This is a genomic window from Streptococcus sanguinis, from assembly GCF_050225395.1.
Classification (GTDB): Bacteria; Bacillota; Bacilli; order Lactobacillales; family Streptococcaceae; genus Streptococcus.
Window position 1 is genome coordinate 1,323,628 of record NZ_CP071431.1, and the last position, 115,343, is coordinate 1,438,970.

Annotated in this window: 98 protein-coding genes and 1 other annotated feature (2 of these 99 only partly in view); of the genes, 16 read left to right on the top strand and 82 right to left on the bottom strand. The window is 43.5% G+C overall.

Translation table 11 applies throughout. The features are described 5' to 3' along the window. The 9 genes from J1C81_RS06610 to J1C81_RS06650 all read right to left on the bottom strand — a co-directional run. Window positions 1–553: the 5' end (the start) of a vWA domain-containing protein gene (locus J1C81_RS06610; RefSeq protein WP_002915333.1), read on the bottom strand. Its footprint begins 800 nt before the window's first position; the window shows 553 of its 1,353 coding nt (coding positions 1–553); it begins with the start codon at window positions 551–553; the stop codon falls past the left edge of the window. Window positions 554–803: 250 nt separating this feature from the next. Next, the gene (gene rpmA / locus J1C81_RS06615; RefSeq protein ID WP_002895619.1) at window positions 804–1,097 is read right to left on the bottom strand and encodes a 50S ribosomal protein L27; all 294 of its coding nucleotides are present in this window, start codon (window positions 1,095–1,097) and stop codon (window positions 804–806) included. A gap of 17 nt (window positions 1,098–1,114) precedes the next feature. Continuing rightward, window positions 1,115–1,459, bottom strand: coding sequence for a ribosomal-processing cysteine protease Prp (locus tag J1C81_RS06620; protein WP_002900460.1), 345 nt, complete (start codon window positions 1,457–1,459; stop codon window positions 1,115–1,117). 15 nt (window positions 1,460–1,474) lie between these two features. Next, window positions 1,475–1,789 (bottom strand): 50S ribosomal protein L21, encoded by a 315-nt coding sequence (gene rplU / locus J1C81_RS06625; protein ID WP_002895621.1) that lies wholly within the window; start codon window positions 1,787–1,789, stop codon window positions 1,475–1,477. Window positions 1,790–1,822: 33 nt separating this feature from the next. Continuing rightward, window positions 1,823–1,910 (bottom strand) — a sequence feature (ribosomal protein L21 leader region). Between the two features lie 134 nt (window positions 1,911–2,044). Continuing rightward, window positions 2,045–3,259 carry a tRNA uracil 4-sulfurtransferase ThiI gene (gene thiI, locus J1C81_RS06630; RefSeq protein ID WP_002915335.1) on the bottom strand — a complete coding sequence of 405 codons (1,215 nt, stop codon included), beginning with the start codon at window positions 3,257–3,259 and terminating at the stop codon, window positions 2,045–2,047. Between the two features lie 3 nt (window positions 3,260–3,262). Continuing rightward, on the bottom strand, window positions 3,263–4,405 hold the full coding sequence (locus J1C81_RS06635; protein WP_002915336.1) for a cysteine desulfurase family protein: 1,143 nt from the start codon (window positions 4,403–4,405) through the stop codon (window positions 3,263–3,265). A gap of 100 nt (window positions 4,406–4,505) precedes the next feature. Continuing rightward, a complete protein-coding gene (locus tag J1C81_RS06640; protein WP_002915337.1) occupies window positions 4,506–6,416 on the bottom strand; it encodes a fructose-bisphosphatase class III in 1,911 nt (636 codons plus the stop codon). Window positions 6,417–6,458: 42 nt separating this feature from the next. After that, window positions 6,459–7,277, bottom strand: coding sequence for a pyruvate, water dikinase regulatory protein (locus J1C81_RS06645; RefSeq protein WP_002915338.1), 819 nt, complete (start codon window positions 7,275–7,277; stop codon window positions 6,459–6,461). Window positions 7,278–7,282: 5 nt separating this feature from the next. Then, window positions 7,283–7,912 (bottom strand): CBS domain-containing protein, encoded by a 630-nt coding sequence (locus J1C81_RS06650; RefSeq protein WP_002915339.1) that lies wholly within the window; start codon window positions 7,910–7,912, stop codon window positions 7,283–7,285. A gap of 245 nt (window positions 7,913–8,157) precedes the next feature. On the opposite strand from J1C81_RS06650, the gene ppdK reads away from it, so the two are divergent. Both ppdK and J1C81_RS06660 read left to right on the top strand, forming a co-directional pair. Beyond that, window positions 8,158–10,779: a pyruvate, phosphate dikinase gene (gene ppdK, locus J1C81_RS06655; RefSeq protein WP_002915340.1), complete on the top strand. Its 2,622-nt coding sequence runs from the start codon at window positions 8,158–8,160 to the stop codon at window positions 10,777–10,779. Between the two features lie 184 nt (window positions 10,780–10,963). Further along, entirely contained in the window at window positions 10,964–11,380 is a 417-nt protein-coding gene (locus tag J1C81_RS06660) for a DUF6556 family protein (RefSeq protein WP_002915341.1), read from the top strand. Between the two features lie 69 nt (window positions 11,381–11,449). On the opposite strand, the gene J1C81_RS06665 is transcribed toward J1C81_RS06660, so the two are convergent. The 6 genes from J1C81_RS06665 to J1C81_RS06690 all read right to left on the bottom strand — a co-directional run bounded on the left by J1C81_RS06665 (window position 11,450) and on the right by J1C81_RS06690 (window position 17,337). Next, entirely contained in the window at window positions 11,450–12,520 is a 1,071-nt protein-coding gene (locus tag J1C81_RS06665; RefSeq protein WP_002906674.1) for an ABC transporter substrate-binding protein, read from the bottom strand. Then, window positions 12,517–13,290 (bottom strand): ABC transporter permease, encoded by a 774-nt coding sequence (locus tag J1C81_RS06670; RefSeq protein ID WP_002900472.1) that lies wholly within the window; start codon window positions 13,288–13,290, stop codon window positions 12,517–12,519. The genes J1C81_RS06665 and J1C81_RS06670 overlap by 4 nt, the downstream gene beginning before the upstream one ends. Next, window positions 13,287–14,093: an ABC transporter permease gene (locus tag J1C81_RS06675; protein WP_002915342.1), complete on the bottom strand. Its 807-nt coding sequence runs from the start codon at window positions 14,091–14,093 to the stop codon at window positions 13,287–13,289. Before J1C81_RS06675 ends, J1C81_RS06670 begins: the two co-directional genes overlap by 4 nt. Beyond that, a complete protein-coding gene (locus J1C81_RS06680; RefSeq protein WP_002912323.1) occupies window positions 14,074–15,231 on the bottom strand; it encodes an ABC transporter ATP-binding protein in 1,158 nt (385 codons plus the stop codon). The genes J1C81_RS06675 and J1C81_RS06680 overlap by 20 nt, the downstream gene beginning before the upstream one ends. A 181-nt stretch (window positions 15,232–15,412) precedes the next feature. Continuing rightward, on the bottom strand, window positions 15,413–16,318 hold the full coding sequence (gene murB, locus J1C81_RS06685) for a UDP-N-acetylmuramate dehydrogenase (protein WP_002915344.1): 906 nt from the start codon (window positions 16,316–16,318) through the stop codon (window positions 15,413–15,415). Between the two features lie 107 nt (window positions 16,319–16,425). Continuing rightward, window positions 16,426–17,337 (bottom strand): hypothetical protein, encoded by a 912-nt coding sequence (locus J1C81_RS06690; RefSeq protein ID WP_002915349.1) that lies wholly within the window; start codon window positions 17,335–17,337, stop codon window positions 16,426–16,428. Between the two features lie 164 nt (window positions 17,338–17,501). On the opposite strand from J1C81_RS06690, the gene J1C81_RS06695 reads away from it, so the two are divergent. After that, a protein-coding gene (locus J1C81_RS06695; protein WP_155114772.1) for an IS3 family transposase occupies window positions 17,502–18,853 on the top strand; the annotation gives its coding sequence in 2 pieces (ribosomal slippage) (window positions 17,502–17,943 and window positions 17,943–18,853; 1,353 coding nt in all). Between the two features lie 46 nt (window positions 18,854–18,899). Here J1C81_RS06695 and thrB read toward each other — a convergent pair. Both thrB and J1C81_RS06705 read right to left on the bottom strand, forming a co-directional pair. Continuing rightward, window positions 18,900–19,766 carry a homoserine kinase gene (gene thrB, locus J1C81_RS06700; RefSeq protein ID WP_002915352.1) on the bottom strand — a complete coding sequence of 289 codons (867 nt, stop codon included), beginning with the start codon at window positions 19,764–19,766 and terminating at the stop codon, window positions 18,900–18,902. A gap of 1 nt (window position 19,767) precedes the next feature. Next, window positions 19,768–21,054 (bottom strand): homoserine dehydrogenase, encoded by a 1,287-nt coding sequence (locus J1C81_RS06705; protein ID WP_002915353.1) that lies wholly within the window; start codon window positions 21,052–21,054, stop codon window positions 19,768–19,770. Window positions 21,055–21,194: 140 nt separating this feature from the next. Here J1C81_RS06705 and J1C81_RS06710 point away from each other — a divergent pair, with 140 nt between their 5' ends. After that, window positions 21,195–22,160, top strand: a complete 966-nt coding sequence (locus tag J1C81_RS06710) for a polysaccharide deacetylase family protein (protein ID WP_002915354.1) — start codon at window positions 21,195–21,197, stop codon at window positions 22,158–22,160. A gap of 104 nt (window positions 22,161–22,264) precedes the next feature. Here J1C81_RS06710 and J1C81_RS06715 read toward each other — a convergent pair whose 3' ends face one another. From J1C81_RS06715 to J1C81_RS06750, 8 genes are all read right to left on the bottom strand, one after another. Further along, a complete protein-coding gene (locus tag J1C81_RS06715; protein WP_002897685.1) occupies window positions 22,265–23,221 on the bottom strand; it encodes an ABC transporter permease in 957 nt (318 codons plus the stop codon). 1 nt (window position 23,222) lies between these two features. Beyond that, entirely contained in the window at window positions 23,223–24,317 is a 1,095-nt protein-coding gene (locus J1C81_RS06720) for an ABC transporter permease (protein WP_002915355.1), read from the bottom strand. Continuing rightward, a complete protein-coding gene (locus J1C81_RS06725; RefSeq protein ID WP_002915356.1) occupies window positions 24,310–25,845 on the bottom strand; it encodes an ABC transporter ATP-binding protein in 1,536 nt (511 codons plus the stop codon). The genes J1C81_RS06720 and J1C81_RS06725 overlap by 8 nt, the downstream gene beginning before the upstream one ends. Before the next feature lie 139 nt (window positions 25,846–25,984). After that, window positions 25,985–27,040 carry a BMP family lipoprotein gene (locus tag J1C81_RS06730; protein ID WP_002915357.1) on the bottom strand — a complete coding sequence of 352 codons (1,056 nt, stop codon included), beginning with the start codon at window positions 27,038–27,040 and terminating at the stop codon, window positions 25,985–25,987. 71 nt (window positions 27,041–27,111) lie between these two features. Continuing rightward, window positions 27,112–27,501 carry a cytidine deaminase gene (locus tag J1C81_RS06735; RefSeq protein WP_002915358.1) on the bottom strand — a complete coding sequence of 130 codons (390 nt, stop codon included), beginning with the start codon at window positions 27,499–27,501 and terminating at the stop codon, window positions 27,112–27,114. Next, window positions 27,488–28,150, bottom strand: a complete 663-nt coding sequence (gene deoC, locus J1C81_RS06740; protein WP_002915359.1) for a deoxyribose-phosphate aldolase — start codon at window positions 28,148–28,150, stop codon at window positions 27,488–27,490. The genes J1C81_RS06735 and deoC overlap by 14 nt, the downstream gene beginning before the upstream one ends. A 17-nt stretch (window positions 28,151–28,167) precedes the next feature. Further along, on the bottom strand, window positions 28,168–29,445 hold the full coding sequence (locus J1C81_RS06745; protein WP_002904375.1) for a pyrimidine-nucleoside phosphorylase: 1,278 nt from the start codon (window positions 29,443–29,445) through the stop codon (window positions 28,168–28,170). A gap of 1 nt (window position 29,446) precedes the next feature. Beyond that, window positions 29,447–30,034, bottom strand: coding sequence for a class I SAM-dependent methyltransferase (locus J1C81_RS06750; RefSeq protein WP_002904373.1), 588 nt, complete (start codon window positions 30,032–30,034; stop codon window positions 29,447–29,449). Window positions 30,035–30,128: 94 nt separating this feature from the next. Between J1C81_RS06750 and coaA the strand changes: the two genes are divergently transcribed. The 3 genes from coaA (at window position 30,129) to J1C81_RS06765 (ending at window position 31,935) form a co-directional block, all read left to right on the top strand. Beyond that, window positions 30,129–31,049, top strand: a complete 921-nt coding sequence (gene coaA / locus J1C81_RS06755; RefSeq protein ID WP_002904372.1) for a type I pantothenate kinase — start codon at window positions 30,129–30,131, stop codon at window positions 31,047–31,049. A 70-nt stretch (window positions 31,050–31,119) separates the two neighbouring features. Next, a complete protein-coding gene (gene rpsT, locus J1C81_RS06760; RefSeq protein WP_002895661.1) occupies window positions 31,120–31,356 on the top strand; it encodes a 30S ribosomal protein S20 in 237 nt (78 codons plus the stop codon). 57 nt (window positions 31,357–31,413) lie between these two features. Further along, a complete protein-coding gene (locus tag J1C81_RS06765; protein ID WP_002915361.1) occupies window positions 31,414–31,935 on the top strand; it encodes a DNA topology modulation protein in 522 nt (173 codons plus the stop codon). A gap of 14 nt (window positions 31,936–31,949) precedes the next feature. Here J1C81_RS06765 and J1C81_RS06770 read toward each other — a convergent pair whose 3' ends face one another. Beyond that, complete coding sequence (locus tag J1C81_RS06770; RefSeq protein WP_002895666.1) at window positions 31,950–32,525, bottom strand: TetR/AcrR family transcriptional regulator; 576 nt, start codon at window positions 32,523–32,525, stop codon at window positions 31,950–31,952. Window positions 32,526–32,659: 134 nt separating this feature from the next. Between J1C81_RS06770 and J1C81_RS06775 the strand changes: the two genes are divergently transcribed. Together J1C81_RS06775 and J1C81_RS06780 are read left to right on the top strand one after the other, a co-directional pair. Further along, window positions 32,660–33,502 carry a DegV family protein gene (locus J1C81_RS06775; protein ID WP_002915362.1) on the top strand — a complete coding sequence of 281 codons (843 nt, stop codon included), beginning with the start codon at window positions 32,660–32,662 and terminating at the stop codon, window positions 33,500–33,502. Between the two features lie 103 nt (window positions 33,503–33,605). Then, entirely contained in the window at window positions 33,606–34,379 is a 774-nt protein-coding gene (locus J1C81_RS06780) for an XRE family transcriptional regulator (RefSeq protein WP_002915363.1), read from the top strand. Window positions 34,380–34,462: 83 nt separating this feature from the next. Here the strand turns inward: J1C81_RS06780 and J1C81_RS06785 are convergent, their stop codons facing one another. From J1C81_RS06785 to J1C81_RS06795, 3 genes are all read right to left on the bottom strand, one after another. Further along, the gene (locus J1C81_RS06785; protein ID WP_002915364.1) at window positions 34,463–36,100 is read right to left on the bottom strand and encodes a hypothetical protein; all 1,638 of its coding nucleotides are present in this window, start codon (window positions 36,098–36,100) and stop codon (window positions 34,463–34,465) included. Further along, window positions 36,090–36,833: an ABC transporter ATP-binding protein gene (locus tag J1C81_RS06790; RefSeq protein ID WP_002915365.1), complete on the bottom strand. Its 744-nt coding sequence runs from the start codon at window positions 36,831–36,833 to the stop codon at window positions 36,090–36,092. The genes J1C81_RS06785 and J1C81_RS06790 overlap by 11 nt, the downstream gene beginning before the upstream one ends. Before the next feature lie 153 nt (window positions 36,834–36,986). Then, the gene (locus J1C81_RS06795) at window positions 36,987–39,944 is read right to left on the bottom strand and encodes a CocE/NonD family hydrolase (protein ID WP_002915366.1); all 2,958 of its coding nucleotides are present in this window, start codon (window positions 39,942–39,944) and stop codon (window positions 36,987–36,989) included. Window positions 39,945–40,124: 180 nt separating this feature from the next. Between J1C81_RS06795 and J1C81_RS06800 the strand changes: the two genes are divergently transcribed. Next, window positions 40,125–41,591 (top strand): alpha-amylase, encoded by a 1,467-nt coding sequence (locus J1C81_RS06800; protein ID WP_002915367.1) that lies wholly within the window; start codon window positions 40,125–40,127, stop codon window positions 41,589–41,591. A 160-nt stretch (window positions 41,592–41,751) separates the two neighbouring features. On the opposite strand, the gene J1C81_RS06805 is transcribed toward J1C81_RS06800, so the two are convergent. The 20 genes from J1C81_RS06805 to J1C81_RS06900 form a co-directional block, all read right to left on the bottom strand. Then, entirely contained in the window at window positions 41,752–42,789 is a 1,038-nt protein-coding gene (locus tag J1C81_RS06805) for a M42 family metallopeptidase (protein WP_002915368.1), read from the bottom strand. 119 nt (window positions 42,790–42,908) lie between these two features. Beyond that, on the bottom strand, window positions 42,909–43,376 hold the full coding sequence (locus tag J1C81_RS06810; RefSeq protein ID WP_002915369.1) for a hypothetical protein: 468 nt from the start codon (window positions 43,374–43,376) through the stop codon (window positions 42,909–42,911). A 259-nt stretch (window positions 43,377–43,635) separates the two neighbouring features. Then, complete coding sequence (locus J1C81_RS06815; protein ID WP_002915371.1) at window positions 43,636–46,311, bottom strand: SHIRT domain-containing protein; 2,676 nt, start codon at window positions 46,309–46,311, stop codon at window positions 43,636–43,638. 388 nt (window positions 46,312–46,699) lie between these two features. After that, entirely contained in the window at window positions 46,700–54,982 is an 8,283-nt protein-coding gene (locus J1C81_RS06820) for a ZmpA/ZmpB/ZmpC family metallo-endopeptidase (protein ID WP_002915372.1), read from the bottom strand. Window positions 54,983–55,188: 206 nt separating this feature from the next. Further along, window positions 55,189–56,256: a hypothetical protein gene (locus tag J1C81_RS06825; protein ID WP_002915374.1), complete on the bottom strand. Its 1,068-nt coding sequence runs from the start codon at window positions 56,254–56,256 to the stop codon at window positions 55,189–55,191. Further along, complete coding sequence (locus J1C81_RS06830; RefSeq protein WP_002915375.1) at window positions 56,243–58,726, bottom strand: phosphoenolpyruvate synthase; 2,484 nt, start codon at window positions 58,724–58,726, stop codon at window positions 56,243–56,245. The genes J1C81_RS06825 and J1C81_RS06830 overlap by 14 nt, the downstream gene beginning before the upstream one ends. Then, window positions 58,726–59,625: a UbiA family prenyltransferase gene (locus J1C81_RS06835; RefSeq protein ID WP_002915376.1), complete on the bottom strand. Its 900-nt coding sequence runs from the start codon at window positions 59,623–59,625 to the stop codon at window positions 58,726–58,728. Before J1C81_RS06835 ends, J1C81_RS06830 begins: the two co-directional genes overlap by 1 nt. Next, on the bottom strand, window positions 59,610–60,482 hold the full coding sequence (locus J1C81_RS06840; protein ID WP_002915377.1) for a phosphatidylserine decarboxylase: 873 nt from the start codon (window positions 60,480–60,482) through the stop codon (window positions 59,610–59,612). The genes J1C81_RS06835 and J1C81_RS06840 overlap by 16 nt, the downstream gene beginning before the upstream one ends. Next, window positions 60,475–61,107: a CDP-alcohol phosphatidyltransferase family protein gene (locus J1C81_RS06845; protein ID WP_002915379.1), complete on the bottom strand. Its 633-nt coding sequence runs from the start codon at window positions 61,105–61,107 to the stop codon at window positions 60,475–60,477. The genes J1C81_RS06840 and J1C81_RS06845 overlap by 8 nt, the downstream gene beginning before the upstream one ends. Beyond that, entirely contained in the window at window positions 61,094–63,589 is a 2,496-nt protein-coding gene (locus J1C81_RS06850) for a PEP/pyruvate-binding domain-containing protein (protein ID WP_032909728.1), read from the bottom strand. Before J1C81_RS06850 ends, J1C81_RS06845 begins: the two co-directional genes overlap by 14 nt. Before the next feature lie 14 nt (window positions 63,590–63,603). After that, window positions 63,604–64,194: a CDP-archaeol synthase gene (locus J1C81_RS06855; protein WP_002915381.1), complete on the bottom strand. Its 591-nt coding sequence runs from the start codon at window positions 64,192–64,194 to the stop codon at window positions 63,604–63,606. Window positions 64,195–64,542: 348 nt separating this feature from the next. Further along, complete coding sequence (galE, locus tag J1C81_RS06860; RefSeq protein ID WP_032909729.1) at window positions 64,543–65,544, bottom strand: UDP-glucose 4-epimerase GalE; 1,002 nt, start codon at window positions 65,542–65,544, stop codon at window positions 64,543–64,545. A gap of 45 nt (window positions 65,545–65,589) precedes the next feature. Next, on the bottom strand, window positions 65,590–67,071 hold the full coding sequence (galT, locus tag J1C81_RS06865) for a UDP-glucose--hexose-1-phosphate uridylyltransferase (RefSeq protein ID WP_002915383.1): 1,482 nt from the start codon (window positions 67,069–67,071) through the stop codon (window positions 65,590–65,592). Between the two features lie 66 nt (window positions 67,072–67,137). Further along, window positions 67,138–68,316: a galactokinase gene (locus tag J1C81_RS06870; RefSeq protein WP_002915384.1), complete on the bottom strand. Its 1,179-nt coding sequence runs from the start codon at window positions 68,314–68,316 to the stop codon at window positions 67,138–67,140. A 176-nt stretch (window positions 68,317–68,492) separates the two neighbouring features. Next, window positions 68,493–69,629: an ABC transporter ATP-binding protein gene (locus J1C81_RS06875; protein WP_002915385.1), complete on the bottom strand. Its 1,137-nt coding sequence runs from the start codon at window positions 69,627–69,629 to the stop codon at window positions 68,493–68,495. Between the two features lie 21 nt (window positions 69,630–69,650). Beyond that, window positions 69,651–71,096: a sucrose phosphorylase gene (gene gtfA / locus J1C81_RS06880; protein WP_002915386.1), complete on the bottom strand. Its 1,446-nt coding sequence runs from the start codon at window positions 71,094–71,096 to the stop codon at window positions 69,651–69,653. 159 nt (window positions 71,097–71,255) lie between these two features. Beyond that, window positions 71,256–72,089: a carbohydrate ABC transporter permease gene (locus tag J1C81_RS06885; protein WP_002915387.1), complete on the bottom strand. Its 834-nt coding sequence runs from the start codon at window positions 72,087–72,089 to the stop codon at window positions 71,256–71,258. Between the two features lie 13 nt (window positions 72,090–72,102). Continuing rightward, window positions 72,103–72,969, bottom strand: coding sequence for a carbohydrate ABC transporter permease (locus J1C81_RS06890; RefSeq protein WP_002915388.1), 867 nt, complete (start codon window positions 72,967–72,969; stop codon window positions 72,103–72,105). Between the two features lie 13 nt (window positions 72,970–72,982). After that, window positions 72,983–74,242 (bottom strand): extracellular solute-binding protein, encoded by a 1,260-nt coding sequence (locus J1C81_RS06895; protein WP_002904350.1) that lies wholly within the window; start codon window positions 74,240–74,242, stop codon window positions 72,983–72,985. A gap of 12 nt (window positions 74,243–74,254) precedes the next feature. After that, window positions 74,255–76,417, bottom strand: a complete 2,163-nt coding sequence (locus J1C81_RS06900; protein WP_002915389.1) for an alpha-galactosidase — start codon at window positions 76,415–76,417, stop codon at window positions 74,255–74,257. Window positions 76,418–76,519: 102 nt separating this feature from the next. On the opposite strand from J1C81_RS06900, the gene J1C81_RS06905 reads away from it, so the two are divergent. The 3 genes from J1C81_RS06905 to birA all read left to right on the top strand — a co-directional run bounded on the left by J1C81_RS06905 (window position 76,520) and on the right by birA (window position 79,386). After that, window positions 76,520–77,350, top strand: coding sequence for an AraC family transcriptional regulator (locus J1C81_RS06905; RefSeq protein WP_032909730.1), 831 nt, complete (start codon window positions 76,520–76,522; stop codon window positions 77,348–77,350). A gap of 82 nt (window positions 77,351–77,432) precedes the next feature. Then, complete coding sequence (locus tag J1C81_RS06910; RefSeq protein ID WP_002915391.1) at window positions 77,433–78,434, top strand: LacI family DNA-binding transcriptional regulator; 1,002 nt, start codon at window positions 77,433–77,435, stop codon at window positions 78,432–78,434. Between the two features lie 16 nt (window positions 78,435–78,450). Beyond that, window positions 78,451–79,386, top strand: a complete 936-nt coding sequence (birA, locus tag J1C81_RS06915; protein ID WP_002915392.1) for a bifunctional biotin--[acetyl-CoA-carboxylase] ligase/biotin operon repressor BirA — start codon at window positions 78,451–78,453, stop codon at window positions 79,384–79,386. 52 nt (window positions 79,387–79,438) lie between these two features. Here birA and J1C81_RS06920 read toward each other — a convergent pair whose 3' ends face one another. From J1C81_RS06920 to J1C81_RS06950, 7 genes are read right to left on the bottom strand one after another with little or no spacing between them, the layout of a single operon-like run. Continuing rightward, the gene (locus J1C81_RS06920) at window positions 79,439–79,630 is read right to left on the bottom strand and encodes a DUF3272 domain-containing protein (RefSeq protein WP_002895701.1); all 192 of its coding nucleotides are present in this window, start codon (window positions 79,628–79,630) and stop codon (window positions 79,439–79,441) included. A 37-nt stretch (window positions 79,631–79,667) separates the two neighbouring features. Next, window positions 79,668–81,338, bottom strand: a complete 1,671-nt coding sequence (gene dnaX, locus J1C81_RS06925) for a DNA polymerase III subunit gamma/tau (RefSeq protein WP_002915393.1) — start codon at window positions 81,336–81,338, stop codon at window positions 79,668–79,670. Further along, window positions 81,338–81,835: a GAF domain-containing protein gene (locus tag J1C81_RS06930; RefSeq protein WP_032909805.1), complete on the bottom strand. Its 498-nt coding sequence runs from the start codon at window positions 81,833–81,835 to the stop codon at window positions 81,338–81,340. Before J1C81_RS06930 ends, dnaX begins: the two co-directional genes overlap by 1 nt. A gap of 29 nt (window positions 81,836–81,864) precedes the next feature. Further along, a complete protein-coding gene (locus tag J1C81_RS06935; RefSeq protein ID WP_032909731.1) occupies window positions 81,865–82,698 on the bottom strand; it encodes an alpha/beta fold hydrolase in 834 nt (277 codons plus the stop codon). An 18-nt stretch (window positions 82,699–82,716) separates the two neighbouring features. Next, window positions 82,717–83,340: a Type 1 glutamine amidotransferase-like domain-containing protein gene (locus tag J1C81_RS06940; RefSeq protein WP_002915399.1), complete on the bottom strand. Its 624-nt coding sequence runs from the start codon at window positions 83,338–83,340 to the stop codon at window positions 82,717–82,719. Between the two features lie 11 nt (window positions 83,341–83,351). Next, entirely contained in the window at window positions 83,352–83,966 is a 615-nt protein-coding gene (locus J1C81_RS06945; protein WP_002915401.1) for a class I SAM-dependent methyltransferase, read from the bottom strand. Continuing rightward, window positions 83,963–84,544, bottom strand: coding sequence for a GrpB family protein (locus J1C81_RS06950; protein ID WP_002915403.1), 582 nt, complete (start codon window positions 84,542–84,544; stop codon window positions 83,963–83,965). Before J1C81_RS06950 ends, J1C81_RS06945 begins: the two co-directional genes overlap by 4 nt. Before the next feature lie 193 nt (window positions 84,545–84,737). Between J1C81_RS06950 and J1C81_RS06955 the strand changes: the two genes are divergently transcribed. Further along, window positions 84,738–85,499 (top strand): DNA/RNA non-specific endonuclease, encoded by a 762-nt coding sequence (locus tag J1C81_RS06955; RefSeq protein ID WP_002915405.1) that lies wholly within the window; start codon window positions 84,738–84,740, stop codon window positions 85,497–85,499. 65 nt (window positions 85,500–85,564) lie between these two features. Here J1C81_RS06955 and J1C81_RS06960 read toward each other — a convergent pair whose 3' ends face one another. The 15 genes from J1C81_RS06960 to udk all read right to left on the bottom strand — a co-directional run bounded on the left by J1C81_RS06960 (window position 85,565) and on the right by udk (window position 98,922). Further along, the gene (locus tag J1C81_RS06960; protein WP_002915406.1) at window positions 85,565–86,302 is read right to left on the bottom strand and encodes a DUF3307 domain-containing protein; all 738 of its coding nucleotides are present in this window, start codon (window positions 86,300–86,302) and stop codon (window positions 85,565–85,567) included. After that, window positions 86,299–86,964 (bottom strand): SatD family protein, encoded by a 666-nt coding sequence (locus J1C81_RS06965; protein WP_002915407.1) that lies wholly within the window; start codon window positions 86,962–86,964, stop codon window positions 86,299–86,301. The genes J1C81_RS06960 and J1C81_RS06965 overlap by 4 nt, the downstream gene beginning before the upstream one ends. Before the next feature lie 91 nt (window positions 86,965–87,055). After that, window positions 87,056–87,373, bottom strand: coding sequence for a TfoX/Sxy family protein (locus tag J1C81_RS06970; RefSeq protein WP_032909732.1), 318 nt, complete (start codon window positions 87,371–87,373; stop codon window positions 87,056–87,058). 150 nt (window positions 87,374–87,523) lie between these two features. Then, complete coding sequence (locus J1C81_RS06975; protein WP_002915409.1) at window positions 87,524–89,044, bottom strand: ABC transporter permease/substrate-binding protein; 1,521 nt, start codon at window positions 89,042–89,044, stop codon at window positions 87,524–87,526. Further along, complete coding sequence (locus J1C81_RS06980; protein ID WP_002915411.1) at window positions 89,037–89,765, bottom strand: ABC transporter ATP-binding protein; 729 nt, start codon at window positions 89,763–89,765, stop codon at window positions 89,037–89,039. The genes J1C81_RS06975 and J1C81_RS06980 overlap by 8 nt, the downstream gene beginning before the upstream one ends. A 14-nt stretch (window positions 89,766–89,779) precedes the next feature. Further along, the gene (locus J1C81_RS06985) at window positions 89,780–90,544 is read right to left on the bottom strand and encodes a nuclear transport factor 2 family protein (protein ID WP_002915412.1); all 765 of its coding nucleotides are present in this window, start codon (window positions 90,542–90,544) and stop codon (window positions 89,780–89,782) included. Window positions 90,545–90,547: 3 nt separating this feature from the next. Continuing rightward, window positions 90,548–90,985 (bottom strand): MarR family winged helix-turn-helix transcriptional regulator, encoded by a 438-nt coding sequence (locus tag J1C81_RS06990; protein WP_002915413.1) that lies wholly within the window; start codon window positions 90,983–90,985, stop codon window positions 90,548–90,550. A gap of 187 nt (window positions 90,986–91,172) precedes the next feature. Further along, window positions 91,173–91,952, bottom strand: coding sequence for an L-threonylcarbamoyladenylate synthase (locus J1C81_RS06995; RefSeq protein ID WP_002897734.1), 780 nt, complete (start codon window positions 91,950–91,952; stop codon window positions 91,173–91,175). A 99-nt stretch (window positions 91,953–92,051) separates the two neighbouring features. Continuing rightward, complete coding sequence (leuD, locus tag J1C81_RS07000) at window positions 92,052–92,642, bottom strand: 3-isopropylmalate dehydratase small subunit (RefSeq protein WP_002915415.1); 591 nt, start codon at window positions 92,640–92,642, stop codon at window positions 92,052–92,054. Between the two features lie 9 nt (window positions 92,643–92,651). Then, window positions 92,652–94,034: a 3-isopropylmalate dehydratase large subunit gene (gene leuC, locus J1C81_RS07005; protein WP_002915416.1), complete on the bottom strand. Its 1,383-nt coding sequence runs from the start codon at window positions 94,032–94,034 to the stop codon at window positions 92,652–92,654. 1 nt (window position 94,035) lies between these two features. Then, complete coding sequence (locus J1C81_RS07010) at window positions 94,036–94,302, bottom strand: DUF1294 domain-containing protein (protein ID WP_002915417.1); 267 nt, start codon at window positions 94,300–94,302, stop codon at window positions 94,036–94,038. Next, entirely contained in the window at window positions 94,299–95,336 is a 1,038-nt protein-coding gene (gene leuB / locus J1C81_RS07015) for a 3-isopropylmalate dehydrogenase (protein ID WP_002915418.1), read from the bottom strand. Before leuB ends, J1C81_RS07010 begins: the two co-directional genes overlap by 4 nt. Window positions 95,337–95,348: 12 nt before the next feature. Further along, window positions 95,349–96,917, bottom strand: coding sequence for a 2-isopropylmalate synthase (locus tag J1C81_RS07020; RefSeq protein WP_032909806.1), 1,569 nt, complete (start codon window positions 96,915–96,917; stop codon window positions 95,349–95,351). Between the two features lie 536 nt (window positions 96,918–97,453). After that, a complete protein-coding gene (locus J1C81_RS07025; protein ID WP_002904324.1) occupies window positions 97,454–98,122 on the bottom strand; it encodes a YoaK family protein in 669 nt (222 codons plus the stop codon). Window positions 98,123–98,286: 164 nt separating this feature from the next. Next, entirely contained in the window at window positions 98,287–98,922 is a 636-nt protein-coding gene (udk, locus tag J1C81_RS07030; protein ID WP_032907433.1) for a uridine kinase, read from the bottom strand. A gap of 79 nt (window positions 98,923–99,001) precedes the next feature. Here udk and J1C81_RS07035 point away from each other — a divergent pair, with 79 nt between their 5' ends. Beyond that, complete coding sequence (locus J1C81_RS07035; protein WP_002915420.1) at window positions 99,002–100,012, top strand: Gfo/Idh/MocA family protein; 1,011 nt, start codon at window positions 99,002–99,004, stop codon at window positions 100,010–100,012. Beyond that, window positions 100,002–101,093: a DEAD/DEAH box helicase gene (locus J1C81_RS07040; RefSeq protein WP_002915421.1), complete on the top strand. Its 1,092-nt coding sequence runs from the start codon at window positions 100,002–100,004 to the stop codon at window positions 101,091–101,093. Before J1C81_RS07035 ends, J1C81_RS07040 begins: the two co-directional genes overlap by 11 nt. A gap of 88 nt (window positions 101,094–101,181) precedes the next feature. On the opposite strand, the gene J1C81_RS07045 is transcribed toward J1C81_RS07040, so the two are convergent. The 11 genes from J1C81_RS07045 to J1C81_RS07095 all read right to left on the bottom strand — a co-directional run. Then, the gene (locus J1C81_RS07045; RefSeq protein WP_002915422.1) at window positions 101,182–102,579 is read right to left on the bottom strand and encodes a polysaccharide deacetylase family protein; all 1,398 of its coding nucleotides are present in this window, start codon (window positions 102,577–102,579) and stop codon (window positions 101,182–101,184) included. A gap of 61 nt (window positions 102,580–102,640) precedes the next feature. Further along, complete coding sequence (gene gloA, locus J1C81_RS07050) at window positions 102,641–103,027, bottom strand: lactoylglutathione lyase (RefSeq protein WP_002895748.1); 387 nt, start codon at window positions 103,025–103,027, stop codon at window positions 102,641–102,643. A gap of 112 nt (window positions 103,028–103,139) precedes the next feature. Then, complete coding sequence (locus J1C81_RS07055) at window positions 103,140–104,078, bottom strand: ketopantoate reductase family protein (RefSeq protein ID WP_002915423.1); 939 nt, start codon at window positions 104,076–104,078, stop codon at window positions 103,140–103,142. A 15-nt stretch (window positions 104,079–104,093) separates the two neighbouring features. After that, window positions 104,094–105,485, bottom strand: coding sequence for a sensor histidine kinase (locus tag J1C81_RS07060; protein WP_002915424.1), 1,392 nt, complete (start codon window positions 105,483–105,485; stop codon window positions 104,094–104,096). After that, on the bottom strand, window positions 105,475–106,149 hold the full coding sequence (locus J1C81_RS07065; protein ID WP_002897753.1) for a response regulator transcription factor: 675 nt from the start codon (window positions 106,147–106,149) through the stop codon (window positions 105,475–105,477). Before J1C81_RS07065 ends, J1C81_RS07060 begins: the two co-directional genes overlap by 11 nt. Window positions 106,150–106,255: 106 nt before the next feature. Further along, window positions 106,256–106,738: a hypothetical protein gene (locus J1C81_RS07070; protein WP_002915425.1), complete on the bottom strand. Its 483-nt coding sequence runs from the start codon at window positions 106,736–106,738 to the stop codon at window positions 106,256–106,258. Window positions 106,739–107,070: 332 nt separating this feature from the next. Further along, window positions 107,071–111,273 (bottom strand): GbpC/Spa domain-containing protein, encoded by a 4,203-nt coding sequence (locus J1C81_RS07075; protein WP_002915426.1) that lies wholly within the window; start codon window positions 111,271–111,273, stop codon window positions 107,071–107,073. A 151-nt stretch (window positions 111,274–111,424) separates the two neighbouring features. Further along, on the bottom strand, window positions 111,425–113,965 hold the full coding sequence (locus tag J1C81_RS07080) for a M1 family metallopeptidase (protein ID WP_002915427.1): 2,541 nt from the start codon (window positions 113,963–113,965) through the stop codon (window positions 111,425–111,427). Window positions 113,966–114,133: 168 nt separating this feature from the next. Next, window positions 114,134–114,460 (bottom strand): hypothetical protein, encoded by a 327-nt coding sequence (locus tag J1C81_RS07085; protein ID WP_002915429.1) that lies wholly within the window; start codon window positions 114,458–114,460, stop codon window positions 114,134–114,136. Window positions 114,461–114,468: 8 nt separating this feature from the next. Beyond that, window positions 114,469–114,765: a hypothetical protein gene (locus J1C81_RS07090; protein WP_002915430.1), complete on the bottom strand. Its 297-nt coding sequence runs from the start codon at window positions 114,763–114,765 to the stop codon at window positions 114,469–114,471. Between the two features lie 10 nt (window positions 114,766–114,775). Beyond that, window positions 114,776–115,343: the end of a hypothetical protein gene (locus J1C81_RS07095; protein ID WP_002915431.1), read on the bottom strand. The gene runs 776 nt beyond the window's last position; the window shows 568 of its 1,344 coding nt (coding positions 777–1,344); its start codon lies beyond the right edge, outside the window; the stop codon is at window positions 114,776–114,778.

Below are 115,343 nucleotides of genomic sequence, written 5' to 3' on the forward strand. Positions count from 1 at the left end.
GGTCAACAACAAATACAATATCAGCTGAACCAGCTTTTGTCACAGTTGGTGGCGTTGAGGTGTAGGTAATAGTTGTAGTCTTATCTACTCGCTCATACTGCGTATAGGGATTTCCATTTTCATCTGTGCCAGATAAAGTATTTTCAGTACGTCTAGTTATTGGCTCTGGCGCCTTATCAACCTTTGCCGGAGCCACTTCTGTCTTTGTAACATCAACAGTCGACGTTTCTACACGGACTGTTTGATTGCCTTCTTGACTTTCTTTGACATCAACAGGCGATACATTTTTTGAGACATCAATCAAATCTCCTGGTTTCGCTGTAGATTCTTCAACAACAGGTTTCGTCGTATCAGCAGCAATTTCAGCACCAGCAGCTTCAATCGGAGAGCTTACTGCTTCAGTTTTTGCTATACTGCTTGAAGGTGGTGTGCCAACCTGGTCTGCAAAAACATGCGAAGCTTGTGAAATGGCAAATAGAAGAGTTGCTGATGCTAATCCAACTTTCAATTTGTACAATGAAAAGCCTGGAAGTTTAAATGATTCTTTTTCCATAATTTCTCCTTATCTTTTTAGATTTAGAAACATGATTGCATCTATTTTATATAGAATAACATAAAAAAATAGGAACTGCAAGCGATTTCAGATATTTATTAGTCTAAAAATTAAAATTTTAGAATATTATCAGAGTTTGTATGCTAAAATTGATGAGCATCATCATGAATCATTAAACAAATGCTTTATCGTGCCGTCTCTAATAAGAAATCCCCATGCTCGGATATTGAGCATGGGGATTTCTTATTAATTATTTAGCGATTGGGTAAACAGAAACTTGTTTCTTATCGCGTCCTTTGCGTTCAAAGCGTACTACGCCTTCAACCTTTGCAAACAAAGTATCGTCTCCACCGCGTCCAACGTTGACACCTGCATGGATGTGAGTGCCGCGTTGACGGTACAGGATAGAGCCACCTGTTACAGTTTGACCGTCAGCTGCTTTAGCTCCCAGACGTTTCGCTTGTGAATCACGTCCGTTAGATGTGGAACCTCCACCTTTTTTGTGGGCGAATAGTTGCAAGTTAGCAAGATTCATTTTTAACATAATGTTTTTCCTCCGTGTTAGTTTTCTGTGATAACTCTGGTTTGGACGAACTCAGAAGAGTCCTCCGATAAGTTTGCCATTCCTAGGAAAAATGATTCAAAGAAAAGCTGAGTCATTTCTCTTTGGTGCGACGGTATATCCTGAGGAATTTCAACCTTCAGATAACCGCCTTCTATTTCGTTTAATTCTAAGTTTGGTTCGTAGCCTGCGAATTTCTCAACTGAATTGACAAAATTAATGGCGAGCGTCGAAACGGACGCACATACGACATCAAAGCCGTATTCACCACTCGCGGCGTGACCTGTGATTTCTGCACGCCTCAGTTCGCCATCTTCGGCTCTTTCAAAGACTGCTTGTATCATTTAATCTCCTTAAAATTAAGCGTTGATAGCGTTGATGACAACTTTTGTATATGGTTGACGGTGACCTTGTTTACGATGGCTGCCTTTTTTAGGTTTGTACTTGTAAGTAACAACTTTCTTTTGCTTGCCTTGTTTTTCAACAGTTCCGACAACAGTAGCTCCAGCAACAAGCGGAGTTCCTACAACAGTGTTTTCACCACCAACAAGAACAACTTCGTCAAAAGTAACGTCTTGACCAGCTTCAGCGTTCAACTTTTCAACGTAGATTGCTTGACCAACTTCAACTTTAACTTGTTTTCCGCCAGTTTTAATGATTGCGTATGTGCTCATTATGCACCTCCTATGATTTTTAGGGTTTCCCCGGATTTTGTGAAGACTCGCCTAGCATCGTGGGACGAACCACTTCTATCTCACAGAGTGAGCAACGATGATCGTGCGGTTGCACAGGAATGTGCATAGTCAACTCTATAAGTATAGCACTTCTACCGCTCTTTAGCAAGCTTTTTCATCTCATGAAAACGGATTTTCAAGGATTATCTTTAAATTTTATCTACTAATGAACAAAGACTATTTCACCCTTGCTATTTACAACAAGTCCTCAATCAGCTCGTCAACTTCATCAGTCTCTGCTTGTGGTGTAATTTCTGTAATCATGATGCCTGCAACGGCACGCTCTACCAAGCCTTCAACATCTAGGTAAGTTTCGTACTTCTCAGCATTCTTGATTTTCGGATTAGTTTTAGGTCGGTCTGGAGCAAAAATAGTACAGCAGTCTTCAAATGGCTGGATAGAGATTTGGAAAGTATCAATTTTCTCTGCAATCTCAATGATTTCCAGCTTGTCCATCGTCACGACAGGACGGATAACCGGTGTATTGGTCACTGCGTTGATAGCCTGCATACTTTCGATGGTTTGACTTGCCACCTGACCAAGACTTTCTCCATTGATAATGACTTGAGCGCCCCGCTCCTCCCGAATCCGGTCTGTAATGCGCATCATAAAGCGACGAGTCAGTGTCATCAGGTAGGCTTCTGGAGCTTTAGCCTTGATTTCCTCCTGAATCTCTGTAAAAGGGACTTCGATAAACTGAATATTGCCACCAAACTTGGTCAGTTTGCGAGTCAAATCTTGAGCCTTTTTCAACGAACCTGGACTGGTATAAGGCGGACTGGCAAAGTGAACCGCCTCGATATCTACACCGCGCTTGAGAGCTAGATAACCAGCCACCGGTGAGTCAATCCCACCAGACAGCATGAGCATTCCCTTGCCTGAAGTCCCGACTGGCAGACCTCCAGCACCACGAATTGTCTCGTAAGAGATATAGGCCGCTTCTTCACGGATCTCGACACGTAGCTCAATATCCGGCGCTTTCATCTTGACCTGAACATTTGGAATGGCTTCAAAAACAGCATCACCAAGTGTCTGGTTAAGCTCGCGGCTATCCAATTCAAAGCTGTGGTCACTGCGCTTGCTGGTAATCTTAAAGGTCATACCCTCTTGATAGACTTCTTTCATGATGGATTGGACAGCTTCGATTAGGGCTGGCACAGATTTTTCAATTTTGTAAGACGGCGAGAAATTCTGAATCCCAAAAATCTGCTTGAGCGACTCAGCGACAGGCTGATAGTCTGTTCCATGCAGATAGACATGAGTTCGGTCACGGTCAGCCTTGACATGGACTTTGGGATAGACTGACAAGACAGTCTGGATATTGCGTTTGAGTTTGTTGATAAAGCGCATGCGGTTCTTGCCCTTGGTGGACAGTTCACCGTAGCGCACCATAATTTCTGAATATTGCATTGTTTACCTTACTTTTCTGGTTTTTTCGTAAATAATTTTAAAAGTTGTCAAAAACTGCTCCATCTGGCTCATATCGTTGTCAAGATCTAAACTGATACGAACAGCAGTCTGAGCGAGAGATTTCTCAACGCCCATAGCGATTAGGGTTCCTGCTGGCTTTCCAGCCTTAGAAGAGCAAGCGCTGGTAGTCGAGATATAAATCTCGTAGTCTTCAAATGCATGGACGACGACTTCACCCCGCACTCCCTTGATACCAAAGGTTAGTATATGAGGCGCAAAATTTTCCAGGCCTGAGAAAATCATCACATCTGGATACTTCTGCAGCTCTTCAAAGAGAATTTGCTTCATCTGAGCCGTCCGCTGGGCAAATGCTTCTTGCTTTTCCATGGACAAACGCAGAGCCTTGGCTGTCGCTGCAATGCCAGCTAGATTTTCCGTTGTGGAGCGTTTGTCCGACTCCTGGCCGCCACCAGTCAAGAGAGGACTGATTTTCTTGCCAGACTTGATATAGACAAATCCTACGCCCCGGACACCGTGAAATTTATGACTGGAAAACGTCGCAAAATCCACACGCTCCGTCAGATAAGCAGCTGTCGGAATCTTCGTAACAGCCTGTACAGCGTCCACATGAAAGGAAATAGTCGGCTTGTCTGCTAGCAGGTCTGATATTTTCTGAATGGGCTGAATACTGCCGATTTCATTATTAACAGCCATGACTGAAACCAGAGTAGTGTCTGGTCGAATCATCTCCGCTAGCTTGTCTACATCAACAAAACCCGCTTTATCAACTGGGGCAAAATCTATTTCAAAACCTTGACTCTGCAACCAGAGGGCTGATTCTTTAACCGCGGGATGCTCAATGTTGGATACGATGATGTGTTTGCCAAAGGGAACTTTTTCAAAAGCAACTCCCTTAAGTACCCAATTGTCACCTTCTGTCCCTCCAGACGTAAAAAAAATCTCCGACGAAGACTTGCCTAAAAGCTCTGCTATTTGCCTGCGTGAAGCTTCTAAGAGACGGGTTGCCTGACTGCCTAAACTGTGCAGACTGGATGGATTTCCCCAGATTTTAGAAGCTACCTCCGTGTAAGCGGCCAAAGCCTCAGGATAAGGTTTGGTTGTCGCTGAATTATCTAAATAAATCATGTTCTTTCCTCTAAATTTCAATACTCCTATTGTAACACGAAAGAGAAACTGGAACAAGAAAGAAAAAGCCCTAAATTCTGTTAGAACTTAAGGCTAAACTTCACCGGTCATAAAACTCATGCAGCAAGCAAAAGAGTTCCTGTTGTTGAGCTAACAAGCTCTGACCGATGGTAGTAGATTTGATGAGGGTTCGTTCCTCTACATTTTCAATTACCTTTTTCAGGGAGGTTTGAGCAAACGGCGATTCCACAACCTTTTGAGCGTTTTGGAAAGGCTGATGGGTCACTAGCTGGAAACCATAGGAATTATTGAGCAGTGAATATCCGGCCGTTCCAGTCTTCTTCTGATAGGCCTTGCAGAGGCCACCATCAATGACAAAGAGCAAACCGCCACCACGGATAGGCGACTCTCCCTTACCCGTCTTAACCGGAGTATGACCGTTGACCATCCTAGACTCTTGAGAAAAGAGGCCAAATTCTTCCAAAATCAGCTGACAGACTTTCTCAGAATTACGATAAGAAAAATAAGAATTTTCCACTTCCTTGTGGGTGTCCTTATCTTCAATGAAATAGCGCTCCAAGGTAGTCATCTTTTCTTTGCCAAACAAGGGCGACAGCTTGCCCCGCCAGCAATACCAAATCAAGTCAGTCGACAAATCATCACCCACTTCCTTGTTCTTGGCCGACTGCCGAATATGATACTCAAAGAAATCCAGCAATTCCTTGCCTGAGTAATGGGCTTGATTGAGAATGAAAGGCTGTAATTCTCCTGACGGCTCCAGAGGAATGCAGCCGTGAAAAAGCAAGTGCTGGTTGTAAATCTTATACATAGAGCCCTTGTTCATCAGAAGGCTCATATGCTCCGCCATCTTAAGCGAACTTTGGAATGAGGCCAGCATACTCTCTACTGCTTGATTTTCTTCAGGTGTCAAGGCTGAAGGATTTTCCGGATTGATAGTTTGGAAGCAGGTATTAACCAGGGGATGCTTGGTATCGTCAATCGTAACACTTTCTTCCCAATAGTCAATCTTATCCAGCATCACATGCTCCTGCATCTGGAACTCAGGCCGTCGTTTGATGAGTTGATTTTCCAGCTTGAACTGGATAATCGCTAAGGCTTGGTGAACCTTTTCCAGCTGCAGAATTTCCTCTTCAGAAAACTCCTGCTCTCTGCCGCCTAGAATAGGCCTAAACTTAGGATTAGACTGGTAAGTCTTGTCCGCAAAAAGAGTCAAGGAGCGCAGGTTTAAACCATAATCTTTCTCGATATCCCAGAGATAACCATAGCGAGCTGCGATGCGCAGCACATTGAGCAAGCAAGCCTTGGAACCAAAAAAGGCTCCCATCCAGATAATGTCGTGATTACCCCACTGAATATCAAGCGAGTGAAAATGCTGCAGTTCATCCATGACCTGAGCACTGCCAGCTCCTCGGTCAAAAATATCTCCAACCACATGCAGATGGTCGATCAACAACTGCCGAATACTTCGGGACAAGCCTAGGATAAAAGGCACAGCTTCCCGCAATTCAATCACATAAGTCAGGATATTCTCAAAATAGGATTTTTTATCAGCTAGAGCCCTGTCACTATAGAGCAACTCCTCGATAATATAGGCATATTGTGGCGGCAAGGCCTTTCTGACCTTGGACCGACTGTATTTTGCACCTGCAAAAGCCAGCAAATTCAAGAGCTGGGGAATGGTTTCCTGATACCAGTCTTGGCCTTTAGTTTCTTCCCCCAACACAAGCTCAGGATAGGAAACGAGAGCTGATAACCGGTCCTTATGATCTTCTGACAAGCTGTCCCCAAAACAGTCCTTGATCTTCTCATTGAGGATACCTGCACAGCTTCTCAAAATATAGTCAAAAGCAGCAAACTCACCGTGAATGTCACTTATATACAGCTCCGTTCCTTTGGGCAGATTCAAAATTGCCTCTAGGTTAGTCAGCTCTGTAATGACCTTCTGCCGACTGTCAAATTCTTTCAGTAAAATACGCTTATATTGCTCCATCTTCAGCCCTCACTCTATAACCGCTTTTTGCAATCTTCTCTCTTATCTCAATTTCTTTAAATGGTCTTCAATCAAGAAAGCCGTCTCCTCAATTGATTTATCCGTGATATTGATGACATGAGCTCGATACTTTTTAAAGACTTCTTTTGAGTAGTCTAGTTCTTCGTATATCTTTTCCAGATCTGTGTAGCTGGTCGACTGGGTCAATCCCAGAGAATTCAAGCGATTACTGCGTATCTTAGACAGTTTTTCTGGTTCGCATAAGAGGCCGATAATCCGCTCCGAATCAACCTTATCCAAGACCTGAGGAAGAGGAACTTCTGGAATCAAAGGCAGGTTGGAAACCTTGTAGCCTTTATTAGCCAGATAAATACTGAGTGGCGTTTTGGATGTACGGGAGACGCCCAAGAGCACCAAGTCAGAATCCAAAAATCCTTGCGGCGCCTTGCCATCATCGTATTTGACTGCAAACTCAATAGCGGAGATTTTATTAAAATACTCAGTGTCCAGCCGGTGCAAGGTACCCGGCACCTCTATAGGACTGGTGCCTGTCTTTTCTCTGATAATCTCAAAAAATGGATGCATCAAATCCAGATAAGCAAGGCCATTGGCCTGACTGAACTCCCTAGCTGCAGCAGCTAGCCTGCCATCAACCAGTGTACTGATGACAAGGGCATCATCCTTGATGGCATCACGCAGAATATCCAGCAATTCTTCTTCTTTGTTGATAAATGGAAAACGATAGCTGTTATTAAAAATAATATCTGGGTACTGGGCTGTCACTGCAGACAATAGCTTCTGCGAAGTCCCCCCCAAAGAATCTGAAATGCTGTAAACAATAATTTCTTTCTTCATGTTCATTCCTCTTATCTATTAACCTCAGCACTTCTGGCCTCTTGAATAATATAATCCAGTAGGGCTGACTTGGTCACAGTTCCTAAAATTTTACGCTCATTATCCTCATCGACTACCGGCAGTGAATCAATCGCAAAATCCTGCAAAACTGCCGCCGCTTCCAAAATATTCATATCCTTGTAGCAAGTTTTAATATGGGGCATTCGTGTCATGCAAACCGCTACAGGCGTGCTGTCAATGTTAGTATTGAGCGAAGCCCGCAGCAAGTCCTTACGCGACAAAATCCCCAAGAGCAGCTTATGCTCATCAATGACATAGAGAACATCCGCATCATACATAAATAAGGTGATAATGGCATCTTGAATAAAAGAATCATGAGATACCAAAACAGGAGATGTCATAATTTCCGCCACTTCCTTTCGAAAGGTATCGAAAAAGAAAAGCGTCTCTAAATCTGAGCCCGAGTATGTGTAACCAACTTTAGGCGTAGCCTTCAAAATCCCAACCAAGGTCAGAAAAGACAGATCCGATCGCAGTGTCGCCCGAGAAATATCGAGTAATTCAGAGATTTTCTCACCGCTGAGTGGCTGGTGTTCTTTTACAATTTCTACAATTTTCTTTTGCCGTTCACTTAATTTCAAATAGGTCTGACTCCTTCGTTCTTTATAATAGATGATTAGCCTGATTTCGCTTAAAATTTAGGAATTATTACTCATATTTTATTTTTAAACGTTTAAATAATCATCATTTTGTAACACATTATAACAAAAAAAGAAAAATTGTCAATAAAATAGGATGCTTTTTTCTGTTGACAAATATATGTGATGTATATTACAATGTATTTGTCCTACAATATGACACATATTTCATAATTTTGGAGGTAAATATGGCGAAATGGATTTACTCCTTCGAGGAAGGATGTGCAGATGACAAAGCTCTGCTTGGCGGAAAAGGAGCCAACCTAGCTGAAATGACCAATTTGGGACTGCCTGTCCCTCCAGGTTTTACTATTACTACAGAAAGCTGTATCGAATATTTAAAAAGCCCTTATTTCTTTGAATCTTCTTTAAAAGAAGATGTTTTGAAAGCGGTTACTGTCCTGGAAGAAAAAACAGGTAAATATTTCAGTGGCAACGACTCAGCCTTGCTCTTAGTGTCTGTTCGAAGCGGAGCCAAGTTTTCCATGCCGGGCATGATGGACACTATTCTCAATCTAGGTCTAAACGATTTAAGAACCCAGACTCTGGCTGAGCAGACCAACGCTGACTTTGCCTACAACTGCTATCGACGTCTGCTGCAAATGTTTGCTGATGTAGTTTATGGCATTTCCAAAGATGAGTTCGATGACCTTTTGGGCTATTTTGAAAGGAATGCTGGCAAACAGGCCAAGGATTTCACATTGGATGAACATCAAGCATTAATCGACCAGTACAAGCAGCTTTATCGTGAGCATCATCAAACCTTCCCCCAAAGCTCGAAAGAGCAGCTTTATGCTGCTATCAAGGCGGTCTTCAAGTCTTGGAATAATCCCCGTGCTCAGGTCTACCGCAACTTGAATAATATTCCTCATGATTTGGGAACAGCGGTAAATGTCCAAGCCATGGTCTTTGGCAATAGCGACCAAGCCAGTGGTACAGGAGTCGTCTTTACGAGAAACCCCGCCAGCGGTGAGCATCAGCTATTTGGTGAATTTTTGCTCAATGCTCAAGGAGAGGATGTCGTAGCCGGCATTCGAACCCCTGAGCCTATTGCTGCACTTGAGAAAGCTCTCCCTCAGGCCTATGCAGCCTTCCAAGACTATGCTAAGATTCTCGAAAACCACTACAAGGACATGCAAGATATCGAATTTACCATCGAAAAGGGTAAACTCTATATTCTCCAAACTAGAAACGGTAAACGTACCGCCAAAGCATCTTTGAAAATCGCCTTAGATCTGGTAGACGAGGGCATTATCAGCAAAAAAGAAGCTCTCCAGCGCGTATCTCCCGCTACGATTAGCCAACTCATCCATCCTGTATTTGAAGAAAAAGCTCTGCAAGATGCTCCTTTCTTGGCTCAAGGACTGCCAGCCAGCCCTGGTGCAGCAACTGGCGAGATTGTCTTTACAGCTGAGCGCGCCAAAGACTACCACTCCTTGGGTAAAAAGGTCATTTTAGTACGGCAGGAAACTTCACCTGAAGACATTGAGGGCATGGTTGTCAGCCAGGCCATCGTAACCAGTCAGGGCGGTATGACCTCTCACGCAGCTGTCGTAGCTCGGGGAATGGGAACCTGCTGTGTGGCTGGCTGTGGAGAGCTGACCATCAGCGAGGATAGCAAGACCGTTTCCTGCGGAAGTCTTGTCTTGACCGAAGGTGACGTCATTTCAGTCGATGGCAGCTCTGGGCGCATTTATAGCGGTGAGATTCCGACCGTCCTAGTCGAAAATGACCAAGAACTCCAACGACTGCTTTCATGGGCAGACGAAGTCGCACAGCTCAAAGTCCGTGCCAACGCAGAGACCGTTCAAGATCTAAAAACAGCTATTAAGTTTGGGGCAAAGGGTATAGGTCTGGCTCGTACCGAACACATGTTCTTTGGTCAAGAACGGATTCTAGAAATGCGGCGCCTGATTCTAGCCGACAACGAATTGGAAACCAGATCCGCCCTCAAAAAACTGCTGGAGTTCCAAGAAGAAGACTTCTATCAAATGTTCCAAGCAGTTCAGGACAAACCTATGATTATCCGTCTTTTAGATCCACCGATGCATGAATTTCTACCTAAAGATTCACAGGAAATCAAGGCTTTGGCTGACAAGCTGCACAAGTCACCAGAGAAACTGACTCGCCGCATTGAACAGCTGCAAGAAAGCAATCCAATGCTAGGCCACCGCGGCTGCCGTCTGGGGATTACGCAACCAGAGATTTATAAGATGCAGGTCGAAGCCGTTTTCAAGAGTGCTATCAAGCTGAGTCAGGAAGGATTGACCGTCAAGCCAGAAATCATGATTCCGCTGATTGCGGACAAGGCCGAGCTGGACTCTGTCAAAGCCTTTCTCACCCAACATATCACCAAGCTCTTTAGGCATCAAGGTCAGGAGCCTTTCCCTTATGAAATTGGCACCATGATTGAACTTCCGCGTGCCTGTCTGGTTGCAGACCAGCTGGCTCAGGAAGCAGACTTCTTCAGCTTTGGTACTAACGACCTGACCCAGATGACTTATGGCTTCTCACGGGACGATATTGGAAAATTCATTGGCCATTATAAAGAGAAAGAAATTCTTCCTTTTGATCCTTTCCAAAGTGTTGACCAGGACGGCGTTGGTGAATTGATGCGGATAGCCATCAGTAAGGGCCGTCAAGTCAAGCCTGACCTTCCTATCGGCATCTGCGGTGAGGTCGGTGGCGATCCGGCTTCCATCCCCTTCTTCCAAGAAATTGGTGTCACCTACGTCTCCTGCTCTCCTTATCGGGTTCCAGCAGCTAGGCTGGCTGTTGCTCAAGCTGCACTCCAAGATGAGAAGGCGTAATTACTTTGCTATTCTAGCTCAAGAAGCTGCTCAACCAAAACTTGAGCAGCCTCTTTTCTTGACAGCAATCTTCTGTGTGCGTTCTCATAGATAAAAATTTGATTTTTTAAAGACATTTTCAGATAAAAAACGTATAATGAGAGATAAGAAATCATTGAAATTTTAAAAGGAGATTCTTGCAAGCATGGAAAACTATTCTCGCAGTAATAAAAACAAGACAAAATCATCTAAAAAACCTACTAAACAGCATATTAAAACAGGTCTTTCAGCTTTCCAAAAGACTATTGCAACGGTTGCCAGTATCTTATCTATCATCATTGCCAGCATCACGATTATGAATCTGACTGGCCATAAGGATGAAAAATCAAAAACTGATACCAGTAGCTCTACTGCAACGACTACTATTATCAAGGAAATCGAAAAAGAAACAAGCAGCCCTGCTTCAACAACTGCAACTGATACAGCAGCTTCCAGCAGTGATGCAACAGCAGTTGAGACTAGTGCGTCTAGCTCTACGACTGATACAGCAGCAGGCGACACTACTGCCTCTAGCTCTGCTGCAGATACAGCAACCAACACTCAGACTGAAGCTTCAAACTAAGCAAGCAGCAAACGCCCAGCTCATTGAGCCAGGCGTTTTTCTTGTATTCATCAAGTAATTATTTGACTATCATTTCCGATACATCTTGACTTGAAGATAGAGGTCATTGTAGGTTCCCAACCATTTAGGGCCCAACTGCTCATAAACTTCCAGATGTTTCATCGTTTCCTCAGTCGGATAAAAAGCCTCATCTTCCTGAGTTTCCTTAGGCAACATGGCCTTGGCAGGAAGATTTGGTGTCGCATAACCAACATAAAGGGCATTTTTATAAGCATTTTCCGGTCTCAGCATAAAGTTAATAAACTGATAGGCTGCTTTTTTATTTTTGACCGTTTTAGGAATGACAATATTGTCAAACCAAAGGTTGCTGGCTTCTGTAGGCACGACATAGCGCAGGTCTTCATTAGCCTCCAGCATCTGACGAGCCTCGCCAGAAAAGGTCACACCGATAGCTGCATTGTTCTGAATCATGTATCCCTTCATCTCATCAGCTACAATAGCCTTGATATTTGGCGTCAGAGTATAGAGCTTGTCGACAGCTTCCTGCAGCTGATTAGCATCTTTGGAGTTGAGACTATGACCGTCTGAGTTCAGACCAATTCCCATGACTTCACGAGCTCCATCAATTATCATGATGGAGTTTTTGTATTCAGGACGCCAGAGGTCATTCCAATGCTCTGGAGCTTTATCAACCATTTTTTCATTATAGACAATACCCAGCGTTCCCCAAAAATAAGGAATCGAGTACTGATTTCCTGGATCGAAAGGCTGGTCTAAAAAGTCAGATCCGATATTTTCCAAACCTTTAATCTGGCTATGATCTAGCTTCTCCACCAAACCTTCCTTCATCATCTTGGCAATCATATATTCACTAGGAATGGCAATGTCGTAGGTTGTGCCGCCCTGCTTTACTTTCGTATACATGGCTTCATTGGAGTCAAAGGTATCGTACTGGATTTGGACACCAGTTTCCTTAGTAAACTCAGTCAGCAGCTCAGGATCTATATAGTCACCCCAGTTGTAAATGACCAGCTTATCGCTCTCCTTGCTCTGCGTCCGACTTTCGATCTGGTAGCTGACACCCCACAAAACTAAGATAATCAGCAGAATTCCCGCTAAAAATGAATAGAGCTTTCTCATACAGTCTCCTCCTTCTCACGGGTAATAAAGTAATACCCAATTACCAAAGCAATGCTGAAGAGAAAGACCAAGGCTGACAGAGCATTGATTTCCAAAGAAATCCCCTGCCGAGCGCGGGAGTATATCTCAACAGACAGAGTAGAGAAGCCATTGCCTGTAACGAAGAAGGTCACAGCAAAATCATCTAGTGAGTAGGTAAAGGCCATGAAGTAACCAGCGATAATGGCTGGAGTCAGATAAGGCAGCATGATTTCTTTCAGCATTTGCAATTGGCTGGCACCTAAGTCATAGGCAGCTTTAATCATATCATCATTCATTTCCTTCAGACGCGGAAGAATCATCAGCACCACAATCGGAATAGAAAAGGCCACATGGCTAGCCAGCACTGACAGGAAGCCCAGCTGGAACTTTGCAGTAGTAAAGAGAATCAGAAAACTGGCCCCAATCATGACATCCGGTGCTACCATGAGGATATTGTTGATAGACAGAAAGGCATCCTGATATTTCTTGCGGGCTTGATAGATATAGATGGCTCCAAAAGTCCCAATCAGCGTCGCAATCAATGAAGACAGGAAAGCTAGAAAGAAGGTCTGGACCAAAATCAGAATCAGCCGTGAATCCTCAAATAGATTCTGAAAATGGCTGAGACTGAATCCTGTAAAGCGATTCATGTCTTCCCCAGCATTAAAAGCATAAGCAATCAGGTAAAAGATAGGGATGTAGAGCACCAAAAAGACAAAGGCCAAATAGAGATTTGCAATTTTTTTCATCGCCCTCTCCTTTCCTTGGTTGCCCACATGGTAAAGAGCATGGCAACAATCAGTACCACACCGATAGTAGAGCCCATGCCCCAGTTCTGAGTAGTCAGGAAGTGCTGCTCAATGGCAGTTCCCAAAGTAATCACTCGATTACCACCGATTAAGCGAGTCAGCATGAAAAGACTGAGACTAGGGATAAAGACTGACTGCACTCCACTTCTGACACCATTCAAGGACAAAGGGAAAACAACCCGACGGAAAGTCTCCCAGCGATTGGCTCCCAAGTCGTAGCTGGCATTGATAAGATTTGGATCCAAATCATCCAGAACGTTGAAAATGGGCAGAATCATAAAAGGCAGCTCGATGTAGCTAGCTACAAAGATAAATGAAAAGTCCGTAAAGAGAATCTGTTGAGGTCCTATTCCGATAAAAGTCAGAAATTGATTAATTGAGCCATTCTGACCAAAAATACCAATGAAAGCATAAGCTTTGAGCAGGAGATTGATCCAGGTCGGCAGGACAATCAGCATGAGCCAGAGCTGTTTGTGCTTGAGCTGAGTCAGAAAGAATGCAGTCGGATAGGAAATCAGCAGGGTTACAACAGTAATAATCCCTGCATAAAGAACCGAGTTCAGACTCATCTTGAGATAGGTCCAGTTCTGAGATGTGAAGTAGGTCTGGTAATTTTCCAGCGTAAACTGCCCCTCAATGTTAAAGAAGGACTTCCAGATAATCATGACAACAGGTGCCAAGACAAAGAGGAAAATCCAGAGTAGGTAAGGCAAGAGAAAAAGATTAGAGGTTGTTTTCTTCATCACGTTCCTCCTCAATAGCATTGATCAGACCCGCTTCCTGCTCTTCTACTTCTACATATTCTTCGATACGGGCATCGAACTCTTCTTCAGTTTCATTGAGACGCATGATATGGATATCTTCAGGCTCGAAATGCAGACCAATTTCTTCTCCGACAATGGCCTTGCGAGTTGAGTGAATCATCCATTCATTGCCCAGTTCATCATAAGCGATAATCTCATAGTGAACGCCACGGAAAAGCTGGGTATCAACTTTAACCTGCAGCTTACCTTCTTCTGGCAGAGTAATCCGTAAGTCCTCCGGCCGAATCACCACTTCAACAGATTCATTTGGGCGCATCCCACCATCCACTGCTTCAAAGCGCTTGCCGTTAAACTCAACCAGATAGTCCTCAATCATCTTACCTGGCAGAATATTGGACTCGCCAATGAAGGTTGCAACAAAGTGGTTGATGGGCTCGTCATAAATATCAACAGGCGTCCCCGACTGAACAATCTCGCCGTCATTCATAACGAAAATCCAGTCACTCATAGCCAGGGCCTCCTCTTGGTCGTGCGTGACAAAGACAAAGGTAATACCCAGACGCTGCTGCAATTCCCGCAGCTCATACTGCATATCTGTACGAAGCTTCAAATCCAGAGCAGACAGCGGCTCATCCAGCAAAACGAGCCGTGGCTGATTAATGATTGCCCGCGCGATAGCTACACGCTGGCGCTGACCGCCCGACAGTTTGCGAATAGAACGGCGCTCAAAACCTTCTAGCTGAACCATTTTCAGCACTTCAGCAACCCGCTCTTGAATTTCTTTTTTATCAACCTTGCGCAGACGCAGCGGGAAGGCAACATTTTCAAAAACATTCATATGCGGAAATAGTGCATAGGACTGAAAAACCGTGTGGACGTCTCGTTTATTAGTTGGAATATCATTGATGCGGACGCCATCAAGAAAAATATCCCCGTCCGTCGCGTCCAAAAGTCCGGCAATGATGTTCAGAATCGTTGATTTGCCAGAACCAGAAGACCCCAGCAAAGTATAGAACTTTCCTTCTTCCAGCTCGAAATTAATATCTTTCAGGACGACAGTATTATTATCTTCAAAAACTTTTGAAACGTTTTTAAACTCGATGATTGGTTTTTTCAATTGTCATAAATTCCTTCTTTCTCGTATTAACAGATTAAGGGTTCTGTCAGACCGCTGCTACCTCGTGAGGGCTGTAAAGGCCCTTTATAAATTCCGTGTCGATAGGCTTTCACCCCCTTACTAAGTTGCAGCCAGCTGCAGTTCCTTATACAGCATACTTCTACTGGAAATCATATCTGTCTTACAGAGATTCACCAATGATGCGGACTTCGCGCTCCAGAGTAATACCTGAATTTTCCCGCACCCTTCCAATCACATGAGCAATAAGATTTTCGTAATCTTGAGCCGTTCCTTTATCAACGTTAATCATAAAGCCAGCATGTTTCTCAGATACCTCTACACCGCCGATCCGATGCCCCTTGAGGCCTGCTTCACTAATCAGCTGACCAGCAAAGTAACCCAAAGGACGCTTGAAAACAGAACCGCAGGATGGATATTCCAAAGGCTGCTTGAGCTCCCGCAGATGGGTTAAGCGCTCCATTTCCTGACGAATCGTTCTGTGAACACCAGGCGAAAGAGCAAACTTAGCAGAAATAACAATGTCGCCTGTTTCCTGAACCAGTGAGTTACGATAGCCGAACTTCATATCCCGAACATCCAGCGTTTTGACTTGACCCTGAGGAGTCAGTACCTTGCAAGACACCAAGACATGAGCAATCTCGCCGCCATAAGCCCCAGCGTTCATAAAGACAGCTCCGCCAACGCTACCTGGAATACCACAAGCGAACTCAAAGCCAGTCAGACTGTTCTGCAAGGCGATATGGGTTGTCTGAATCAGATTAGCTCCAGCCTCTGCCTCAATCATATAGCCATCTACTGCTACATTATTGAGCTTGTCAAACATAATCACGAAACCTCGGATACCGCCATCTCTCACAATGATATTACTGGCATTTCCCAGCACCATCCAAGGAATGTCTTCTTGATTGGCAAAATTGACAATACGAGCCAGCTCATAGCGATTGCGGGGGAAAACTAAGAAATCGGCTGCGCCCCCGACCTTTGTATAGGTGTATTGACTCAAAGGCTCATTGAAGCGAATGTCGATTCCTTCTAATTCGGTTTTTAATTTCTCTAGTTTTTGCATGATTTTCTCTCTTTTATGTAAACAAAATACACTCTATTATATCAAAAATCTATGGCATTTACGATAGATTACAAAGAAAAAGCTGAGAAAGGTCAGCTTTTTAATGATTATAATTGCCTAGTAGCAAAACGTTGTGTTTGAGTAGAAAGAGCATTCCTGATGGCACCGAAAGCTCCCGCTCCAGTGAAAACATAGAGCAAGATCAAGTTGAACCAATAGTTATCTGGGATGATTCCATTAAAAATTGATTCGTTGACAGCTGAAAATGCATCAAATACATTCGCGTCTGGATATTCTCGAACAAGTAACAAAGCATAGTCAAACTGATTGACTAAGAAAGTCACCAAGACCATAAACACGATACTAATAGCAATACCTGCTTTAGATAGCTTTTTACCCAGCAACTCATACCCTTTGATAGTACAGTAACCCATGGCCAACCCTCCAGCAACAGCCACATAGTTCATCTGTGCAATCAACAAGATCACCGCTCCTCCGATGAGACTGCCAACAAAAGCACCAACAATACCACCAACGATACTTTCTTTTTGATTGTCATAGATCTGATTTTCCAGCGAAAGACCTGAACTCAGAGTCTCAAAGCTTTGTCGCGACAAAATCAGGATATTTCCTCCCAATTGATAGACATCAATCTGCCCAGGCTCACCACTCTGCTCACAAACATTTACAAATCCTCTTTCCTTGAAAAAGACAAGTGCTTCTTGAACAGCTTGTGCAAGAGCTTCATTGGTTTTGGCTTTAGCATAAAGTACTAGCTTATAGTGATTCAGTTGGCTACTGGTTAGAACCTCTGAGTTTTTAATCAAATCATCAAAGGCATTTGGCGCAGTAAAAGCATCGCCAGCCTTAACAGAAAAACAAATCCTATATTGCTTTCTTTGCTCTGTGGGCTCAATATAGAGCGTGTAACCTTCTATCTGTCCGAAGACAAGAGACGAAAATTCATCAAACTGTAAGCCTAGCTCAGTCGCTAGAGCCTGTAATTCTAAATGATCCATAAAGTGAATTATCCTCCTTTAAGCTAGACCCATTATAGCACAGTTAGGTATAAAAAGATAGGGATATCAAATCCTTATCTTACGAAAAGAAAAAAGAGGTTCATAGAAATGAACCGCACCCCAAAAGTTAGACAGAAAAAATCTAACTTTTGGGGTGTTTTTAAATGAAATTAACTTATGAGGATAAAGTTCGAATCTATGAACTAAGAAAACAAGGAATCAGCTTCAAGCGACTTTCAGAAAAATATGGAATGAACCTTTCAAATCTTGACTACTTAATTCGATTGATTGATCGCTACGGAATAGATAGTGTCAAAAAAGGGAAAAACCGTTATTACTCTCCTGAATTAAAACAAGAAATCATCAATAAGGTTTTGATTGAAGGTCGTTCGCAACTAAGCGTATCTCTGGATTATGCTCTTCCAAGTAGTGGATTACTTCCAAATTGGCTGGCACAATACAAGAAAAACGGGTATACTATTGTTGAGAAAACAAGAGGAAGGCCAGCTAGGATGGGACGTAAACGGAAGAAAACTTGGGAAGAAATGACAGAATTAGAGCGACTTCAAGAGGAGAATGAGCGTCTACGTACCGAGGTGGCCTACCTAAAAAAGTTAAAAGAGCTAGAAGACAGGGACGAAGCCTTAGAGAGAGAAAGGCAGAGACAGTTAGAGAAATGCTTTCAGGAGGATTTCGACTAGATTTACTTCTTGAAACGGCACATTTAGCTCGCTCAACTTACTACTATCACTTAAAACAGCTAGATCAACCAGATAATAATCAAGAACTTAAAGCTGAAATTCAGTCAATTTATAGTGAGCATAAAGGAAATTATGGCTATCGGAGAGTCACTCTTGAACTAAGAAATCGTGGCTTCGTAGTCAATCATAAAAAGGTCCAACGGCTGATGAAAGTCCTTGGTTTAACGGCTCTAATTCGTCGGAAACGGAAGTATTCTTCCTACCAAGGAGAGATTGGCAAGAAAGCAGAGAATCTCATTCAACGCCAGTTTGAAGCATCCAAACCAATGGAAAAGTGCTATACGGATGTGACAGAGTTTGCCATTCCAAATAGCACACAGAAATTGTATTTATCGCCAGTTTTAGATGGTTTTAACAGCGAAATTATTGCTTATCATCTTTCTACTTCGCCTAATTTAGAACAAGTAAAAACGATGTTGGAACAGGCATTCACAGAGAAACACTATGGAAATACGATTCTCCATAGTGACCAAGGTTGGCAATACCAACATGATTCTTATCATCGGTTTCTAGAGAATAAGGGAATTCAGCCATCCATGTCACGCAAGGGTAACAGCCCAGACAACGGCATGATGGAGTCCTTCTTTGGCATTCTTAAGTCTGAGATGTTTTACGGTTATGAGAAGAACTTTAGGTCTTTAGAAGACCTTGAGCAAGCCATTGTAGACTATATTGATTACTATAACAATAAACGAATTAAGGTCAAACTAAAAGGACTTAGTCCTGTGCAATACAGAACTAAATCCTTTCAATAATTAATTGTCTAACTTTTTGGGGTCAGTACAAAAACCTCTTGATGTTTTATTTTTCTACTCGGACACCCTCTGTGTCTACCTGAAGTCGGAAGATTTGTCCCTTGAAATTCTGTTTTTGCAGAAGCTGATAAATCATCTCCGTCTTGTGCTTAGGCGATAAGACCATAACAGTCGGTCCTGCTCCTGAGATATAGGTTGCATAAGAGCCATTTTTTCTGGATAAGAACTTAATATCTGAAAATTCCTTGATCAAAGGCTGACGGTATTTTTCGTGGAACAAATCTGACTCAATAGCCCGACCAGCGATTTTCATATCACCTTTTAAAAGAGCTGCAATCGCAACATTGGCAATGGAGCTAGCCGCAACAGCTTCCTTGTAAGAAAGCCGATTTGGTAAGACTTGGCGACTCTCAACCGTCCGAAGCTCATAGTCTGGGATATAGGCGATGAAGTCTGCGTCCGGAAAGTCCGCTACCACAGCAGATACCTGATTTCTAGATGAGCTAGATACGACCAAATTACCATAAATAGCCGGCGCAACATTGTCAGGATGGCCTTCAATCTTTGTAGCGATTTTTAGCTTCTGATAATCCGAAAAATTAAGGTGAGCTAGCTGGTTGGCCAATTCAATCCCAGCCACAATGACCGAGCTAGAAGACCCAAGTCCACGAGCCAATGGAATATCACTGGTCATTTTTAAACGGCGCGGCTGAATATCTGGTGCCAACTGCAGGGCAATCTTAACCAGTAAATTACGCCGATCTTTAGGAATTCTCGGATTGAGGTCGTGCTCAATCACCCACTCCTGACTTTCTTCCAAGACTTCAATTTCCAGATATTTTGACAGGGCCACTCCAACAGAGTCAAAGCCAGGACCGATATTGGCACTGGTCGCCGGTACAATAATTTTCATCTTAATCTCCTAATACTTTGAAGGTATTAAGCAAGTCGAACTCAGCAACTTCTTTGAGCTTAGCAGTGACATTTTCCAGCTGTGTCTTGCTGACAGCATGGGTAATAATCACCACGCGAGCCTTCTCACCATCTGTACCTTCCTGCAGAATCTGCTTAAAGGAAATATCCTCAGCATTGAAAATCTCAGCCAAATGCAGAACTTGACCTTTAGAATCAGGTGCCAAGATAGAGAAGTAATAGCTGCTCTTCACATCTTCTGGCTTAGCTAGCACAAGCTCACGGCTGAATTCATTAAAGGCCTTGCCAACTGTTCCTTCATTCAAACGGCGGCTGATACGGACAATATCTGCCACAACACTAGTTGCGGTTGGTTTTTGACCTGCTCCTGGTCCGTAGTACATGGATTCTCCGATGCCGATGGACTCAACAAAGACAGCGTTCATTACCCCATTGACACTAGCCAAAGGATGCGCTTTAGGCAGAAATGTTGGAGCTACTTCTGCTGCAATACCCGATGCCGTTTCTTCGATAGAACCAACCAGCTTGACTACATAGCCCAGATCTTGAGCAACAGCCACATCCTCTGGTGTGATATTTCGAATTCCCTGATGGCTCACATCTTCAAATTTAACATTCATACCAAAGGCGAACTGGCTAAGAATCACCATCTTGTAAGCCGCATCAATGCCATCTACGTCATTGGTTGGGTCGCTTTCAGCAAAGCCAAGGCGTTGTGCTTCAGCAAGAGCGTCTTCATAAGACCAACCCTCTTCCACCATCTTGGTCATCATAAAGTTAGAGGTCCCATTAACCACACCCAAGATACGAGTGATTTTGTCAGAAGCCAATGAATTAACCAAGGTACGGAGGATTGGAATTCCGCCGGCAACAGCTGCTTCATAGTAGAGAGCCACATTTTGCTTTTGAGCAATTTCCAGCAACTCTGATCCGTGAACAGCCAACAAGTCCTTATTGGCCGTTACTACATGTTTGCCAGCTTCAAGAGCACGAGTGATGAACGTTTTCGCTGGCTCGATTCGTCCCATCAATTCTACAACGATAGTAATCTCAGGATCCTTCAGAATTTCTTCAACATTTGTGACAAAGTTAAAGTCATTTCCAGCTGCTAAAAGACGATCTTTTTCGTCATCATCTTTGACCAAGACTTTAGCAACCTCAATCTCTGAATGAGCTGCTTGAACGATTTTTTCTCCGTTTTCTTTCAGCAAAAAAGGCACACCGCTGGCCACTGTTCCAAAACCAAGTAAAGCTATTTTAATAGACATGAAGCACTCCTTGAAAATTTCTTGTATAAAAAATATTATAACAAAATTATATAAAAATGCCTACAAAACTACTTCTTTATTTGTTATAATAGATGTAAATTTCCGCAAGGAATTGTAATTTTTTTAAAAAAGGAGATATTATGACAGGAAAACATAGAGGAAATCGCATGCAGCAACGCAAAGCTAGGAAAAGAGCTATTTTGCTTTCTTTAACAAGTTTATTACTTTTTCTTGTCCTGATTGTAGGTGGCTTTTCTTTACTAGCCAAGCTACAGAACTCGCACAACCAAAAAGAAGCTAATAATGTGTCAACGAACCAAGTCAATACTTCATCTAAAACTTCGTCAGCACCGACTCGGGAAAAAAAGACGACTTCGGATGACAGCAACAAAGACAAGGTAAAATGGGTCAAACAAGACCAACCAGTTCAAGTACCTATCTTGATGTATCATGCTATTCACGTCATGGATCCATCAGAAGCAGCTAATGCTGGTTTGATTGTAGATCCAGCCACATTTGAAAGTCATCTAAAAGCCTTGAAAGACGCAGGCTACTATCCACTAACACCAGCAGAAGCATACAAGGTACTGACGGAGAACGTCCTGCCAGAAAACAAAAAAGTCGTCTGGCTGACCTTCGATGATAGTTTAAAGGATTTCTATACTAATGCCTTTCCACTTCTCCAGAAATATGACATGAAAGCAACCAATAATGTCATTACTGGATTTGTTCAAGCGGGTCGTGAAGATATGCTGACGCTAGATGAGATAAAGGAAATGAAGGACAAAGGTATGTCTTTTGAAGACCATACCGTCAACCATCCTGACCTCTCAGCGACTGCAGAAGACCAACAAAAAATTGAGTTAAAAGACTCCAAGTCTTACTTGGACAAAGAACTGTCTCAAACCACAACAACCGTTGCCTATCCATCTGGACGATACAGTGATGCAACCTTGCAGATTGCTGAAAGCCTTGGCTACAAGATGGGACTGACAACCAATAACGGACTAGCTTCTCTATCCAATGGCTTACTCTCACTCAACCGCGTTCGCGTAAACCCAACCACCACTGCAGAAGACCTGCTAAACGAAATTGCAACCAACTAATCTTAAAAAGCCCGCTTCACTTGAAGTAGGCTTTTTCTATTCCTATGATTATAGCTTCTTTCAAATACCAAAAAACATCAGCTCCAAAGAACTGATGTAAAGGTTTATTTAGACTTGATATAGTTGATACCATCCGCTTTCGGAGCAACAGCTTTACCAAAGAATGCCGCAAGGACTACAATCGTCAAGACGTATGGCGCAATCTGCAGATAAACCGTTGGAACACTTGAAAGCAAAGGCAACTGGTTCCCGATAACCGCCAAACTTTGGGAAGCTCCAAAGAAGAGACTCGCCAACATGGCACCAATAGGGCTCCATTTACCAAAAATCATAGCTGCCAAGGCGATAAATCCTGGACCTACGATAGTTGTCACAGCAAAGTTAACAGAGATAGACTGAGCATAAATAGCTCCACCAATACCTCCGAGCAGACCAGAGATCATGACACCGCAATAACGCATGAGGTAAACATTGATCCCCAAGGTATCTGCCGCCTGCGGATGCTCTCCGACTGAGCGAAGACGCAGTCCGAATTTAGTCTTAAACATGACAAACCAAGCAAGGAAAGAGAAAGCAATTGCAAGATAACCAACCAAGCTTGTATGCTTGAAGAAAATGTCTCCCAAGACTGGAATATCAGACAGAACAGGGAAATTAAACTTGCCGAATGAACGCTGAATATTATCCGTTTGTCCCTTGTTATAAATAGCTTTAACAAGGAAAATTGCCAAGGCTGGAGCCAGCAAGTTCAGCACTGTACCACTCACAACGTGGTCCGCACGGAAGGTAATGGTCGCAACAGCATGGATAAGAGAAAAGACAACTCCGACCAAACCAGCAGCAATCAATGAGAGCCACGGAGTCGCACTACCAAAACTCTTCTCGAAAGTCAGGTTAAAGAGAACGCCTGTAAAAGCCCCCATAACCATGATTCCTTCCAAGCCGACATTAACCACACCAGCGTGTTCAGAGTAAGCCCCGCCAATACTTGTGAAAATCAAGGGAGCCGCATAAATCAGCATAGATGATACTAATAAACTTAATACCGTTACAATATTCATCCTAGTTTCCCTCCTTCACTTTTTTAGCTTCCTGGCGACGATTTTTAAGGAAATCAAAGATTGTCATACCTGTCATACGCTCAATCAGATAGTGGGCGCTGACAAAGAAGATAATAGAAGCTGTTACGATATTTACAAGTTCTGTTGGAATCTGAGCCACGTTCATACCTGGAGCACCAACACTCAGAACCGCAAAGAGGAAGGCTGCAAAGAGAATTCCAATTGGAGAATTGGCTGCCAAAAGACTTACCGCCATGCCATTGAAACCAACACTCAGGGAACTTCCTTGAACAAAGACATTCTGATAAGTCCCAAGTCCTTCTACTACCCCTCCAAGTCCTGCAAGAGCACCTGAAATAATCATAGATACGATAATAGTACGCTTAGATGACATCCCTGCATATTCAGATGCATTTGGATTAAGCCCTACAGCACGAATTTCAAAACCAAGTGTTGTTTTCTTAAGCAAATACCAAATAACCACTACTGCAATCAAGGCAAAGAAGATACCGATATTCATCCGAGAGTTAGACGTAAGACTTCTCAACCACTCTGTTTGATAAATCGCATTGGCACTAACACGCTTACTAGAGTCAACACTCTGCATCACAGATTCTGGGAAACTATGAATAAGAGCATTTCCAACAAAAAGAACAATATAGTTCATCATAATGGTTACGATAACTTCACTCGTTCCCAGATAAGCACGCAGAATCCCTGGAATAGCACCAACAATACCACCAGCCACTGCTGCAATGACTACAGTCGCCAATAACATCAGAGGACGAGGTAAATCAGGGAAGGAAAGTGCAAACCAACCAGCCAAAATCCAGCCAGCTAAGGCTTGACCAGGAAGCCCAACATTAAAGAATCCAGCACGACTGGCTACAGCAAAGCCTAAACCAATGAGAATCAGAGGTCCCATCGCGCGAGAAATCTCACCCAAACTTCTCAAAGAACCAAAAGCTGTTTTAAAGAGGGACTCATACCCCCAGATAGCATCATAACCAAAGATGGCCATTACAACCGCTCCCAATAAAATCCCTAGAAGAACTGAGATTAAAGGAACCGCAATCTGTTGTGTTTTTTTAGACATTTGAAGCTCCCTTCTGAATCTTACCACCAGCCATGAGAATACCAAGCTCTTGCTTATTAGTTTCCTCTGGAGTTACAATTCCCTGAATCTTACCATCGTGGATAACGGCGATTCTATCAGAAACATTGAGGATTTCGTCTAGCTCAAAGCTAACAACTAGGACAGCCTTGCCTTGAGTCCGTGCTTCAATCAAGCGTTTATGAATGTATTCAATCGCCCCCACATCAAGTCCGCGAGTTGGCTGACTGACAATCAGAAGGTCTGGATCGCGATCCATTTCCCGAGCAATGATAGCTTTCTGCTGGTTTCCTCCTGAAAGAGCTGAAGCAGGTACATATTCACTAGCCGCCCGAACATCAAATTCATCCATCAACTTGCGTGCGTAAGAATAAATGTTACCGTAATTCAGGATTCCATTTTTACTGAGCGGTTCTTTATAGTAAGTCTGTAGAGCAATATTTTCAGATATGGACATTGCTAGGACTAAACCATCACGGTGGCGGTCTTCAGGAACGTGGCTGACTTTCATTTCAGTTATCTGCCGCGGCTGCTTACCAATAATAGACTGGTTCTTAATTGTAATCTCGCCAGAGCTAGCTTTTCTAAGACCTGTAATAGCCTGAATCAGCTCAGTCTGACCATTGCCGTCAATACCAGCAATCCCGACAATCTCACCAGCACGGACATCAAGAGAAAGTCCCTTAACAGCTGGAACACCACGGTTTTCTTCAACAACAAGATCTTTGATTGACAAGACAGTTTCTTGAGGATTAGCAAGCTCTTTCGCAGTCTTGAAGGAAACAGCCCGTCCCACCATCATTTCAGCCAAATCTTGGTTAGTTGCACCAGCGATTTCAACTGTTTCAATGGATTTTCCGCGACGAATAACCGTTACTCGGTCAGAAACTGCCCGAATCTCATCCAATTTGTGAGTGATGAGAATGATAGACTTTCCTTCTTTGACGAGATTCTTCATGATTTTCATCAATTCATCGATCTCAGCTGGCGTCAGAACGGCTGTCGGCTCGTCAAAGATGAGAATGTCCGCTCCACGATAAAGAGTTTTCAGAATTTCAACCCGCTGCTGGGCACCGACAGAAATATCTTCAACCTTAGCAGATGGATCAACTGCCAATCCGTATTTCTCAGAAAGTTCCTTAATTTCTTTAGTGGCACCTTTCAAGTCCAACACACAATTTTTTGTGATTTCACTTCCAAGGATGATATTTTCAGCAACAGTAAATGCTTCAACAAGCATAAAGTGCTGGTGCACCATCCCGATACCAAGTGAGGCCGCCTTTGATGGAGAGTCCAGTTTAACTGACTTTCCATTCACTACAATCTCACCGCTGGTCGGCTCAAGCAGGCCAGCCAGCATATTCATCAAGGTTGACTTGCCGGCACCATTTTCTCCCAAAAGAGCGTGAATTTCACCTTTTCTGAGTTCCAAATTGATTTTATCATTGGCCACAAATTCACCAAAAATCTTGGTAATTTCTCGCATTTCAATGACATTTTCATGTGTCATGGCTCTTTCCTTTCCAGAATTTCATTTTATTTCAATAAAATTTACTAGCACAGCCAGTGCTAATAAATTCTATTGACACAAAGGCGTCTCAATTTCAAAAAGAAGCGACCCTACACGGTCGGATCGCTCTTAAATTGTTTTATTTGTCAGGAACAGTGATGCTGCCGTCAAGGATTTTTGCTTTCGCTTCTTCAACGGCTTTTTTCGCATCTTCTGACAGGTTTGTAGTTGTCAAGTCAACTCCACCGTCTTTCAGACCGAAGGTTGTAGTTTTACCGCCTGGGAATTTACCTTTAACAGTTTGGTTAGCAATGTCTTGGACAGTCTTACCAACTTGTTTCAAGCTTGATGCTAAAACAAAGTTAGACTCTTTACCATCCTTAGACTTGTATTTACCTTCTTCAGTTTGGTCACGGTCAACACCGAGTACCCAAACTTTTTCATCTTCATTTCTTGTTTCGTTGATTGACTTAGCTTCGTTAAATACTCCAGCACCAGTTCCACCAGCAACTTGGTAAACCACATCTGCACCTGCAGCATATTGAGCAGCAGCAATTGTTTTACCTTTAGCAGCATCACCGAATGAGCCAGCATAGTCTACTTGAATCTTGATAGACGGGTCAACTGATTTCACGCCAGCTTCGAAACCTTTTTCAAAACGTGTGATAACAGCGCCTTCTATACCACCTATGAAACCAACTTGTTTTGTCTTAGTAGTTTTTGCAGCAGCAACACCAGCAAGGTAAGCAGCTTCATTGTCAGCAAAAATAGCTGAAGCAACATTCTCTTTTCCTTTGATAACATCATCGACAATAACATAATTGATGTCTGTGTTATCTTGGGCAGCAGATTCAACCGCATCACGAAGGGCAAATCCGATACCATATACTAAATTATAACCATCCGTAGCAGCTTGGTTCAGGTTATTCGCATATTGAGACTCATCATTAGACTGATAGTAAGTAAAGCCGTTATCTTTAGAAAGACCGTTTTCTTTACCCCAAGCTTGCAAGCCTTCCCATGCAGACTGGTTAAATGACTTATCATCAACACCACCAGTATCAGTTACGATAGCAGCCTTCAAATCAGTTTTCGCGTTTGAAGAATCTGAGCGAGAAGCACGGTTTCCACATGCAGCAAGTCCGAATGCTGCGACAGTTACTAGACCAAGACCTAGCCATTGTTTTTTGTTCATTTCTGAACCTCCTAATTAAGATGTGCAACACAGTTGCAAGTTTGAGTTTGGTCAGATGACCGATAACAGACTTATGTTAAATCTGTAAAAGAATATGGAAGTAATTCCTTGACCGTCATCACGACCGTCGATTTATCTTTAGCGACCAAGGTCACTTTTAGATCCTCAGAAAAAAATTCTGCCATTACCTGGCGGCAGGCACCACAAGGTGATATGGGTTTTTCCGTCTCACCGTAGACAATCAGCTCCTCGAAGTCTAAAACTCCTTCTGAAACCGCCTTAAATATAGCTGTCCGCTCTCCGCAGTTGGTCAAGCCAAAACTGGCATTCTCAACGTTAACGCCGGTAAAAACCCGCCCATCTTTAGCGACCAAAACCGCTCCGATAGGGAAATGAGAATAGGGAACATAAGCATTTTTGCTAGCTTGGACAGCCAAGTCAATCAACTCAGTAGTCGCCACTAGCTTCTTCTCCCTTCATAATCGCCACTCCAGCCGAAGTTCCGATACGAGTCGCACCTGCTTCAATAAAGGCCAGCGCATCTTTATAAGAACGAGCACCGCCAGAAGCCTTGACGCCCATGTCAGGACCAACTGTTTTTCTCATAAGGGCAACATCTTCGACTGTCGCACCGCCAGTTGAAAATCCTGTAGAAGTCTTAACAAAATCAGCTCCAGCTTTCTGAGCCAGTTGGCAGCCCTTAACCTTTTCCTCATCTGTCAGCAGGCAAGTTTCCAGAATTACCTTGATCAAGGTACCGTTAGCAGCTTCTACAACCGCACGAATGTCTCGCTCTACCAAATCATAATCTTTAGATTTCAGAGCACCGACATTGATGACCATATCCACTTCGCCCGCACCCTTTTGGATTGCGTCCTTCGTTTCAAAGGCCTTTACATCGGAAGTGTTAGCTCCTAAAGGAAAACCAATTGGCACACAAACCTTGACATCTGAGCCTTTCAGCTGCTCCGCAGCAAACTCTGTCCAGGTTGGATTGACACAGATACTGGCAAAATCATAAACTTTTGCTTCTTCAATTAACTTCAGAATCTGCTCTTCTGACGCTTCTGGTTTTAAAAGCGTATGGTCTATGTATTTGTTTAATTTCATGTTGGATTCTCCTAGAATTAAGCAATAACCTCGATAATCTCGCTTACTGCAACGCTTTCATCACCTATTTTAACATTTTTTTGAAAATCTGTAACTAGTTCTTGAGAAATTTTTTCATTTGAATAAATTTTTGCGAAAACTTCTCCAATTTCGACCTTGTCTCCGACTTTCTTTTCGAAAACAATTCCAGTTTCATAATCCAAGTCGTCAGATTTGACCGCGCGTCCTGCTCCAAGTCTCATGGCAAAGAGTCCGAACTCCATAGCAGGCAGTTCAGTGATATAGCCTGCCTGTTCTGCTTTCACTTCTATAATATGAGCTGCACTTGATGGACGATAGAGGTCTTCCAAGTCACCGCCTTGAGCAGCAATCATAGCTTCAAATTTCTTCAAAGCAGCGCCATTAGTCAACTGTTCTCTCACTTCTTCCACCGTTTTCTCAACATCTGCCAGTCCGAGCATAATTTGCGCCAGCTCACAAATGAAAGTTGTGATGTCTTCACGGCCCTTGCCCTGTAAGATATCCAAGGCTTCTAAGATTTCCAGACGATTGCCAATGCTGGTTCCCAAAGGCTGACTCATATCTGTCAGAACAGCTACTGTTTTTCTTCCGACAGCCTTGCCCAAATCCACCATAGTGCGTGCTAGTACACGAGCGTCATCAATATTTTTCATAAAGGCGCCTTCACCGACCGTCACATCCAGAAGGATACTGTCTGCACCAGCAGCAATTTTCTTACTCATAACAGAGCTAGCTATCAGCGGAATGGTATCAACAGTTGCTGTTACATCTCGCAAGGCATAGAGCAACTTATCTGCCAGCACCAATTGATCTGACTGACCAATTACAGACAGACCAATTTCCTGCACCTGCTTGATAAAGTCATCCTGACTGCGCTCTACCTGAAATCCTTTAATGGATTCCAATTTATCAATGGTTCCTCCAGTATGGCCCAGCCCGCGGCCGCTCATTTTAGCAACGGGAACACCGAAACTAGACACCAAAGGTACCAAGACCAGAGTTACTTTATCACCAACACCGCCGGTGGAATGTTTATCTACTTTTATTCCAGCGATTTCTGACAAGTCAAACTGTTCACCAGTTCCAACCATAATCATGGTTAAATCCGAAATTTCCCGAGTTGTCATGCCCTTAAAATAGACAGCCATCGCAAAGGCTGCCATCTGATAGTCTGGCACAGTCCCATCCACATAGCCCTCAATCAGCCACTGGATTTCCTGACTGGTAAGCTCAAGACCATCTCTTTTCTTTTGGATAATATCTACAGCACGCATCCTATTTTTCGCTCCTTAGTATATAGTAGCCTTTGTCCTTCTTGACAATCTCACAATTACCGAAGATAGCTTCCATCTTCGACTTGGCACTGGGCGCTCCCTGCTTTTTCTGAATCACAAGGGTCAAATCTCCGCCTTCTGTCAAATGCTCATAGCTTCCGCTGATGACTTCGTGTACGACTTGCTTACCAGCACGGATAGGTGGATTACTGATAATATGGTCGAAAATGCCGTTGACCTTTTCATAAACATTCGACTGGAAGATATGAGCAGATACCTGATTCCTCTCAGCATTCTTCTGAGCTAAGTCCAAGGCCCGCTGGTTGATATCCAACATGGTCGCAGCCACTCCCTGCGCTTTGGCTAAGGTCAAACCTAGAGGCCCATAGCCGCAGCCAACATCCAGCACCCGTTCTCCAGCTTCAAAGTCCAAGACAGACAAAAGGACCCGACTGCCATAATCAATCATCTTTTTACTGAAGACACCAGCATCTGTCAAAAAAGTCAGCTGCTGTCCTAACAGTTCTACGTTTAATTCATGAATATCATGTTTGGCATCAGGATTTTCTGCAAAATACATTTTAGTCATACAACCATTTTATCATAATTTTCCTAGATTTGTAAATCGTTTTCATTTCTCCAAAAAGTATGTTATACTAAAGTCCATCATACAGGAGTAACTTATGACTAACGAATTTCTTCATTTTGAAAAAATAAGCCGCCATACATGGCAAAACCTGCACCGCAAAACAACTCCGCCCCTGACTCAGGCTGAACTTAACTCTATCAAGAGTTTCAATGACAAGATTAGCCTGCAGGACGTGACAGACATTTACCTCCCCTTGACCAATCTCATTCAGATTTATAAACGTTCTAAGGAAGACTTGGCTTTTTCCAAGGGGATTTTTCTACAAAAAGAGAGCCGGAAACAGCCCTTTATCATCGGAGTTTCTGGCAGTGTGGCCGTTGGGAAATCTACCACCAGCCGGTTGCTGCAGATTCTGCTTTCTCGGACTTTTTCAAATGCGACAGTCGAGCTAGTTACCACAGATGGTTTTTTGTTTCCTAATCAAATTTTAGAAGCTAACGGCATTTTAAACCGCAAGGGTTTCCCAGAAAGCTATAATATGGAACTGCTTCTTTCCTTTCTGGATAGCATAAAAAACGGTCAGGATTTCCAAATCCCTGTCTACTCGCATGAAACTTATGATATCGTTCCTCAAGAAATGCAAGAGGTAAAGGCAGCCGACTTTGTTATTGTCGAAGGGATTAATGTTTTCCAGAATCCACAGAACGAGCGCCTATATATGACAGACTTTTTTGACTTTTCAATTTATGTCGATGCTGAAGTCGAAAATATTGAAAACTGGTATCTAGATCGCTTTAAAAAAATGCTGACTCTGGCCGAAAACGACTCAAAGAACTACTACCACCGCTTCACCACTCAATCAGAAGAGGAAGTAGTAACCTTCGCCCATAATGTTTGGAAAAGCATTAACCTTGTCAACCTGCTAGACTACATTGAGCCAACCCGCAATCGGGCAGAAATTATCCTGCATAAAGCCGGAAATCATGAAATTGATGAAATTTACTTAAAAAAATAAAAAAGCTTGTCAAATCCTAACTTTTCATATATAATTAGATAGTTAGTATTTTCAATGGAGGTGAAACAACTTGGCAAACATTAAATCAGCTATCAAACGCGCTGAATTGAACGTGAAACATAACGAAAAAAACTCAGCTCAAAAGTCAGCTATGCGTACTGCAATCAAAGCATTTGAAGCAAACCCGTCTGAAGAACTTTTCCGTGCTGCTAGCTCAGCTATCGATAAAGCAGAAACAAAAGGTTTGATCCACAAAAACAAAGCAAGCCGCGATAAAGCACGTCTTTCAGCTAAACTTGCTAAATAATGCATACAAAGGGAGCTCTCAGGAGCTTTTTTTGTTTCTAACATAAAGGAGGTAGGGATGAAAATAGCAATTATCGGTTATTCCGGTTCTGGCAAATCCACTCTAGCAGCACAACTGTCCAACCACTACTCCATTCCCAAACTTCACATGGATAGATTGCAATTCCAACCTGGCTGGAAGGATAGTGACCGTGATTGGATGAGTGAACAGATGGATGATTTTTTGTCAAAAAATACCGACTGGATTATTGATGGCAACTACTCTTGGTGTTTTTATGAACGTCGGATGGCAGAAGCAGACCAAATCATCTTTCTGAACTTCTCTCGCTGGAACTGCCTCTATCGAGCTTTCAAACGCTATTTAAAATACCGCAATCGGACCAGAGAAAGCATGGCTCCAGGCTGCCCCGAAAAGTTTGACGGGGAGTTTATCTGCTGGGTTCTTTGGAAAGGACGACGTCAGACAGCACTGGCAAGATATAAGAAAATCCGACAAACTTTTCCTCAGAAATTCTACGAATTAAGGAACCAAAAAGAACTGACCAACTTCTTACAGAACCTAAAAACAAGCGAGCCCTAATGACTCACTTGTTTTTATTTGATTTTCTTTTTCTGGGGAAAGAGGGGCAGACCTAAAGAAGCTATTTTTTCAGCTGGAACCTTCATGCCGTCCTTAATCCACTTGGAAAGAACGGAAACAACTGCCGAACTCCAGAAGGAATTCATGTAAGAGTTAGTCGTTTTCTTAGCATTGCGATTGCGCTTTTCCAAAAAGTCAAACACGGCCTGAGTCAGCAGCTTTTCAAAATTATAGTCAATGGCTAGACTGATAACCCGAGCTTCTTTCTTGGCTTCCTTAAAAAGAAAAAGCCAAATTTGGTACATCTCAGTTTTAAAGTTAAACTCTTCCAATTTATCCGTAATACCTTGAACAGTGTTTTTAAAAATCTCTTCCAGAATCTGCTCTTTAGAGCTATAATTGCGGTAAAATGCCGCACGGGAAACCCCTGCCCGCTCAACCAGCTCTGAAATCGTAATTTTTTTGAGTTCTTTCTTCTCCAGCAGCTGCATGAGAGAAATTTCCAGAGACTCTCTCGTGATTTGATTGGATTCCTGATTGTATTTCTTTAAATTCGCGAGTGATTTTTCCGATATTTTCTTTTCCGACATAACAATTTCTTCCCTCTTGTCTCAGCTGACAGTTTCCGCTTTCTAGTAAGCATCCTTCATGTTATAATTTTAAAAAAAGACAGGTTTTTTGTCAATTTTTTTATTGTACATACTTGACAAAAAAGGAGAAAAATATGACTTGGAAAATTATAGCTGACTCTGGCTGTGACTTTCGTGAAATGGCAAACTTGGCTAAAGACACCCAGTTTGAAAGTGTTCCCTTGACCATTCAAGTGGAAAATGAGATTTTTATAGATGATAAGCAGCTTGATATTGACCTGATGATGGAAAAGATGTATGCTTCTGCTGCTGCTTCAAAGTCTGCCTGCCCTAGTCCAGATGACTATCTCAAAAGCTTTGAGGGAGCCGACAAGATCTTTGTGGTGACTATCACTGGAACTCTATCTGGCAGCAATAATAGTGCACAGGTTGCTAAGAAAATTTTTTTAGAAGAACATCCTGATGCCCAGATTCATGTCATTGATAGTCTTTCTGCTGGCGGCGAGGTGGACTTACTTGTGACAAAACTCAATGAACTCATCCAGCAAGATCTCAGCTTTGATGAAGTTGTTGAAGTCATTAATCGCTATCAGGAGAAAACAAAACTTCTCTTCGTTCTAGCAAAAGTAGATAACTTGGTCAAAAACGGCCGACTTAGCAAACTTCTGGGAACCGTTGTCGGCTTGCTTAATATACGTATGGTCGGTGAAGCTAGCCAGACTGGCACGCTAGAGCTTCTGCAAAAGGCACGTGGTCCGAAAAAAGCACTTGCTTCTGCAATCGAAGAGCTACTCAAAGCCGGTTACAAGGGTGGCCGACTCATTATCGCTCACCGCAATAACGAAAAATTCTGCCAGCAATTTAGTCAACTGGTACAAGAAAAGTATCCCCAAGCTCAAATCGAAACGGTACCGACTTCAGGTCTCTGCAGCTTCTATGCTGAGGAAGGCGGAATCTTAATGGGCTACGAAATTTAATACAGTATCTAAAAAGTAAAGGATTAGGCTCAAATAATTAACCTAATCCTTTACTTTTTCGATTTAATTCGCTATAATAAAACCAAGTAAAGGAGTTGATATTATGGCCAGAGGAAGAGGCGCCGCAAGCCCCCAAGATAAGGAAGCAAGTCTTCTCATTTCTAAAAAACTCAAAGAACTTCTCAAGGAAACAGGTAAAAAACAGGTTGAGCTATCTCGTGAAACAGGTATTCCTGCTAGTACACTGACTGGCTATATCAAAGGGACATCTCTGCCTATTGCAGCCAATCTAGAAAAAATTGCAATATTTTTTGAGGTAGAGGTCGAAGAAATCGACCCTCGTTACCGCCTAATTGCTGACATCCCTCAACAATTTCCCGATTTAAATCGTATTTATCAGCAACTTGATCAAGACAGACAGGAGAAAGGATTAAAGCTACTGGAAGCTAGCCTGACTGAGCAAGAAACACAAGCCAGCTTAAAGGATGACTACTTCCCCTACTTGGTCTATGAGAATTACTATCTCTCTCAGCATAAGCCTGAACAAGCTGATTTAGTCTGGCTGAACAGAGAAATTGACTACGATATTGCACTTTGGGTACGAACTGACTCGTTAGAGCCCAAGTATCCGAGAGATTCCGTAGCGCTAATCAAGCAGACCCATTTCGAGCTTGCTGGCGCTATCTATGCTATTGACTATGACGGCCAAACCATTATCAAAAGGGTTTTCAATGATCCAACAGGAATTCGCTTAATTTCCCTTAATAAAAAATACAGTGATAAGTTTATCCCACATGAGGAAGAACCTAAACTTATCGGTCGAGTCATGGCGACTTTCATGCCACTGGATGTAGAAAAAATAAAGAAAAACAAATAACAGTTCTGCAAATGTACAGAGCTGTTATTTTTACAGTCAAAAAATCAGAAAGTCAGAAAGTCTTTCAACTTCCTGATGCTTGTTTAATAAAATACTGCTAACTCTTCATTCAGCTTCTTCATGTAGTGTCTGTGGATTAGATAAGATAGTATAGCTAAACCAGCTAAAACTAGAGCCACTATCATATAAATTACCAGAGGCGCAAGAACATTGGATATAAAGAAGAGAAGAGTAATGACAATCAACATTCCTAAAATCAGAGCGATGGCTAAGAGAGTTTTCACCATATTATTATCTCGGCTCATCAATTCTGTGACATTGGACCAATTAGTCACCAGATGCTTATAGTCTCGGTAGTAACCCCAAGAACTCCACATCAGACTGATCAAGGCCCAAACAATCACCATGCCCAAGAAAGTCACTGGATGCATACCGGAAACAAGGCTGGTTATCAAAAGCAAGGTCAGAGGCAGGATAGACTGGACGGCAAAGATCTGCCAAAACTTCAGACGAATATATTGCTTCAAATCAAAGGGGAGAACCTTGAGATAATCAAAATTTTCCCTTTCCAGAGAAATCCCAATAGCCGTAAGGTTGCTGCCGCCTGAGTTTAGCGTTGCAATCAAAACAGCCAGAGCCATCATTGGCAAGAGAAAGCGCGGTCCCAGATAAGAAGTCAAAGACAGGCCGCCTTGTATCATCCCCATTCCCATACTGAAAATGACAATGTAAGGGAGAAAGGCCGACATAAAGATGGCCTGCATAATGACAGAACCCTCGCTCAAGAGCCTGATATTGTAGCGCCAGACAAACTTTTTGAGATTTTTTGCTTCCGCAATATTGATGTCATGCACGCGCTCCCGCTTTCCTACTGAAGAACCCGTCATGAGAGCCGCCTCATAAAACTCTGGAATCACCTTGGTCTTTACGATAAAAAATAGAAGAGCCGCAACTGCCACCCATCCCAAAAATCCCAGCAAGGAAGCTGCATGAAAAGGATGAAGGATAAAATCATAAAAGGCTTGAACTGGCGGGAAGAAAGCTTTGACCTCTGTACGATTTACAACGCTTCTGCTGTTCATTTGATTAATCATAAAATAGAGGAAAAAGGATCCGACAGAAACAAGAGCCAGAATGACATTGGACAGGATGGTCTTGTACTTCCTGAAAAAGGCTGTCTTGGTAATGAAATGGACAGCAATCAAAATCAGAAAGGTGATGACCGAACTTAAAATCAGAATAGCAAGCAGAGCCAAAGGCAGGCCCAAGAAAGGATTGCCACCTTGAAAAGCCAGAACCAAGAAATAACTGAACATAGGCAGAATGGCAATCAGCAAGGTCAGAATAACCGAAATGCTTTTGCCGACGATGATTTCTGCTTCGCTAAAAGCGTAGGGACGATAAGACTGCAAGTCCTTGCTTTCATAAAAGACATTGTAAAAAACCAGAAAGCCCTGAGACATAGAAAAGAGAGCAAAAGCGGAAACCAAATTGGCAAAGAGGCCCGGATTGCCAACCAGTTGGTTCAGGGAGCCCATCAAGCCGAAAAGAAAGAGATAGACCAGTCCTAAGATCAGATACATGCGGATGGCCTTCAGCGATACATTGACCTTGCGCTCAGGATTCTTAGCTTGCATCTTGCGGTACTGCTGCAGCTGAGACGGCTGAATGGCGTAGAGGATGTTGATATCAACGAGTTTTTTTATAGCTTTAATGCGCATCAGGACTCACCTCTTCTCTGCGGCCTGCTAGACCAAGATAAATGGTTTCAAGAGACTGTTCTGGATGTTGGCCTTTTAGTTCTTCAATTGTTCCGTAGAAAATCAATTTTCCTTTTTTGAGAATGGCCACCTTATCACAGAGCTGCTCTGCAACTTCTAAGACGTGGGTTGAAAAGAGAACTGTATTTCCTTTATCTGCATGCTCCCGCATCATCTGCTTGAGGTCAAAAGCTGCCTGCGGATCAAGACCTGTCAGCGGCTCATCCAGAACCCAAATATCCGGATCAGACAAAAGTGCCGCTATGACGAAGACTTTTTGCCTCATCCCATGAGAAAATGAATCAATGACCTCATACCGATGAGAGCCAAAGTCGAAAATATGGAGCAGATTTCCCAACCGCTCTTCTACTTCAGCATTTGTCATATCGTAAGAAGTCGCTACCAGCTCCCAGAACTCATTGGCAGTTAGGCGCAAAAATAAATCAGGTGAATCAGCTACATAGCCAATTTTTTTCTTGATTTCCAAACGATTAGCGGACAATTCTTTCCCATCCACAAAAATCTGTCCACTGCTTGGATTGATGACGCTGACCAATGACTTAATGGTAGTAGATTTCCCGGCGCCATTGTGACCAATCAGACCGACGATTTCTCCGCTCTGCAAGGTCAGATTCAGCTGATTGAGAGCTACCGTTCCTTCATAAACTTTAGTGACATCTTTAAATTCAATCATAAGAGAGCTCCTTTACCGATTTCTATACAGATTAGTATACTCTTTTTGCGGCTTTTTGTCTCGTCTCTGCCTAAGGTCGGATACAAGATAAAGCTAAAAGCAGCTAGAACTTCATCTAACTATGAAGTTCTAGCTGCTTTTTGAACAGAACCACTAACGTTGTGAGTATTTCTTTGCTAAACTAGATAAGCCTAGTGTGCTGACCAGCAGAGTCAGGCCAAGATGTAGGATTCCCTTATCTGAATTGCTGCCAGTTTCAGGTAAGGCAGCTGGAGCTTGCTGCTTGCTTATCTTCTGAACTTTTCCTACTGCCTGATCATAATGTTCTGCATAGTGAACCGCCAACTGAACTGACGGAACTTCTCCGCCTTCTTCGCTATCTAAGATATACTCAGGAACTTCTAAAATTGCTGGTGCAACTAATTTGGCACCAATAATCTCTGGTAGAGCTGCATAAGCTGTATCAAGAGCATTCGGTATATAGTTCGCCTTTTGCAAACGACTAGCTTCCAAAGTAGGTATTAGCGCACTGATGGAGTCCGTCTTGAAAGTTACTTCATATTGACGATCAATCGTGAGGTCGCTTGGGTCGTACGTGTTGAAAACCAGAGCCAGCTTATGACCTTTTTTCACCGTATAGAGATTAGGCTGCAAATAGACTGTATAGTCATGGAATTGACCAATTTGAGGATCAATACTATTTTGCGAGCTAGACGGTGTATAGCCCGATTCTGGATTAGCCAGATTGACCCATCCTTTTGCAATGACTTTGTATTTGGTTTTGATAGTCGCAAAATTTTTGATATCCATATTGTTGAGATTGCTGCCCATCCAAAAGCCGTCTTTCTGACTTTCATCACTGGCTGCGCCGTTTCCAACCACATCAAACTCTTGGTCTGATACATCTACTAGGAGGGCATTGACCTGCAGATTACTGCCGCCCCACTTTGCCAGAGCTGCCTTGAAATGGACTGGGATATGTCCTTTAATGGTCATATCCTCTTTGACATCTGTCATAAAGGTCAAATTAGCTTTAGAAGAAGCTTTGCTAACCGCTTCATCACGCTTGCTGGTATCAATTCCCGCTCCCGCGTAGTCACTGGAAATCGTTTCTTCTAAGCGCTTGGACTGAGCTATCAGAATCAAGCGATTACTGCTTTTCCAATCATCATAACTGGTCCATTTATTTGGATCATAGTTATTTTGCGCTAAAACAGCTGGAAGTTTGCTGACATCATTTTCTACATCATAGAGGTAATGAGAGAACCAAGTATTGAGTAAGTCATAAAAATCTTGCTTGTTAGCTGTAATACCAAAGCCTCTAGATACGGCAGCAGGATTGATATGATTCCCTTGGTGAAGATAAAGTTTCACATCTTGACCGGCTTTTTTTAGCGCATCATACATGAGCTCAAAGTGCTTGGTTTTGACATTGTCATCATTCAAACCATGAACTAGCAGGGCACTGGTCTTTATCTTTTCTGGATGTAGCGTGTAATCCCGCTCCTGCCAGACCAGACTGTAATTGCGGCCGTGGGCATTCTGGTCCTTATTTAACTGATTAATGTAGTCTGCATACTTGTTACTGATAGCAGCCCAGTCTTTTTGATCTAGCAACCGTGTAGCAACATAGAGCGACAGCCAAGATAAATCACTGTAGGGCGGATTGGTGTAAGCCGACCCTTGACTATTGAAATAATCATACCAGCTGGCAATTCCAGCTGCTGGAACAATGGTTTTCAAGCCTTCAACGCCAGTCGTTGCCACACCGAAAGTTGTCGTACCAGCCCAAGACAGACCAGTCATACCGACTTTTCCATTAGCCCAGTCGGCCTTGATTTCGATATTATTAGTCCTGTCTGTGTAGGCCGTTCGTTTACCATTGACCCATTCGACAATATTTTTAAATGCTTCAATTTCTAAATCAGAGCCAGTTGTATTAAAACCTTCAGAACCTTTTGTTCCTAGACCAGCGCTAGAAACAAAGGCATAGCCCCGGACGAGGAAATAATCATACCAGTTCAAGTTTTCATAGTCATAAATCCCCTCATATGGACTGTAGTAATACCAATCCGATGACATTGCTCTTTTTGCTGCATCAATACTGCTCATGCTAGAAACTGGCTGACGCTTAGCTGGCTGATTGCGGAGGCTCTTCATGTCATAAGAACCGTTTGTCGGCAGATTGAGACTTTCCAGCGTCACATGGTCTTCGTCCAAGGTTCCAGCGACATAGGGACGAGCTTCCAAGATTGTCGCAGCCTTATAATCACCCTTAGCAGCTGCTTTAGGAAGCTGCACAATAGCCTTGACTAAATCTCGCTTACCGTCACCATCCGTATCGTAGTCAGTCTCTACATAGACTGGGAAACGAACAATCTCACTGCCTTCATAAGTATACTCCTCATATCTGTCTTCACCACTACTATATGGAAAAATTGGCTGTGAACGTCCATTCAAAAAGAGGAGCTCTTTCTTTTCAGAGCGATAAGCATCATGCAGTCGCTTGGCAACCGAATACATAGATTGCAGATTAGCACCCTGGACACTGGCTGTCAAATCAGCCTCTTTTTCAATCATCCGCAGACTCTTTGCTAGATTTGCTCTATCCTCGGCACTGCTCCCCAACTGCGAATCACTGACTGCTGCCCACTTGAGCAATTCATCTACAGCCTCCTGCAGGGTTATTTCCTTATCTGAGAGTGAAGGATTTGAAAGACCGCCGGTATAGGCAGATAAATCTTGACCTTTCACAGCAGTTGAGGCAGCGGAAGGTGCTGAGCTGACATCTTTAGCCAAAGCAAGAAGCTCCTGCTCCTGCTCCTGCGCTGGGCTAAGGCTAGGTACCGTTCCCTCAGCCGCAAGCGGTGCCTTGTCTTGCTTTTCCTGCACCGAATCTTCTGAAGAAGTCTGATTTGAAGTTTCTACTGCCGTTGACTCTTGGTCCTTGGAGCCAGTTTCAGAAGCCTTTGCAACTGTTTCTGTCTTGAGATTGTCCGTGCGCTCGCTGCTAGCTTGAGTCGCCTCATCCGCCTGAACAGCTTGCGCCAATACCAAAGGTGCAAGTAACAAACTTGGTAGGAGTAATGTAACTAGTCTTTTCTTTCTCATAAAGACACCTTTCTTTAGATAAAATCTTTTATAATAAGTCCATTATAATATGTAAGCGCTTTTATTTCAATCTATTCTATCTTTTATCTATGAAAGATGTCAAAATATCTATAGAAGCAGAAAGACGCAAACGATTGCGCCTTTCTGCTTCTTTTGGTACAATAAAGCCAATCAGTGAGAATGAAGAGGAAAATTTATATGGAAAACCAAACTTTAATGCAGTATTTTGAATGGTATCTGCCAGATGACGGTCAGCATTGGAATCGCTTGACGGAAGATGCACCAAACTTAGCAGCGAAAGGAATTCGCAAAGTCTGGATGCCGCCAGCTTTCAAAGGAACGGGCTCTAATGATGTCGGCTATGGTGTATACGACCTTTTTGATTTGGGAGAATTCGACCAAAAAGGGACCGTCCGCACAAAGTATGGATTGAAAGAAGAATATCTCCGAGCGATTGAAGCACTTAGCCAGAACGGTATCGAAGCTATTGCTGATGTTGTTCTCAATCACAAGGCCGCAGCTGACTACAAAGAGCGTTTTACTGTCGTTGAAGTTGATCCTAACGACCGCACAAAGGTTTTGTCAGAACCTTTCGAAATCAAAGGCTGGACTAAGTTTGTCTTCCCAGGCCGCAATAAAACCTACAATGACTTCGAATGGCACTGGTACCACTTCACCGGCACTGACTATGATGCAAAAAACAACAAGTCAGGCATTTTCCTCATTCAAGGGGACAATAAAGGTTGGGCAGATGATGAGCTAGTAGACAACGAGAATGGTAACTACGATTACCTGATGTATGCGGATATTGATTTCAAACACCCCGAAGTCATCCAAAATCTCTACGACTGGGCTCATTGGTTTATTGAAAGCACTGGTGTACATGGCTTTCGATTAGATGCTGTCAAGCACATTGATTCTTTCTTTATGAAGAATTTCATCCGCGATATTACTGAAAAATACGGTGAAGATTTCTATGTCTTTGGGGAATTTTGGAATAGCGATGAGAAGGCCAATAATGATTATCTAGAAAATATTGACTACCGCTTTGACCTAGTCGATGTTAAACTTCATCATAATTTATTTGATGCCAGCAAATCTGGAGCAGACTATGACCTGCGAACTATTTTTGACCAGACACTTGCAAAAAATCACCCCGAATCAGCTGTAACCTTTGTGGACAACCACGATACTCAGAGAGGGCAGGCCCTGGAGTCTACCGTCGAAGAATGGTTCAAGCCTGCGGCCTATGCTCTCATACTTCTAAGAGAAGCTGGATTGCCCTGCGTCTTTTACGGAGACTACTATGGCATTAGAGGAGAATTTGCACAAGAGAGCTTTCAAGAGGTACTGGATAAACTCCTAGACATCCGCCTCAATCTAGCCTATGGCGAGCAGACCGACTACTTCGACGAAGCCAACTGTATCGGATGGACCCGCCAAGGCAAGGACAACGGTCAGCCAATCGCTGTCCTTATCAGTAATGACCAAGCAACCAGCAAATCTATGTTTGTCGGTCCAGAATGGGCTGGCAGAGAATTCAGCGACTATCTGGGCAACAGCTCCCAAATCGTAACTATTGACGACCAAGGCTGGGGAGAATTCCCTGTGGAGGAAAAATCAGTAAGTGTCTGGAGTGTTAGGTAATCAATTTTCTTACATATAACAAACTAAAAACCGATTCGCAGTGCACTGACGAATCGGTTTTTAAGTTTCTAGCCTTTGAGATAGCTGAGGAAGAGCTCCTGTTTTCTATAGAATTGACATTACATAAAAATCCCCGCCAATAAGATAGAATGAAGTTCACCTACTCAACTAAGCCACTCCTTAGATATGCATCCACCATACGCTCTGTCGCGACAACTGAATCAATATGGGTACGTTCATAAGAGTGGCTGGATTCGATGCCGGCACCTAGCAGAGCATGCTTGACTTCTGCTCCTGCGCTCATAGCTGCAGAGGCGTCTGATCCGTAAAATGGATAGATGTCCAGTTTGTAAGGAATGTCCTGCTCCTTAGCCAAATTTACCAAATGCTGGCGGAAGCCGTAGTGATAAGGCCCCGAAGCATCTTTAACACAGATGGAAACCGTATACTCATCTGTCTGCTGATCGTCACCCATAGCCCCCATATCAACCGCCAAATACTCTACCGCTTGCGCCGGCAGGCTGGAATTAGCCCCATGACCAACCTCTTCAAAGACACTGAAAGCAAAATGAGTCGTCACCGGAAGCTGAATATTTTCCTCTTTATAAACTCGTAAAAGATTGAGCAAAACAGCTGCGCTGACCTTGTCGTCCAGAAAGCGAGACTTGATAAAGCCTGATTCGGTAACAGTGGTACGGGGGTCAAAGGAAATAAAATCACCAACTTCGATTCCTAAATCGCGAGTTTCTTTCTCACTTGTCACCTTTTCATCCAAACGAACTTCCATATTGTCCTGAGTACGTTCAACCGTCCCAGCATCCTTATAGACATGGCAGGAAGTCTGGTGAACTAAGATAGTCCCACTGATAGTCTTACCATTGCTAGCCACATGGACCAGACAGTTTTCTCCTTCAATCATGTTCCAAGGGAAACCACCAATCCGATCCAGCTTGAGACGACCGTCAGACTTAATAGCCCGAACAATAGCCCCCAGTGTATCCACATGGGCAGTCACTACCCGATGCTGGGCATCATTTTCACCCTTAACAACAACATGAACGCCGCCTTTATTGGTCCGGACAGGATCATAACCCATTTTCCCCAGCGTTTTCACCAGATAATCTGCCACCTCAGCCGTAAAGCCTGTTGGGGAAGGAATATCCGTTAATTCTTGTAAATATTGAACAGTTTGATTCATGAATGACTCCTCATCGTTTTTCTTTATTATAGCACAAAGAAAGCCTGAGCAAATAGATTTTCAGCAGGCTTTTACTGATTAACAACAATAAAAATTCCTCAATTACTATCGCCGTACTTCTACTCTTTCTCCTCCTGAACTTCAATCTTTTTCAACTCCCAAAAGAAGAGATTGCCTAACAATCCTAAGAGAAAAAGCAAGAGAGGAATGGCATAAGGTGCTAGGGGATTATAAGCTTCTCCAGCACTAATTTTCATCTGAGGACCATATGGAGCTATCAACTGATAATAATTAAGACCGCAAAACAAAATCGAAAAGAAAAAGATAGAAAAGTAAAGCCGATAGAGATGCCCTAGCAGCTGTCCTTTGAATAAATAAGTAACTTCCCCCATCAGTGTTGCAAAATTCATAACAGAAACTACAAAATAAGCAATGACAACAGGAACTAAAAAAAGAAAAAGGTAAAGATAACCATAAGCAACCCCTGGCTCTGGCTCAATTCCTGAATAACCGTACAGATACACCAGTAGATACAAAACTAGGGGCAAAAAAGGAATCACCTTAAACTTCTTATTTTTCATCAACATCTCCCTTTAAACAAAGAAACTTTTTCTTATTTTATTATAACAAATCTTCTTTATAAAACAAGAATTCACTTTTATTTTCAAGTATTCATTGACTGTAAAATCAAGCTTAGCAAATATCAGCCATCGAAAAAACATCGATTTGAATGACTGCTTATTTTAGAGTTTATAAGTTTAATCTTCAGCATATTATCAAAAATAGATGGTGACAAAGACAAGAAAAAATCATCTCAGCTAGCTGAGATGATTCGTTTGGCTAATATTAATTAGCTTTTTTGAAACGATAGACAAGAGCTGATAAAAGAATCAGAGCAAATCCTGCTGCTACCGCAAAGATAGATGTTTCGCTGCCAGTTTTCGGCAAAACTTTTTTGCCAGTTGCTGATCCAGTAACATCTTTTCCATCTTTATCTGACGAATTACCTGGGGTTCCATCAGTCGAACCGCCTGGTTTATCACCAGATGATGACGGTGGTGGTGTCGAACCTGAAGAAGGTGGCGGTGTACCTGGTCCTTGTGGACGTCTAGCTTCAAATGTCCATGTGCCTGTAAATTTGACATCTGCGCCTGCAATAGTTTTACTATCTGCGTCATATTTGAGGAATTTCCAAGTACCATCACTTGCTTCAACAGTTTTCTTAGCTGGCTGAACCGCTTGAACAGCAGCACCGTCTGCATATTCAGTGGCATCATTTGGTAACAATGCTGTGACTTCTGCTGGCAAGCTACGGTTCGGATCTGCGCTTACAAATTCATAAGTTGCCTTATATTTCGGTGCTGGAGTAAAATTCCATTTACCGGTAAATTTAAGGTCCTTATCCGCAACAGTCTGTGCATTTGACTCTGCATAGCCTTCGAAAGTCCATGTGCCTTCAGTAACTGTAACACTTGTTTTAGCAGGTTGTTTAGCATCTACCTTAGTACCACTAGTGTAGCTATTATCATCAGTTGGCAACAAATCTGTCACCTCTGCTGGCAAGCTACGGTTCGGATCTGCACTTACAAATTCATAAGTTGCCTTATATTTCGGTGCTGGAGTGAAATTCCATTTACCAGTAAATTTAAGGTCCTTATCCGCAACAGTCTGTGCATTCGTTTCTGCATAGCCTTCGAAAGTCCATGTGCCTTCAGTAACTGTAACACTTGTTTGAGCAGGCTGCTTAGCGTCTACATTAGTACCACTAGTGTAGCGATTAGTATCTGCTGGAAGCAAATCAGTTACTTCTTTTGGTAGGTTTGGATAGGCTGGGTTAGAGCTGAGAAACTCATAGCTGACACCATAGTCTTTATAACTGTTGGTGAATGTTGGATTGTTGTCTGTAACAGCAGCTTCCAACTTGGCATTGTTTTCAGTCACTGTGACAGTCACAGTATGTTCTGCACTGTCATATGTTACTCCAGCTTCACTTCCAGCTACTTCTGTCAGCTTGTAGGTATAAGTCCCTTCTTTATCATAGTTGATTTCAGGAAACTTGATATTACCATTGGCGTCATTTGTTGCTTGAAGTTCCACGTTATTTCCGCCAACTTCAGTCAGCTTGAAAGTGTACTTACCAGCTTCAAGTGCTTTACCATCCAGAAGTTTCTTAGCGGTAATTGCTGCACTTGTTGGCTCTAACTTGTATGTATTGGTGAAAGCCTCACGGTCGTAGGTAACCGCTGCTGTCTTAACGCCATTGTTATCTGTTACAGTAACATTGACATTGATGTCTGAATTGGCATCGTTTGTCACACCTGGCAGATTGCTTGCTCGTTCACGAATGATATAGTTAAAGGTTCCCTCATTTTTGAAACGAAGTTTCTTAAAGGTTACGGCACCATCTTTGTTTGTTACCGTTTGAACAACTTTGTCGTTGTCATCCTTATTGATCAAATCAAAAGTAAATTCACCATCTGCCAAATTGCGGCCAGTCAATTCCTTTTTGACTTTGAAGATAACTTCATCCGAACGGGTACCTTCCCCGACACCATCAAGAGTTGTCAAAGGTGCAAATGGACGTGATACTAAATCTGGCATCTTTTGTCCATTAGCCGTAACGGTTACATCGTTAAAGGCTTTTTTGGTCACCTTATCAACTGGCTCTGTCAAACGTGTCCGATAGATAACATAAATACCTCTTCCACTCAAATCCCCAGCATTAACTGTGAAATGATTGGAGTCAGTGATTGTCACAATCTGGCTCGGATTAAAGGATTGACGTGTGCCAGAAGCACCTTCCCACTCAGTAAAGTAGTAACCTGTAATCCCTGAATCTTCATCCAGCTCTTGACCTTCTGGAATAGCGTCCTCAATGACAACTTGACCAAGATTTTGGACATCACGATTGACACGGATACGCCAGTTGACGTAATTTGGATCCTTAGAATCCTGAACACCCCACTTGGAATACCCCTGAGGTTCTTCATCAACCTTGATACGCTTCAGCCTATAGGTTCTAGCACCTGGGAAATTAACTTCTTGCTCTTGATCATAAGGCATATTATCAGCCCAAACCACTGTGAAAGAAGATTGAATACGCTTGGTATCTGGCATTTTCGCAAAATACTCAGCATTTGTGACTGTAATGGTCGCTGTATTGGTAACAGGATCTGTCACCAACTTGGCAACAACAGTACCATCCGGTGCACTTATGTTTTCCTCCAAAGTTCGCTCAATTTTGAACTGTGATGGAACACGATAAACCATGGTATCACCATTATTTAATACTTTGCTATCTGCAAATGTATAGGTCGGAGCAATGTAAAATTTACCTTCACCGTAGCCTGTATCCTTTAAAGGATTAGTATTAATAGTGACATCTGTAGTTAGCTGATAATCACTTTCACCTAACTCTGCAGCAGAAACCCTAGGACTTGAGCTTAACAAGGGAAGAAAGGTTGATACCAAAAGCAGCAAAGTCATCAGAGCATGAGACACTTTATGATAAGTTTGTTTCACCTTGAATGCGGTCCTCCTTCTTTTTATATTTTATTTTCGACAAATGCTGGCAGGCACACCATCATCTGTCTACCCCCTCATTTTCAGTCGATTCTAAATCAAGATTTATTACCAAACTAAAAATGAATGTGTTTGTATATGATAAGCAAATATGACATATACATATCAATTATAACATAAAATATTATAATTGACTCTTCGTGAACTACTTTTTTTAGTGGCAATTATCTATTCTTTGTCTACTTTCATTACAAAAAAGTTACAAATTGTTTTTTTATCTAACTCGGATGGATTATTATTGTTTTATTAGAAATAAATAGCAGAAAAAATACCTAGACTTTTTTACAGTCAAGGCATTTTTAAACATATACGGAAAACAACTTATTGCTCACTTATTAAAGATTGACTGTCTGAAGTCGTCTGTTTCACGAAGATAAGCATTGTAAATCTTCTTCTTAAGCAGGTTGACCCAGCTGGCATCGACACGGCTTGTAGCATTGGCAATGTTGCTCACATCCTCTGCTACTGCTGCGTCCATCAGCCTTTGCATGTCCGCATAAGAGCGAATGGTTACTTTCTTAGTACTGTTTGGATTTCTGAGTTCGTACTCAATGGTGATTGGCTTGAGCTTGGTCAGCTGATCAATCCGCTCCTTATACATAGCCTTCTTGAAGGCTACCCAGGAGTCATATTCACCCTTGAATACATTTTCCAAGACTTTCTGGTCAGTCACGAGACCAACATCTCTTCCGGACCATCCATCCCACGTTTTCTTACCTTCATCAAAGGCTTCCTTAGAGTACTTACCAGAAACATAAGGGATAAATCCTTCATGGTAACCCTTGGCTGCTAGTAACTCATAGGCTGTGCGGCGGAACATAACATCGCCCGGAGCTCCATTTGGATTGCTCAAGGCTGAGTAAATTGGTGAGAAGAGGCTGAGACTGAGATAACCATTTCGGCCGTATTTCCCACTATCCTTGTTCTCCCGACGAGTGATAACATCATTTTCAATCAGGGAGTTAAAGGTCTTCAGCTGCTTGATTTCTTCAGCAGTAAAGCTTCGCGTCTGGTTTCCAGCATGGGTCTCCTTACCATACTTATCTGTAACATAGTAATTCTCCATCTTCCTGAACCACTGGAGCTTAGCGTCATCGCTCTGCTTCAGCATGGAAGTACCTTCTAGGTAATCTAGGGTGTAGATCATGTCAAACATACCATGGACATAGTGCTGCAGGTCTTCTGCATTTTGAACGCGTTCCTTGAAGTTATATGTGTGTAGACGCGTCTTAGAATCCTTGTCCACCTTGAAGAGGGTATTGAGTGTAATGGTTGCCTCATCTGCACTTGGAGTGGACTGCAAGAGACCGCGAGCATAAAGCTCAGCTCCCAGACCTTCGCGGCGGCCATTGCCCTCAAAGTAAATGCCACCGTCAGAGTTATGGGTCATTTCATGCGTGTAGACAGAGTTACCATAGTCTTCTAACAATTTAGCTGCATCAAAGTGAGTTACACTTCCTGTAGCATAGGCATTGTAGCCCTTGCTTGGATACCACTTGCCGGCTGGTCCAAAGAACTCCTGCATAGCCAGTGATTTTTTGTCATTAGCTGGAGCCCAATATTTTTGACCAGTCTTGTCAACCAATGAGAATCCATCGTAAACCAGAACAGAACGGAAGAGCTTGTCCTTGCTTTCATCGCTAAGAATCTTATACCAGAAGTCATAGTGATCGCGCTGGTATTCAGCTGTTTTTCTCACTCGGTCTTCGACAAATTCCGCTAGCTCTGCATCTGTCCGCACCCTGCCATTGGCATCAAGTCGATAACGGTCATAAGCCCCCATGGAGATGGTAGACATATTGGAGATAGCATAGACACCCTTCTCAGTCATGGTCAAGAGCGGCAGAAGCATGCCCTTGTGTTCCCAGTTATCAGCAGTAATCTTGTCGTAAACGCCGACAGAATACTTACTCTTGTCTTCGGCTGCATCCTGAAGCTGTCTCGCTTCTGCTATATCCGACTTAGCCTCAACGATGTAGGCTTTTGTATTGGTCTTGAGCCATTCATTATTGGTCTTGTCCGGCAGGAAGAGCTGACGATAGCCTTCCAGATAGTTGAAGAGTCCTCGTTTACCAGTCGCTTCAGAAAGTGAGGCATCATAAGCCATATAGTTGTTCTTAGCTTTAAGATTGTTCATGCCTGACTTACCAAGTGAAATGATGGTATCTAAGGTTGAAGCATTATGATTTCCAAAGAAGTCAAACTTATAGGCCGACAAATCCTTGACATTGATATTGTCATAGTTGATATTATACCAACGGTTGAGATAGGTCAGACCAAGTAAGAAGGCTTCTTTATTGTCTTTAATTTGCTGAGCTATATAGTCTGCTACAACATTGCCTTCCGTATTGATAGACTTGTCCATAGCCAGTACCTTGCGTAACTCTTCTGACAGATTAGTCTTGACTTGGTCAAAGGCAGTATCCAGATAGAGATCATCCAGAGAAGTGTCAGCATTCACACCTAAAACAGTTCGCATAGCCGGTGAGTCAAGGACAACCTTGTTCAACTCCGGCAGCACTTGATTGAGAACTCTGCTATAGTCTGATAGGAAGGCTTCTGGTGTATAAAGGAGGTCTAAGCCATTTACACTGTACTCTGCAATTGCCTTATATTTGAAATCTCCCTTATAGGTCAGATCCAAGTAGTCAACCGTATTATCCTCAAAGTGCAGCATCAGACGGTTAATTCCGGTCTTGTTGCTATTGATATCAGTGATAATCTGGTCACCCTTCATTGGAACAACATCCAGCAAGTACTCTGTATTGAGCTTGTGATTATCTGGAAGTTTATTTCCATAAGCAACGATGGTCTCCTTATTGTAGAATGGCAGGAGTTTTTCCATGTTTGCATAAGCTATCAGACGGTCTTCTCGGGCATTCTTTTCTTGGGCATAGTTGACAGAATAAAGATTGAGATTCGTGTCTTCTAGCGTGGTTGTAATATCTAAGCTAGCCAGTTTCTCTTCTGCCTGGTCCAGAGTCAGTGTTGAAGTGACAAACTTATCATTTTCCAGTGTTTTATTTCCTTCAACGGCATATGCTTCTGTGATACGGTTGTTTTCATATCCCTGATCACCAGAAATACTGTAAACATTTGTACCGCTGATGTTGCTGATGACATTATCAATTAAACCATTGAAGTAATTGGAGCCAACCACACCACCAATCTGACCATTCTTAGTAGAGTTTTGAATCTTTCCAGTTACATAAGAACGGCTGATGCGAGCATTGTTTTCCAAACGGCCAACCAGGCCGCCGAAGCGTTGGTTGTTGGCTCTAGCGCCTGCTAGAATGGTCACATCTGCCCTGCTTTGGCTAATCAAGGAGTTTCCTCCCTTAAGATTGGCAACCAAACCACCGACATTGTATTCCTTGCCCTGTTTATCATTGGACACGATAGTTCCAGTAAAGGAGCTGTTAGTGATTTGAGTATCATTAGCAACAACGACTAAACCTGCCACTTGTGAAGCATTTTCTTTTACTTCTACTCTACCTTGGACTGAAACGTCTGTGATTCGAGCCCCTTCTGCATTGCGGGCCAGGGCAGCTGAGTCATAAGTACCTACAATATTGACCTCTTTCAGGTCCAGATTGGAAATAGAGGAACCACTCTTGAGGTTTTCAAATAAAGGCTTGGCTAGATTATAAATAGCGTACTGCTTGCCATTATGACTACCAGTCAGGCTGCCTGTGAAGTTCCCTTTGAGGTAGACATAATCCGCAGGAGCCAGACTGACCTCGCTAGCATCCAAATCTGCTCCCAGAACATAGTTGCCAGCCATATTTTGCTTCATAGCGTCTACCAAACTAGCAAAGCTGGTGTAGACATTTTGCTGACTAGGAGCAACTGCCTTGCTGATATAGAAGTCATAGCCAGACTTATAGCCTGTCTCACCTTCTTGAACCAGCTCAGGCAGAGAGACTGTTACCTTATAGACATCCCTGCCATCCTTATGGCTTTCCGCTATGCTGTGAACCGGCAGGAGCATTTCCTTAGATTCACTTGATTTGACTTTGACAAAGTAGGTAGACAGATCCGTAGGCATAGAGCTCATCGACACGACGCGCTTAAACTGGTCGTTTTCTTTTCTGTAAAACTCGACCGAATCAATATCTCGGAAGGCAATCTTCTTGTATTCCAATTCAAAATTGCGGCTGCTGGTTTCAAGGTCTGTGAAGCTGCCATTATCCAGTTCATAAGTCAGCTTGGTTTTCAGGGTATAGCCTGTGTAGTAGTCTAAGTCGCCAATTTTCAGACTTCCTGCGAAATTGGTAATCGGAAGAGTTCGGACGAGCTGATCTCCCTGGTACAATTCAGCAGTCGCTGAGCGGAAGGACTGGGTCTGGTCTTCCAGTCTATATTGGACTGTAACCGACTTGTCATCTGCATTTTCTGTCAAACTTAGAATAGAAACTGTCGGCTTGACTTTAGGCACTCCATTTAGAGCTTCTTTGGCTGCTGTCAGACTAGAAAAAGCTTGGTTAACTTGCACTTGTGTAGCAGTTTGATTGCTCAGAACTCCTTCTGCCTTGGTCAATTCGTCAGTATAAGCTGTCTGCTTATCTGAATCTGCATTCTTATATTTAGCACTTGTTTTAACAGTTTGATTTAAATCGTACTCACTTTGAAGAGCAGTTTTGACAACCTCAAGACCGCTTAACTGAGCTTTAGCTTGCTTGATTTGTTCTACCAATTGGTTGACTTCTGCTTGGCTAGCTTGTGATTGACTCAGGATCGCTTGACCTGCTGTCAAAGCAGTATCATAGCTAGTTTGATGGCTCTGACTGTCGTTGAAATAACGTGCCTGAGCTTTAATCTGATCTGCTTCCACTAATAGATTATGCAGTGGAATTAAATCGAATTCTTCTAAAGCTTCTGCTTTTGGCGCATCGTTCGGTACTATGTGCGGTTTAGCTGTACCAACTTTAACAACTTGCGTTACTGGAGCTAGAGTCTCTTCATTAGATAGTTCTTGACGATCAATTTCCTGACCATTGGAACTGTAGACACGGGTCTTGATGGTTCGTTCACCTTGCACTCCTGGAGTCGCGATTTGACGGGCATCTCGGACAAGCTCGTCCGTCTCTTCTTCACGAATCGTGAAGTTGATTTTCTCTACACGCGTTTCATCTGTATAAGTCAGTGGATACTCTGGCAAGGCGTCTGCTTTCGGAGCTTCGTTCGGTACCATGGTTGGCTTAGCTTTACCAACTTTAACAATTTGTGTTACTGGAGCTAGAGTTTCCTCGTTCGAAAGCACTTGACGATCAATTTCTTGACCATTGGAGCTGTAAATACGAGTCTTAATCGTCCGCTCGCCTTGGACACCCGGAGTCGCAATTTGGCGAGCATCTCGAACAAGTTCGTCCGTTTCTTCTTCACGAATGGTGAAGTTGATTTTTTCTACTCGGGTTTCGTCCGTGTAAGTCAATGGATACTCTGGCAATGCGTCTGCTTTTGGCGCATCGTTCGGTACCATATGCGGCTTAGCTGTTCCGACTTTGACAACTTGCGTTACTGGAGCTAGAGTCTCCTCATTGGAAAACTCTTGTCGGTCAACTTCTTGACCGTTGGAACTGTAGACACGGGTCTTGATAGTTCGCTCACCTTGAACTCCCGGAGTCGCTATTTGACGGGCATCACGAACCAATTCGTCCGTTTCTTCTTCACGAATGGTGAAGTTAATCTTCTCAACTCGAGTTTCGTCCGTGTAAGTCAACGGGTACTCTGGAAGAGTGTCTGCTTTCGGTGCATCGTTTGGAACCATGGCTGGCTTAGCCGTGCCAATTCTGATAACTTGAGTAACTGGAGCTAGAGTTTCTTCGTTAGACAGCTCCTGACGGTCAACTTCTTGACCGTTGGAACTGTAGATGCGAGTCTTGATTGTTCGCTCACCTTGCACACCTGGGGTTGCGATTTGACGGGCGTCTCGTACAAGTTCATCCGTCTCTTCTTCACGAATGGTAAAGTTGATTTTCTCTACGCGAGTTTCATCCGTATAAGTCAGCGGGTACTCTGGAAGAGCGTCTGCTTTTGGTGCATCGTTTGGAACCATGGTTGGCTTAGCAGTTCCGACTTTGATAACTTGCGTTACTGGAGCTAGAGTTTCCTCATTGGACAACTCTTGGCGGTCAATTTCTTGACCGTTGGAACTATAGACGCGAGTCTTGATTGTTCTCTCACCTTGAACTCCCGGAGTCGCGATTTGACGAGCATCTCGAACTAACTCGTCGGTCTCTTCTTCACGAATCGTGAAGTTGATTTTCTCTACGCGGGTTTCGTCCATGTAGGTCAGTGGATACTCTGGCAAAGCTGCTTCTTTCGGAGCCTCACTTGGAACCATATGTGGCTTAGCTGTACCAACTTTGACAACTTGCGTTACCGGAGCTAGAGTTTCCTCATTGGACAACTCTTGGCGGTCAATTTCTTGACCGTTGGAACTATAGACGCGAGTCTTGATTGTTCTCTCACCTTGAACTCCCGGAGTCGCGATTTGACGGGCGTCCTGTGGCAATTCATCAGTGTATTGTTCTTCAATATTGAAGGCAATTTTCTCAACACGCATTTCATCTGTGTAAGTTAGCAGATATTCTGGCAAAGCTGCTTCTTTCGGAGCCTCACTTGGAACCATGGTTGGCTTAGCCGTTCCGACTTTGACAACTTGTGTTACTGGCGCTAAAGTTTCCTCGTTGGACAGCTCTTGACGGTCGACCACTTGGCCATTAGAACTGTAAACACGGGTCTTGATAGTTCGTTCACCTTGGACTCCCGGAGTTGTGATTTGGCGGGCATCCTGTGGTAACTCATCTGTGTATTGTTCTTCAATATTGAAGGCGATTTTCTCTACGCGAGTTTCATCGGTGTAAGTTAGCGGGTATTCTGGTAGTTTTTCTACCTTTGGTGCCTCACCTGGAATCAGACTTGACTTACTTGTTCCGACCTTAATAATCTGAGTGACTGCTGCAAGAATTTCTTCATCTGATAAAACTTGGCGGTCAACCTCTTGGCCATTCGAGGTATAGATACGAGTGGTAATAGCACGCTCGCCCTGTACTCCTGGTGTGACAATTTGGCGGCTGCCTTCTGGAATCTCATCAGTATACTGTTCTTCGACGGAAAAATCTATCTTTTCTCTTCTTGTTTCATCCGTCGCAGTCAGCTCTAATTCTGGAGCTTGATGCACGGGTGCGTCATCTGGTGCGGTACCATAAGTTGTTAGTTCAGGCACTTCTTGAATCGGTGCTGTATCGGGCGCCGTTCCATAAGTTGTCAATTCTGGAACTTCATTTACAGGTGCAGTATCTGGTGCAGTTCCATAGCTGGTGAGCTCTGAAACTTCTTGAACTGGTGCGGTATCCGGTGTCGTTCCATAAGTCGTCAATTCTGGAACTTCATTTACAGGTGCAGTATCTGGTGCAATGCCATAGGTTGTCAACTCTGGGACTTCTTGCACTGGCGCTGTATCGGGCGTCGTTCCATAAGTTGTCAATTCTGGGACTTCTTGAACTGGTGCCTCTTTTGGCACAGATTTTACTGCAGCAGTTCCAACCAATACAATCTCCGAAACTGGCTCTGCAGTTACCTGGTCTGAAACCACTTCGCTTTTTACAATCTCTTTACCTGCAATATAATTGCGAGTGACAACAGTACGTGTACCAGTGACACCTGTGCGAATGACCTGAGATTGCCCCTCTGCGAGTTCATTTGAATATTGGTATTCTGTTTGATAAGGCAGGACTTGGGTTTGGCTGCTTTCTTGGCTCTTGAATTCGAGTTCTGGTACTTCAGTGACTGGAGAAAGCCGAGCAAATTCACGCTCTTTGGCAGCAATAATCTCTTTTTCTTGCTCTGTCAGTTTCTCTGTTTCGGTAGATAAAGGCTTGTTGGCAGTACCCTGATTCCCAGAAAGACTAGCAGATTTACCTGCCTGCTGATCGACTTCGACAGCTGACAAGTCCTTCTGTGCCGTAGGAAGCTGATGACTTCCTGCTGCGTTCTCCTTGCCCTGTTCACTGCTTTTCAGATAGCCGACATACTCGAAACCAGCAATCTCTAAAGGCTCCGGCAGCTTATCTCCCACTGCCAAATTCAGCCTTTGATTATAGGCAGCTAATTCAATATTAGTCACTGCAAATACAGAAGGAGCTAGGAGAATAGATCCTAGACCTGTCACTAGCAAAATAGAAGACAGGTATCGCTTGCCATTTCGACCTCGTGCAATAACTAAGACTGCTAAAGTCAGCCCAGCAGCTGCAAAAGTTGCTTCCCACAGACTTGAGTAGCCTGTCTTTGGCAAACTTTTTGCCGAAAGCCCCTGGGTCTTTGGACGATAAACCAGGTAATAAGCATCAGAGTTTTCTTCCACAAACTTTGGAAGCTCCTTAACGACAGCATTCTTCTCAGCTTCAGTCAGTTCAGACTCTACTACGTAGTGATACTGAACTGGAACGGTTTTGCCAGCTGAGACTTCTGCAGCCTCAACCGTGCTTATATTTCCCCCTATTGCGGTACTCAAAAAGAAGCTTCCGATAGTGGCAGAAACTAATCCTACTGATAACTTTCTAAAAGAATAGCGCTGGAGCGTATCACCAGTGATTCTTTTTTCCATAATAATTCCCTTTTCTTCATATAATAATCTCTTAAAATTTTACAGAATTTCCTACAAAAATTCAATGCTTTTGCTTAAAAATATATCTTTGAAGGCTGAAATCATCATGTTTTTGAACAGCCTGAAAATAGTGTTCATTTTTACTAAAAAAATAAAAAACAAATCTTCAGTTAGAAAATCTGTTTTTTTAAATGTGATTTATTTTGTTACAAATCTAACTCAAAGAGGCCATACTCATGCTTGTCTCCCTGCAATTCCGCTGCATAGTGACGCGTGACGGTTTTTTGATGAATCAAGGCTCCAATAGCTGAAGCTTGACGCTTCTGCGCTTCTTTAAAAATCGGATAGGCCAAGGCAGAGCCTAATCCCAAGAATTCCTCATCTACTCCCAGATACATAATCATATAGCGTTTTGGAAAACGCTTGATCCAAAAAAGCTTGGCCAGGTTGAGAGGAGTCAGCTTTTGATAAACCAAAGAGCCATAGTCCGGCATGGCAATCAGAAAACCAGCTAGCTTGCCCTCCTTATAGGCCAGCTTAACCATAGAAAAATCAAGAATATACTGGTATTTCTGAAAAATCTGACTGAACTGTTGACTGGAAATAGACCGATAAATCGGAAAATCTTGATAGAGGCGATTGAGAAGCTCAAAAACCTGCAGCGAGGCTTGATCCCACTCCTGCTTCATTGGAGAACAAATGGTAAAACCTGCTTCTTCAAAAGACTCAAAACGATGAGCTAGCTTGTCCTGATGAATTTGATTGCTGACCTTGGGATAAAAATTAGATAGATAGCGCTCCTTGAGCTCAAAACCAGCAGCCTTCCATAACTCAGGATAATAGTCTGGATTATGAGGTTCCCCAGTAAAAGGGAGCTCCTCTGTTCCAGTCAGCTGCATTCGATAACCCAGCCAAAAACTTGCCTGTACGGGACCGATTATCTTAATCGCTCCGAGACTGCGAGCAAAACCTGCTAAATGGTCGATAAAAGCAGATGCAATCTGTTGATCATTGATCGACTCGAAAAATCCCAAGTAAGCAGCCTCATCATCTGGATAGAAGGTCAGAAGCCCTCGAATACAAGGCCGACTGTCCACATAGCCAATAAAAGCATAGGTTTCTAAGTCAGAACTCAGCGGGTGACTGCCTTCAATCAAAGCTAGTTCTTCCTCTTTCGACTGCATGAGGTGAGCTGGCTGGTAAATCTTCTTGGGAAGGGCTAGAAAATCGGCCAGCTCTGCAGTATTGGGTTTGACTGGTTTAATTTCCAGCATGGTCTTCCTCCTTGATTAGTCGAATCTTGCCAGTAAGGCCATCCATCTCAATCCAATCACCGTTTTGCAGCTGGCTGCAAGCACCTCTGACATTGACAATGGAAGGAATACCTAACTCGCGGGAAATAATGGCCGTGTGCGAGAGCAAAGACCCCTGTTCGGCAATGACACCCTTGGCTTGGGTAAGAAGATAAACCCAGCCCGGATCTGTCATCTTGGTCACGATAATCCGGTCCTTAGCAGACTCAATCTCCTGCACATCTGCCACGACCAAAACCTGAGCCTTAACGCAGCCAGGTGAACAGCCAATCCCTTGTAAGGCTTGATTGCCCGTATTATGACTGCTGGTACGGTTTTGCGATTTCAGGTATTTCTCAAAGACCTGCCCAGCAAAAACATAGCGACTAAAGGTTGGTAGTTCTTTATCCGCATCCAACTTCTCACGACGCTCGGATATCAAGCCGCTAACATCTCTGGGCTTTCTGCTCAGCTCAAACAACTCTTCCTTTGTCAGGTAAAAAACATCGTCAGGCGTAGCCAGCAGCCCTTGCTCGGCTAATTGCTGCCCCAACGTTCGGAAAATCTGCCGCATCATGCCATAGATCCGTGTGCGGTTTAAGCGGGAACTTTCCCGATATTTAACACCAGTCATGGCTCGCTTGCGAAGAAAATTAGTCCACCAGCCTGATTTTTGCACTTCTTCTTCAAGTTTCTGAGGGGCCAACTTCTTCTCCTCTTGCTGGCACATTAGCAGCAGGAGCTTGAGCAGACGCTCTGGGTGCGTTCGGAAGGTTGGGGCTTCTAACTTCAACTCTTCCGGAGCCCGATCGCCAAATTCATGGATAAAATGGACTATTTCTTTGACCAAAGGGTGCTGGCGATTTAGAAAGACTGCTGGACTTTCACTTGCCATGGCCTGTCTAATCTCTGCATTTTCTTCTGCTTTCAGCTGAGCTGTTAAAGCCTGCAGAGCCAAAGCCGGCCGCATACTTTCAATCTGCTCAATTCCTGCAATCTCAGCCTGAACAGCCCCGCCACGACGCGACTTCTTCAGGAGTCCAGTATAAACAAAAGCATAGAGGTCATTGACCAGCGTAATGTCCCAGTGAGCCAGAATATCCTCTTTTAGCTTGCTGACCAAGGCAATCAAGGTCTCTGCATCTGCGTCGGGAGAAAAGCTCGCTTCATATTCTAGCTGAATCTGGGCAAACTGTTCTTCCAATTGCCGCATTTGCTTGGGTGCTGTCCAGAACTCTCGGATGATACGAAGCATGATTTGCAGCCGTTTGAAAGCAGACAGGTGCACCGGCATCTGAGGCACCTCTGTCTCTCGCACTCCCAGCATATCCTGCCAGATAGGGATGATTTTCTTAGAAAAAGGCAGAAGCTGCAAGAGCTGATACCAGCTCTGAATCTGGTAATAGACTCGGCTATTGACCGGCTGCAGCATATTTTGAAAGGTAGCTTCATAGGCAGCCAACTCAGGGGCATCCTTACCAACCAAGCGTTGAGCCAGACTTCGGAAAATGCTGGCATAAGCCTCCTGAATAAAGCTAATGGTCAGAGGACTGGAAACGCCCGGATAACTCTCGACAATGTTGCTGTTATCCAGAATAATCTGCTCTCCCTCTGGCAAGGTGGTAATAGGTCGTGCCTGCAAGAGATAGAGCTGGCCATTTGCGAAGGTAAACTCCATATCCATGTAAGGTCCGAAAAGCTGACTCACCTGACTAGCTAAAGATTGTAGCTCCTCAAGTTGTTCCTGTGATACGTCTGGTGAGTCCTCCGTCTGCTCTGTATAAAAGAGCTGGTCCTTGGGATGGAGGGTCACCATTGTTGTAGGAATCTTATCCTCGACAACCTTATTACCCAAGCCCCGACCGATGACAATAATGTGCTCGTTCAGAATGCCCTTGGGATTAGCTGTGAAGTAAATCCCAGACAAGTCTCCCTCCTGCATAACCTGAACAAGGCAAATCATCTGCGCTTGCTTCAAAGATAGCCCTTGCTCAAACAGATAACTAAGAGCCGACTCCTGATAAAGAGAGAGTAAGGTCGCTTGAATAGCTTCTTTAAGCCCCTCTGGCTTCACATTGAGCTGGCTCTCAAACTGACCGGCAAATGAGGAAGCCTTGCCATCCTCAATGGTTGCAGATGAGCGGACTGCAAAGCGACAGTCTGTCTGAGCAAATTCCTGCTGAATCCAGTTTTCTGCCGCTGTCAAATCTTCTTGACTTAACTGCTCTCCGGCCCAGTCCTGCAGTTGCTGACTGAGTTGGGACAAGTCCAACTCCCCAGACCGATAGGATGCTTCCATCCGCTCCAAGTCAGCAGAGCTGGCAGATTCTTGAAAAAATTCAAAAGCAAACACTGCAAAATCAGGAACTGGCAAACCAGCAGCCTGCATTTTCAGCAAATGATAGGCCTTGCCTCCGACCTGGTCAAGCCCTGTCTGCTTGATTCTTTTCATCAAAATACCCCCATCAAGAGATAAACAGCAACGGACAGAACCATGGTCGTCTCCGTGATATAAGTATAGCGCTCCACCCGTTCCCGGATATTAAAGCGAGTCGGATCCTTGATAAACTGCTCAAACTGGACGGTCATCCAGATAACATTCAGCACTAAGACCACCACTCCAACACGGGAAATATTCCAGAGGAGAGCGAAATTGGTCAAGATATCCAGCAGCGTCACGACCTCAATAAAGCGAGTGGCTTTTTTGTAGCCAAAAAGCATAGAATAAGTCACATACTCTGTCTCGTCTTTTGGTGCCCGAATCTTGCGGCAGACTTCCCAGATCAGACTTGGGAAATACATGGTAAAGGCCAGCAAGACGGTTGGTAGGGACAAGAGGGGCAGATTGTACTTGTAGCAGACGAAGGAGATAGTATAGAGATTCAAAATCATCATGACCGGATTATGGGTTACTAGAGCCAGTGGCAGAGAATTTTGAATCTTGTCACGCTTGAAGAACCAAAAGGACATAAGAGTTCCGTAAATATAGAGAAAAAGGAACCAGCCGATATTGTTCATAAAGAGGATATTGAGAAGTACAGATACAGCTACGATAAAGCTGAGGGCAATAGCCAGGTCTTTCTTTTTCACTCGTCCAGATGGCAGAGCCCGATGAGGAAAGAGCCGCCTATCGGTCTCATAGTCCTTGAAATCATCCGCAATCCGCAGAATCATCAGAAAGACAAAAATGGTAAAAATCCCAATCAACTCCTGATGGTCAAAATGAAAGGTAGTCACTCCGTCATTGAGCAAGAGGACAAAATAAATCTCAAAAAACATGATGGCAGCCACAAAAAAGCGCGGCAGCAAAGGGAACATTTCCTTATAATAAACAGCTAATCGTTTAAACATAGCTTTTCTCCAATCTTTTCACCCATTTGAATCTGGGTTTCTATTCCGAGGTCTGAGTAAGTCAGGATATCCTGATCTAAGCAAATCGTGCAAGCCGGATAGAGGACAAGAATGGTTGAGCCGCCCAGACCAAAGCAACCCTTCTCCTGTCCCCTGACCAAATGGTCCCGACTGTGATTGTATATTCTTCCGACCAAGAGAGCCCCTACCTCCATCTGCAGGACAGGTCCTAGGTCGGTATCTAAAAGGCAGTATTCTCTTTTATTTTCCTTGTAAATCAAGCGCCGCTTCTGGGCTACCTGCCTGACCGTATGCAGGCGTCCCTTAATTTTTCGACTTTGGGTAATGTTGCCGGATTCAGCCGCCAAATAGCGGTGCAGGTCTTCTACTCCCAAACGATAAACCAACGCTGTTCCGCCACTGAACATCTGAGCCAACTCTTCATCCAGCAGTAAGTCAGCTAGCCTGTATGTCTGCCCTTTAATTGTCAGCTGCAAGTCCTGACTGATGGTAAAAGCCTCTAGCTTGGAATCCGCCACTGCCAGTACTTGACTATCAGGGCAGACTGGACGCAAATCAGGTTTGATTTTTCGCTTGAAGAAAGCCGCGAAGCTAGAATAGGGGCCATCTTCATAGTCAGCTAGATCCAGCTGATAATTTTTCACAAAATCTGCTATTTTCTTGCGAGAACAAGGAGTGTAGTCTTTCAAAGTCAGAAGATAAGACAGGCTAGGTCGGGTCAAAATAGGCAATAGGAAGCGCCCCCAAGCAGTACCATAAAGCTTTTCTAGCAGACCCGCCTTGTATTCTGTCGGTTCAACTACTTGGCCAGTCCTTCTCTGATATACCTTAACCATGCGGGAGAACCCCCAGACCAATCAGACTTGCAACAGCTAGAATCGCAAAGACCAGATAGGCCAGCTTATTTGGCTTGGGAATACGGCAGTTGTAGACAAATAGAAAGGTCAGCAAAAGAGACAAGCCCAGCCACACCCAAGCAAAGAAACCAGGCGCCAGCCATTGACAGACCAGATAGGTCAGAGGGAAAAAGAGGGCACTGTAAGTAACGGGCAAGCCGATAAAATATGAGTCCGATCCTTCATCATGCTTGGCCAAGCGGTTAAAATGCGCCAAGCGCGTGACAGCAGCTAATACATAGAGGACAACCCAGATGATATTGGCCGCTCCTAAGGGCAGCTGAGTCATAAGGAGCACAGCCGGGAGAGCCGCAAAACTAATCATGTCGCAGAGCGAATCAATCTCAATGCCGAAGCGCTTCTGACTTTCAGTCCGCTTCATCCGTCGCGCCACCACACCATCAAAAAGGTCGCAGATACCGCTAACGATAAAGGCCATCATGGCCAGCCGCAGCTGGGACTGAATGATGGCATAGACTGCCAACAGTGCAAAAGTGGCGCCCATATAGGTCAGGATAACAGATTTGTCGTATTCACCAATAAACAAAGGTTCATTCTTCTTCATGAATTCTTATTTCTCCTCTTCTTCCATCTAAAGTAACCAGCATGCCAGTTTCTAGTAGCTGAGTTGCATTTTTGGCGCAGACCAGAGCTGGAATCCCGCATTCCCGAGCGACAATGGAGGCATGGCAGAGAACCCCGCCATACTCTGTCACCAGACCGCCTAGAATACCGAAAACATAGCTCCAGCCCGTATCTGTATAGCGAGTGACAAGGATTTCTCCTGGCTCAATCGTCTCAATATCCGCTAAATCCAAGAGAACTCGAACCCGACCGGTTACCTGACCGCTGCTGGCTGGCATTCCCGTCAGCAGGGCCTGACTCTCATGGGCCACTTCTTCCAAGCTCATCTCTTTGTCGGTCAAATCCCCCACTGGCTCAAAATTTCGATAGGCCTGGCAATAATGCCGATTATCAGCTGCTTCTTCTTGAAGCTGGTCTGCAGTTTTTTGCCCTTCCATAAAGGCAGACAGGCTTTCTTTCTTAATGTAAAAAATATCTTGTTCATTTTTAAGAAAGCCTCGCTTTTCATAGTCTCGGCCGAGTTTTAGGCTAATCTGACGAATGAGGTGGTAATAGCGCGTGGAAATATCCTTGAACTCCTCTCGCCACCAGAGCAAGTTCCTCAGGTCTTGACTGATTTTTTCAATTTTTTTCTGCTTGGATCGAGATAGATGAGCCAGATCCAGCTCAGACTCTGAGACAGGACTGAGCGAAGCTTTGGCCGCTTGGTAATACGCTGAATCAGCAACCAACTGCTGGACAGCTGTCAGGACCTGATAAGCATCTTCTTCATAACTAGCTACTCGTAAGTCCAGCTCTCGTGCCGAGTGATAGCCAAAATCTTTTTGGAAATCCTGAACCTTGATGAAATCCGTTCGCTCAGGATATTGTGCAGTCAGTTCCTGCAATTCTTCCACCGATAGCTTCAACCAATCGTCTGTCAGTTTCTCGTCTGCCAAAACAAGATCCGCAACTTCCAGCATCCTACCCAAAGGCTTGGTATGCGAAACATTTCCCAACTTAGCAATCAGTTGGAAAAATTCATCGACCGTCAGCCATTTGAGCAGACTGGTCTTTTTCATAGACAGCTGGACCGTATTAATGTAGGCCTGCCAAAAATACGTTCCCTCACTGTCTAAATAAGCCTGATTTAGCACTAACTGCCAAAGACTCTCGACTTGCTGGATCGGGCTTTGGTCGTTCAGTTCTTGGATTTCTTGATTCAGGCGGGTAAATTGCTGACGCAGCTCTTGCAGCTTGTCTGGCGCCTGATGCAGAAAAGTCTTAGTTACTTTTTGCGTTTTCAAGGCTACCCGCAGGAAATTCAAGAGCAAGGCTGGACTTAATTTGCTGGTAAAACCTTGACCTTGGTAGTCTTTATTGACTCCCAGCTCATCATCAAAGTCTCGCTCAATATAGCCCGGAATCTGCTCCATACCTTGCTTGACTACGCCTAAGTTCCAGAAAGGCCGAGCATAATGGAGACGCATCAGTGGAGGCATCACACCTTCAGACTCTAGGCCAATTGCCAGCAAAAAGCTAGAAAGGGCCTCTTGCCAAGAATGGCGGTAAAGGCTCCACATCAGGTTGGGACAGGGCTGAGCCGCCACGCCTCCATCCCGAAAATTCGCCGTCGTCCAGCGACCACTGTCGATTTTAGTTGGTACTGTTGTGATAGGCCTAGCCTGCAGCACATAGACTTGCTCTTGGACAGCACACCACTCAATATCCATCGGTCGACCAAAATACGCCACAATCTCCAAAACCTGCGCATGCAGCTTCTGCAAGACTTCCAGAGGCATTTCAACTTTTTCAAACAGGCTCCAGTCCGGCTTGTACCAAGGAATATTCAGCTGCTTAGGATTGACTTGACCACTAACCAAACTCTCAGCTGAGCCTTTTACATACTCCAACAGCATGGTCTGGTCCTGATTGGTCGCCACGTCTAGGGAAAAGCAGACACCGCTGAAGTCAGGCTCTATCTGCTCCTGAATCAGCACCGCCATAGCAAAATCCTGCTCTGCCAAGCCTTGTCGTTGCCAATAGACTAGCGCCTCTGGGTTGAAAAGAGAAAGCAGACAAGAACGAATGCCCTGCTCAATTTCTGACAGTGTCCGGCAGTTGCCAATCGAGTCATATTGACCGGCAAATGACATGGCCTGTCCGTCTTCTAAAAGGGCACTGCTGCGAACGATATAAGCCTGATTTTCCTGACAAAAAGCTGCTAACTCCTGTAGCCAAGCTGACTCCAAAGGATATTGCTGCAAACGCTCCGCAATTTCCTCCTTGCCCAAATGAATTAACTCTTTAAGTCCCTGCTCTGAGTATTCTAGCAGAGCTGCTCTTAGCCAAGCCATTACTTGGTCCGCAGGCAAAATCAAACCCTTAGGAACCGAAAGCCCCAGCTGACAGAGGTTGATTAACTGATTGATTTTACCGCCATAGACGGCCGAAGGCTCTTTTTCCAGCCATAGTTCTTTCATCAAAAACTCCCATTTCACATACGATTTTTTCTAAGCTTAGCCCAGTAGAGCAGACGATTGACTCCTAGATGCGTGCCCGCCCCTAGGATTAGAATGCCCAACATCTGCTGCCAAGACAGAGGGATAAAGAAAAGCAAGAAAATGATACAGCCAATCAAGGAATCAATCTGGTCTATCCAGATAAAGGTCCATTTCCAGCCATTCTCCGCCGTCTTGCCCTCTCTGATTTCCAAACGACGCTTGATGAAGCTATTGGGCAGCTCAAACAAAACATAAGCTAGCCCCAAAAGAGCCCCAAACACCAGATTAAAGAGCACGGTATTTTCGTAGAAGGCATAGACCAAGTGCAGCGTCTCTAGGGTAGAAATACTCTTCAAGAGCAATCCCCAAAGGATCTGAGCCAAAGCTCCCCAGACAATCATGCCGAGGAAGCCTTTCCAGGTCTTGTTAGCCCCAAACAGCCTCTTACCATCCTTTAAAATCAACCCAGCATCCATTGGTCGATAAGCCGCCTCTAGCAGTGAAGACTTGCAAAAGATCATATTCAGAATCCCAGCCAGAATGACCGGCATCAGGGTGATATATAAGGCAAGAATCGAACGCATACTTATTTCCTATTCTTTTTATGAAAATCAGTTTGAAAAGATTAAGAGACTTCTCAAACTTTTATGGCTTCATTATATCATAAGTCTCTAAAGCCCTTACACAACAAACTGTCAACAACTGTCACATCTGATTGTGATACAAAAATTCGTTATTCTAAAATGTTGCTTCCCGTCGCATCTGTAACTACCTGATTTTTTAAGACATACTAAGAGTTAGTAGCAACTAAACAAGATTTCAGATAATATGTCAATCAATCTTCTTTTTATTATAAAATGCTTTTAAAAATTTGTAAAGAAGGGTTTTATAATTCAAAGTAAAAAACCAGCCTTTCTAGCTGGTTTGTCAGTTTATCCTCTATCATCATAACCATTTGGATGACTTGAGTGCCATTTCCAAGCAGTTTCGATAATGGTTTCGATATTGTCAAATTTCGGCTGCCAGCCCAGAACATTTCTTGCTTTTTCAGAGGAAGCAATCAGTGTATCCGGATCCCCTGGGCGCCGCTCTGCTATTTCCAAAGGAATAGGATGTCCGGTCACCTTGCGGGCGGCTTCTACAATCTGCAGATTGGAAAAACCAGTCGAAGAGCCAAGGTTAAAGGCATCTGAAGGATGTCCAGAACGCAGATGCTCGACAGCCAGAATATGGGCGTCAGCCAAGTCGAAAGGATGGACATAATCGCGGACATTGGTGCCGTCTGGAGTATCGTAATCATCACCAAAGACAGCAATCTTCTCACGTTTGCCCTGAGCCACCTGAAGCACAATGGGCAGGAGATGGGTTTCAGGTCCGTGGTCCTCACCGATTGAGCCGTCGGGCTTGGCACCCGCCACATTGAAATAACGCAGGGCTACAAACTTAATACCATAGGCCTGGTCTGCCCAACGCATAATGGTCTCCATCATAAGTTTGCTCTCACCATAAGGATTGATAGGCTTTTGAGGCGTCGTTTCCAGAATCGGCACTTCCTCAGGAATGCCATAAGTCGCCGCTGTCGAAGAAAAGACAATATTTTTAACACCGTATTCCTGCATGACCTCCAAGAGAGAAACCATGCCGGCCGTGTTATTGTCAAAATACTTGAGCGGGTCCGCCATGGACTCTGCGACCAGTGAAAAGGCAGCGAAGTGAATGACTGCATCAATGGATGGATGTTTGGCAAAAACACCACGCATAAAGTCCTTATCCGCCAAATCCCCCTCGTAAAAGACTGCTTGTGGATGGACGGCCGCCCGATGACCAGTCACCAAATTATCAACGACGACTACTTCTTCCTTACCTGCTGCTACCAAGCGATCAACCATGTGCGAGCCGATATAGCCAGCTCCACCTAATACTAAAATTGCCATAAAACTTCCTTTCCCTGTTACGCTAGATTCATTATAACACATTTCCTAAGGCTGGATGCCGACGGATTGGACAAAGCGCATGAAAGCTTCTTGCCCTTCCTCTGTTCGCTTGTAAACTCCCGCATCTTCTAGTACTCGGCTGAAAATTTGTCCAACCGAAGCCTGAACTACTCCTTCCGCCGTCTCAGCGGAAACATTTGGATTTTGGTCCTTGAGTTGATTGGCCCACTCCTGATGATAGGCAGCAACCTGACAGTCTTCTCCCAGCAAGAAAAGTTCCACCTGCTTGAGTTCTTCCTTGAGCCGAGGCGGCAGAATAGCCAGTCCCATCACCTCAATCAGACCGATATTTTCTTTCTTAATATGCTGCACATCCTTATGAGGGTGATAAATGCCGTCTGGATGTTCTGGGGAAGTTTGATTGTCCCGCAAGACCAAGTCTAGCTCAAAAGATCCATCTTTTCTGCGCGCAATCGGTGTGATAGTATGGTGAGGCTCACCCTCGGACTCTGCCAAGACCTGCACACTCGGGTCAGAATAAGTCCGCCAAGCTTGCAAGATCTTGTCAGCCAACTCAATCAACTGTTCCTTCTTCTCAAACCTTAGACGAATAACGGACATAGGCCACTTGACAATGCCTGCCTCCACCTCTTCAAAGCCGCTAAAGGTAAAGCTGCAATCCAGCTCTGCTATTTCCATAGGGAAGGTGTGACGTCCTCCCTGATAGTGGTCGTGGGTCAGGATAGAGCCACCGACAATCGGCAGATCGGCGTTGGAGCCAGCGAAATAACCCGGAAAGGTCTCCACGATGTCCAGTAAGCGCTCAAAGGTCAGCCGACTGATAGCCATGGGAAGGTGCTGGCTGTGGAGAAAGATGCAATGCTCATTAAAGTAGGCATAGGGCGAATACTGGAAGCCCCATTCCTGTCCAGCCAAGTCAAAGCGAATAATCCGATGGTTGGCGCGGGCTGGGTGGTCCAAGCGACCTTGGTAACCTTCATTTTCCATGCAAAGCTGGCAGGCCGGATAATGGCTGTTCTTAGCCTTTTTAGCTGCCGCAATTTCCTTTGGATCCTTTTCTGGCTTAGAGAGATTGATGGTGATTTCCAAATCTCCATAAGCGGTCGGTGCTTTGAAAGCAATGTTTTTAGCAATAGCCTTGACCTTGATATAATCATTTTTTTGACTAAGTTGGTAAAAATCAGCTACAGCTTGCTCAGGATTGGAAGCATAGGTCGTCCAGAAGTCCTGATTGAGCTTGCTAGGGGCTGGTGTAATCAAGTCCATGAGCTCAGCTCCCAGTATATCCTGCTCAGCTAAGGTGTCACCAATCGTCCCATTCTTGACAGCCATAGCTACCAAGTCATCCTTCAGGTCAATTAGCTGCTCAGCCTCCGTATCCTGCTCTGCCACTGCCTCTCCGACCAAAGCCATAACACGATTGCTCAGATAAATGGTGTCTATTTCCTCAAAAGCGCTATTGTCAATCACTGCTGATACGAAAGCATCCAGTAACTTCTTGGACATAGTTCTTCCTTTCTCTTGCTAGTAAAGGGCCGGCATTCCTGTCAGCCCAAGTTCCTTTTCTGTGATTTAGTCCAGTACTCGGCTTCCGCTAGCTACTTCTGCAATGTAAAAGCTAGGGGCATAGCCGACGACTTCTTGATACTTGCGGCCAACATTTTCTTTGAAAGATTCCACCGCATCCTTAGCAACTAAAGCAATGGCGCAACCACCGAAGCCAGCTCCAGTCATACGAGCACCCAAAACACCTTCTTGCTCCCAGGCCGTGTGAACCAAGGTGTCCAGCTCTAGACCAGTCACCTCATAGTCATGTTCCAAAGAAACATGGGACGCATTCATGAGACGGCCAAACTTGTCAAGAGCACCTGCCTGCAAAGCTGCCCGCGCTTGCAAAGTGCGTTGATTTTCCAAAACAGCATGGCGAGCCCGTTTGAGGCGATTTTCGTCCTCTATCAGATAGCTATACTCGTCAAAGGACCACTCATCCAACTCGCCCAAGGTTGCGATAGACAGTTTACGGTTCAGTTCTTCAACAGCTTTTTCACACTCCGCCCGACGCTCATTGTACTTAGAATCAGCCAACTCACGACGCTTGTTGGTATTCATAATCACTACAACATTATCCTTGAGATCAAGCGGCACCAAATCATATTCAAGAGTATTGGTGTCTAGGTAAATAGCCCGCTGGTCAGCTCCCATTCCGATAGCAAACTGGTCCATAATGCCAGAATTAACCCCGATAAATTCATTCTCAGTTAATTTACCGATTTTCACTAGGTCCAAACGTTCCAACTGCAAATCAAAGAGTTTCTCAGCAATGACACCCGTCAAAAGCTCTAGCGATGCAGAAGATGATAAGCCAGAACCATTCGGAATATTTCCATAAACATAGACATCCATGCCTCGGTCAATCTTATGGCCTGCCTCCTGCAGAAAATGCAGAACTCCTTTCGGATAGTTGGTCCAGTTATGCTCAGGCTCAAAGTGCAGGTTTTCCAGCGACACTTCAATAATCCCTTTTTCTTCAAAATTCCCTGAGAAGAATCGCAAGAGCTGGTCATCCCGCTTACGAGCCGCTCCATAGGTTCCTAGAGAAATCGCAGCAGGAAAGACATGGCCGCCGTTATAGTCCGTATGCTCACCAATCAGATTGATCCGACCGGGTGAAAAGAAAGTGTGATCCGCTTCTACTCCAAAAACTTTGGCAAAATCTGCGCGGACTTGCTCGGCTGAAATTAGGTTTGACATAAGCTAAACTCCTTTAAAATGAATAATCGACATTGTAATCGTTTTCTTATATTTATTATAACTGTTTCCGAGTAAAACTTCAATAAATTTAGTAAAATTTTACTAATTTTATAGATAGATTTTTTGTAAAAATCCAAACAGTAATCTGTCTGGATTATTTTATAAGGAGCAATAGATTAGAAAATATTGTCTTCCGTCTCAGCATCAAAGTAATGCGCCTTGTTTAGGTCGAAGCCAAGTTTAATACTGCTTCCGGTATTCATATGATCACGTGCATCAACTTTGGCAACAAACTCACTGCCACCAACCGTACAGTAGAGGTGAGACTCCGCTCCAAGCAACTCAGAAACAGAAATCTTCGCAGTTAGAACCGACTCAGGGAAGGTTTCCAGAAAAGCTGGTTCCATGTTGATATCTTCAGGACGAATACCAAAAATCAACTTATTGCCTTCATAGCCCTTCTCCCGCAAGCCCTTAAGATTGCCCTCTGGGACTTGGAGACTGAAGTCTCTGTTGGGGCCGACAAGACGGCCATCTTCCAGTGTCACTTCAAAGAAGTTCATAGCTGGGCTGCCAATGAAGCCGGCAACAAACTTATTTGCCGGATGTTTATAGACTTCCTGAGGAGTACCAATCTGCTCCACTCGACCAATCGTTCCAGTTCCAGCAGGATTCTTGGTCGCTGACATGATAACGATACGATCCGCCAAGGTCATAGCTTCAGTCTGGTCGTGGGTAACATAAATAGTTGTTGCCCCGATACGGCGGTGAATCTTGGCAATCTCCGCCCGCATAGAAACACGCAGCTTAGCATCCAAGTTAGACAGAGGCTCATCCATAAGGAAAACCTTTGCATCCCGAACGATAGCGCGTCCCATTGCTACCCGCTGACGCTGACCGCCAGACAAATCAGCTGGTTTGCGTTGCAAAAATTCCTTCAAGCCCAGAATTTCTGCTGCTTCATTGACCCGTTTTTCAATATCTTCCTTGCTGTACTTGCGCAGCTTGAGGCCAAAAGCCATATTGTCGTAGACAGTCATGTGCGGATAAAGGGCATAGTTCTGGAAGACCATGGCGATGTCCCGGTCTTTTGGAGCTACATCATTGACCACCGTACCGTCAATAGAGGCAGTTCCTTCAGTGATGTCTTCAAGACCCGCAATCATACGCAGCGTAGTTGATTTTCCGCAACCAGACGGACCGACAAAGACGATAAATTCTTTGTCCTTGATATCTAGATTGAAGTCTTCCACTGAGTAGTGGTCGCTGTTGGGATATTTTTTATAGATATTTTTCAGATTTAATTCTACCATTCTTCTTCTCTTTTCTTATCTCTATTCAAAAGTGATAGCTTGGCCATTTTCACTAGCGCTATATGTCAATTCTTTGAGGTTGATAACTACTTGAGCAATGACTGACTTATCTGCATTGCTACGGACAATCCGGAGGCTATTTTCATCCAATAGATTCACTTCAATAGTGCCATCTAGGTCAAAGGCAGCAGACTGGTTGCGGTAACTGAAAAGCTTGAGCAGGGCTTGCACAACTGGACGCTTAACTTCTTCAGCAATCTCCTCATTACTGTAATAATGACGGTTGATATTGCGGCCTTCCTTAGTGTTTTCTAGCAGTTCAAGGTCATTTTCCCCAGCTAAGAAACCAACATAATAGACCTGTGGAATCCCTGGAGCAAAAGCCTGAATCAGACGACTAATGAAGTACTTATTGTCGTCATCGCCCAAGGCTGAGTAGTAAGTCGAGTTAATCTGGTAAATGTCCAGATTATTGTACTCAGCTGAGGAATACTTACGCTTGACATTGGCCCCGACCTTATATAGTTCATTGGTCGCAAAGTCAATTTCTTCATCAGTCAGAATATCCTTAACATCAACAACCCCAATACCATCGTGAGTATCCAGTGTTGTGAATTGCTTCATAGGACTCATTTCAAGCCACTTGACTAGACGCTCAGCTTTACCACTGTATAGAGAATAAAGAGTTACCATCGGTAGCGCAAAATCATAGACAAAGTAGCCATGCTCTGCAATCTTGAACTGGATAGAATAATGCTCATGAATTTCTGGTAAAATATCCGTCCCAAACTCAGCCGCTTGCTGCTGGACTTTTTCTAAGAGATCCCAGATTTCTGGCTCAACAAAGAAATCATTGGTATCTAACTTTTTGACTGCATAGGCAAATGCATCTAAACGAATCAGATCACAGCCATGCTCTGACAGTTGACGCAATGTTTTCTTGATGAAATCATTAGTTACCTGACTGCGAACATCTAGATCAATCTGCTCTTCACCAAAGGTGTTCCACAGATACTCGGTGCTTCCATCTGCAAAGACGATTTCCTGCTTAGGTGCCCGATCCTTACGCTTATAAATCAAATCAACATCAGCTTGCGTTGGACGATTTTCTGGCCAAAACTTATCCCAGCTGAGAAAGAGGTCACGATACTCACTCTGATCCTTCTTTTCCTGAAAATCCTTATAATACTTGGACTGGCGTGAGATGTGGTTGATCATAAAGTCAAACATGAGATAATATTTCTCGCCCAGCTTTTCTACATCCTCCCAGTCACCAAAGGCTGAATCAACCTCTTCATAGTCTACTGGGGCGAATCCCCGATCACCAGTTGATGGGAAGAAAGGAAGCAAATGCACTCCTCCAACCGCATCCCCAAAATGCTTTTCTAAATTGTCATATAAATCTTTTAAATTCTCCCCCAGGCTGTCTGAATAAGTAATCAGCATGGTCTTATTTTGAATAGCCATAGTCTTCTCCTCTAAAATCTTGTCTTATATACTCTTTCCCGTGCGCTGAATGGAAAACGCCCTAAGCTCTGTATGAAAAAGCTGAAGCTTCTTTTTCCAATCCCCTATTTTTCTACAGCCGTTACTAATTCAGTAGTTTACGGGCTCTGTATCTTGAGCTTACTTCACTGCCCCGTTGCTCATTCCAGCAATAATGTTGCGCTGGAAGATGAGATAGACGATAGTAATGGTAATAATCCCAACAACATAAGAAGCAAAGCTTGGTCCATAATCATTAAAGTATTGACCTGTGTAGTTATATTGGAAGAGTGGCAGAGTCCACATCTTGGAGTCTTTATTGAGTACCAAGAGAGGAAGCATGAAATCATTCCAGAACCAGAGGGCATTGATAATCATGGTTGTCGCATGCATGGGTTTCATCATAGGAAAGATAATCTTAAAATAGGTTGTAAACTTTCCAGCACCGTCAATTTCTGCTGCCTCATCCAGACTGTCTGGAATGGAAATCTTAATGTAGCCTACATAGAGAAAGAGAGTCTGTGGAACAGCGTAAGCCAGATAGAGAATAATTAATCCCCAAGTGTTGGCTAGTCCTAGCTTACTCATCATAACTGTAATAGGAATCATGATAACTTGAAAAGGAACGAAAATCCCTAAAATCAAGAGCGTATACATAATACCAAAAGCTTTTTTCTTAGACATATTACGAGCGATAGAGTAAGCAGCCATGGGAATAAAAATCATGACAACAGCCAAAGATAGAACCGTGATTACAATTGAATTCCAATAGTAGCCTCCGATACCATCAGCCAAAAGGCGTTGGAAATTTTCTAAAGTCGGTTGAGTCGGAAATCCGAAAAAATTATTAACGATGTCTTTGGTAGACTTAAAGGAACTGAATATCGTTGCTAAGAGTGGAATTAAAATGATAATAGATCCCAGTGTTAGCAAGATATATTTACTAAAATTAGCTTTTCTTTCTGCATTTTTCATCGGGCTTCTCCTCTTAGATTTCAAATTTCTTAGATACTCTCAACTGGATAATAGAAATAACCGCAATCAAGAGAAACAAGATAACAGCAATGGCATTGGCATAACCAAATTGATTGCTCTTAAAAGCATAGTTGTATACCAGAAGTCCTAGAGAGGTGGTCGCATTATTCGGACCGCCGCCTGTCATGGCAAAGACCTGGTCAAACGCTGTCAAACCACCTTTTAGAGCCAAGATAAAGACCATGGAAACACTTGGTAGGAGATAAGGAAGTTCCACCTTCCAAAAAATTTGTTTGCTGCTAGCTCCATCAATTCGAGCTGATTCTGTAATCTCAGTCGGGATAGACTGAAGACCAGCTAAGAAGATGATAATAGGCATGGCTACCCCTTGCCAAAGCAAGACGAAGATTGCTGCAAAGATTGCGCCGCCATTCGTTCCTAGAAGGCTGGTTTTAAAAAATTCAATTCCTAAGGTATTCCCTATAGCTGGCAATCCGTAGTTGAAAAGTTGCTTAAAGATAAGAGCCACAGTCAATCCAGATAGGACAGCAGGGAAGAAAAACCAAGCTCGGAAGAAAGTTTTCCCCTTTATCTTCGAGTTGAGAGCTCGTGCTATCCAGATTCCCAGCATAATCTCACCAACCACCATACAAATAGTAATAATCAATGTAAAGCCTATCGCGTTCATAAACTTAGGATCGCTCATGAGGAGCATAAAGTTATTGAGTCCGACAAACTTATAATTATAGGTCAAACCAGTCCAGTTTGTCAGGCTGTAGAAGGCACCCTGAAACATGGGCACATAAAAGAATACAGCCTGTAGTACAAGGGGAACTAGGACAAAGAGCCAACCCCAATATTTCTCAATCAATTTTTTCATAGTAGATCTACTCCTACTCTACGTCTGCTTTCATCGGATTGAAGAAGGCATTTAGTGCTTTCGCCATATCCTCTTTGTTTCCAGTTGTAATATAGTTCCCGGTCAAGGTATAAAAATCACTTTCACTGGTCCAGTCTTGAGCTAGCCAAACGAGGTGTCGGTCTGTAAATGCTAGTTCAGCAAGACCGGCTAGCGGTGCATCTGACCCAGCTTCCTTGACACCTTCAATAGCTGTTGGTGAGCCGTCCACATCATAATATTTCTGCATAACTTCTGGACGTGACATATATTCAACAAAAGCATTGGCTTCTTTCTTGTGCTTACTACTTGACGAGATAGACCAAGCTAGGTCTCCTGCTCCAATGGTCAAGCTTTGTCCTTTTTGCTTTCCAGGGAAAGGGAACGTTCCAACATTAAACTTAGGATCTTGCGCATTGATTGCTGTGATAGCCCAAGAACCATTTGGAGTCATCAGGGCATCGCCTCTAGCGAAGGCACCGACAACATCAGTATAGCCTGCTCCCTGCCAGTTGGTTTGCATGGCACCTTTTTTGCGGAATAAATCTAACAGCCTGAAATCATCTTTAAGTACTGAATCTGAAGACTTGATGGCATTTGGTTTGGAAAAACGTAGGTAATCATTCGCTTCCTTACCGCCACCTGTAGAAGTGGCAAGAGCCAACTGATGATAACCATTCAAGGTCCAAGTATCTGCTCCTGCAATGGCAAAAGGTGTTTCCCCTTTTGCTATAATCGTATCAACTAATTCCTCAAATTCCTCCCAAGTCTCTGGAACTTTCAATCCCAGTTCTTTAAATTTATCCTTGTTGTAATAGATACCATAAGCATTAGCAGTATAAGGGATATTGTAAATCTTTCCATCTATCGCATATTTATCTGCGTAATGATTCTTAACTCGCTTGAGATAATCTTTATTAGATAAATCTTCAAAGTAGCCAGCTTTAGCCCATTCTTGCAATTCAATAGACTGGGGATAGATATTGACAACATCAGGAACATCTCCAGCCAGAACGCGAGTTTTGAGTACTTCCCCAGCGTTAGGGACATTCACCACTTTCACATGCACATTCGGATTTTCTTTTTCAAAGTCTTTTGCAATCTCACGAAGGGTATCAACCATTTCACCCTTCTGATTGAAATACTCAATCGTTACCTTACCATCTGTTGACTCACCTTGGCTGCTGCAAGCTGACAGCCCCAAAAGTGACAGTCCTGTAATAGCAGCTAAGCTCATCTTTTTATACCATTTCATGGTCTAGCCTCCTTATTTTTTAATAAAATGCAGCTGTCTGCTAAGATAATCTCCTTGCGGAAGATTCATAGTAATACCAGCATACATGAGTTCTGCACCTGAGTAAACTGCGCCATTTTCCTGCAGCTCATAAAGTCCTTCTTCCTCTAAGTCTTTTAGTTTCAAGGTTGTTTCCATCGTTTCCACAACTGATAAGACTCGGACATAGGTTACAATCGTTTGATTTCCATAGTTAAATTGAACCGCTGCTTCATTGGAGCCAACATCTGGATTGATTAGCCTATACTGACGCCCTAACTGGACCACTGGACGTAATTCTTTATACAACTTCACCTGGTCAGCAATCGCAGCTTTCTCTTCATCTGATAGACTAGTCAAATCAAGCTCATACCCCAGATTTCCCATCATAGCCACATGACCACGAGTTGCCAACGGAGTAATCCGTCCCATCTGATGATTAGGCACTGCCGACACATGGGCACCCATTGAAATAGTCGGATAAAGATAAGAAGACCCATATTGGATTGGCAAACGAGCTATGGAATCGGTATTGTCACTAGCCCAGACTTGAGGGAAATACCGCATCATACCAAGATCATTTCGGCCACCACCACCTGAGCAGGACTCAAATAAAATATTCTCATATTTCTCTGTCAAATATTTTACAATTTCATAAAGCCCCAAGATATACTTATGTGACTGCATTTTGGTCGCCAGATAGTTAGTGCCATTCCCAAGATTGGTAATATTACGATTCATATCCCATTTTATGTAGTCAATATCGTGCTGACTTAACAGCTGATCCAGTGTTTCTTTGATATAGGCTACCACATCTGGATTAGCATAATCCAATACGAGTTGATTGCGAGAGTAGGTATGGTCCCGATCAGGCGCTTGAATAGCCCAGTCTGGATGTGCCCGATAAAGCTGACTGTCTACGGAAATCATTTCTGGCTCAACCCATAAACCAAATTGCAATCCTCTGCTATGAACTTCTGCTATGAGCTCTGTCAAACTGCCACCTAGCTTATCTTCATTGACAAACCAGTCACCCAGAGCCCGATTGTCATCAAAACGGTTGCCAAACCAGCCATCATCGAGAACAAAGAGCTCAATACCAACTTTCTGTGCCTCATCTGCTAACTCTAGCAACTTTTCTTTTTTGAAATCAAAGTAAGTTGCTTCCCAGTTATTGATTAAAATTGGCCGCTCTCGCTTCGCAAATGCTTTAGGAATGATATGCTCTTGAACAAAAGCTTGGCTCTCATGACTAAGACCAGTCAAACCCTGAGCCGAATAATTCAACAGAGCAACAGGACTATAGAAAGTCTGCCCCGCTTCCAGTTTCCAAGCAAAGTTATCTTCATTGATACCGATACCTAGCCGAACTTCATTCAACTGATTTTGCTGAATCCAAGCTTCAAAGTTTCCGCTATAAAGGAGCTGAATTGCCCAAACTTGACCAGCCTCTTCCGTCGTTTCACTATCACAAAGGATAAGGCTCGGAGTCTGCGCGTGACCAGAAGCTCCTCGGTTGGAAGCTATTTTGAAAATTCCCTGTTCTAACTTGTGACGACGAACTGTTTTCTCCCTAGCATAAGCTCCCTGTAAACTAATCACATCATAAGTCCCTGCTGGCAAATCTGCCATTAAGCTCAAGTTCTTATGTATGATTGCTGTCTCTCTACCGATATTTTCCAGCTTAGTAAAGGTTGCAATAGTATTGCTATCTTCAAAAGCTGTGTAATAGAGAGTGAGGCGTAAGTGAGCTACTGCATCCTCTAAAATAAAGGCCAGTGTTTCAGCGTCTTCTGTACTGTGAGGGCTAGGCAGTCCTGGAACTTCCAAACCTCCCTTAATCAGCTGACTCTCAACAAACCGAAAATCTGTTACTTCATTATTAGCATGTTGGACTTGCAGAGAAGGTTGCCGAAAGTCTCCTAAACCATGCTGACCCAAAACCTGCCGCTGGGTATCTAAGCTAAAACTTCGCTCATTCGATCTCGGATTACCAGAAAAAGCATGATCTCGCTCAAATACTGTATTGGAAAAATGATAGGATTCGATTTTTCTGCCTAAGTGTTTAAGCAAAAGGTAGCCATCCCTTTCCTCAATGATAAGACTGAAATTTTTTGTATTGATGTAGAATAGATGTTTGTCTATTTTGATAGCCATTTCTGAACCTCCATATTTACTAATATTTTACCTTATGAAATCGCTTCCTAAAATAGAATTATGTTAGGGAAATATGGTAAAATGTTAGGTAGGAGGCAAAATATGCTTGTTTTTTCAGAATACCAAACAGGAACAATTGATCTCTCACTTAGCTTCTACGGTTACGAAGAGTGCACACCTAGCTACTCTTTTGGACCAGCTATTAGAGATACCTACGTTCTTCACTACATTACCAAAGGGAAAGGTCAATTTCATTACAAAGGAAAAATTGTCGATTTAAAAGCTGGAGATCTCTTTCTGCTCAAGCCGAATGAACTTACCTTTTATCAGGCTGACAAAGAAGAACCTTGGTCTTACTACTGGCTGGGAATGACTGGCGGTAGGGTTTATGACTACTTCAATCACTCTCAGATTGCCGAAGACTGCTACCTACTTGCTAACCAGGAACGAAAAACAGATAGGATTGAGAAAATTGTTGAGAACTTAGTTTACTTCGCTGAGCAGACCAAATCTAACCAACTAGCTCAACTCCACATTATGGGCCAACTTTATGAACTCATCTTTCACTTGGGCAGCGTTGCCTATAAGCCCCAAGCAAATACCCTATCTGCAAGCCAGCAACTCTATCTAGCCTGCAAGCAGATAATTGACACTCAATATCCCAATCCTAACCTCAGCATTCAAGATATGGCAATTAAGTTGTCCGTTCATCGCAGCTATCTAACAACCATTTTCAAGGAGGAGCACCAAAGCTCACCTAAAGAATATCTGGAATATGTCCGAATGCATCGAGCTAAACAACTCCTCAAAAGCACCCGCGAGCCTGTCCAATTTATCGCCTATTCTGTCGGTTTCTCAGACCCCCTTTACTTTTCAAAGGCTTTTAAAAAATATTTTGGCTTTTCACCAAGCTCATTTCGGGAACAAAGTTAAGTTTTACTAAATATTTCTTTGTTATTTACTAATTTTTGAGTTATAATTTATGTAGACAGTAAATTGAAAAGGATCCAATCAAATGGCTACTATCAAAGATATCGCCCAGACTGCTGGTGTTTCTCCCGCAACTGTTTCGAGGGTTTTGAACTATGACAAGTCCATGTCTGTCAGCGATGAGACGCGTAAGAAGATTTTCGATATCGCTGAACAGCTCAATTACCAAAAAAGCAAAAGGCAGAAAAAGACTTCACTTCAGACCCACCGCATTGCCATCGTTGAATGGTACACTGAGCTGGAAGAGCTGGATGATCTTTACTACTACTCCATCCGCTTAGGCATTGAAAAGAAAGCCCAGGAACTGGGCTATGATATCGTGCGGATTTTCAACAACGACTCTCTGAGCCAGCTAGAGCAGATTGACGGCATCATTGCCATCGGAAAATTTAGCAGCAAGCAAGTCAAGGAGCTAGAGCAATACAGTCCTGCCCTGGTTTTCGTGGACAGCGATACGCTCGACCAAGACCATAGCTGTGTGACAACGGACTTTGAGCATGCCGTTACTCATGTTCTCGACCATTTTCTTCAGCAGGACATTCGAAGAATCGGAATGATTGCTGGACGTGAAGAAACAGCAGACGGAACGACAAGTCTTGATGATCCGCGCTTGGCCTGCTTCTGCCGTTACCTTAGTGACAAAGGCCTTTATCAGCCGGCCTATGTCAAGATCGGCAAGTTCTCCTCAGAGTCTGGCTACCAGCTGATGAAAGACATGATTGACCAACAAAAAGAGCAGATGCCCAAAGCATTCTTCATAGCCAGCGATGCTCTGGCTGTCGGTGCCCTCCGTGCTCTTCAGGAAGCGGGAATAGCTGTGCCCCAAGATGTCCAGATTATTTCCTTTAATGATACATCCATTGCCAAATACGTCTATCCGCCTCTCAGTACTGTGACAGTCTTTACAGAGGAAATGGGCAAGCAAGCTCTGCAGATGCTGGACCAGATGATTAAAACTGACGAAAGCCCCATCCCTTATATGATCAAGCTCTCAACCAAGCTGACACTAAGAGAAAGCAGCCTTTAAGCTAGAAAGACCGCCTATGAAAACCTACGAAAAAATCTTTGACATCCTCAGCCAGGCTGACGACTATGTCAACGGAGAAAAAATAGCCCAAGAATTGGGCATTTCACGAACTTCCATTTGGAAGGCCATCCAAAAACTGGAGAAAGAAGGAATCCAAATCGAATCCGTCAAAAACCGAGGCTATCGATTGACAGCGGGTGACTTGCTGATTCCTGATTGGATTGAAGCAAATTCCCCTGTTCAGGTCTCATTTAATCCTGACTGCCAGTCCACTCAGATGGACGCCAAGGCTGGCATGGAGGCCGGACGCCCGGCCAACACTCTTTATCTGGCCGCTGCCCAATCTGCTGGCCGTGGCCGTTTCGGTCGTGCCTTCTTCTGCCCCAGCCAGGGCGGCTTTTACATGTCTCTCCACCTCAAGCCCAATCTCCCCTTCGACCAGCTCCCCTCCTATACAATCTTGACCGCAGGAGCTATCTACAAGGCAGTAAAAAATCTAACCCTTATGGAGGTTGATATCAAGTGGGTCAATGACATTTACTATCGAAACAAGAAAATTTCCGGCATCCTGACCGAGGCTACAACTTCTATTGAGACAGGGCTCGTCACTGATGTTATCATTGGTGTTGGCTTTAATTTTTTCATTAAAGACTTTCCAGCTGAGATTAAAGAAAAAGCTGGCTCCCTCTTTGAAGAGAAACCAGCCATTAGTCGCAATGAGCTCATTGCCGAGATTTGGAAATGCTTCTACGTAAGTGACCCAGAAGAACTCATCTATCTCTACAAGCAGCGCTCCTTGGTGCTAGGACGACAAGTGACCTTTAGCCAAAAAGGCGTGGACTACCAAGGTTTGGCCAAAGACATCTCAGACAGCGGGCAACTTTTAGTCCAGCTGACAGATGGTCAGGAAATCTGGCTCAATAGCGGCGAAGTCTCGTTGACCAGTTGGTAATCAAAAATTTCATTTCAAAAGGACTGAGTCATAAGACTCAGTCCTTTTTTCATTATTTCGGTCCTAAATGTTTATCGATTTCATCCACAATTCGCCCCATGACATAGGAAATCTGCAGATTGCGCAGCACCAAAACTGCCCAGAAAGCAGCCATGAAATAGCGTCCCGCCATGATGGATTCATTGAAAAAATAGGTTTCTAAGGCTGTGAAAACAGCCATCACAATAAATTGTCGTCTGTTCATAGTTTTATTATAACACGAAAGCCTAGAAAAATCTTTTTTAATCCTCTTGAATGGTAATTTTTTCTGCTAAAAAGTCAAATCCCTCTGGAATCAAGCTTTCCTCTTCCTTCTCTTCAACCTCTGCCTTGCCATTGCGGCTGCGAGCTGAAAAGTCCGCCCGAATCTTGGTCCACTCTTCTAAGGAAATAGCCAAAATCTCTGGTGAAAATCCAGCTGCATTGCTGAGGATATTACCAAACATAGTATTGAGATTGTCCCGCTTCATGGTCTGCTCAGCGTTAAAATTAGACTCAAAAGCTAAGATAGCATGGCTTTCATTGGCTGCCACTGGCTGCGAGCCTGCCAGCAAGGCCTTATCAGCTCCAGCCAGACTTTCGATAATCTCACCCCAAGCATTCTGCAGCTTGGTCAGATTGCTGCGAGCCAGGCTAGGATTGTCAACAGCCTCTTCTAAGATGGCATTAACCTTATTACGATCTGCTCGGTAACCCTTGGACTTCTGCGGACGAATATCCGAAGTTTTGACAGCTGCTGCAGGTTTCCCATTACCATTAGCCAGATGCTGCTTAAGACTATCAATCTCTTGTCTCAGACCCTTGAGCTCATCAGCTAGATTATCCGGAATAGCTGCCACTGCAGGATGACTGCTAGTCTCTGCCAGTCGAATGGTCATCATTTCTGTATAAATCTTAGGTTGTAGACTATTCTTGATATCTGCTAGACTCTTTGTCGCCATATCAATCATAGCAAAGAGAGTCTCCTGCGGTGTCTTGAGATTTTCCAGGAAGAGCTCGCTGGAATGATGATTCTCCCCGCCAGTTTTGACAATAATCAAGTCACGCAGATATTGCAGGAGGTCCGTAACAAAACGGGCCATGTTTTTACCGCTATCAAAAATGAGATTGAGATTATCCAAGGCTGCAACAACATCATGAGCAATCAAGGCTGCTACATAGGCATCCAAGGCTCCCAAGCTAATAGAGCCAGTGATTTCTTCAGCTATGTCTGTAGTCAAACGATTTTCCTGGGTTAAGCTAAGAGCCTGATCGAGGATAGACAAGGCATCCCGCATACCGCCCTCAGCTCGACGGGCAATAATCTGCACACCTTCTTGCTCAAAATCAATGCCTTCCTGCTCTAAAATCCACTCAATATGAGTAATAATGTCCTGCGTCTTGATAGATTTAAACTCAAAACGCTGGACACGGGAAAGAATAGTTGCTGGAATCTTATGAAGTTCTGTCGTCGCTAGGATAAAGACTACGTTTTCTGTCGGCTCTTCCAAGGTCTTGAGTAAGGCGTTAAAAGCTCCAGTCGAGAGCATGTGCACCTCGTCGATGATATAGACCTTGTGCTTGGCTAGGCTGGGCGCATAGGTAGACTTGTCCCGAATATCACGAATCTCATCTACCCCATTATTTGAAGCAGCGTCGATTTCGATAACGTCTTCAAGACTCCCCTCAGTGATAGCCTGACAGATATAGCAGTCATTGCAGGGCTCACCGTCTTTTTGATTAGGACAGTTCATAGCCTTAGCAAAAATCTTGGCAACACTGGTTTTCCCTGTTCCACGCGGGCCAGAAAAGAGATAGGCATGGCTAATTTTCCCTTGCTCCACAGCCTGCCGCAGAGTGGTGGCCACTACCTGCTGCCCCACCAGCTGACCAAAGGTCTGACTGCGGTATTTCCGATATAAAGCTTGATACATTAGGCTTTTTCTCCAAACATTTCAAAATTCCAAGTCGATTTTTCAAGCAAAATCTGGACGAACTTTTCCAGATATTCCTGATCTACCTTATCATAATCACCTGTCAAGGATGAGTCTAAATCCAGCACTCCAAGAAGGCGGCCGTCTTTTACCATAGGCACCACAATTTCGCTCTTAGCCCGGCTATCACAGGAGATATAATTGGCATGCTGGGTCACATCATCTACGATAATCGTCTGCTCTTTTTCCGCAGATTCCCCACAGACACCCTTGCCTAGCGTAATATGGACACAGGAAACACCGCCCTGAAAAGGCCCCAAAATTAGCTCCTTCCCATCAAAAAGATAGAAACCCGCAAAAACAGAATTAAGAAGAGCTTGATTGAGCAGAGCGCTAGCATTGGAAAGATTGGCCAAAACATTGGTCTCGCCCTCCAACAAGGCTTCCAACTGAGCCAATAAAAGTTGATAATTTGAAATTTTTTCTTTTGTGTTCATAGAGTCTATTATATCAAAAAGCCGGTCTTTCAACCAAGCTTTTCTTTAATTTTGTTATTCAAAAATTCATCAATCAGTCTATTTACAATATCGGGTTGGTCGGTATTAGAATTATGTCCCGCCTTATCAATCCATTGAACAGACTTCCCAGTATTTTTTTCATAGGCTTTCAAATATCGTATACAAGACCCTGCACGATCTTCTTTTCCACATATAACCAATTGTGGACATTTTACTTCATAAGAAAGCTTCTTCTCTACTGCTTCTGAAAATATCTTATATCCGTATCCCGCAAGACGAGCATACCTTTTTTGATCGCCATCATAAACCATCATCATATCATACATCAGTTTTCTTCCATAGTCTGTTGTTGATACGCTTTTAGGGCCTGATTTCAAAAGAGATTTCCATGGATAGATTCTATAAATTGCCTCCATATTTTTTAAGAGCCACAACTCCATAGCTGTATAATAGTTCCTTTGCAGGGAAGGTGAATCAATCGTAACAAGGCCTTTTAATTTCTCAGGAAAAAGTTGAGCATAAACCTGTCCTACATATCCTCCCATTGACTGACCAATTAATATTGGATTTTTTATTCTCTCTTTGACAAATATTCTATCTAGCCATTTCGCCATATCAAACAAGCTAAAATTGAGCTTAAAAGGATAAGATGACGCGTGGCCTGGAGCATCCCACACTAGTACTCTATATTTGTCTTTAAAGTACTCTATTTGTTTGTCAAATAATCTATGGTCAGCTGTAAGTCCAGGTAAAAAGATAAGAGCACTTTTCGCTGATGCATACATATCATTTGTCCAATAATGAATGACTCCACTTGATGTTTCGTATGTCTTTTCAATCAAAATACTACACCCGCATTCTTATTTATTTTCCACCAAAACCTTCACTTCCTCATCCTCCACCAGCACTGCTTGGCGATTATTGAGGGGAAGCAGATTCAGCTGGTCGCTGTATGTATCCAGAGTGGCCTGGGCACTTTCGACAAAAGGTTCTTCGCCAACATGAGGCAGGACATAAAAATCCACCTCGCTTAGTGCCTCTGTATCATTCAGTTCCTTAGCAATCGCCTTATCGTCCATAATCTTATTATAGTCAATATCCTCAGCAGTGATAACAGCGCCAGCAGATTCACCCACATAGATCATACCGTCTGCAATCTGCTCTTTTATCAAGGATAGAAGTTGCTTTTTCTTTAGTTCTTGCAGAAGATAAAAAGTATTGCCGCCAGAGACATAGAGGATTTTGCTTTGGAAAATTTTGGCCTGAGCCATTTCTCTATCACAAGCTGAAATATCCAAGACCTCTACTTGAAATCCCAAGTCCGCAAAGGTCTGCTGGGCTTCGTCAATATAACCCCTGTACTCTTCTACATTTCCAGCCGTCGGGATAAAAAGCACATGTTTGCCTAATTGCTTTTCAGACGCATATTGTCTGAACAAGTCCTTGACTCCCGCAAAATATGAACATAAAAATAATTGTTTCATAGGATACCTCCTTATTTTTTCTTAATTTTATAAAGAATCCATTGACCATTTCTTTGGCTATCGATGAGATGCAAGTCCAAGTTAGACAAATAATGCTCCAGTTTTTCTTGCTTTGTAAAGTCTGGTAGGTAGTAAGCCAATTTGCTCCATTCACATGCCAGTAAGATGATTCCATCTGACTTAAGAATTCTCTTTAATTCCAAAAAGGCTTGAGTTAAATCTGACCAATGAAAATGGGTCTGAAATGCTGTAATCAAATCAAATTCGCTAACGGAAAGATCCGTTTTCTCAACATTTTTCACCTCAAATGCTAGGCCAGGCTCAGACAATTTTTCAGCTACTCGGATGGCCGTAGAAGAAATATCAATCCCCAGAACTCGACTATTAGGAAAGTAGTTTTTCAAATATTTTGAGGACGCTCCATTTCCAACTCCAACATCCAAAATGGCATGAAATCGCTTCTTATGATCCAGCTGACTGACCGCCCAAACAACCATGGGCATATAAACACGATTCCATAACCTCATCATCCATAATCCAATAAGGCCGGACGGTTTCTTAGATTGGTAAATTAAGTAAGGAAAAACCAGAATAATCAGAAGTCCAATCATTACAAAATAAATCATATGTCTTCCCTCTCATATCGCCCACTATAAAGCTTTTTAGCTTCCTTGGTGTATTTCTTGATAAAATCCGTTTTCGCCTCTGTATAGGCATCACGATTGTGCTCATATTGCTTCCACAAGGACAGCTTGAGCTTTTCATAGTTTTTGGCTACAGCAGGGTGCTCCTGCAAATAGTCTCTAAAGTAAAGTTCATCATGATCGCCTTCATAGCGCAAATGCAGATGGAAAACCCGCTCCGCAAAACCACTCGGTGTGTAGCCTTTATTAAATGACATCCGCCCCTTGCTTTCTGACATGAGGAGATAACCATTTTGCAGCAGCAAGTCTCTCATTACCACCATATCTGTTTCTTTGGGAATTTCCAATAAGATATCCACTGTTGGCTTGGCCCAAATGGTCTCTAACGATGTTGAGCCAATATGGCTAAGACGAACAATCTGATGTTCTGGCAAAAAACTCAAAAGCCGAAGCCGTTCCGCCTCATACCAGTCTGTCCACTCTGCCTGATGCTCTCTCAGGAAAATCGGAAAAAGCTGCCACAGCTCCTCCAGCGACATTTCCTCTAAAGATGGACTCATAAGCACCTCCTTAGGTAATTTATACAAGCGTTTTCTCTAGTTATGATTATATGAAAAATACGCATCCTAGTCAAACCTTTCACTTATTGAACAAATATTTATTTTTGTAATATTTTTGAAAAGTTTCAGTTGTCAAACAATCTATTTTTTAGTAGAATGATGTCGGAGATATATTATTTAAAAGGAGTTCTTTATGAAAAAGTTTAGGTTTGGCACTTGGCTTGTCCTGTCAGCTGGCTCTTTGTTGTTACTTTCACAGGCTCTTCCAGCAGAGAATGTCGCTGCGAATCAGAAGAACCAGATTAAGGTCCAGCTGCTTAACCATAGCGATGAAACAGCTATCGGCACTCTGGAGTTGAATGGAGAGTATCAGCTAAAGCTTGGGAAAAAGGACAAGTACGGTCGGGCTACTGCTGCTCATGTCCAAATGCAGGAGCAACACAAAGCCAAAAAGAAAAAGGAGGCCAAGGTCACATACAATCCAATCGGTTGGCACAATTATAAATTTTACTATGGAAATGGAGATGATCGGGCTTGGCTCATGAATCGCGCTCACCTGATTGGCTTCACTTTCAGCGGCCTCAATAACGAAGGGAAAAATCTCGTTCCAATGACCGCTTGGCTCAACTCTGGCAGTTTCCAAGGACTGGACGACAATAACCCAGATAGCATGCTCTATTATGAACATCGCTTGGAGCGCTGGTTAGAGGAAAATCCAGATTATTGGCTGGATTACAAGGTTACTCCGATTTACACGGATAATGAGCTTCTCCCTCGCAAGATTGAGCTCCAGTATGTTGGGCTTGACGCAGAAGGCAATGTTGTCAGCATTCAGCTAGGGGGCAAGGAAACAATAGATGAAGACGGAATGTCTCATGTCCTCTTGGACAATATTTCTCCAAATGCAGAGATTGACTACCAAACAGGCACTGCTGTCAATACCATGATTGAGTAGAATTAATAGATAAGAACATACAAACAGACCATCCTTGCTATGATGATCTGTTTTTTTATTTATTTTTACCAATACAGACAACCGTAAACCAACAAGACTGCAATCATACTGAAAAGCGAGCCAATCAGGTAGTATTCAGCAAAGGACTGGCTTTCTGAAATCTTATTATAGCGGGCGATAGATTTAGCTGTAAAAACTAACCCAATTGCAGTAAACTGCCCAAAAATAAGGGAAAGTCCCATAATCAAGCGCTCCAAAATCCCAATCATGGCACCAGCCCCCGCAATCGTCTCTCCACTGTCTTCTCCCGCCTGATACTTGCTGAATAAGAGTTTAAAGAGGATATTAACCGGCTTACCAGTAAGGGCGAAGAAAAAGAGAGCCTGCAGCATGAGGTAGCGCTCAGATAGCCAATTAGGAGCTGGAATTTGCTGCTGCCCTAAGAGAAAATAAAGAGCAAAAATGCTAATCAGATGCAAGATCTGATCCAGTAAAAAGGCTGACTTTTGAGCATGATAGCGGACAATCGATGAATTCAACCTATTCTTCAAGAAGTCAATAAGCGCATGACTGAGCCAGACCAAGCCGAAATATAGCAGATACTTAGGTAGGACTAGCCCCAAGAGCAATAAGGGCAGCAGAACAATTCCCAAGTGGAGAATCAAAAAATTCAACCGCTGGCTTTTAAGGTCGGCCAATTTCTGACTTTGAAGCTGAAAATCAGCTAGTACATGAGCCAGCAAAGTCAACACAAGAATCGGATTCTGCATGAAAAATTCTGAAAATCCCATAAAATTTGTCATTGTTCAGCCTCCTTTGCTGCCTGTAGAATCATTCTCATAGCTAAACGACGATTTCTCAGATAAATCTTTAAACCAGACGACTTGAGCCGCTTACTAAGCGCACTGGGACTAATCTGCAGCAGCTCTGCTATTTCTCCATGAGAAAAATTCTCGTCATAGATATATTCCATGAGCATCCGCTCCAGAACTTCTCTCTGACTGTTATTCCACTTACTCTTGATGAATGAAGTAGCTGCCAGCACCGTATTGACCGCCTGACTGAGCTCTTCATCTCCCAAGGATACAGCTATACGGCTGCTGCCGTAGTCGTTCTTCTCATGAATAACATCAATGGCCGCGCGTGCCCTCCAGTAGGCCGGACCGTCCGCACCAATACTCTGCTCTCGATTGATGTCCGTCACAATCTCCCCCAGACCAAGTCCAAAGCGAATCGGATGAGGAAAGCCCAAGGCAATCTGATCAAGGAGCTGCATGATCTCTGGATTAGGCCGTAGCAAAGCTTGGAACTCATCTCCAGTCGTTACCGTGAAAGGTGACACCAGACAATCCCGATAATCCTGATTTAGCACCGCCATCATGTCCTGCAGGTCCTTCTGCGCCTGCTTACGATTTTTCAGCTGTTTGGATTCTATTAAATCTCCAATAAGAGCAATATAAAGCATACCAAACCTCCTTTAAGTCCATTATAAAGGAAAATTTTAAAAATGTCTATTTAAACGGCAACTTTTTAGAATATCCATTGAAAAGGAAAGGCTATTTTTTCTTTTTTGGTGCTGGTAAGGTAGGATAGGCAGCGTCAATCAAACTGCAGAGAAAGGAAGCGTCTTCTACTTCTTTTATACGAAGCATTGGCTTTGCGCCTGGATAAGGAAACTCATAAACCGGATTTTCAAAAAAATCCAGGGCTGGCTGGACTGACTTAAGCAACAAGCGATTGTCATAAATCCCGCCAAATAAGCGCCCCCGATAATAGAGCAAATACTCTCCCATCATCTTGCGAAAGCTAATTTCTTGGCCTAAGCCCTGCAGCTGCTTCAGAATAAAATCCAAATATTCTTGACTAGATGCCATCGGAACACCTCCATGAATTGATACTTTATTATACCAAAAATGGATGAAGATTTCCTGACTAAGAGATAAACTCATCTCCTTCAATTCGTAGTCTGTCTATCCTCAAGTAAGTAAAAAAGCTAGACCTTACAAGTCTAACTCTTTTACTTTTTATTTTTTTAGAAGTCCTTCCTTGACCAGATAATCACGCGCAACAGCTTCCGCTTTTTTGCCTTCAATGCCAACTTGATAATTCATCTGGCTCATCTGGCTTTCCGTAATTTTACCAGCCAGCTTATTGAGAATACCTTCCAATTCAGGATGTTTTTCAAGCAATTTAGCCTTCAGGAGAGGTGCTCCTTGATAAGGAGGGAAAAGGTGCTTATCATCTTCTAAAATCTGAAGTTGATAGCGCTCAATTTCAGGGTCGGTTGAGTAGACTTCCGTAATCTGAATATCACCTGATTTAATCGCATCATAGCGAAGCGCTGGCTCCATGGTTGACACATTGAGGTTGAGTCCATAGACAGACTGGAGTCCCTTGTTCCCATCTTCACGGTCGTTAAACTCTAAGGTAAACCCTGCCTTGAGCTTGTCTTGGACTGCCTTAAGATCAGAGATGGTTTTAAGATTGTATTCTTTAGCAACAGTCTTAGGTACTGCAATGGCATAGGTATTTTGATAAGCCATGTGATTGAGCAAGACTAGATTGTCCTGTTTTCTGATTCCATCACGTGCTGCTTCAAAAACCTCTTCTGCATCATTGCTGACCTTTGGAGCAGGCTGCAAGAGAGTCCCAGTAATCGTACCGGTAAACTCAGGATAGATATCAATATCACCTTTTTTCAGAGCTTGATAAAGGAAGTCTGTCTTACCAAAGTTTGGCTTGACTGTCACAGTCATATCCGTATTTCCCTCGATGAGGAGTTTATACATATTCATGAGAATCTCTGGCTCTGGACCCAATTTCCCAGCTATAACCAGATGATCCTTCTCCTGCTTGGGAAGCAGACTCGGTGTATAAGAAGCGCCTAGTCCGAGTATTAAGACCGCAAAAGCTGTAAATACCGTCCGAAGCTTGGCCTTTTCCATCCATTTAAGAAGACTGTTGAAAAGAATTGCCAAAACTGCAGATGAAATTGCCCCAATCAAGATTAGACTGGCATTGCGACGGTCAATTCCTAGAAGGATAAAGGAACCTAGTCCGCCAGCTCCGACAAGGGCTGCTAGAGTCGCTGTTCCGATAATCATTACCGTTGCCGTCCGAATTCCAGAAACGATGACTGGCATTGCTAGAGGCAGTTCAAACTTTTTGAGTCGCTCCCACTTGGTCATCCCAAAGGCGATTCCAGCTTCTTCTAAACTAGGATCAATCCCATTCAAAGCTGTGACAGTATTTTCTAAAATCGGGAAAATAGCGTAAATCACCAGAGCAGTCAGTGCTGGCAGTGTACCAATCCCCATAAGAGGGATAAAGAGTCCCAGCAAGGCCATTGAAGGAATGGTTTGAAAGATTCCTGCAAATTGCAGCACCCAATTGGCTGTCTTTTTGTGACTATGAAGATAGATAGCGAGCGGAATGGTCAGGAAGATGGCCACTAGTAAAGTCAGAAGAGACAGCTGGAGGTGTTGCCCTAAGGCTGCCAACCATTCGCCAAAGCGCTCCTGAAAGGTAGAAAACAAATTAGCCATGTTGAACACCTCCAAACAAATCTGCTACGAAGCTGGTTGCAGGTGCAGATAAAATTTCCTCAGGTGTCGCCACTTGACGAATCTCTCCGTCCTGCAAAACAGCAATCCGATTCCCCAACTTTAAAGCCTCATCCGTGTCATGAGTCACAAAGATTGTTGTCATCCCAAACTGGTCATGGATACTCTTGGTCAAGCTCTGCAATTGCTTACGCGAGATGGCATCAAGAGCAGAAAAAGGCTCGTCCATCAGCAGGATTTTGGGTTGGGCGATAATGGCACGGACAATGCCCACCCGTTGCTGCTCACCGCCAGACAGCTCACTCGGCATGCGCTGAGCATAGTCTTCAGCAGGTAAGCCCACTAGCTCCAGCAATTCATCTGTCTTCTGCTGAATATGTGGTTTGCTCCATCCTTTCATCTCAGGAATGAGAGCAATATTTTCCGCAACCGTTAGATTTGGAAATAGAGCAATCGCTTGTAAGACATAGCCTGTAGAAAGGCGTAGCTCACGCTCATCATAGTCCTTGATCCGCTTATCATCCATATAGATATTGCCATCTGTTGGCTCTAAAAGGCGGTTGATCATCTTGAGCATGGTTGTCTTACCGGACCCAGAAGGACCCACTAAAACCATAAATTCGCCATCCTCAATCTGTAAGTTGACATCTCTCAAGACATCCTTTTCTGTATAGCGTAGCGCTACATTTTTATATTCAATCATTCTTTGTCCTCAATTTAAAACTTCCCTCGATTCGTCAAGTCTTCTACCTTAGGCATGACTTCTTTGTTGTCCCAATGCTCTACAATCAATCCATTCTCTAAACGGAAGATGTCATACTGGGCATAAGCCACCCCATCTATCTGAGTCTGTCCATAGCTAACCACATAGTTTCCTTGTCCCAAAAGCTGGAAAACAAAGTCAAAAGTAAGCCCGTGCTCTGCAACATAGTTTTTATAAGCCTGACTTCCTTGGCCAATCTCATGATTATGCTGAATCAAATCTTCTGCCACATAATCACTCCACTGCTCTAGCTCCCCATTTTGGAAAATTTCTGTCAAGAAACGACGAACGGTTTTTTTATTTGCTACTGTCTTGTCCAAATCCTTGATTTCAAAATCTCCAAAGATCTGGTCTAACTGTCCATTTTCTGGAGCGCGGTAGTAGTCAATCACATCCCAATGCTCCACGATGCGACCATTCTCATCAGAACGGAAAGTATCTGTCGTTACCCATTGAGCTTCCCCGCCATTGAGATATTGATGGACATGAACAAAAACTAGATTGCCATCCTCAATGGTGCGAACAATTTTCATCTCACGATCGGGATGGCGCTCAAAGAAATTTGCAAAGAAAGCCGCAAAACCTTCTTTCCCATCTGGCACACCTGTCGAGTGTTGAATGTAGGTATCCCCTACAGACTGAGCTTGAGCCTCGGCAACATGCCCATCTTGAATGGCGTGAATGTAAAGATTTTGTGCATTTTCAACTTGTTTTGACATGATCTAATACTCTTTTTCTTTCAAATTTTCTAAAATACGTTCCTGATAATTTTCAAACTGGCGAATTTCTTCCTCTGAGAAACCTTTATAAAAAATAGCATCCAATTTTTGACTGACACGATGGCCAACTTCTTTCTGAGACCAACCTTGATCCGTCAATTTAACATATTTTTTTCGCTTATCTGAACCACACTGACTAAAGGTCACCAAACCCTGCTCTTCCAGCTTTTTCAGCATAGTCGTCAGCGTATTATTGGCAAATCCTGTCGCCAGCGCAATGTCTGTCGCCGTCGCGCAGCCCGTTTCACTATTCCATAAAACTGTGAGAATCTTGCCCTGTTCACTGCGATAAAGGGCTTCAGTATCTTGATTCAGTAACTTTTGAAAAATCCGCCCATTCAACAAACGAATATGATAAGCTACTAAATGACTGTCTTTCATACTTTCTCCCAATTTATTTCTATATCGAATCGTTTTCTATTGATTGTAACATCTAGAATTACATCCGTCAAGGATTTTGTTCTATTTGGAAATAATTTTAAACTGGGTAAAGATTTTAAACTCAAAGTTCCAAACTAAAAAGCCCAATGTAAAGAGGCGACTCCTACACTGAGCTTATTTTTTTATCTTAGTAATATTCACCCTGACGGTAATCCCATGAATTGAAAGTATCGGACAGGTGCATCATGATTTTGTCGATGTCCAAGCCTTTGCGGATGACCACCGGTGCTGGTGAGATGGAACGTTGGCCACCTTGTTCTGGAATCAGTTTTCCATCCTTGTCTACCATAGAGACCATAACACCTTGCTCGTAGCGAGTTTCAATGGTCTTGTCTGGCTGGATAGAAGCTACATAGTCATCTGCTTCAATGACGAGGTCAACAGCATTTTCGATGCGCTCGCCAATTCCTTCAACCTTGCCACGGTTTCCTTTACCAGATGGGTTGGCTGAGGAAGCATAGACCATCTTGCCTTCTTCCCAAAGCTTAGCTGCCAGCTGCTCGCCCGCCTTACCAAACTTAATAACAAAACAGCTAGTGCCACGAACATCTGTCATCAGCTCTTCCCGACCATCGCCAAATGCCTTGAGCTTTTCAAAAGCTTCTGGCTTCCATGGTAGGATACAGCCCAAGAGGATGTCTTCATCCCAATGCTTTTGATAAAAAGCTTCAATTTCCGGATTCAGCTGAGCCAAAGCACGGAGCTCATCCATACTGCCACAGAGGACAACACCTGGCTTATTACGGTTACGAGCCTTAGCTTCGAACTTACGCTCCAAGCCAGCTTTATCGCTGGTCATAATAATGTACCCCACCTTGGTCGGGCAAACGATACAGCCGCCATCCCCTTTCAGGATGTCATAACCTTCTTGTGAAAGCTGTCCGTTCCATTGGATGTGTTTTGTCATAAGTTTCTTCCTTTTCTATTAAATTAAGATTTATTTTACCATATATTTTTATCGGAGACAAGGTTTTTTCAGAATTTTCTCAATATAGAAAAAATAAGGTTACTGCCAATAAGATGGACGATTTTTTTCATATTCTGCAATCAAATCCTCATACTGCAGCGTAATGCCGATGTCATCCAGACCGTTGAGGAGCTTGTGCTTCCATTCCCCATCAATGTCAAAGGAGAATTCTCCAACCGGCGAAAAAATCTTCTGCTGCTCCAAATCCACCGTCAGTTCATCAGTCGGCTTCAGATTAGCCAAGGCTTGTCGGACTTCCAATGGCTGGACGATCGGCAGCATACCGTTATTAAGCTCATTGTTATAGTGAATATCACCGAAAGATCCGGCAATAACTACCTTAAAACCATAGTCAGCCAAGGCCCAAGCAGCGTGCTCCCGAGAGGAACCCGCTCCGAAATTGTCCCCTGTAACCAGAATAGTCGCCTTGCGGTACTCCGGTCTATTAAAGACGAAATCAGGATCTTCCGTGTACTGGTTGTCCAGATAGCGCCATGCGTACATGAGGTACTTGCCAAAGCCTTTTTTATCAATCAACTTGAGAAACTGCTTGGGTAAAATTTGGTCCGTATCGATATTATCGTTCATGAGGGGGACTGTTGTCCCCGTGTAGATTGTAAATTTTTCCATAAACCTTCCTTACTGGACCTCCGGTAGCTGGCGGACGTCTACAAATCGCCCAGCAATGGCTGCCGCTGCTGCCATGGCTGGACTGCAAAGATGGGTCTTAGCTCCAAATCCCTGCCGATCCTCAAAGTTCCGATTGCTGGTTGAGGCACAGTGAACTCCATCTGGCACCTTGTCTGGATTCATTCCCAGGCACATGGAACAGCCCGGATCGCGCCACTCAAAGCCTGCATCCATGAAAATTTTATCCAGTCCCATCTTTTCAGCAGCCCGCTTGACCGGACGAGAGCCTGGTACGACGATAGCAGTCAGATTGGGAGCAATATGCTTGCCAGCGACAAACTTAGCCGCCAGCTGCAAATCACTGAGTCTGGCATTGGTACAGGAGCCGATAAAGATATAACCTAGGTCAATATCTTCTGCTTTCTTACCCGGAGAGAGGTCCATGTAATTGTAGGCCCGCTCGTCGTTCATATCGCGAATTTCTGGGAAAGCCGCGCCAAACTCTACTCCCATAGAAGGATTGGTTCCCCAAGTCACCATAGGTGCCAGCTCGGAGACATCAATCTCAATGACCTTATCATAGACAGCATCGGGATCACTGACCAGAGTCTTCCAATCAGCTACTGCTGCCTCAAAATCCTTGGGAGCTCCCGGACGCCCTTTAACGTAATCATAAGTCTTCTGGTCGGGGTTCATAATGCCCATCTTGGAGCCAAACTCTATGGACATATTGCAGATGGTCATGCGCTCTTCCATAGTCAAATGATCAATCGCATCACCGGCATATTCGACCACATAGCCAACACCCGCAGCCACACCATAGCGGGCAATCAAAGCTAAGATAAAGTCCTTAGAATAGACACCTTTAGGTGGCACTCCGGTAAATTTGACCAACATTTTCTTAGGCTTGACCTGCCAAATGGTCTGCGTGGCAAAGACGTGCTCTACCTCTGAAGTACCGATTCCAAAAGCAATGGCTCCAAAAGCTCCGTGAGTGGCCGTGTGACTGTCACCACAGACGATAAATTTGCCTGGCTGAGTCTTGCCCGTTTCGGGTCCAACCATATGAACAATTCCCTGCAATTCCGATCCATGAGCCGCATGCTCGATGCCAAAATCCTTGACATTCTCAGAAAGTTTATCAATCTGAGCCTTGGAAATCACATCCCGAATATCATAGATATTGACCGTAGGAACATTATGATCAAAGGTTCCAAAGGTCAAATCCGGCCGTCTAACTTTGCGCCCTGCATCTCGAAGACCTTGAAAAGCCTGAGGACTGGTTACTTCATGAATATAATGCTGATCCACATACATAAGCTGGGGCTGACCTTCTTCACCAATTATCAGATGCCTTTCCCACAGCTTATCAAAAATCGATTTTCCAGCCATACTAGCTTCTCCATATGTAATACAAAATTCCAATTTCCACTATTATTCCGCAAATCCAAGCCAACCAAAAATACCATTTCCTGCTCTTGTGGTGAAAGAGGCGACCGCCTAATAAAGCACCCAAACCTGCGGCTGCCAATGCTGACAAGAGCAAAGTTTTCTCTGGAATGCGGTAGTGATTTTTCTTAGCCTTACGCTTATCCCAGCCATAAAGCAGGAAAACGACAAGGTTCCATAGCAGGCAAATACCCGTTAATATCCATTTCATAGGTTCTTAATAATTGCCTCCGTCATTTGAACTGTCCCTGCCTGACCGCCAAGATCTCGGGTTAAAATACCCTGAGCCAAAGTCTTGTCAACCGCTGCTTCAATCGCCTCTGCAGCTTCAAGCTCTGCAAAACTATCCCGTAACATCATGGCCACAGAAAGGATCATGCTGATAGGATTGGCAATGCCTTGCCCTGCAATATCTGGAGCAGAACCATGGATAGGCTCGTAAAGACTTGGTCCAGCTGCCGAATGACTGGCCGATGGCATAACTCCCAGCGTCCCTGACAGGACACTGGACTCGTCTGATAGAATATCCCCGAAGAGATTTTCCGTTACCACAACATCAAACTTAGCAGGATTGGTAATCATGAGCATCGCAGCGCTGTCCACCAGTTGGTGCTCCAAGGTCACATCTGGATAATCTTTGGCCACCTCATCTGCTACTCTGCGCCAGAGTTTGGATGTTGCTAGTACATTTTGCTTGTCAATACTGGTCACGCGCTTTCTGCGACCACGCGCAATGTCAAAGGCTTTGCGGACAATTCGCTCCACCTCTTCATAGCTGTAGTCGTTAATATCACGCGCAGATCTGTCCTCCAAAATATGCTGACCAAAGTAAATCCCACCAGTCAGCTCACGCACGACCACGAAGTCCACGCCAGCAATTCTTTCAGCCTTCAAAGGCGACAAATGCTTAAGAGCATCGAAAATCTTAACTGGGCGGATGTTAGCATAGAGTTCAAGTTCCTTACGCAGAGCGAGCAAGCCTTGCTCCGGTCGAACTGGTGCATTATCATACTGGGGACTGCCGATAGCTGCTAGGAGAATAGCATCCGCCTGCTTGGCCGCTTCTAGAGTTAACTGAGGAAGAGGATGACCTTCCGCATCAATACCAGCACCTCCAAAAGCTTTCTCCGTGATATGATAAGTAAAACCGAACTTGTCCGCAACAGCAGCCAGTACTTGGAGACCAGCTTCCATGATTTCTGGCCCGATACCATCACCCGCCAGAGCTACAATTTCTTTTGTCATAGTCGCTTCCTTCTAATTATTTGCAGGCAGATCGCGGTAAGATACCTGATGGCCGATTTCACCAGCATTTTCCTTTTGCACAAAGGTATTGGCATGGATATAGGCAATGGCGCTGGCCTTAAGAACATCAAAGTCAATCCCAGAAGAGTTGAAAATCGTATCTGTATCTGTATTTTCAACAGCTACCAAGACACGAGCCTGAGAGTCAATACCGTCCGTTACCGCTTCGATATTATAAGACAAAAGTTGGACAGATTGGTTAAAGAATTGGTCAATGGCATTAAAGATAGCTTCAACACTTCCTTTACCTTCTGCCACACAGCTGACCGTCTCTCCGTCGCCATTAACCAGCTGCACATCTGCTGTGATGGTATGGTCATCATTGGTCGTCAGCTGCAGATCATCAAAGTGGAAGCCTTCAGGATTTTCGACCGTCGTTCCAGCAATCAGAGCCCGAATATCAGCATCCGTGACTTCATTTTTCTTATCAGCCAAGACCTTAAACTTAGCAAAGAGATCATTGATTTCAGATTCCGCAAAATCCAGAGCCAATTCTTTGAGTTTTTCGACAAAAGCATGACGGCCAGACAGTTTGCCAAGCGGCAGTGAATTGCTCTTGACTCCAACTAGCTCAGGTGTGATGATTTCATAGGTCAGTGGATTCTTAAGAACACCATCCTGATGGATACCGGACTCATGAGAGAAGGCATTGCCACCAACAACCGCCTTGTTCTTAGGCACTGGAATACCTGAGAAGCGGGACACCAGCTCAGAAGTGTTGATGGTTTCATTAAGGACAATGTCTGTCTCAACTTGGTAATAGTCCTGACGAATCTCTAAGGCAACTGCTACTTCTTCCAATGCTACATTTCCAGCCCGCTCACCGATTCCATTGATAGTTCCCTGAACGCGACCAGCACCGTGCTTGATAGCTGTCAAACTATTAGCCGTTGCCATACCAAGGTCATCATGGCAATGAACACCAAATACCACCTTATGATCAGAACTCACATTTGCCACTAGGTAGTCGAAAATATTTGCAAACTCTTCTGGCGTGGTAAAGCCGACTGTATCTGGAATATTGATATAAGTCGCACCTGCATCAACTGCTGTTTGTACCACCTGAAAAAGGAAATCCAGCTCTGTTCGTGTCGCATCCTCTGGTGAAAACTCGACTATATCGAACTTGGAGCGCGCGTAGGAGACATGCTCTTTCACAGCTTCTAAAATCTCTTCCTTAGACTTTTTCAGCTTAAACTCTCTGTGAATAGGACTGGTCGCAATGAAGACATGAATCTGTGGATACTTGGCATCCTTGAGCGCTTCATAGCAGGCGTCAATATCGGACTTGACCGAACGCGCCAGCCCAGTAACAGAAGCTTTTGTGATGACTTTAGCAATCTCCTGCACCGCCGCAAAAGAATCTGGACTCGCAGCAGGGAAACCAGCTTCAATGACTGAAATCCCCCACTTCTCTAACTGCTTGGCAATAGCCACCTTCTCCTTGATAGAGAAATTCACTCCTGGCGTCTGCTCACCATCCCGGAGGCTGGTATCAAAAAACTCAACTTTGCGTGTCATAGACAACTCCTTTTCTAAGATACATAGACCATTTAGGAAAAACTCTTCCCCAACTTCTAGGTCGTGTTCAATGACTGAGACGGTATGAGACAAATTGATTTCAGAAAAATCAAGATGTAGCCCCACTCTCGTCGCTCCTTTAGAAACCATTTCTTCCTCACCAAAGTTTGAGGTAAGATAGGTGAAATAAAAAACATCTCACTTGAGGAACAAGCGAGATGTTGATTTACTCCCGCTTGGTAAGCCAAACAGGACTAATGCTTTTGCACTAGCCCGAGTAACGCAACAACAAAGCAAAGTTTGAAGATTGGGTTGACTTCATGTTTGACTAACTCCTTTTTGAGATGGTTTCTTATTGTTTAGTATTTTAACACAGTATCATAAACCTGTCAAGAAAAAGTCGATATTTTCTGAAAATTTTTAATATGCTGGATTATTTTTGGGGATTTAAAACTGTAAATACGAGAAAAAGGAAGTAAGGTAACTTTGCTTCTTCTATTTTTTCAGGAATCGTAACATGATTCATTCTACTTTCTTCATCTCCTCATATACTGAATTCCTCGGAAAAGGAGAAAAGCTGTTAGAATCAGGGAAACAAGCCAGATGGTCTTCAGGAGGTAAAATTGAATCAGATAGGTAGAGATGATGGCTCCGACTACAAAGCTTGCCAATAGAGCAACAAAGAAAAGGCCTTCTTTCAAATCTTTCGCTTTCTTGTTTCGAGCATAGTTGCCAAAAGCTACCATGGTTTTCTTGATATTCCCCGTCATAAAGGAGTTGTTATAGACAATACCATCCACCTCGCCAAAAGCCGTCGCGACCAGACCCATGCAGAAAGCCAGTGGCGGCACGATATAGAGATGGGGGATATTTGCTGGCAAAAATCCTGCGACAGTTGTCGTCAATATCAAGGGAAAAACGCTGGATAGTCTGCGCCAAGAATGCTCAAAATGATGCTGAAAAACAGTCATCAGAAAAATACCCAGCATAAAGGCTAGCATAGTTGCCAATTTTACTTCGATTCCTCTTGTCTCTTGATTGATAAGCTCAACCGAAAGGAAAACGACATTTCCCGTCTGACCTGCCACCAAGGTACCACCCCTCTCAATAAAGGTATAGGCATCGATAAATCCTGCACAAAAGGTCAAGAGGCAGGCAAAAAATTTTGAACGAGAGTGAAACTCTCTTTTTACAAATTGTTTCATAAACCACCTACAAAACAAGGGAGTGACCAGACTCCGAAAATCATGGATTTCAGTCCGTCCACTTCCCCTTGCTAGATTACATTTCAAAACTTTGCAGCTACTGCGATTTACCAGATTTACAAACTGTTATTTCCTCAAATGACAGAGCTAGAAAGCTACGTGTGCTAACCTTCTCTGGCTTCCTTAAGGATTTTTTCAATCTTGGTAGTAATTAGGTCAATAGCCACCTTATTAGAAGCTCCCTCTGGAATGATGACATCCGCATAGCGCTTGGTCGGCTCAATAAACTGATGGTACATAGGCTTAACGACACCCAAATACTGCTCAATAACACTATCCAAACTGCGTCCTCGCTCTTCCATGTCTCGCTTAATCCGACGGATAATCCGAACATCATCATCTGTGTCCACAAAGATCTTAATATCCATCAAATCCCGCAGGCGCTGGTCCTCTAAGACCAAAATCCCCTCAACGATGAACACATCCTGAGGATCCTGACGATAGGTCTTTTTACTGCGGGTATGCTCCGTATAGTCGTAAGTAGGGATATCCACTGGCCGACCAGCCAAGAGCTCCTTGATCTGCTCAATCATCAGGTCCGTGTCAAAGGCAAAAGGATGGTCATAGTTGGTCTTCACCCGCTCCTCAAAAGTCAGATGCGTCTGATCCTTATAGTAGGAGTCATGCTCAATCATGGCAATATTTTCATTTGGAAAATTAGCCAAAATCGCTCGAGAAACACTGGTTTTTCCGCCTCCGGAACCACCAGTCACACCAATAATAATAGGTCTATTTTGCATTATAAGCTCCATCTCTTGTTATCTTATCTATTTTACCGCAATTCATGTTATAATGAAAGAGCTAAAATAAAAAAAGTACATGCTTAAAAATAGAAAAAAGGAGGTTTTTATGCTCAAACTTGGAATCATTGGAACAGGTTCTATTTCTCATGAGTTCATCAAGGCTGCTCACTCAACAGGCGACTATCAGCTTGCTGCTGTCTACTCTCGGACTTTAACTTCTGCTGAGCGCTTTGTGCAAAACTATGAAAATACAGCCGTCTATACTGAAATGTTGGAATTTCTGTCGTCCGATATTGATGTCGTTTATATCGCCAGTCCCAACAGCCTGCATTTCAAGCATGCCAAGGTAGCCATTCTGGCTCGTAAACATGTCATTGTCGAAAAGCCTGCGGTTTCTCGTCCCAAAGAATGGCGGGAATTGGTCAAGCTGGCTGACGAGCACCAAGTCTATCTCTTTGAAGCTGCCCGCAACTATCATGAGCAGGCCTTTGATACGATCAGTGATTTTCTCAAGGACAAGACCGTCTTGGGAGCCAACTTCACCTATGCCAAGTATTCTTCAAAAATGCAGGCTCTGCTTGCGGGAGAGCAGCCCAATGTTTTCTCTGCTAAGTTTTCTGGCGGCGCTTTGATGGATTTGGGTGTCTATCCTGTCTATGCAGCTATCAGACTTTTCGGCCATCCGCGCTTCGCTCGCTACAGCGCCCAGCAGCTAGCCAATACGATTGATTTAAATGGAGCCGGCTGTCTCATCTATCCAGACTTTCAAGTTCAGATTCAGGCCGGTAAAAATATAAACAGCAATCTGCCCGCAGAGATTTATACGGATCAGGGAACTCTTACTTTAGACGGAATTGAATTTATTAGCTCTGCTATTTTCCAAAGTCTGGACGGTCAAGAGGAGTTGCTGCCTATCAAGCGTGCTTCCCACACCATGCTGGAAGAAGCTCAAGCTTTCGCGCGAGTACTCAAGGGCGGACAGGATGCGGTTTATGAGAAATGGTTGAATGCGGCTACGGCTGTTCACGAAAGCTTATTTGCCATGCGCAAGGACGCTGGCATTAGATTTGAGGTTGATGATGATTAAGGAACAATTTCCCCCGAGCTGGCAAAATCAGCTGGCTCAGCTAGGGTTTGAAAATTTGACAGCTATTCAGGAGAAGATGTTTGAGCCTATTTCTGCAGGCGATACAGTGCTGGGAATCAGTCCGACTGGTACTGGTAAAACTCTGGCCTATCTCTTTCCCAGTCTGCTCAAACTGACACCTAAAAAAGCCCAACAACTCTTGATTTTAGCTCCTAATACTGAGTTGGCTGGACAAATCTTTGAGGTCTGCAAAACTTGGGCGGAGCCTTTAGGGCTGACAGCCCAGCTCCTGCTCTCCGGATCCAGCCAGAAGCGACAAATCGAGCGCCTTAAGAAAGGTCCGGAAATTATCATCGGAACGCCTGGGCGGATTTTCGAGTTGGTCAAGCTCAAGAAAATCAAGATGATGAATGTCGAAACCATCATTTTGGATGAATTTGACCAGCTGCTCAGCGATTCTCAGTATCACTTTGTAGATAAGATCGCCCACTATGCGCCTCGTGACCACCAGCTGGTATATATGAGCGCTACCGCTAAGTTCGACCACGATAAGATTGCTGAAAACACTCTAGAAATCAGTATTGACGACCAAGTTTTGGACAATATTCAGCATTTTTACATGCAAGTCGAAAAACGTGATAAAGTGGAATTGCTCCGCAAATTATCCAATGTTGAAGAATTCCGAGGACTGGTCTTCTTCAACGCTCTGTCAGACCTAGGAAGCGCCGAGGAAAAACTCCAGTATCGTGAAGCCAACGCGGTTTCTCTAGCCAGCGATGTCAATGTTAAGTTCCGGAAGGTTATTCTAGATAAGTTCAAAGAACACCAGATTACACTCTTGCTAGCCACTGACTTGGTTGCTCGCGGCATTGATATTGACTCGCTAGAATGTGTCGTCAACTATGAACCTCCGCGCGATTTAGAAACCTATACCCATCGCTCTGGCCGAACCGGCCGTATGGGCAAGGAGGGCTATGTTATCACTCTCATCAGTCATCCTGAAGAACTGAAGACATTGAAAAAATACGCCTCAGTTCGTGAAATTGTATTAAAAAATCAAGAACTTTATGTAACGAGTTAAACTAAAAAGCTTTGGAAACATTAGATTTCCAAAGCTTTTTTTACTTATTAGCAACAAGAATTTCAAAAAACTAAACCCAAGGACCGTCTTAGTCTCTACCATAATAGATACGATGGGGCTCTAGCTGGCCTTCTAGCAGCTCATCGACCGTTACCAAAGTATAGCCGTTACTCTTCAGATACTCGAGGACACTTGGCAGAGCGTCAATGCTGGTCTGGTGAATATCATGCATGAGAATAATCGAGCCTGGCTGGGTTTTGGCAATCTCTTGCATAATGGCTTTAGTATTGCGTGTCTTCCAGTCTAGGCTGTCCACGTTCCACATGATAAAGGACTGGTCAACCGAATTTTGAATTGTAGCATTAATAGCTCCATAAGGAGGCCGCGTAATCGTTGGCTTGATGCCTATGACATTGTTAATAGCGGTCTGGGTATCAAGGATTTCTTTTTGGGCTGTCTCCAGAGGAAGTTTGGTTAAGACTGGATGGTCCCATGTATGAATCCCAATCTGATGACCTTCATTGTGCACGCGCTTGACAATCGCTTCATTACCAGCAATGTTTTGCCCAACCATAAAGAAGGTCGCCTTGGCACCATATTTCTTGAGGATATCCAAAGCCTGCGGTGTTGTCTTAGGATCTGGACCGTCATCAAAGGTCAGAGCAACCATCTTCACATGCTTCTTAGCCTCAAAACTCTGATAAGCTGCCAAGTCATCGCCGGTCAGATAGTCCGCATTGATCTGGTCATAGAAGCTAGATAAAGGAACGTCAATGCTGGTTAAGCCTTGCACTTCCTTACTCAGCTTAATAGAAAAATGGCTGTACTCATAACGGAAAGACCACTGACTCAACTCCGTTCCATTAAGGTTATTAAGGATTTCCGTCTGCACCGCCTCATCGGCCTGTCTAAAGGTCAGCTGGCTGGATATTTCATTGATGAAGATTTCCTTAGCTGCATCAGGATCCTGAAAGAGCTTATCTAGAGTGAAAGGGCTGCCGTCTGCACCGAGGTAGCTATCAGCAAATTCCCGCTCTTCTCCTTTACTGATTTTCATCTCTTTGACATGATAGTCCTTGCGATGCACCAGTACTTCTTTAACATCCTTCAGGCTCGTTTCTTTTTCCTCGGCATAGTAGAAGGTCAATTCCTCAATCTTATCGCCCTTCTTCTGATTATCCTTAATCGTCTTGCTATCTGCGTCCATCTGCTCCTTGACACTTGCAATAACCTGACCATCCAGCAGAGGATAGAAGGACTCTACATAATGGCTGCCAATCATCTTGCTCTGCTTTTCAGTATTTTCAGCGTGCAAGGTCTCTTCTTGGGCAATCAGCACACTAACCTTCTCTTGCAGTTCCTTTTCCTGGAAAATAGCGTAAATCTTTACAGCACCCAGAAATAGAGCAGCAACAAAAGCTAAAGCTAGCAAGCTGAGAACGATGAGTGTTTTCTTACCGTGTTTCTTGTTATTTTGTCTTTTCATACACCTGTCCTAAATGAATAAAAATCATCATTTATCTTGCAAAATTAACTGCTGCTAGATGTTAAAGACTCTTCTCACGAATGACTTCCACCTTGTAGCCATCAGGATCTTTTACAAAATAATAATTAGGCGGGTTGCCAGGAAGACCCTTTGGATCTGTCACTTCATAGCCTTTGGCCTTGTGCTCAGCGTGCAGACCTTCCAAGTCTGGCGTGCTAAGTGCCACATGAGCAAAACCGTCCCCAATCACATAAGGACCATGGTCATAGTTATAGGTCAGTTCCAGCTCATAATCATCGCCTTCCAAACCTAGATAAACGATAGTAAACTGATAATCTGGAAAATCCTTGCGACGAAGCTCCTTAAAGCCAAAAGCCTCTGCATAAAAAGCGATAGACGCTTCCAAATTCTCCACACGCAAACAAGTATGTAACATTTTTGATGCCATAATTTCACCTCATTCTTTCTTGTCTATTATTATACCCTATTTTGGGCAAAACTTATATTAAATTTTTAAAAAAGTAAATGAAAGCAGATAAAAAGCAAGCCAATAAGGCCTGCTAAGAATTGTTTTTCAAAAACTGTTCAATGAAGTCGCTATACGAATTCCATTGAGGCATGGGAATGCTTTCTTTCTCAGCACTTCTTTTGATTTCAAAATATTGATCAACCCATTCGGCATAGCCTGAATGCATATGATTTATGACCATTTCGGCAACCAAAGGCTGACTCAACATGAACTTCATTACTGGAACCAAGAGAAATAAGGGCAGGGATAGATATTTAGTAGGTTTATAACGATGTTTAGGAATGCCATATCGCTGGCAGAGTTCTATACCTTCTCGCCAAGCGCAAATCATCTTTCGAATTGCTTTTTTATCTTTCAAGAGTGCATCAAAAGTCCCCGCTTCTGCAACTGCACCTGCCATTACCGCCTCCTGAAGGCAGTGAACCTTCATCCAAGAAGCCAAGTCAGGCATAGCATCAATGTCTATCCCACTAGCTGTGAAGATAGGAGACAACTCTGATGTGTAAGAATCATCATCAAGTAACGTAGCTTCTTTGAAAATGATAGCTTGGATCCGACCATCACTCTTTCGCCCTCCTCCAACAGAAGAAGGAAAAGCTAACGACACTTGCTTTCTGTCCAAATAAGAAGGAATCTTGGAGTTGATATTCCAGTTATTCTGTAAAATAAGTATATGAGCTTTTTCCTTTATAGCCGCCAAATGATTCAATGCCTGCTCTAGTTGCAAACTATTTACCGTTAAGAGAATCAGGTCATAGTCTTGAGCAATGCTCGTCACCACTGGCGGCTGGAAATGATGTTCTTTATAGACCTGATTATCTTTTCTTAAATCTTTAATAGAAAGTGTAAAGCCTTGCTCTAAAGTCAACAGCTTATGCTCTCTAACTAAGACAGTAACTTGATGTTGATTAGACAGTAACCAAGCATATGTCAAACCAATTGTGCCAGCACCATAAACCAAAATGTTCATATTAGGCCTCTCCTGCTATTTAACAGAACGCTTTTTCGTTTCTTTCAATAGCAGTTTAACTTCAAAGACCGTACCTTTTGGTTTGTTGTCCTTGACATAAATAGTGCCCTTGAAAGCATCGACAATCTGCTTGGCCAGAGAAAGCCCCAGACCAAAGCCACCTTTCTGACGGGTCCGAGCCTTGTCCACCCGATAAAAGCGATCAAAAATCTTCTTCTTATCTTCGTTGCTGATACCAGGTCCATTATCTGCTACCCGAAAGATGAGGTAACGATCGGTTGAAGCAGCCATAACACTGATTTCGCCGTCATCATCTGTGTACTTGATAGCATTGTCAAATAGGATGGTCATCAGCTGCTTGAGGAAAATTTGATCTGTCACAATAGGGTTCTTGATCATATTTTCTGAATGAAAAGCTTTTTTATTTTCCCTTGCGATAATGCAGTAATTAGCAAAGGTCGTATCAAAAAATTCCGGTTCGACTTCACCATATTGAGGCTTGATGCCATCATCACGACGGGCCAGGTTGAGCAGATTGGTCGTCAGCAAGCGCATATTCCGTACTTCATCCAAGCTAGAAGCGATATTTTCACTGCTCTGCATAATTGTAGCTTCAGGCTTACGAAAGAGCGTCTCTAAGCGGCTCTGCAAAACAGCCAAGGGTGTCCGCAGCTCATGGCTGGCATTTTCCACGAAAGCCTTCTGCTTCTGGATACTTTCCAGCAGGGGCTTAACACTCATCCGAGCCAGATAAATACTGGCAATCAGGGAAATCCCCCAAAAGCTGACCATGACCATGGCAATCAGTTGCTCATGCTTGCCACTGGTTTGCTCCAACTGGCTGATACTAGTCATGACCACAGCGTACTTGATATCAGGATATTCATTATTAGGGTCGATATCAAAGAGATAAGCCCGATAGCTTTCCGTCTGGCCAAAGCTATTGCCAATCACAATTTCCTTGATTTGATTCAGATAGGACTTGTTAAAGTCCAAAGAATTAAAGTCCAGAAAGCCATCGCTCTTGCTGGTGGAAATATTTTTATAATTATCATCCAAAAGCAGGGCGAAAGTATTAGAACTGAAATTTGGCGTCGTCAGATTGTCAGGCTTAGGCTCTTCGTTTGGATCGCCATCTGGTTCTTTACTGCTTTTAGGACTTTTAGTGTTGACCTTATTGCTCGGATCAGACTGCTGACCTGTCGTCCGATAGGCCAAATCTGCTACCGAACTAGGATCATTACTCAGGTTTTTAAGATTTTCATCAACAGACGTATAAAGGCTGGAGCGCATAACCTGAATAATAATCAAGGTCATGGCTGAGAAGATTAATGTAAACAGCCCAAAATAGCGAATGAAATAAGAGAAATCATCCGCATAAAAGGTCTTCTTGATTTTATTCAGCATCTTTTAAAATGTAGCCGACACTACGAAGAGTATGTAGGTTTTTCGCAAATGCCGTTCCTTTCAGTTTTTTACGAATCTTGGAAACGTACACTTCAACAACGGAAACAGTGGTATCACTGTCAAAGCCCCACAGACGGTCAAAAATTTGGGTCTTAGGCAAGATTACATTTTGATTTTGCAGGAAATAAACCAAGAGGTCGAACTCTTTACCAAGCAACTCTACGTCTTTACCTGCCTTCGTGGTTGAATTTGTAGATAAATTGACAGTCACATCACCATAAGAAAGAGTATTCTCGTTGAATTTACCAGCACGTTTCAAGAGCGCTTGGATCCGCATTTTCAGTTCTTCCAAATAGAAAGGTTTGGTCAGATAGTCATCAGCGCCGAGCTCAAAGCCATGTCCTTTGTCATCCAAGCTTTCCTTAGCTGTCATGATGAGAACAGGGGTTGTGACTCCTTTTGCCCGAAGATCTTTCAGCACTTGAAAACCATCCTTTTCAGGAAGCATGAGATCCAGCAAGATAAGGTCATAAACACCGCTCTCTGCTTCATATAGACCTTCTTCGCCATCAAAAACCTGCATTACATCTGCAAAATCATCCAAAAAATCAAAAACTGAGTTTGACAGTCCAAGGTCATCTTCTACCAATAGAATTTTAATCATCTTTCTTTCCTCCAATAAAACTTACCAAGATTATGTCTTTTGGTTTTTGTTTTATTTGCTATTCTTATTATATCATGACTTGGGTTCAAAATCAGTAAGTTTTTTCCTACGACTGCGACGTTTTATTTTCTTTTGTCGACTTATTATTGTTCTTGTCCGATTGTTCACTTGTGTTCGTTGAAGACTTTTTCTTGTTTTTCTTCCCGTTGTCATTTTGTTGAGCAGAAGAATCCTTGCTCTTATCCTTGCCAGACTGCTGACCGTCTTGAGACGGCATTCCTTGGTCTTGACCGTTCTGTCCTGAACCACCATTCTGCGGTGGCATGCTATTACCCGATCCGCCGTTTTGACCATTTTGACCTGGTTGTGGAGGCATGCTATTTCCTGCATCCTGACCATTTTGTACCTGCTCCGGTGCTCCAGGCACAGTAGCTGGCTGTTGAATAGCTGATTGCTGACTGTTTGTACCGTGAATAGCTGTCGCAAGACCATAACCGCCCAGAAGTCCGACTGCTAGAGCACTACCCGTTGCAACCGTCAGCCACCATTTAGTACTTTTTTCTACAACAATCATTTTTTCCATATCCATTTAATCTATCACCTTCTTTTTTTAAAATTTTTTCTGACTCATTCTATCAAGCAAGAAGCTAATGCAGCTTACAAGTCATCCAATACACATCCTTTCACTAGAATAGCATTATCATATATTTTTTTACTTAAACAGGACTGAATTTTTTCTTAAAAAAGGCTGAAAGATAGGGAAAATGAAGTATGAATAAAGATTTTTTACAATTTTCTTCCCTAACTGAATGGTATAAAAAATTGCTCAAAAAATCAGCTACAAAAAAAGACTGGGACAAAATTGTCTCAGTCTAAATTTACCATGTTCAAAAGCGCTGGATGCAGGAGCTGCTTATATTTTTATGACTTTTTCTTAGAAAGGTGGAAACCAGCTGAAGCTAGCAAGGCCGCAAATCCAAGATAAGTGAGAAGAGAGCTCGCATTGCTACTAGTTTTAGGCAGTTGACCTTGACTGGTTTGGTAGCTGACAGATAGCTGCATGTTGCTTGGTTGCTTACTTGCAGATCTTTGATGCTGCCAATCCTGATTTGAAAGAGGTTCAAATTTTTGCGCTGTTTGAACAGTAATCTCTGCAGGAGGTGTCGAAACACTAACCTGATTGGATTCTATCCGGTATTGATTATTAATCAGCAAGCTGAAATGATTGGTATAGGTTCTGCCTGGATACAAGAGTCGACCGACTGCTGCTGGAGCTAGGGTCTCGGTCGCAGTATTCAAGTCAGTATTGTAGCGTTCAAGCAGACCTGGTGCAGCAACAAAAGTCAAAATTCTGCTGCTCGGATCATAAGAAACCTCGTAGCCAGGACTTTTCGCTCTAGTAGCTTCTATATCTAATTCAAAACCTTCTGGCAGACGATTTTCCAATACGAAAGAGTGAATTGGCAAGCGATAAGCAGGCAAAGCATCCGTTACCAGATTAAGGACAGCAAAACTTCCATGGCTAACCTCTTGTTGGTGAATATTCTTCTTGGACTCATCCTCCAACTCTTCTCTGACTTTTAACTGGATAAAGAGCTGGTTAAAGTGATAAGTTTGAGTCGGCGCTTGTGGACGGCTTGGCAAAGCTTGATAGCTAGGTTCAGCCGGCTTTTGAGGAACCTCTTTATAGTTCGGCTTGTCAGGCTCCTCAATCAAAGGCAGATCACTTTCTCTGACAGGTGACTGGGGCTCAGGCTGAAGAACTGGTTCTTTAGGGAGCTGTGGTTCCTGCAGATAGCTTGGCTCCTCAGGCATGTCCTCTAAAGCAATTTCTTCTTCATAAGCAGGCGGTTTCGGGCCTTCTCCCGTGCTTACTTCAGGATCTTTTTGAGGTTTTTCTGGTTCCTTCAAATAAGATGGTCGTTGTGGTTCCTGTGGCAGTGGATTTTCGACCGGAGCTTGCGGAAGGCTCAGCAAGGGCTGCTCCTTCTCATAGGTTGGCTCTTCAACTGCAGTCGGCTCTGTCAATAGAGAAGGGGAGCTAGGTTCTTCTGGCACTTCCTGATAAACTGGCTTTTGAGGTTGTAGAGGCTCAGCCAGATAAGTTGGCTCTTGCGGCAGAATTTCCACATCACTTTCCGGTAGAACTTCTGGCTCCTCAGGCTGAGTTGGCAGCGGAAGAGGCTGAGTTTCTGTCGGCTGGCTAGGAAGTTCTTGATAGGCTGGCTGAGCTAGCTCTTTTGGCAAAGCTTGATAAACCGGCTGACTTGGAAGAGGATGCAAGGCCTTGAGCTCTTCATAGGTTGGCTCTTGTGGTTGAGCAACCTCAGCCGGAGCGACAGGCTTCATTGGGACACCTTTAGCTTTAATATCAGAGTTAAAGACAAACCAAGCAGAACCCCGATTTCGTGAACCAATATCAAAGGAAATGACATCGCCCTGTGCCTTACCGACGATAGCTCCATACCAGTTATAGGGACTAGTAGGCGTATCCCACTTATTATACTCAAAGCGAGAGCCTTCCTTCTCATGGTTAATAGAAATATCGGCATGAACACTGGTATCTGGGTGAATGTTAATAGCAGATCCTGTGATAGGAACATATTCACCATTAAAATTCTTGATGTACTCAATCGCAGCTTTATTCGTATTTAAAGATGAGAAGCTGACAAGAGAGCCTGTCATATCAAGCCTTTCTCCAGCTTCATCAAAAAACTCCGCTTGGACATTGACTCGAGATTGGCCATGAAAATCCAAGGTCCACACAGTCAAGGTCGGATCCTTAACTAAGAAAACCGGCAGCTTATCCTGACTCTTCGTTGATTCTTTCAGAGTATAAGTATAGACAACTTTAGCGATTTTCTTGCCTTGAATACTGGAATTTTTGATATTGGTATAAGTAGCTACCAGAGGCACATCTTTTTGCAAAACGACTTTAGTCTGATGTTCTTTCCCTTTTAAAACACTGGTCAAAGCAGTTATTCCTTGTTGATCCATTCCCCAAGAACGAACCTCATCAGTCAGCTCATCATTGGTATAGGTTCTAATAGACGGGTCAAGTGTCAAGACAGCCTGGGACTCAGATTTGAAAACAAAAGGCTGGCTTTCAACCTTACTGAGATAGCCTTCTTCATTTTTCTTAGCTTCAGCTTCCTGCAACTCTCTCTCAAAAGTTACAAGAGCTGCATCATACTTAGTTTTGGCTGTATCATAGGCAGCTTTTGCCTTCTGATATTCTTCTAAGAGCTTATCATAGTCAGCTTTCAAGCGGGCATTTTTTTCCTTAATGCTTGCATTTTCCTGCTCAATCACTGCGTTCTGTGCTGAAATAGAAGCAAGGTTTGCCTCATAGTCTTCTTTTAGTCTTTGATTTTCTGCTTCAATCCTTGCAAGATTTTCTTGGTAGCCCGCCAAGTCTGCCTGATAAGCAGCTAATTTATTCTTGTTTTCTGTCTCAATCCGAGCAGTCGCTTCCTGATAGGTAAGCAAGGCTTTCTCATATGCTTCTCGACTTTTCTGATTGCTCTCGGTGATTCGAGCCACATCCTGCTCATATTGAGCTAATTGATTTTTATAAAGCTCTTGTTTTTCCTGATTTTGCTGACGAATCTGGGCGTTTTCAGCTTCAATGGCAGCATTACGGGCTGTTACTTCTGCTTTTTCTGTCTCATAGGCAGTTTGCCGCTTCTTATTTTCAGCTTGGACACGCTCAAGTTCAGATTGATAGGCAGTCAAAGCTGCTTGATGATCTCTCGCTTTGGCATCATTGGCCGCCTCGATTTCAGAGCGATTCTTTTGATAAGCAGCTAATTTGCTCTCATAGTCTTTCTCTGCCGCTTGATTTTTTTGTCGAATCTCAACCAATCGCTCTTGATAAGCGGCTAAATCAGCCTGATACTGCTCCTTTAAGGCTATATTTTTCTTCTGAACAGCTAGATTTTGCGCCTCAATCTCTTTGTTCTGCTCTTGGATTTTAGCCAAGGCTGTCTCATAAGATTGTTGGGCTGCTTGATTGGCTGTTTGAATGCGTTCTACTTCCTGTTGGTAAGTCGCCAATTCTGACTGATACTGCTGCTCTAGCTCGGCATTGTCTTTCTGAACTCGAGCCAATTCTTTCTCATAGTCAGCCAAGGCTGCTTGATAAACAGCTTCTTTTTCTGCCTTAACCTGAGTTAGTCTGGATACTTCAGCTTCATACTGCTTGACTGCTTCCTGATAGACCTTTTCAGCTGCCTGATTTCGTTCTGTTATGGCTGCATTTTCAGCTTGGGCAGCTTTGTTGTGAGCTGAGACCTGAGCAAGCTTTTCATCATAGCGACGCTTTGCTTGAGCATTCTTCTCCTGAGTAGCTTTCAGCTCTGTAGCATAGCTCTCCATAGCAGTTTGGTAGTCTGCTTTCGCTTGAGCATTTTCTTGTAAAATCCGTGAACGATCCTCTTGATAGGCTGCTAAAGCCGCTTGATAGGAGGCTTCTTTCTCTTGATTGATTTTTACTATACGGTTCAATTCTGCCTGATAAGCCGTCCGTTTCTGCTCATAATCCGCCTCTAGCTGAGCATTTTCAGTTTGAATACGGCTGTACTCTTGTTCATAGGAAGCCAGCGCCTTGTCATATTGGTCTTTCAAGGCTTGATTGGCAGACTCTTTCTGACTGAGTTCTTTCTCATAAGTCTTCAGTTGCTCCTGATATGCTGCTGTGTTTTTGCGTATTTCCTTGACTTGAGTTGCGTAATCGGCTTGGGCTGTCTCCCGTTTACTAGCAGCTTCTTCTGGATTTCTAGCTGTTCCTAAATCTACAGTCGATTCCTGCTTTAGCTGGATACCTGCTTTCTCAGCCTCTGCCACAGCTTGGTCCAGGTCCGCATGGGAAACCTCCAAGGGAAGCTTGTCTTGACTTACTGGCTCCGACTGAGCAGGGGCAGCAGTTGGCTGGGGTGCTTCGGTTGGTGAAAGTGCAGCTTCAGAAAGGGCAAACTCATCGGCTGCTGAAGATACCTTTTCCTCAGCCTGAACCGACCCAGCAGCTAGCAACAAAGCTGCACCCAAAACAGCTCCGCACAAGCCCTTAGAAAGGCGGCTCTTGCGGAAGCCATAGACTATTTTCTTTTCCATTATAATCTCCATTTCTCCTTTAAACAGTTACCTGTTTATTGTCCATATTGTTCTATTTTATCAAAGCAAAGGCATATTAGCAATGTTTAAATACTCAAAATGATAAATAAAAGCCTGAGATAGGATCATATCTCAGACTTTCTAGTCATTTTAATCAAATCTATCAGATTGCAGCTTGAATTGCTTTTTCCACTGCTTCTTTCTCACGCTTCACCAATTCAACACGCGCAGCGATTTCTTTGATTCCCATGCTGATGTTTCGGCTAATCGCCATATCATTTAACTGCGGCTCAAAGAAGGATTTGTATTCTGCTAATCTCTTCTCTGTCTTGAAGACCACAGCTGGGCTAATGACAAAGCTATCAAAGCTCATGTCGCCACCTAGCGCTGCCTTGATCCAGTCCCAATTCTCACGCGCCCAAGTCCACACTGCTTCTTGAGTAAAATCCCGGCTGAGGAAACGGGCATACCAAGCTGACAAATCCTGCGGTTTCACAGTAAATTTATCCTTCCAAGTCGCTAAAAGTTCATTCAAGGTTTCCTTGTTCTTCGTATAAGAAAGGGCTGTAGAAAGCGCATTTTTGAAGCTTCCATCATTTGAAGCGACATATAGGTCCAGATAAAGCTTAGTCAGCTCCTTGCTTTCATGATGCTTGATTTGGTTGACCAATACCTGCAGGCGAATAGCGGCAGGGAGTTTTTCCAAATTATCACGATACTTGTCAAAAATCCGGCTAGCTTGAGCTCTAGCTGTCTCATCGTCCGCCTTAATCATATTACCCACAATCAGCTGACGAACCATCTCATCCTCATCACTTTCGCCTTCCTGTTTTTCAAAACCAAGACGGTCGAAATTACTTTGACTGAGAACTTTCAGCAGGGCTTTGTAATCTTCTTCTGTCTGACTGCCTTCATCCACAAAGCGGTTCAACCCTTCTAGCACTTGGGAAACAGCTGAAACCACCATATAAGAAGTTTCGTTTGCCAGCTTACTGATGACTGGCAGCAGGTCCGCATAGGAAATTTTACCTGACTCTGCCAGAAGTCGGCGTTCCTGTACGATTTGCAGTTTGCTGATATTGTCCAAAGAGCTGAGATTATTCAGAAGAGCATCCAACAACTCACCTTGATAATCTGTAATATAGTGGGCTGTGTTTTCTGTATTGAGACGCAGAGCCCCATCATTTTGCGCTGCCAGGGCTGCATAATTCGGAATTTCCAGTCTTTCTGTCGTCAGAGTATCAGGAAGTCCTTGCCAGTTACTATTGAGCGGTACTGGCCAGAGGCGACCTCTGTCTTCGTGCTCCCCAATGAAGAACTGCTTCTGCGTCAAAATCAAGGAGTCATTTTCGACCTTGGCAGTGACAACTGGATAACCCGGCTGCTCCAGCCAAGCATCCATAAAGGCAGCTACATCACGGCCAGAAGCTTGAGAAAGATCGTCCCAGAGGTCACGACCGATGGTATTGCCATACTGATGCTTCTCAAAGTAGGCACCTAGCCCCTTACGGAAGGCATCGTCTCCCAGCCAACGGCGCAGCATGTGCATGAGACGGCTGCCCTTAGCATAGACAATCGCTCCATCAAAAAGAGTATTAATTTCATCAGGGTGCTTGACCTCTACATGAACCGACTGGACGCCATCTGTCGCGTCACGCTTGAGGGCATAAGGAACTCCGCTGGTCTGGAAATCTTCAAAAATCTTCCAGCTAGGCTCAATCGCATCAACTGAGACATACTCCATCATATTGGCAAAGCTTTCATTGAGCCAAAGGTCGTCCCACCACTTCATGGTCACTAGATTTCCGAACCATTGGTGGGCTAATTCGTGTGCAACAACCAAGGCAACTGTCTGACGGCTTAGGGCTGTTGAATTTTCATCTACCAGCAAATAGATTTCCCGATAGGTCACCAAGCCCCAGTTTTCCATGGCTCCAGCAGAAAAGTCTGGCAGGGCCACATGAAGTGACTGAGGAATAGGGTACTTGACTCCATAGTATTCTTCGTAAAATTCAATACAGCGAACCGTAATGTCCAAAGCAAACTCTAGATTGCTCTCTGGGTGGGCCTTGGTCGCATAAACTCCTACCAAAGTTCCATTCTTGGTTTTAGCAGTAATTCCTTGCATATCACCTGCAGCAAAAGCCAAGAGATAGGAAGACATACGTGGAGTCGTTTCAAACTTCCAAACGCCAGTCGCTTTGCGGTTTTCAACATCAATTTCTGGCATATTAGACAGAGCCAACTCACCCTCTGCTTGGTCAAATTTCAAAGCCAAATCAAAAGTTGCCTTAGCCTCTGGCTCATCCACACTCGGAAAGGCTTCGCGGGCAAAATGGCTCTCAAACTGCGTAGAAATAATCTCTTTTTTCACACCATCTACCGTGTAGTAAGATGGGTAAATCCCCGTCATATTGTCCGTAATCTTACCAGTATAAGTTATTGTCACCACTACAGGACCGGCCGCTTCCAGCTCGATATAAAGAGCTTCATTGTCCTTATCAAGAGTGAAAGTACGAGCTTGGCCAGCCACCTCTACAGCTTCAACTGCCAAATCTTTTTGATGTAGGGAAATCTTACTCGTCTTAGCTTCCCCAGTAATGGTCACCTTGCCTGAAAAAGTCTTGTCGGCACGATTCAGATCCAAAAAGAGATCATAGTGCTCAGGAACAAAAGTTTCAATAAAATGTTTAACTGCTTGCATCAGCTTCTCCTCATCTAGCGAACAACGTTGCAAAATTACACTGCTACCCTTGTCCGCTTATAATCTGTTATTATTGTATCATATTTAGAAGATTTCGTTGCAGAATAAATGCAAACAAAAAGACAGGGGAATAACCTGTCTATTTGCTTTATGATAATGGAAGAAAGGTCAAGAGTTCTTCTTTTCTTTCTCAAGTTCCTCTAATTTTTTATTATAGATTCGATTTTCTTCGTGATAAGTTTTGTTTAGCCGTTCTTCATAACGCTGAATTTTTCTCTCGAAAATTTCTCTATTTTCTTCTATTTGTCTTAATTCATATGAGGGCACGGTATCAGGACTATTGCAACAAAAAGATAATATCCATTCGCTCATTTGCTCTGAAACATTTTTAGCTTCTCGTCTCATATCCTGATAATCCCATTCATACTCACTAACTTTCTTTCGAAACGCTATGTGATCGTCATCGAGACGATCGATCTTTTTCTGAATATCCATAAAGCCTCCTATAAGATAGGGCTGGTCAAACTAGGCTTAGGAACAGCGCCTAGTACCTCCTTGATTGAATCTGCTGCTCCACCTGTGAAAGCTCCAGATAAGTCAGCAGGTACTTGAGTAGAGGCAAAAGTTTTCATAGTCTCTGCTTGACTATCTAGCCAACTCTGTAAAGCTTGACTCTCCTCAAGAAGAATGGCTCTTTTAGCTGAAATCAAGCCACGAATAGCTATGCGTTCCTGAATCTTTAAATATTCTTTTTTTATACGTTCGGCTTCAACTCGATCTTCTGTATTTGGTTCAATCATACTCTACCTCCTAGCTTTTCTCAAAAATCTGGGCACCTTGTTGATCGATTTCTACTATCCTATCTGCAGCTTTGTTTAAATTCCCTGCAATACCAGTCATTGTAGTCATATAAGAGTTTGCTGAGGCAAGGGTAGTTGCTTCTTTTCCATCATTCCAAGCAGTTGACATGCTCAACTCAGATAATAAGCCCTCTACCTCATCAGAAGAAAGATTGTGGGCTAGGGTATAAGCTGCATTGCTCAGTTCTGAGATGTGTGCTTCAACTTTCGATTTTGCACTTGCTAACTTATCTTTAATCTCTTGCTCATAGACCTCAGCTTGAAGCTGAGCAGTTTGAGCACTTGTACGAACGAGTTCCTCTCTTAAACTAATTGTTTTGTCGCCAGAACTGGTTCTTAATGAGGCATGCAATTCATCAATGTATTCTCTATTTATAGCGATTAAATCCTGCTTAGAAGGCTCAGGAGCGAAGTCTCCATATTCCTTTAAATACTCAAGGACATAATGATCAGGATTTTTTTTTGCATAGTCTAATCCATAATTTGCGGTTGCGGCATTTATTTCGTACATTTTTGCT

Bases quoted from the DNA above. Each gene is read 5' to 3' on its own strand.
- J1C81_RS06845 (WP_002915379.1), bottom strand. From the start codon at position 61,107: ATGAAGAAGAATGAACCTTTGTTTATTGGTGAATACGACAAATCTGTT.
- J1C81_RS06990 (WP_002915413.1), bottom strand. From the start codon at position 90,985: ATGAAAGACAGTCATTTAGTAGCTTATCATATTCGTTTGTTGAATGGG.
- J1C81_RS06785 (WP_002915364.1), bottom strand. From the start codon at position 36,100: ATGCGCATTAAAGCTATAAAAAAACTCGTTGATATCAACATCCTCTAC.
- J1C81_RS06895 (WP_002904350.1), bottom strand. From the start codon at position 74,242: ATGAAATGGTATAAAAAGATGAGCTTAGCTGCTATTACAGGACTGTCA.
- J1C81_RS06645 (WP_002915338.1), bottom strand. From the start codon at position 7,277: ATGAACATGAAGAAAGAAATTATTGTTTACAGCATTTCAGATTCTTTG.
- leuD (WP_002915415.1), bottom strand. From the start codon at position 92,642: ATGGAAAAATTTACAATCTACACGGGGACAACAGTCCCCCTCATGAAC.
- J1C81_RS06745 (WP_002904375.1), bottom strand. From the start codon at position 29,445: ATGCGTGCTGTAGATATTATCCAAAAGAAAAGAGATGGTCTTGAGCTT.
- J1C81_RS07070 (WP_002915425.1), bottom strand. From the start codon at position 106,738: ATGGATATGGAAAAAATGATTGTTGTAGAAAAAAGTACTAAATGGTGG.
- J1C81_RS06775 (WP_002915362.1), top strand. From the start codon at position 32,660: ATGACTTGGAAAATTATAGCTGACTCTGGCTGTGACTTTCGTGAAATG.
- J1C81_RS07090 (WP_002915430.1), bottom strand. From the start codon at position 114,765: ATGATTGAACCAAATACAGAAGATCGAGTTGAAGCCGAACGTATAAAA.
- galT (WP_002915383.1), bottom strand. From the start codon at position 67,071: ATGTCCAAGAAGTTACTGGATGCTTTCGTATCAGCAGTGATTGACAAT.
- gloA (WP_002895748.1), bottom strand. From the start codon at position 103,027: ATGGCATCAAAAATGTTACATACTTGTTTGCGTGTGGAGAATTTGGAA.
- J1C81_RS07020 (WP_032909806.1), bottom strand. From the start codon at position 96,917: ATGACACGCAAAGTTGAGTTTTTTGATACCAGCCTCCGGGATGGTGAG.
- J1C81_RS07075 (WP_002915426.1), bottom strand. From the start codon at position 111,273: ATGGAGATTATAATGGAAAAGAAAATAGTCTATGGCTTCCGCAAGAGC.
- birA (WP_002915392.1), top strand. From the start codon at position 78,451: ATGAAAACCTACGAAAAAATCTTTGACATCCTCAGCCAGGCTGACGAC.
- murB (WP_002915344.1), bottom strand. From the start codon at position 16,318: ATGCAAAAACTAGAGAAATTAAAAACCGAATTAGAAGGAATCGACATT.
- J1C81_RS06795 (WP_002915366.1), bottom strand. From the start codon at position 39,944: ATGAGAAAGAAAAGACTAGTTACATTACTCCTACCAAGTTTGTTACTT.
- J1C81_RS06870 (WP_002915384.1), bottom strand. From the start codon at position 68,316: ATGTCAAACCTAATTTCAGCCGAGCAAGTCCGCGCAGATTTTGCCAAA.
- J1C81_RS06810 (WP_002915369.1), bottom strand. From the start codon at position 43,376: ATGTTGATGAAAAATAAGAAGTTTAAGGTGATTCCTTTTTTGCCCCTA.
- J1C81_RS06995 (WP_002897734.1), bottom strand. From the start codon at position 91,952: ATGACAAAACACATCCAATGGAACGGACAGCTTTCACAAGAAGGTTAT.
- J1C81_RS06720 (WP_002915355.1), bottom strand. From the start codon at position 24,317: ATGTCTAAAAAAACACAACAGATTGCGGTTCCTTTAATCTCAGTTCTT.
- J1C81_RS07080 (WP_002915427.1), bottom strand. From the start codon at position 113,965: ATGCAAGCAGTTAAACATTTTATTGAAACTTTTGTTCCTGAGCACTAT.
- J1C81_RS06910 (WP_002915391.1), top strand. From the start codon at position 77,433: ATGGCTACTATCAAAGATATCGCCCAGACTGCTGGTGTTTCTCCCGCA.
- J1C81_RS07045 (WP_002915422.1), bottom strand. From the start codon at position 102,579: ATGAAAAGACAAAATAACAAGAAACACGGTAAGAAAACACTCATCGTT.
- J1C81_RS06830 (WP_002915375.1), bottom strand. From the start codon at position 58,726: ATGAAAAGAATCAAGCAGACAGGGCTTGACCAGGTCGGAGGCAAGGCC.
- J1C81_RS06725 (WP_002915356.1), bottom strand. From the start codon at position 25,845: ATGACACATGAAAATGTCATTGAAATGCGAGAAATTACCAAGATTTTT.
- J1C81_RS06835 (WP_002915376.1), bottom strand. From the start codon at position 59,625: ATGTTTAAACGATTAGCTGTTTATTATAAGGAAATGTTCCCTTTGCTG.
- J1C81_RS06635 (WP_002915336.1), bottom strand. From the start codon at position 4,405: ATGATTTATTTAGATAATTCAGCGACAACCAAACCTTATCCTGAGGCT.
- J1C81_RS06660 (WP_002915341.1), top strand. From the start codon at position 10,964: ATGGAAAACTATTCTCGCAGTAATAAAAACAAGACAAAATCATCTAAA.
- ppdK (WP_002915340.1), top strand. From the start codon at position 8,158: ATGGCGAAATGGATTTACTCCTTCGAGGAAGGATGTGCAGATGACAAA.
- J1C81_RS06960 (WP_002915406.1), bottom strand. From the start codon at position 86,302: ATGACAAATTTTATGGGATTTTCAGAATTTTTCATGCAGAATCCGATT.
- J1C81_RS06940 (WP_002915399.1), bottom strand. From the start codon at position 83,340: ATGAAACAATTATTTTTATGTTCATATTTTGCGGGAGTCAAGGACTTG.
- J1C81_RS07035 (WP_002915420.1), top strand. From the start codon at position 99,002: ATGCTTAAAAATAGAAAAAAGGAGGTTTTTATGCTCAAACTTGGAATC.
- J1C81_RS06715 (WP_002897685.1), bottom strand. From the start codon at position 23,221: ATGAATATTGTAACGGTATTAAGTTTATTAGTATCATCTATGCTGATT.
- thiI (WP_002915335.1), bottom strand. From the start codon at position 3,259: ATGCAATATTCAGAAATTATGGTGCGCTACGGTGAACTGTCCACCAAG.
- J1C81_RS06975 (WP_002915409.1), bottom strand. From the start codon at position 89,044: ATGGCTAATTTGTTTTCTACCTTTCAGGAGCGCTTTGGCGAATGGTTG.
- J1C81_RS06900 (WP_002915389.1), bottom strand. From the start codon at position 76,417: ATGGCTATCAAAATAGACAAACATCTATTCTACATCAATACAAAAAAT.
- J1C81_RS06955 (WP_002915405.1), top strand. From the start codon at position 84,738: ATGAAAAAGTTTAGGTTTGGCACTTGGCTTGTCCTGTCAGCTGGCTCT.
- J1C81_RS06710 (WP_002915354.1), top strand. From the start codon at position 21,195: ATGACAGGAAAACATAGAGGAAATCGCATGCAGCAACGCAAAGCTAGG.
- J1C81_RS07085 (WP_002915429.1), bottom strand. From the start codon at position 114,460: ATGGATATTCAGAAAAAGATCGATCGTCTCGATGACGATCACATAGCG.
- J1C81_RS06790 (WP_002915365.1), bottom strand. From the start codon at position 36,833: ATGATTGAATTTAAAGATGTCACTAAAGTTTATGAAGGAACGGTAGCT.
- J1C81_RS06750 (WP_002904373.1), bottom strand. From the start codon at position 30,034: ATGACTAAAATGTATTTTGCAGAAAATCCTGATGCCAAACATGATATT.
- J1C81_RS06890 (WP_002915388.1), bottom strand. From the start codon at position 72,969: ATGAAAAAATTGATTGAGAAATATTGGGGTTGGCTCTTTGTCCTAGTT.
- J1C81_RS06850 (WP_032909728.1), bottom strand. From the start codon at position 63,589: ATGAAAGAACTATGGCTGGAAAAAGAGCCTTCGGCCGTCTATGGCGGT.
- rpmA (WP_002895619.1), bottom strand. From the start codon at position 1,097: ATGTTAAAAATGAATCTTGCTAACTTGCAACTATTCGCCCACAAAAAA.
- J1C81_RS06950 (WP_002915403.1), bottom strand. From the start codon at position 84,544: ATGAGTCCATCTTTAGAGGAAATGTCGCTGGAGGAGCTGTGGCAGCTT.
- J1C81_RS07040 (WP_002915421.1), top strand. From the start codon at position 100,002: ATGATGATTAAGGAACAATTTCCCCCGAGCTGGCAAAATCAGCTGGCT.
- leuB (WP_002915418.1), bottom strand. From the start codon at position 95,336: ATGACAAAAGAAATTGTAGCTCTGGCGGGTGATGGTATCGGGCCAGAA.
- J1C81_RS06675 (WP_002915342.1), bottom strand. From the start codon at position 14,093: ATGAAGAAAACAACCTCTAATCTTTTTCTCTTGCCTTACCTACTCTGG.
- J1C81_RS06980 (WP_002915411.1), bottom strand. From the start codon at position 89,765: ATGATTGAATATAAAAATGTAGCGCTACGCTATACAGAAAAGGATGTC.
- J1C81_RS06945 (WP_002915401.1), bottom strand. From the start codon at position 83,966: ATGATTTATTTTGTAATGATTGGACTTCTGATTATTCTGGTTTTTCCT.
- J1C81_RS06875 (WP_002915385.1), bottom strand. From the start codon at position 69,629: ATGGTAGAATTAAATCTGAAAAATATCTATAAAAAATATCCCAACAGC.
- galE (WP_032909729.1), bottom strand. From the start codon at position 65,544: ATGGCAATTTTAGTATTAGGTGGAGCTGGCTATATCGGCTCGCACATG.
- J1C81_RS07010 (WP_002915417.1), bottom strand. From the start codon at position 94,302: ATGAAATGGATATTAACGGGTATTTGCCTGCTATGGAACCTTGTCGTT.
- coaA (WP_002904372.1), top strand. From the start codon at position 30,129: ATGACTAACGAATTTCTTCATTTTGAAAAAATAAGCCGCCATACATGG.
- J1C81_RS06640 (WP_002915337.1), bottom strand. From the start codon at position 6,416: ATGGAGCAATATAAGCGTATTTTACTGAAAGAATTTGACAGTCGGCAG.
- J1C81_RS06665 (WP_002906674.1), bottom strand. From the start codon at position 12,520: ATGAGAAAGCTCTATTCATTTTTAGCGGGAATTCTGCTGATTATCTTA.
- J1C81_RS06905 (WP_032909730.1), top strand. From the start codon at position 76,520: ATGCTTGTTTTTTCAGAATACCAAACAGGAACAATTGATCTCTCACTT.
- rplU (WP_002895621.1), bottom strand. From the start codon at position 1,789: ATGAGCACATACGCAATCATTAAAACTGGCGGAAAACAAGTTAAAGTT.
- J1C81_RS06840 (WP_002915377.1), bottom strand. From the start codon at position 60,482: ATGGTTAAGGTATATCAGAGAAGGACTGGCCAAGTAGTTGAACCGACA.
- udk (WP_032907433.1), bottom strand. From the start codon at position 98,922: ATGCAAAATAGACCTATTATTATTGGTGTGACTGGTGGTTCCGGAGGC.
- J1C81_RS06965 (WP_002915407.1), bottom strand. From the start codon at position 86,964: ATGCTTTATATTGCTCTTATTGGAGATTTAATAGAATCCAAACAGCTG.
- J1C81_RS07025 (WP_002904324.1), bottom strand. From the start codon at position 98,122: ATGAAACAATTTGTAAAAAGAGAGTTTCACTCTCGTTCAAAATTTTTT.
- thrB (WP_002915352.1), bottom strand. From the start codon at position 19,766: ATGAAAATTATTGTACCGGCGACCAGTGCCAATATCGGTCCTGGCTTT.
- J1C81_RS06930 (WP_032909805.1), bottom strand. From the start codon at position 81,835: ATGAACACAAAAGAAAAAATTTCAAATTATCAACTTTTATTGGCTCAG.
- J1C81_RS06985 (WP_002915412.1), bottom strand. From the start codon at position 90,544: ATGTCAAAACAAGTTGAAAATGCACAAAATCTTTACATTCACGCCATT.
- J1C81_RS06970 (WP_032909732.1), bottom strand. From the start codon at position 87,373: ATGGCATCTAGTCAAGAATATTTGGATTTTATTCTGAAGCAGCTGCAG.
- J1C81_RS06770 (WP_002895666.1), bottom strand. From the start codon at position 32,525: ATGTCGGAAAAGAAAATATCGGAAAAATCACTCGCGAATTTAAAGAAA.
- J1C81_RS06885 (WP_002915387.1), bottom strand. From the start codon at position 72,089: ATGAAAAATGCAGAAAGAAAAGCTAATTTTAGTAAATATATCTTGCTA.
- J1C81_RS06780 (WP_002915363.1), top strand. From the start codon at position 33,606: ATGGCCAGAGGAAGAGGCGCCGCAAGCCCCCAAGATAAGGAAGCAAGT.
- leuC (WP_002915416.1), bottom strand. From the start codon at position 94,034: ATGGCTGGAAAATCGATTTTTGATAAGCTGTGGGAAAGGCATCTGATA.
- J1C81_RS06690 (WP_002915349.1), bottom strand. From the start codon at position 17,337: ATGGATCATTTAGAATTACAGGCTCTAGCGACTGAGCTAGGCTTACAG.
- J1C81_RS06730 (WP_002915357.1), bottom strand. From the start codon at position 27,040: ATGAACAAAAAACAATGGCTAGGTCTTGGTCTAGTAACTGTCGCAGCA.
- J1C81_RS06670 (WP_002900472.1), bottom strand. From the start codon at position 13,290: ATGAAAAAAATTGCAAATCTCTATTTGGCCTTTGTCTTTTTGGTGCTC.
- J1C81_RS06805 (WP_002915368.1), bottom strand. From the start codon at position 42,789: ATGAATCAAACTGTTCAATATTTACAAGAATTAACGGATATTCCTTCC.
- J1C81_RS07060 (WP_002915424.1), bottom strand. From the start codon at position 105,485: ATGCTGAATAAAATCAAGAAGACCTTTTATGCGGATGATTTCTCTTAT.
- J1C81_RS06825 (WP_002915374.1), bottom strand. From the start codon at position 56,256: ATGCTGGAAATTAAACCAGTCAAACCCAATACTGCAGAGCTGGCCGAT.
- J1C81_RS06855 (WP_002915381.1), bottom strand. From the start codon at position 64,194: ATGCGTTCGATTCTTGCCTTATATATCACCCTGATGCCGGTCATTCTG.
- J1C81_RS07065 (WP_002897753.1), bottom strand. From the start codon at position 106,149: ATGATTAAAATTCTATTGGTAGAAGATGACCTTGGACTGTCAAACTCA.
- gtfA (WP_002915386.1), bottom strand. From the start codon at position 71,096: ATGGCTATTCAAAATAAGACCATGCTGATTACTTATTCAGACAGCCTG.
- J1C81_RS06765 (WP_002915361.1), top strand. From the start codon at position 31,414: ATGAAAATAGCAATTATCGGTTATTCCGGTTCTGGCAAATCCACTCTA.
- J1C81_RS06820 (WP_002915372.1), bottom strand. From the start codon at position 54,982: ATGGAAAAAAGAATCACTGGTGATACGCTCCAGCGCTATTCTTTTAGA.
- J1C81_RS06620 (WP_002900460.1), bottom strand. From the start codon at position 1,459: ATGATACAAGCAGTCTTTGAAAGAGCCGAAGATGGCGAACTGAGGCGT.
- dnaX (WP_002915393.1), bottom strand. From the start codon at position 81,338: ATGTATCAAGCTTTATATCGGAAATACCGCAGTCAGACCTTTGGTCAG.
- J1C81_RS06920 (WP_002895701.1), bottom strand. From the start codon at position 79,630: ATGAACAGACGACAATTTATTGTGATGGCTGTTTTCACAGCCTTAGAA.
- J1C81_RS06800 (WP_002915367.1), top strand. From the start codon at position 40,125: ATGAAGAGGAAAATTTATATGGAAAACCAAACTTTAATGCAGTATTTT.
- J1C81_RS06705 (WP_002915353.1), bottom strand. From the start codon at position 21,054: ATGTCTATTAAAATAGCTTTACTTGGTTTTGGAACAGTGGCCAGCGGT.
- J1C81_RS07055 (WP_002915423.1), bottom strand. From the start codon at position 104,078: ATGAACATTTTGGTTTATGGTGCTGGCACAATTGGTTTGACATATGCT.
- deoC (WP_002915359.1), bottom strand. From the start codon at position 28,150: ATGAAATTAAACAAATACATAGACCATACGCTTTTAAAACCAGAAGCG.